Source organism: Mesorhizobium sp. M0778 (assembly GCF_040320105.1).
Classification (GTDB): Bacteria; Pseudomonadota; Alphaproteobacteria; order Rhizobiales; family Rhizobiaceae; genus Mesorhizobium.
The window spans coordinates 1-103,695 of the sequence record NZ_JAMYPA010000022.1 but is presented as its reverse complement, the minus strand read 5'-3'; the positions used below and the strand labels follow the sequence as shown (position 1 = coordinate 103,695).

The window sequence follows — 103,695 nt, the reverse complement described above, 5'->3', positions numbered from 1 at the left end:
CAATGCTCTTGCCATCGTCCACCTCCATCGAGGTGGATGTTGAATCAGCACAAAACGCAGCCGTCACATCACAATCGATTCATCGATCACAGGACGTGCTCTAGGCGACCTGTTGCAATCGGGCAGGGTCCATATACATCCACACATGGGACGCTAGGACTGAACGGCCCCTGCTGCCCTCCTAACGATGCTTTTGCGAACAGGCCAAACCTTTGACGATCATGTCATCGCTATGAAGCTGAATGCCGGCGTCCACTTATCAAGAAACGCCGTGACTGTACGTTGGATCGTGCGCTACGCGGCCTTCATCGCGAGTGCAGCCCATCCCTGCAATTCACGCCAGTCGGGCTCAAGCCTCGCAACTCGAGCAAGCCTGAATGAGGAGATATCCGCGAAGCTACATGTACCGTCGACAACTACATCGCGGATCGCTCGTCCGCTGGATGGCGAACGTCGTGACCCGACGACTGCGTCCTCCGCGACCGGAATCCCGTCCGCGCCCTGCTTCAGGATGAACGCCTTCTGCGCGTCCGAAAACTTCGATGCCTTCATCGTCTTCCGCTCCTCCCAGCCAAGGGATGTTACCGCGGAAAACTCCACTTTCGAACGATCCAGTTTTCAGGGATCAGAGCACAGGTCAGTCATGAGGTAGCTGGCCCTACACTGCGCGTCCGAGGATGGCTTCGGTCGGCCGAGTCGATCCTCATCACAGGAGGACGGACCATGTCAGATTACAGGGAAAATTTTGTAGGAATCGATGTCGCGAAGCTGAGGAACGTCATCGCGATTGCGAACGCCGGCCGGGAGGGAGAGGTTCGCTTCTTTGAAGAGGTCGACGCATCGGATACGAGCATGAGCCGCGTTGTACAGCGGATCGCCGCCAAGTTCTGGCCTGACCGGCCATGGTCTTATGGGCCGATCCGATTCGCTCGGCCGTGAATGCATCGTGGTGGCGTCGTCACTGATCCCAAGGGATGCTCTTGCGTTGGCTCGATTGCTGCGCCCTGGTGAACTGACGGCGGTGTGTCTTCCCGATGAAGGCCACGAAGCCATGCGGATCTCGTCCGCGCCCGGGCCGCTGCGATCGAGACGCTTCGTGCCCACCGGCAGCATGTAAGCGCGTTAATGCTCAAGCATGGTCGGGTCTACCCGCCTAAGAGAAGGGCTGGACGATGCGCTATCTGCGCTGACCGCAGGGTAGGGCCGGCTCGATTGAAACCACGATCTAATCGTAACGCGACCGCCAAAAAAGTTCGAGATGGTAGCTTGGCGTCCATCTCACTCTTAGATGACGACCATATGCAAGGTGAATTTGACGCAAGCGGCCGACGATCGATATGGGTTGGCCCAAGGTGAATTGACAAAAGCCTTCATATCTTGAGTCTGGCGCGCTCTCGTGGCGCTTTTTAGGCTTCGGGCACAATAACATCACGATGAGTAGGTAACGGGATGTCGACGCAAATCAGTGTTACTGACCCTAACAGCCTCGAGGGCCTCAAGTGGCGCTGCATCGGACCCGCAAGAGGCGGCCGCGTTGTGGCCGTCGCCGGGGACCCCAACGAGCCGATGGTGTTCTATTTCGGCGCCTGCGCGGGCGGGGTATGGAAGACGATCGACGGCGGTGTTTATTGGCGCTGCGTGTCCGACGGTTACTTCGGCAGTGCCAGCGTCGGCGCGCTTGCGGTCGCTCGATCGGACTCCAACGTTGTCTATGCCGGTACGGGCGAGGCAACGATTCGCGTCGACGTCTCTTACGGCGATGGCGTCTACAGATCGACCGATGCCGGTCGCAGTTGGACTCATATGGGGCTGAAAGAGACCCGCCACATCGGCAAGATCTGCATTCATCCCCACGACCCCGACATCGTCTATGTTGCGGCGCTCGGCGACGCGTTCGGGCCCAACGAGGAACGGGGCGTGTTCCGTTCCAAGGATGGCGGCAAGACCTGGCAGAAGGTCCTCTACCGCAATCCCGACGCTGGCGCCGTCGACATCTCGATGGATCCCAACAATCCGCGCATCCTTTTCGCCACGACCTGGCAAACGCGGCGTAGCTTCTGGAACCTCAGTAGCGGAGGGCCAGGAAGCGGAATCTTCCGCTCTCTGGACGGCGGCGATACATGGGAGGAGCAGTCCGGCCGGAACGGCTTGCCGAGCGGAGTGCTCGGAAAGCTCGGCGTCTCCGTTTCGGAAGCGCAACGCGGGCGCGTCTACGCCCTCATCGAGGCGGAGGGGGATAAGATCGGCCTCTATCGCACCGACGATTACGGCGACCGCTGGATCCAGGTGTCGCAGAACCGCGATCTGATGCACCGCCCCTTCTACTACACCCATGTCTTCGCCGACCCCGGACACGCCGATACGGTCTACGTGACCAATATACAGATGTGGAAATCGACCGATGGGGGGGCGAGCTTCACCGAGGTGATCACGCCTCATGTCGACAACCACGATCTCTGGTTCGACCCGGTCAATCCCAAGCGGATGATCGAAGGCAATGACGGCGGTGCCTGTATCACCTTCAACGGCGGCAGGACCTGGTCGTCGATCTACAATCAGATGACAGCGCAGTTCTATCGCATCGACGTCGACGACCGGCACCCCTATCGGCTCTACGCCACCCAGCAGGACAACACCTCGATCTCGGTTCCGAGCGCCTCGGAATGGGGCGTTATTACGCTGGGCGACTGTACCTATCCAGGCACCAGCGAGAGCGGCTTCATCGCCGTGGATCCCAGGGATCCCGACATCGTCTATTGCGGCGACATTGGAGCTTTGGGAGCTTTGCAACGCTACGACCACCGCACCCGACAAATTCGCTTTGTCAGTGTTTGGCCGGAAAAGACGAGCGGTATGGCGTCGAAGAATATGCGCTACCGCTTCGGCTGGACCTTTCCGATCACCTTCTCGCCGCATGATCTAAAGACACTCTATATCGGGGGCAACCACGTCTTCCGCAGTCGCGACGAGGGATCGAACTGGACCGTGATCTCGCCTGATCTAAGCCTTAACGACCCGGCTCGACAGGACCATTCGGGAGGCGACCTGACTCACGACGATTCCGGCGCCGAAGTGCACGCAACGTGCGCTTCGGTCGTGGAATCCCGGCATCGTAAGGGAGAGATCTGGGCTTCCACCGACGACGGCCTCGTCCATGTGACGCGGAACAACGGGGCCGAGTGGAGCAACGTTACGCCGAAAGCCATGCCCGAGCTCGCCTATGTCGGCTGCGTCGAAATCTCGCCGCACGAAGCCGACACCGTGTATGTAGCAGCCACGCGCTACAAGCTTGCCGATTACCAGCCCTATCTTTTCCGCACAAAGGACGGTGGCAAGAGCTGGGAGTCAATCGCCGGCGACTTGCCGCAGGGCGAGATCACCCGTGTGGTGCGCGCCGACCCGGTGCGGCCAGGCCTGCTCTTCGCTGGCACAGAGACCGGGGTCTTCTTCAGTCTAGATGACGGCGCGCACTGGTCGCGTATGGTCGGTGGCTTGCCCGTGGTCCCAGTCTACGATCTAAAGATCAAAGGAGGCGACCTCGTGGCCGGCACCCATGGCCGGTCCTTCTGGATCCTGGACGACGTCACGCCGTTGCGCGAACTGGCCGCTGATCAGAAAGACGTGAAGCTGGTGAGCCCGCGCCCCACAGTCAGGACCAAGCTTAACTGGATCGTTGGGCAGGGTTTCTCCAAGGTCGGCATGAGCTACAGCCCGGCTTATGGCATCGGCGCCGCCACAGAGATCGTGGAGTTGGAGGATGGGCGGGGCGATCGCCGCTATCTCGACTGCGGCGAGAATCCGCCGGACGGGGCGATCATCTATTACTGGTTGCCTGATGATGCCGAGGGCCCGGTCAAGCTCACCTTCCGGGACGCCGCTGACAAGACCATCATCGCCTTCTCTAGCGACGACGAGGACGCACCCTTCCATAAGAAGCCAGGCACGAAGGCTGGGGTCCACCGCTTCGTCTGGGATCTTAGGTATCCGGGACCGGCCAAGCTCGACCAGTCGCTGGTATTCCGGAAGTACAAGCCTCTCGCGCAGGAGGACGGCGACCTGAGCGGCCCGATGGTGGCTCCTGGCAGCTACAAGGTTGAGCTGCAAGCCGGCGGAAAGAGCCAGACAGTCGGCCTCACAATCGTCAAGGATCCCCGCATAACCACCACCGAAAAGGACTTCGCCGAGCAGTTCGATCTCTTACAAAGGCTATTTGACAAGCTCTCGGCGCTCAATCGGGCGGTGAATCGCATTCGGCTCCTGAAGCGTCAACTGGCGAATGTGCAAAAGCGGCTCGACGACGGTGACAAATCGCTGGGCGAGCGTGCTGAATCCTTGGTCGGGCAGCTCGAGGCGATCGAGGGAGTGCTGATCGACGTCAAGCGGGAGACGCCTCGCGACCGCGACGATCGCAACCCGCCCGGGTTGAGCGATAAGCTGATCGACCTCGTCAATGTGGTGGCCATCGCGGACGCGGCGCCGACGCTGCAAGCCCGGCAGGTTTCCGATGAGATCATGTCGAAGGTCGACGGCGAGATCAAAAAGCTGGATGAGGTCGTAACCGACGAGCTCATTACACTCAATGTCGCGCTTCAAGAGGGCCAGCGTCGATCTGCTCGGGACCGGCAAGGCCTAGGTGGGCAGTGAGGAAACACATACGGCTCAGTGAGCATTTATTCCAGGAAGGAGAATAGACATGGATTTTATCGAGCGGATTTTCGGCGTATCCCCGGATGGGGGCGATGGCACAACCGAGACGCTCTACATTATACTGGCGCTTGGCGTCGGAGGGATTGTGGGCGCCCGCTGGTGGCTCCGCCGACGCGCCGCCGCGGTGCGGCGCCGCTAGGCTGTGTTCTTCCAGGGTCGAGCTCGTGGCCGGCCGTGCCGGCAAAGATCGAGACTGTCTTCCGCCTAGGGTCGGGGCCCGCTACTGCTCAATGAGCCTGAGGGGCGCGCTTGATCCGCGTATGGTGATGACACAGCGTCTGGCGCCTAGAGTTGGCTCGACCGCCGTGGAACACGGCGGTCTAGCATCGATGCGCGAGTATACCTGCTTCCGCCGCCTCCCAAGGCGTTCGGCCCGGCAGCGAGCTTCGGCTCCTGCCGGGCGTTCACCTGGGCTCTTCGCGCAGGCAACGCTTCTCGCGACCAAGCTGATTTAGAATACATGAAAGCTTCAAATACGTGATCTCGCGATGATCGCGAAAGGGAATTCTAGTCACTGAACCGGCCAGAGACGCAGCGCATTACCGCTATCGGGTTAATAGTACGTATAGCTCAAAAATTTCAAAAATTATTCAGCGCAGACGCGAACGCCGTTGGGAAGCAAAAAATGACTGGATCCAGTCTTGGAAACGGATTCAGGCCGAGCTTTCAGGTTTGGCTATGAAGGACCTTTCAGCGCGTTATGACTCACTGCAATGAGGTGGTAGGGAGCGGAGTTCAATCTCGTCGTGCATTGCTGAAGAAACTGCTGTTGCTCATTTACTTCCAGAGGAATTAACCGCCTTGGCCTTCGAATTCGTCCATAGGTTCGCGGCCGAAGCTGCGCAACGTCTTGATGATACCAACGCCCGGGAGGTGGTTTCGTCCACGGTCCGAGCCGGGGACGCGCCTGGCTTTGTGGTTAGTTGCACTCTGGTCTCTCCACCCGCAGAAACGGCGCTGCAACGATGACCACTTCACACGAGGGAAGTCGAAGCGCGAACAGGTCGCCGCGACAGACGTTGTGGCCGCTCTACCTTGTTCTTTTCGTGCTACTGCTCGCGATGGGGGTGGTGGCCTTGGCCAGCTGGGCGCTATCCCGTGCCGCCGCTGATGCTGCTCCGGATCCCCCCGTCATTGGCGGCGCGGCCGACTGGACCGCGACTGCGGAGACGGTCGTTTGGGGAATCAGGCTGCCGCGGATTGCTGGCGCGCTGCTGGTCGGCGCCAGTCTGGCCGCGGCCGGGACGACCTCAGTGCATCTTCCGCAATCCGCTGGTTTCGCCCGCGATCCTCGGCGCTTCGCAAGGCGCGGCCTTCGGCGCCTCGCTGGCCCTGCTGTTGCGCCTGTCTTGGTCGGGCGTCATGGGCACGTCTGTGGCATCCGGCATCCTCAGCAAATCGGCCACTGCGATGATCGTCCGCCATCTCGGCAGTGGCTCGATGATCACGTTGGTACTGGCGGGCCTGGTGGTAGCCGCCGTTTTCAACGCGCTGGTTGCGGTGGTGCAATACATGGCCGACCCGCTTGACGTACTGCCGTCGATCACGTTCTGCCTGATGGGCGGCCTAAACCGCATCGACAGTGACGATCTCGTCATCATCGGCGTTCCTATCGCACTTATGCTCGCCCAGCTTTACGCCTTCCGCTGGCACATAAATGTGCTGGGCGCTGACAATGACGCGGCACGGGCGCTCGGGGTCAACGCGCCGCTGGTGAGCGGCGTGGCCATCGCCGGAGCCACCGTGCTGACCGCGCTCGCTGTCAGCGTAAGCGGCATCGTCGGCTGGGTCGGGCTGGTCATCCCGCACATAGCCCGCTTTCTGGTCGGTTCCAATTTCGACCGTCTCTTGCCGATCAGCGCCCTGACGGGCGGCCTGTTCCTGCTTGCCATGGACACACTGGCGCGCAGCGTTGCGACACAGGAGCTGCCGGTCAGCGTCGTTACCTCGCTCGTCGGTGCGCCATTCTTCGCCATCGTGCTTGGCCGTGCCCGGAGGCACTGGTTCTGATGGCCCCGCTGGTCGTCCGCGACGTCTCCGCCACTCACGCCGGCAACGTTGCACCGACCCTGCGCGGGATTTCGATCCTGGCCGAAGCGGGCGCGGTGCTGTGCCTTCTCGGGCCGAACGGGTCGGGCAAGACGACGCTGCTGCGCTGTCTCGTCGGGCTCCAGGGCGGCGGCGCCGGTATCGAGATCGACGGCCGCCCGCTGGGAGCTTGTCCATTCGGACCTGACCGAGGAGACTGGAGTTACTAGACTAGGCTTCAGCATCCATCGGAGGGTCCGAATGAACATCCACAAGAATGCCCGTCTCACGTCGCTGCGTCGAGAGGAGATGGCGCTGTCGGTGATAGAAGGCGCTTTTTCCAAAGCCCATGTGGCGCGCGTCTACGGCGTGTCGGCCAAGATCGCGGCGCGCTGGGTCGAGCGTTATAAGGTCTGTATCGACGACGCTTCCCGCATCGCCTTCTTCCAGATCCTGCCCGACGAGAAACAGGAGAGCGCCATTGCCTTCCTCAGGCGGCGGTGGCCTACTACGCCAGCCTCGGCGTCACCATAGCCCGCGTCATGACCGACAATGGCTCCTGCTACAGATCGAAGGCATTCGCCAAGGCCTGTCGCGATCTCGGCCTCAAGCATGTCAGGACAAGGCCCTATACGCCAAAGACCAATGGCAAGGCCGAGCGCTTCATCCAGACGGCACTGCGAGAATGGGCCTATGCCATCGCCTATCCGACTTCAGACCACCGCGCCGCCGAACTGCCTGTCTGGCTGCACAGATACAATTGGCGTCGGCCACACGGCAGCATAAAGTCCAAACCACCCATCAGTCGCCTCGATCTAACCTTGGACAACCTGTTGAGGCTCCACACCTAGACAGCCTCGACCGTTTCGGAATCGGCCACCTGGCGAACCATCCGTTCAACCTGTCGAGCGGTGGCGAGCGCCTGCTTGCGTTGATCGCCCGCGCAATCGCACAGGACGTGCCGACGATCGTGCTCGACGAACCGACGGCCAGCCTCGATTTCGCCAACCAGACGCGCATTCTCGACATCATCGCTGGCCTGGCGACGCAGGGGCGCACAGTGGTATTTTCCACGCATGATCCCGACCACGCCCTGGTGGCGGCGACGCGAGCGGTGCTGCTGAAGCACGGGCTCGTGCTCGCATAGGGAGACGTAGCCCATGTGGTCAGAGATGTCACGCTGAGCGCGCTGTACGATGTGCCGGTGCGGCTGGTCTCCGTCGGTGTAGGCGACGATGGCTTCGGTCCCATGACCGTATGTTTTCCTGTCCGAGCGAAGCCCGCCGATTGGGTAGGTTCCAAACTCTGAGGGAAAATTGACATTATGCGTCGATCCTTACTGAAAATTTCAGTCTTCTTACTGCTCCTGTTAGGCTTCGCCCTGCCGGGGGCGGATGCAGCCGGGGTCCGCACCATCACCGACATGGCAGGGCGCAGCGTCGTCGTGCCGGGCGAAGTCAAGGGGTTCGCCACCATGGGCGCCGTGCGCCACTAAACAGCCTACTGTTCGCCCTCGGCGCGTCGGGTCGACTCGTCAGCGGTTTGCCGCCGCGGTTCGGCAAAAACCCGCGCTGGACCTTTCAAACGGTCTTCGCGCCGCAATTGGCTGACGCGCCGTTGATCGAGACGAAGAGCCGGGAACCGGACCTGGAGACGATCCTCGCGCTCAAGCCGGATGTCATCTTGACGACCTATCCGGCCATGGCGGATGCGGGGCGCGCGTCGGCGTGCCTGCGGTCGTCATTGAATGGCAGGAGCCCGATGACGTGAAGACGGCGCGGGCGATCATTGGCAGCCTTCTCGGCAAGGAGAAGGAAGCCGCCGCCTATGTCGACTATTTCGACCGAACTCTGGCGCGGGTCTCGGCGATTTCGCAATCCCTTGCCGGCACTGGGAACGCGGGTGCTCTATTTCCGGCCGGAGACGATCAGCCAGCCGCATCTCATTGTGGAGTGGTGGATCCGGCAGGCGGGCCATCCCGTAACGGCCGAGCGCAGCATGTCGATGGTGAGATTGATTAGCATTGGTGGATCTCATCGATGAAAGTAATCAGGGTCACATAGATTGGAGCGGTCGATAATGGCAGTTGGTTCGGTGAAATGGTGGTGGCCGGACGCGTCCCGGTAGAAGCTTCCAGGCGCGCCGGTTGCGACTTTGACTTCCTTGACGGATTCGTTGACCTTTGTTGGAAGCCTGGCAAAACAGTGTTGTATTAGCGACACAAAAACCAGACATGAAAGGCCAACGCAGTAAACGGAAGCGGTTTTTTGAGTTGGCATTGCTTTTGCGCTTTGAACTGCGGAGTACGCCAGCAACGGAACCGGTCGGTGTGCCAGCCGATGATTTGGCCTGACAACCTGATAGGCTCAAGATCCTTCGATCAGCTCCGTGCGACGGAATGGGTCGATGCCGGGGAATAACACCGGCTAGTTAAAACCTGTCAGTCGCTGGGCTGCCCCCACGCAATATATGCGCGATCTGTTCTATGGCGATCAAGTTTGTCCCTCGGAACGGACAAACGTACTCGTGGCCACAAAGAAGGTACTTATATTGCCATTATTACAATACAGTAAGGTCTAGCTACAGGAGAGTCAAATGTCTGATGACGTGATCTACGACGCCAATTGGGCTTCGATTTATGATAAATATACCACTCTACGAGGTAGGATTGCCGAGGCAGACGCAACCGTTGCTTTTCTTGAGGGATACGCCATCGGAGGCAGTGCTCTTGAACTTGGTATTGGGGACGGACGGGTGGCAGTGCCATTGAGCGAACGGGGCGCCAGAGTGGAAGGTATCGACAATTCGGACAACATGCTGGAACTTCTCACTAGGCGCACAGACCTGGTTAAAGCTTGGAACGGAGACATTGCCAACTTCCGGTCAGAGCAACGCTACAATCTGGTGTATTGCATTTATAACACCTTTAAGCTGCTCTCCACACGTGAATCCCAAATAAGTTGCCTCCGATCTGCCGCGGAAGCGCTAGATGAAGAGGGGATTTTGGTGATTGAACTCGATGTGCCGGCCTTGGATGGTTTCGTCAGCGGACAGAGAATTACTACACTACTCCTGGATCAGGAGAATACGATCCTTCATACCGAGGTCCACGATCCACTATCTCAGAACTTAGCCTCAACCCTCCTATGGTTTTCTGGTACATCGGTTAAGCGCTTACCGCATCGCGTTCGCTACGTTTATCATCAGGAACTCGATACAATGGCCCAATGTGCAGGTCTGAGACTAGCGGAGCGTTGGGGAGATTGGGCGAGAGGTCCGTTCACCGAAGGGTCGAACCGTCATATCTCAACTTACCGCCGTCTCGGTCTGTAGTTCGGTGTTTTGTAGGGCCCAATTTTTGATGAGCGTCCTCCAAAAAAGCGCAAGACAACTCTCCATTGCAGTATCGTCATTGCGGGATCGTATTGGCGATGGGGATAGTCTCTGTTCGCAGGGCCTACAAGCCGCATCCGCGGCTGGCACCTGGCCCGCTACTCCTGCCGCGCCCTGCTGAATGTCGGGACGATCTTGCCCGCTGGTCGGCGGCAGCGGCCGCCGCCATCCAAGCTCGGCCCGCACCGTACGTTTCTGCTTAGCCCCTGTGGCCACGAGGGATGGGCATCGCCATGCCGGAGCTTGCCATCGAATTTGTTGCTGCTACACGCGGTATCGTAGGATCATTCATGGCGGATGTGGTCTCGAGAAAACAGTGCGGATCGGCGCAAGCAACCGGACCCTGCGTCATTTCCACGCTTGCACCACATGCGCCATGCGCCAACCCCAATGAATTTTCAGGTGAGGGGGCCCATTCGCTATTCGGTGGCAAAGGTGTGGGCTCCTGTTGAGCAGGCCAGTCACGTGGGAAGGAACCCCTTTGTCGGAAAACGTCGGGTAGCCGACAACTGCTGACGGGTTTTCAAGGTCGCCCACGATCAGCGTTCGACGAAGTCGTATTTTAATCCATTGATTACTCTGCGGATTATTTGTTCGCGAGCTCTCTGCGTGCAGTTGGCACGATTGTTGAAGCTCCCAAGTCGCAACGCTTGACGAAAATGGGATTGGCCGCGTTCCGGCGAAGTGTCCAAGTTGGTTCCTGATCACCGCAGGGCGGATGACCGAAACTGTAATGGAGACCCTACGATGCAACCTCTCACATCGACTCTGTCCGGTCCGCGCCGGCCGTTACGTTTTGGCGGCAACAATATAGCAGATGTTATCGCCAAGACTTTGGAAGAATTTCCGTCGAACACCGCTGTGCGCACGAGTGAGAATGGCGACATAAGCTACCAGGAGTTGGGTATTTCCGCGTTCAGTCTTATGGATCGATTCAAGACCGTCGGTGTTCGTCCCGGTGATGCGGTGATTGTCAAACTTCCTCGATCAGTTGATTTGGTCACTGCCATTCTCGCCACTCAAATGATGGGCGTTGCGTTTGTGCCTGTTGATCCATCGGAAACGGACGGCCGATTGGATCCCATACTGCGCAATACCAAGGCAAATGCCATCGTTAGTCAGGATCCGAGTGGTTCGATACGCATTGAGCGCCCTCTGACGAGCGACGGCGGCAATTCGGGGTTCACAGACATCGCGTATGTCATGCATACCTCCGGGACTACGGGAATCCCGAAAGGGGTACCAGTTTCCCAGACAGCTCTTCTGAATATGGTTGACTGGAATATCGACATGCTCGATTTTTCGGAAAGCGCCAGCATTTCGCAGCTTACACGACCAACATTCGACCTCTCAATCCCCGAGTTCTTCGTACCATTTGCGACCGGCGGGACAATTGTCTTACCTAGCACGGAACTGGGAGGACAGATAATCGAAACGATTGAATTCCTGATACAAAGCGGCACAAATGTTATTCAAACAGTTCCGACATTGCTGCGGCGCTTGTTGGGATCCCTTGAGCGAATTCCTTACCTATCGGAACGATTCACCGACCTCAGATATGTGCTCTGCAGTGGCGAATCCTTACAAGATTCAATCAGGCGTCGGTTCTACTCGGTCTTTCCCAACACCACTCTGATAAATCACTACGGACCAACCGAGTGCTGCGTTGGAGTTAGCTATCACTACTGTCGACGTCTCGATGAAGAGCTTCCAATGTACATCGGGAATCCAGCCCCTAACGTCGATTTATTTGTTCTTGACGATAGCAAATCCAACGTCGGATTTGGTATCGAGGGGGAGCTCTGGGTGGGCGGTATGCAGACGTCCCACGGCTATGTGGCTGACGATGCCCAATCGAAGCTGCGCTTCGTGCCATTTACTACGTCCAACGGCGTGCAAGCTCTGTACCGCACTGGGGATTACGTAGTGGCATCGGAAGAACATGGGTTGCGGTTTGTCGGAAGAAAGGACGATCAGATTAAGTACCGAGGAATCCGACTGGAGAAAGGAGAAATTACCAGCGCGATCGACCGGACGGGCCTCTGCGCAGATTCAGCAGTAGTCGTGGTGGATAGAGATGACGATACGGGGCAGGAACTGGTCTGCCTGGTCACGCCCGCGAGCGCCGACGTGGATGAAGTTCGCCGGCGGCTGTTAGATGCGCTGCCTAATGATCGTATTCCGAGGCTCGTTGCGTCTCTTGTAGAGCTTCCTTTTACTGCCAATGGAAAGCTCGACCAGCGCGCCCTTGAGAGAACTGCCAAGCAGGCGCTGAGGGCAACCGAGAGCTGTGACGCACCCGAGGCCGAGCGTACAATGAGATCACCGTTGGACCATTTGCTGAAGGCGGTACACGCCGTCAAGCGAAAATGGGTATTGCCCGGCTCGCTGGTACGAGAGTGCAATATTGATTCCCTGGACTTCCTCGAGATACAGATCAAGTTGACCGAAACCGGCCTTATGTTCTCCGACGACGTTTATCGAGAGCAAGACCTGTCGCTTGAGGATTGGGCAAGGCGAATGCAACCAGTCTATCTTAGCGAATCTCAAACGGTCAAGCGAAGAAGTGGAGAGATTGCCGAATTGCGGAATGAGCTAGCACAAGTTATCGAATACATTGAGATGCTATCTCCTGGAACAATTCTACTGCATTCGTCGCTAGCAGCATTTAGAAACGTAACGTCGAATGACGTTACATCCCTTATTCTCAAAGAGATAGAGAGTCTCTCGTGTTCTTGTACCGTAATTATTCCGGCATTCACATTGAGTTACTGTGAGACCCGGTCTTTTCACTGGACAAAAAACAAGTCCGAAACGGGAGTTTTAGCCGATATTGTCATGCGAGAGCTTCCGGCTGGGCGCACCAAACATCCCGCCTATTCAATGGTCGTGATCGGCCCGAGTGCGCAGGAATTGTGCGAAGCCGACTGGTGGAAATGCAGTCCGTTCGGTGACGACTCGATATTTGGTGAGATAAGCCGTTCGGCTGGTTTGATTGTCGGCCTAGGCACGTCAAGCTTTACTCATGTGCATCGGTGCGAACTGTTAGCGGATGTGCCCTACAGCGAGACGATCAACTTGCAAGGGCGCGCCGATTTCGGAGGCGGCGCGATTGACGTGGCGACGCCCGTTTATATTCGCGACATCAAGGGCCGACCCGAATATTCGTTTCTTGCACACGATACCACGCGTGACATTCGCGAAATGAGAGGTGTTATGCGGGAGTTCGCAATAGCCGGGACCTACGCAAGGCTGGTGAACGCAGTAGACATGGAGTCCAAGCTGGTTCCCATCATGCGAACCGAACCATTCGGATTCTTACATCATAGTGCCAGAGCCGAGGCGCAGCAGGCATATCCGAGCGAAGAGCGAAATTCTTAGCCGTGACATGTCCTAGATCGATGGCCTAAGGAGTTTGAGACATGACGGCCCAAAAAGGTTTTATTCTACCACCAGCTTTGAGCGAGGAGGTGCGTGGTGCGAGCCGTTCGCGTGGCGATCCGTCGTCAGAGGTGGTCTATGCGTTTGCGGACGACCGGTTCGGAGGCAATCCGGCGGCCGTCGTGCTTTATGATAGATATCCAGAGATCGCCGAGTGCCTGCTGCTGGCCCAACATTTTCACCAGCCTGTGACAGTGTTTCTTCGCGCCTTAGAGGAGACTGACGATTTCGAAATTCGCTGGTTTACGCAGAATTCCGAATTGGACCTCTGCGGACATGGAACATTGGCAGCGACATATTGGCTGTTTAGCGCCGGTTATGGTCGCTCCAATCGAATCCTTTATCACTCCCGGAGCGGGCATCTCGAGGCTTGGCAAAAAGGCGATGTCGTACAAGTCGCGCTTCCGGTTATTGACACGACTCCTGCGGATCCGATGGAATACGAAGCAGTCCAACGATGCATGAATATCCAGGTTAAGGAGATTCGAAAGGCATATGATGATTATGTTGTTATCGTCGACAACGAACATGCCGTCGTTAATTATGTGCCTAATTTTCACAGCATAGTTCAGATCGATTGCCGCGGTGTTGCGATCACAGCTCTGGCTGATCGAGACGGAGTGCTCAGGGAATTTGATTTCGTATCAAGGTTCTTTTCCCCAAGAATCGCAATCGACGAGGATCAGGTCTGTGTGTCGGCACACTGCAAGATCTACCCATACTGGGCAAGGGTCCTGGGTAAAACCGACTTGCGCGCGCTGCAGGCATCTAAGAGCGGGGGAGTTCTTGAGTTCTCATCATCGGAAGGCCGCGTAATCGTTGGAGGAAAAGCAAAGCTGGGGGTCGATCGATAGTGACGGCGCAGCTGAGATAGACGGTGTTCCAGTGGACTATCGCCGTGACGATGATTGAGACCTGCGGAATGTCTGGCTTTCGAACGATCGGTCGCAGATTTCGCCTCTCTTATGGAATTCGAAGACAGCACGCTTGAGTTTTGTGCGCTGCCTCGCCCTTGTTGAGACCGGCTTAGAACCGTTGACGCAAAGCCGGACTGGAATACCACTCGATCATGAACAAGGATCGTTCGATACGGCCGAGCTCCCGCAAGGCTTTGGCCATCTGACTCGGATTCGGTGAAGCAGCCAGCTTTTGGAGAATCATCGAGGGTGCAACGGTACGCGCGCCGATCTACGTCACGTCGCCAGATGTCGAGGATCGTGTCGTGGTCGAACAGCTCGTCCAAAACATAGGCCACTGGTAAGTGGGAAGGCTACCCCATCTGGCGCAGCAAGTATGCGGCAGCGATGATGACACTGAAGTAGCCGAGGAGCTTTCAGTGTCAATTTCTATGTCTGCGCCTATGCCTGCGGATAGAAGCTTTCAATTGGACATCTCGAACTACCGGCATTTCCAGAGGGGTGGTGCGGCAATGAGGTTGCGAACAGCCTGACGCGCGGCGGTGGCTGGATTTCGGTCGTTGGGGCTGATGCTGGTTGCCGATTTCGGCATCGCGGCGGCGTTTTCCGCCGCTCTCGCCGTCATGCGAACGCAGTTCGCCCCTGGTGCCAAACGAAGCGGGTGAGATTGTAGGCGAGGTTGGCCATGCCGATCTTGGTGCGGGCGCGGGCGATGCCGATCGTGCGGACAAACAGGCCCATACGGGATTTCTGCTGCGCGAAGACGTGCTCGACGAAAGCGCGGATCTTTGAGCGCCGGCCATTGGCCCGTGCCATCGCCTCGCTCATCGGCCGGCCTTTCGGCTTCTTGTGATGAATGTCGGAGACGTAACCGTTCTTGTCCAGCCACGCCTCATTCTTCTTCGAGCGGTAGGCGGCGTCGGCCCACACCGTCGAGCCGGTGTTGTTCTTGTCTAGCACGTTGCGAAGCTGCGCCCCGTCCCAGGCCGAGGCGCCGGTGACGTTCCAGCCGCGGATGAAGCCGTGCCTGCGATCGATCGAGGCATGGTTCTTGTAGCCGAAGGCGGGAACGGCGATATCGCGCTGCTTCGTCTTTCCCTCCTCATCGGCCTTGGCCTTCGAGAACTTCACGGTCCAGCGCGCGTCCCGGTCTTTCTGGCGCAGCTTGGCTGGCTTCTTCTGCCACTCGTCCGGCACCTTTCCTGCCTTGATGTCGGCCTTTTCAGCATCGGAATTGCGTTTGCTTCGGCGCCGCCACGATCGTGGCATCCACGATCTGGCCACCCATCGCCAGATAACCGGCCTTGGTGAGGTGCTTGTCAAAACGGGCGAACAGGTTCTCCATCGCCAGGGCCTGCGTGAGGTGCTCCCTAAACAACCAGATGGTCTTGGCGTCGGGAACCTTGTCGCCGAGCCCCAACACGAGGAAGCGCATGAAGGAAAGCCGGTCCTGGATCTGGAACTCGGCCTGATCGTCCGAGAGACTGTAGAGCGCCTGCAGAACCAGGACCTTGAACATCATCACCGCATCAAAGGGCGGCCGGCCGCCTTTGGCGCCATCGGAGCGCTTCAGCGCCTTGGCCAGCGGTTTCCGGAAAACCTCCCAAGGCACCACCGCGTTCAGCTTCTCCAGTGGATCGCCGGCCTCGCTCAGCCGGACATAGCGCTCGTCAATGTCCCAGAACCCAGCCTGGCCTCACATCCAACGTCTCCGTGCAAATCACCAGGCGAAGTGAATCAAAATGCGTTCTCGATTGCCAGGTTTTTCGAGGTGTCGAATTGATTGAGGCGGTTGCGGATCGCTTCGAGGGTGCACCGGTCGCGCGGAGGCGGCGATGGTTCGGATGCGTTCAAGACCGAGATGGTAGCAAGGATCTCTGAACCTGGCGCCAGTGTTTCGGCCCTGGCTCGAGAGATCGGGATCAGCCTATCGCAATTGTTCGGCTGGCGGGCTGCGGCGTCCAAGACGGATGAGGTGGAACGCGCCGGCAAGGATGAGGAGGCCGGCCTTGGGAGGCTTCAGGCTCACCATTCCCGCACCATTGAGATTGTGGTCAATGGCATGACCGTCCGGGCCGGTGCGACTGTGTGCAAGGACCATCTGCGGCGTGTTTTGCGGGCGGCGCGCTCAGTATGATCCCGGCAGGGGTGAAGGTCTATCTTGCGAGCCACCCGGTGGACTTCCGAAAAGGCCTCGATGGCCTGCTTGCGCTGGTGCGGGATGCCGGCTCGGATCCGTTCTTTATGCGTCGGGCGAGATTATGTGGCGGAGCCTTCCTGGTGCCAGCCTAGGCCCGCCGGTCCGGATTTTTCCGCCACATAATATTTAGATGCTGTTCAGCAGTTGCAGAACGGAGTCATTTGGTCGGAAACGCACGCCGTGAGCGCCGGTGACGCCCGCCTTCTCGAGTCCATTGCGCATCATCTCGACATCCGCTGCGGCATAGCGGTGGGTCGTGGCGACCTGTGCGTGCCCGAGCCAGGCTTGGATCGTCAAAAGGTCCACGCCGGACTGGAGAAGCTTCATGGCGAGGGAGTGCCGGAAGATGTGCGGCGATATGGGCTTGTCGGCCAAGGCCGGCCTGGTAGGCACGGCCTCTGTGGCCGCACGCCGCACGATATGGGTCGCTCCGAAACGAGTCAGGCGTTCGTTGCGGGCGCCGACGAATATCGCTCGCGGCTCGTGATGGGCGATCCCGCGCTCGCTCAACAAGGATGTCAGCGCCCGCGCCAGGTCCTTAGCAATGGGGACGACGCGGTCTCTGCGCCCTTTGCCGCGCAGCAGTACTTGTGGGTGCGGCCGTTCCAACTGAAGGTCGTTTGCGTTGACGCCGGTGGCTTCGGAGACCCGGGCGCCGGTCCGTGCCAGAAACAGTAGAAACGTTCGGTCGCGCCGCCCACGGGACGTCCTCTGATCGGGGGCCGCAATAAGGGCGTCCACTTCGGCTTTGGTGAGGTGGTGCGTCACCTCAATGTGAGCCCGTTTTATGGGAATCGTCAGCACGCGTTGGGCGACACCGAAGGACGCCGGGTCAGCGGCTGCTACGTGATGGAAGAAGGATCGGATGGCCGCTAGTCGGGCGTTGCGCGTGGCGATGACGTTCTTGCGCTTCTCCTCGAGCTCGTCGAGGAAGGCGAGAACGAGGTCTCGATCGAGGTCTTCGAGTGCCAATGCGGCCGGCTTCTTCGCCAATCGGGTGGCGGCAAAGATGATCAGCATGCGCAAGGCATCGCGATAGCTGGCCACGGTCGCGGGAGTCGCATTGCGTTGTTTGGTCAAGCGCCGGCGAAAGTAGGACTCCAGGAGCGGCGCCAGCAGCAGGTGTTCGCTCATGCTGCACCTCCGTCGAGGAAGGCGCGCTCCGCCGCAATGGCGAGAAGATCTGCCGAACCGGTGAGATAGTAGGCAGTGTCGCTGTAGCTGGCGTGACCGAGATATGTGGCGAGCAACGGGAGCAACGCCTGAACGTCTGCGCGCTGCTGATGCCAGAGGCCGAGACGGGTCACGGCGAACTGGTGCCTGAGATCGTGTGGCCTTAATGGCTTGCCGCCATCGAGACCAGCAAGCTTGCGGGCCTCGGCAAAGCCGTTTTGCAGGCCTGTCGCCGAGAGGCGATTGCCACGAGAGCTGAGGAAAAAGGCCTGGTCCTTGGGCATGGGAAAAGCGGCATCCCGTTCATGGACGTAGCTACGAAGGGCAGCCTGGGTCGTCGTGTGAACTGGAACGAGACGGTCCTTGCGGAACTTCGTCTTCCGAATGAGGAGAATCCCGTTGGCCAGATCAACGTCGGAACGATCAAGTCTGACCACTTCGCCTGATCGCAGCCCCGAGCTCGCCAATAATCCGATCAGCGTGGCCATTGTCCGCCCCTTGAGAAGGATTCCCGGCGAGATGCGGCGGCATGCGTCGATGAGTGATGCCAACTCGGCCTCGCTGAGGATTCGCGGAGGCGGAATCGCTCTGGATCTGGGGAAAGCTCTGCGCTCCAAGGCTTCGGTTCGCGCGTCATAGACGGCGAGATATTCGTAAAACCGGCGCAGCACGCCGTGACGACTGACACGGCTGTTGGCGGCGCCGCTGAACGACAGGGCAAAATCCAGCGCCAAAGTTCGAGTGGCAGGCCCATCGAACTGAGCGCGCTCAATGTACCTCACGAAAGCCCGCAACGTGCCGGCTTGCTTGCTGAAGGCATAGCCGAGGGAGTGGCGTAGCTCGATGTAACACTCGGCCTTCTCGCCGAGGAATCGGGCAAAGGCGGTCATGCCACGCCTCCCGGAAAGGGAAGTGCGACCTCGGCAAGTTGCGACGTCGCGACCTTTACGTACAGCGCCGTTGTGTTGATGCTGCGGTGTCCCAGGATATCGGCGACCTCGTTGATCGGCCTTCGCTGCTTGACGAGCTGGGTGGCAAGACTGTGGCGCAGGAGATGCGCACCTGCGACCTGCCCGAGTTCAACCCCGCCATGTCGCAACCGCTTCCGCACGATCCTCGAAACAGGCGACGCGCATTTGAATGGTGCCACGGGCGGCGTGAAGGACAGGAACAGATACGGACTATCCACCTTCGGTCGAGCGCGCAGGACGTAGTCGGCGAGCGCGGCACCGGCTTCCTCGATGAGCGGGGCCACCCATCACGCTTGCCCTTGGTGTGCCGGACAAAAACCTCGCCAGTTCGCCAGTGGATATCGTGCAGTTGAAGGGCGCGCAGCTCACCGTTGCGAATGCCCGTGGTGGCGAGCAGCAGCAGGACGGCTCGATCGCGGACGTCAACCGGTGCCGTTGCGCCGATCATATCAATTGCACGCCGAACGTCATCCCATGCAAGGCGCGGCGGCAGATGAGCCAAACGCCAGTGGGGCGTCCTGGGGACGACGCGCGCGAGATCCTGATCGTGGTGGCCAGCCCAATACAAAAACCGAAGAAATGTCCGGATGTGAGAAGTTGCTGCGGTGCGGGTACCGGAGGTCGCCGATAGTGACAGCCGATGTTCGACAGCGGCAAGGACATGCTCAGCCGTCAATGCGTCGAGGTCTTGGCCGGAATGGTGGCGATGGAACCAATCCAGAAAGCGGCGGCTGCCCAGGAGAACGCCTTCGCGAGACTTTGACTCCAGTCCGCACACCCTGCTCAGATAGTCCGAAAAGGAGCTCAGAAGCGGAGCATTCGGATCATTATCTACACTGGGAACAGCAGCAAGGAAGCGTTCTGGAGCCACTCGCCGCGCGTGTCCCAGTGCCGACACTGCTCCAATGCGTGGAGTATCCGTAGTAAACGTGCACAAATAGCTGTCGACGACATCTTGAGAGATAGGCATCGGACCACAGCGCGTTGCGGCAAACTGGCTAAAGCGCGCAATCCGGCTCAGGTAAATCGTGGCAGACGCTCGCTTATAACCAAGGGTGAAAAAATGCTCCGCGAGGCGATCCATCTCGCCACCGAGTGCACCGCTACGCAGGAGCACCCCACAATAGGAAAAATAGAACTCGAGCATTCTGCCCCTCCGGCGTTGTGGCACAGGGGAATCCCGCGCCATGAGAGAGGCATGAAATATTATGTGGCGGAAAAATCCGGACCGGCGGGCCTAGGCTGGCACCAGGAAGGCTCCGCTACATAATCTCGCCCGACGCATAAATGCGGTTATGTGGCGCGCCACATAACCTGCCACCGGTGCGCTTTACGTCTTCCGTGCGAAAAGAGCCGACAGAATCAAGATCGTCTGGTGGGACGGCTTCGGCGTGTGCCTCTATTTGAAGCGACTTGAAAAGGCGAAGTTCTGCTGGCCGCGGATCGGTCATCACCGGGTCCAGATCAACCACGCTCAACTGATGGCTTTGGTCGACGGAATGGACTGGAAACGAGTGCGGACAGCGCCCGTCAGGCGGCCGCAATCGGTTGGGTAAACTGCGGCATGATAAATCAGGGTGCTGAAAAGGCGGGAAAATCGCCTCGCGAATATGCTCTGATTCGGGCCATGTCGGCACCCGATCTTGCGCTCCCGGACGACGTTGACGCGCTCAAGGCGATGGTTGTTGCCAAGGCCGAAAAAGCCGCCTGTCTGGAAGAGCGTAACGCCGATCTCGAAGCCCACAACACGCATCTCGAGTTGGTCAACAAGAGCGCCGAGGAGCGGATCGCACGACTGACGGCGGTGGTGAAGATGCTGGAGCGGTCGCGCTTCGGCAGCCGCTCCGAAAGATTGCGGACCGGCGCGCTGAGCGAGGAGCAGTACGGGCTTGTCTTCGACGAGATCGAAACCGGCGTAGCGGCCATCGAAGCGCAGATGGAAAATGTGCGGAAAACGGTCGTTTTTCAACACACGACAAGCGGAGCACATGGGTAGCGGCGGCCAGCATCACCGAGATGGCCTAGGCATTATGGTAGCAGGGTCTCGTAACACGTGAGGGGTTGACGGGATAACGACCCTTGTCATCGACATTCACCGCGCAAACGCTTCTTCACCAATCTTGTGCAAGCCTGCGGATGGAGCGACGGCGGTAGCGTGCTGGCTGCCTACCTGGCTGATAGGAGATGCTGGAGGTAGGTCACCATCATGCCGGTCACCAACGAGTAGCCTGCCTGTCTGGTCAAAACAAATGTTTCGACAAGTGGCGAAGCCTCGACAAATTCTTTAATCACCAGGTTGGGTAGCTCAGCGTTGCGGACGCATGACGGATAAAGCGTAACACCAAGGCCCGCGGCTACCATACTGAAGATAGTAGCTCCATCCTGCGCCTCGAGAGCGATCCTTGGTACGAACCCGGCACTTGCACAGAATGCCTCCACGGTCGGCAGGTAAAGTTCCCAGCCCTCGCGATCGCCCATCACGAACGGCTCTTCCGCGAGATCGCTTACTGAAATGCGTTCCTGTTCCGCGAGCCGGTGGTGTCGGCTCATCACTGCGACCAACGGTTCTTGCGTGAACGGCATCACTTCTACGTTGCGCTGAAAGCGGTGCCTGACGGCAAAGCCAATATCGATACGATTGGCGTTAAGATCGGTGGACTGTGCGTCTGATCGATGACGTTTTAGGCTGATTTTCACAAGCGGATGGGTCCGCTTAAATTCAGCCAGAAGGGGTACCATAGGACTGTGGATCGCAAAATCCATGTAGCCAACTCGCAATTCACCTGTGAGGCCGATTTCTGCCTCTTGCGTGAGCTGAACCGCCCTTTTCATCTGAGCGAGCGTATAGTGCGCTTCTGCCAGAAAAACTTTGCCGGCGAGGGTGACATGTGTTGATCGAGTCGTCCGGTCTAGAAGCTGCACACCGAGCTTGGCTTCCAGCATGCTGATTGTCCTGCTTAAAGCCGGTTGGGCAACGTTAAGCCGCTTCGCCGCACCCACGAAGCTTAGCTCCTCTGCAACAGCCACAAAGGCACGAAGCTCCCTCATTTCCAGGGACGGAGATGCCATCCAGGTTCCATGCAACGCTATACCGACTGCTACTTTATCCCGCCATTCATAACAAAATCAACAACAATCGGTGCCCAAGTTGTATTGGGACGCCGGTCGTTCCGAAGCTAGAATTGCGACGTCGAAGAGCCGATCATCCGGACGAGAAACCCACAAGGGAACCGCCGTTTGACGGCCGCCAAAAGCCAATGGGAGCTAACGATGGATCTTGAAGATTCGAGCAACAAGCCGTTGCTCAAGCTGGATCGACGAGCTTTGCTCCGTGGATCCGTAGGTCTCGGCATAGCCGGAGCTGTTGGCCGCATTGTCCTGCCGACTAAGGCATTTGCTCAAACACCACGACGCGGCGGCAAATTTGTCGCCGGGGTCAAGGGTGGATCGACGACCGATACGGTTGACCCTACGAATATGCCTTCCTCGGTCCCGCTCTTTGTCTCCTATCAGCTTGGCAACCGGCTGCTGGAACGCACCACGGACGGAAGGTTGGCCAGTGAGCTGGCTGAGAGCTGGGAGCCGGGCGACAGCGGAAAGACCTGGACATTTACCCTGAGAAAGGATGTCACCTTTCACAATGGTAAAGAATTCACTGCCAACGACATGGTCTACTCGCTGAACCGTCACCGCGGCCCCGATACGAAATCGGGTGCCGCCGCCCTGATGAAGGCGATCAAGGACGTCAAGGTGGTCGGCCCTCACCAATTGACGGTTACCCTGGCTGCGCCCGACGTCAACTTCCCTTACCTGATGACCAATGCGGCGCTTATCGCCCAACCCGAGGGAGAAGACCCAGCCAAAGGGATCGGAACGGGACCATTTATGCTTGACTCGGCGCAACCGGGCGTCCGCTACAATTTCAAGCGCAATCCGAAGTATTTCAGGCCAGAGCAACCGTTGTTCGACGAGCTCGAGATTTTGGTTATCAATGATGACATGGCCAGGATGTCCTCGCTTCTAGCCGGTTCAACGCACTTTGCGTCGGAGCTCACACCGAACCTTGTCGGGCGGATTAAGAGTTCTCCGTCCGTCAAGATCGACGTGGCGGATACGACCACGTTCTACTATTTCGTGATGCAGACGAACCAGGCGCCATTTGACAACCCCGACTTGCGGCTAGCGCTCAAATATGCGGTTGATCGGAATTTGATCCTAAAAAGCACGCAGGCGGGATACGGGACTATCGGCAACGACAATCCCATCAATTCTATCTATCCGCTTTATTCCGAACTGCCCCAGCACACGTACGATCCTGATAAAGCAAGCTTCTATTACAAGAAGTCTGGTCACAGCGGCGCGATCGATCTTCATACATCAGAGTCCGTGTTCCCGGGAGCAGTCAACGCTGCAGAAATCTTCCAGCAGACCGCCGCCAAAGCTGGCATTACCGTCAATCCAAAGCGTGTGCCGGCAGACGGTTATTGGAGCGACGTCTGGATGAAAAAGCCCTTCTGCGCCTCTTACTTCGGCAGCCTGGCCACGGAAGATCAGGCGTTCACCCAGCCATTCGCAAGCGACTCTCCGTGGAACGATGGTAACTGGTATCGGCCGGAGTTTGATAAGCTTCTCGCCCAGGCCCGGTCCGAGCTCGACGTCGAAAAGCGCAAGTCGCTCTACCATGATGCCGCAAAAATGGTGCAGGAAGACGCGGGCCACATAACCCTGATGTTTTCAACCTCCATCAACGGACTGGCAAAAACCGTTCAGGGGTTCGTCGGTAATCACTTTCACGGCGAGGCGAAGAACTTCGCCCACTGCTGGTTCGAGGCCTGACGCTCGCATTTCGGCTCTTCCTCACACGCTCGAAACCTTCGAGCGTGGAGGTCCCGCACATCCAACTTTTGAAAACACAGGGTGAAAACGTGACTAAGACTTTGAATGACGGACGAGAAACCGCTCAAGCGGTCCGAAAGCTCCTCGCTGAATCGATTATTTGGGACACGCACGCCGGCGTCGCTTGCCGTCCCACTTTAGATCTAAGTTTTCTTTCGCGCTGGCGCGATGGCGGGGCTACTTTCATTGGTCTGAATGTGGGATGGGACGCCCTTTCCTGGCAGGAATCCCTCCGCTGCGCGGCCCACTACCGCAGGTGGCTTGAGTTCCATAGCGACGAGTACGTGCTCGTCGACCGGTTTGCGGATGTCGAACGTGCCAAACGAGAGGGCAAACTGGCCGTTGCGCTCGATCTGGAAGGCGCAAATGCCCTCGACAAAAACATTGAAATGATTGGGGCCTTTCACCGTTTGGGCATACGCCAGATGAACCTGGCGTATAACAAGAACAACTCGTTCGCCGGCGGCTGCACCGATGAGGATATTCCTCTGACGCCGCTCGGTCGCGAGGCTATTGTCGAGATGAACCGTGTCGGCATGATGGTCGATGTTACCCATACCGGCTATCGTTCTTCGATGGAGGTCATGGAGATTTCTAAGACCCCTGTCATTTTCACACACTCCAACCCTAGGGCGCTCTGGGACCACGATCGCAATCTGCGCGACGACCAGATCAAGGCCTGTGCCCGGACTGGCGGGGTGGTGGGTATCAACGGCGTCAGCAAGTACATGGCCGCGGATGAGGATTGTACGCCGGAGACGATCGTCAACCACATCGACTACGTCGCGAACCTGGTGGGCGTCGACCATGTTGGCTTGGGCTTGGACGCCGTCCTCGATCCGGACGAGATGCCGAACCTGGTGAAAGAATTCCCCAATGTCTGGCCCGAGTCAGAGGCAGACCAATGGGACTATTCGTCATGGCGGTTCATCCTCCCCGAGCAGATCCCTGACATAGCTGAGGGCCTTCTGCTTCGGCAGTACAGCGACACGGACGTGAAGAAGATCATGGGACAGAACTTCGCGAGGGTGGCTACTGCGGTCTGGGTCTAGCACCCGGCTTCCAAACGCTGCAACAAGTCATCGATGCTCGGGGATGTCATGTATCTCCGAGCAAAGCCTCTGTTCGGAATTCCTATGAAGATTACTAACATCAAAATCACACACGTTAACGTGCCGCTGTCGGCGCCTTTGTGGTGGACGGCGGGTCTCTACGGCGGCGCGTCCAAATCGATCATTGAAGTTGAGACTGATTCCGGTCTTGTCGGCCTGGGCGAAGCGCCCTGGTGGCACTTTGGCGAGGTCGTCAAATCCCATATCGCTCCAGCCCTTATCGGGGCTGACCCGCTCGACCTTGCGGACTGCGAAGCGCGCTGCGTCCCGCCTTGGCAGATCACGGTCAACACTGGTGAAAATGCTGCATCGATTGCGTTTGGCGCGGTCGAACTCGCGCTTTGGGACATTCGGGGCAAAGTGTTTGGAATGCCGCTCTATCGGTTGCTGGGCGGCGCGGTCCGTAAAGACATCCCTTTTTCCGAGTATTTTGCCTTTCGTCCCGAACAGGACGGAGCAGGCGGGGAAATGACGCCCGAGGCTGTCGTAGAGCATTGCCTGAAAATGCGCGAAGAGCACGGTTCGACCATTTTCGAGGGTAAGCTCATATTGGGCGATCCTCTGCTCGAGATCCGCACGGTGCGAATGCTCCGGGAAGCTTTGGGCGAGGGGGCACAGATCAAGTTGGACTCGAACATGCAGTGGTCGCTGACCACCGCGCGTTGGGTTCTGCGCGAGATTGAGCCTTTCAACATCCGTAACTATGAAGATCCGGTCGCGACATTCGAGGAGATGGCTGCGTTGCGGCAGCATTCCCGTATCCCGTTCTCGACCCATGTCCCCGATTTGCGGCGCGCCGTAGTGCTTGGCGCTCCCGACTATTTTGTCTGCAACTTCGCGGCCCTCGGAGGTCTTTCGAAGGCGCTGAAGTTCATCGCCGCCTGCGAAGCCATGGGCAAGGGCTTTTGGTGCTACTCTAACGACTTGGGTATAATGACAGCGGCGTACCTCCATGTCGTGGCTGCCACGCCTTGGATCACCGAGGCCTCGCAGTCGCTCTTTCATTGGCAAGTGGGCGACATTATTCGCAATGGACCCTTCCGGCAGACCAACAACATGGTGCCTGTGCCGGAAGGGCATGGTCTCGGCGTTGAGCTCGACCCTGCGGCAATGGCTCGATGGGCAAAGCATTTCCTGGACAACGGTCCGGTTAACCACTTCTTCGATCCGAACCAGCCGGGGCGGTACAGGCGTCTGCCACTTCACTGACGCCAATGTTTTTCGACGAGATAGCTCGCGCGGGATCCCTCCCGCGTGCTTTCATCATCACGGAAAAAAGCGAGGAGCGCCTATGAGTGCGGCCGCAGAATCCCTCCACCAAAATGCGATCATTATCGACGCGGTATGTCCCCTTTTGGATGACCGGGACATGATTGCCGAGTATCGGGCGGGCGGTCTGACTGCGATCGCTCCGACGGTTGGGTTCTGGGATGGGACAGAGGTTACGCTGCGGAAAATTGCATCGTGGCACCGGCTGCTGCGTGAACGTGACGATCTACTTCTCGTCCGCACGGCGGCCGATGTCCGCAAGGCCAAAGCGCTCGGCAAGATGGGCATCATTATGCACTTCCAGGGGCCTGCACCCATCGAAGATAAACTGGATCTCATCGACACCTTCAAGGTGCTCGGGGTCGGCGTCATGCAGCTCGCCTACAACGTCAGGAACCGTCTCGGCGATGGCTGCGAAGAACGCTCTGATGCTGGTCTGAGCCGATTTGGGCTGCAGGTCGTAGAGCGCATGAACCGGGTTCGTACGATTGTCGATTGCGCTCATACGGGGGTTCGAACAACCATGGATGCGATCGAACACTCGTCGGTGCCGGTCATCGTGTCCCACGCCAACGCAAAAGCCGTTCACCCGTCTGCCCGGAATCTCTCCGACGAGCTTATTAAGGCAATTGCCGCCCAAGGCGGAACAATTGGAGTTGTTGGCTTCCCTGGCTTCGTGTCTGGCGACAAGCGGCCAACGATCGATCGCTTTATCGACCACATCGCCCATATCTCCAGCCTCGTGGGCCCGCAGCATGTTACGCTGGGCATCGACTATTATGCCGGCCAGTATCCTTATACAGATGATGCCGCCGCGTTGATGCAGTATCAGAAGTACGTTGCCGACAATGTGTGGACCCCGGACGCTTACCCACCTCCACCTCACTTCTTCCCTGGCGGTATTGAGACGCCGCGCTCGCTGCCAGCGCTAACCGAGGCCCTTCTGCGCCGGCAGTTCAGCGAACAGGAAATCGTAGGCATCTACGGCGGCAATCTCCTCAGGGTCTACGAGACAATCTGGGGCAGTTAAGTTCGGGCACAGGTTTCTGCCTGCGGCGAGGCGATAGGATCCGCAACCTTGCGAAACTGCTTCTGGGAAAGCGCATGAACCGGCGGTTCGACACGGTCGTTATCGGGGGCGGCATCGTTGGGTCGAGTGCTGCCTATTATCTGGCGAAGGCCGGTAGACAGGTTGTCCTCGTCGAAAAGGGTCGCATCAACGGCGAGCAGTCATGCCGTGGCTTAGGCGTGATAGGCACACAAAGGCGTGATCCTTTGGAAATGGCGCTGATGCTCGATTCCCTTGATATTTGGCGCGGCCTCGAAAATGAGCTCGGGGATACTGTGGGCTGGAAGGAGCAGGGCCAGGTCTCGCTTTTCTCCAACGATCGCCGGCGCCGGCGTTCCGAGGCTTTCATGGCAGTTGCAAAACAATTTGGCCTGACAACGCAGCTTCTTGGGCCGAACGAGGTCCTTGGTCTGCTCCCATACCCTCAGCCTGAAGGTGGCCTTGGCGCGCTGTATACGCCCGCTGACGGAAGTGCTGACCAAGAGTTGGTAGCCACGGCCTTTGCGCGAGCAGCGGCGTGCCACGGCGCTGTGATCTGGGAAAACTCTGCCGCACATTCCATCGACATCTGGGGAGAGGTTGTCTGTGGCGTTGACACCGAGCGGGGCCGTTTGGGCTGCCAGAACATCGTCGTTGCCGCGGGATGTTGGACCAGTTTCTTGCTAAAGCCACTTGGCATTGCACATCCGAGCCTCTGGGTTCGGGGCTCAGTCGGCCGGTCTCCGGTGTTGCCGTATGATTTAAAGTTTGCAGTCTCGTGCGACGAGTACGCCTACCTGCAAGGACCAGACGGGCGCCTAAACCTCGCCGCCGTCGACGCGACGGTACACGACCTGATGCTCCACAGCCGCCCCAAGCTTCTGAGGCTTCACCAGCTCAAACAGAAGAAAATCAAGCTTGAGTTAGGCAAACCGATGGTCCGCAGTCTCATGGGTGATTTCAACGACTTTGTTACGCATCGGACATTGGATCCAGCTCCTCACTTTAAGGGGTTGAAGCGTGCTGCGGCTGCCTTCAATGCCGACCATCCCGTCATTGCTCCAATCCAATACGAAAGGTCGTGGGCCGGCTATATGGATTACACCCCGGACGGATTGCCGATCATCGAGGCTGTGGCCGAACCCAAGGGCCTTTATGTCGCCGCAGGGTTCGGACGCAACGGCTTCGGCATTGCGCCAGCGGTCGGCCGGTCAATTTCGGAGTTCATCACGATGGGTGCCACCAACCGCGATCTGTCGCCGTTTAGCTCACAGCGGTTCCGTCATGTCTGAAACAACGGTAATCGTGGTGGGTGCAGGCATTATTGGTCTCTGTGTCGCCTACCACGCCAGGAAAGGCGGGGCGTCCGTGACGATCGTGGATCGGGACCCAGCAGGCGACAAGGCATCCTTTGGAAATGCTGGAGGCATCGCGGTCACCGAGGTCCTCCCGGCCTCGGTGCCCGGTCTATGGAAAAAGGTGCCGAAGTGGCTACTCGACCCCCTTGGGCCCCTCTCGATGAGGATGACGCATGCTCCGCAGCTCCTGCCATGGCTCTGGCGCTTCGCCGAGGCCGGATCGCCGTCGGAAGTAGAGCGGATCTCGGGCGCCCTGGCAGCGCTGAACCATCGGGTCTATGCCGATCTTGTCCCTCTTTTTGCAGATATCGGATTGAGTGACGAGCTCCACCGCAACGGCGCTCTCACTGTTTACGAAAGCGGGAAGGGCTGGCAAGCCGACACGCTTGAGTGGGAAGCAAAGCGACGGCTTGGTATCGACGTTCGTCAACTATCGGGAGACCAGGCCCGGGAATTGGAGCCGGCGCTAGGACCACTGGTTAAGAGCGCCATTTTGACACCTCAGTGGTCGCACGTCTCCGACCCAAAGCGGGTTGTGGACAGTTTGCGCTCCTGGCTGGCGGCTAATGGCGCGACGTTGATTGCGGCCCAAGTCTCCCATATTGCCCCAAGTCCCGAGGGCGGCACGGTTACTTTGGCTGACGGCTCTGTTTTGAACGCATCCAAAATTGTCGTCGCGGCGGGAGCGTGGTCGGCAGAGCTTTCACGCCAGCTTGGCGAACATGCGCTGCTCGAAAGCGAGCGCGGCTACAACACCACAATCGCTGCACCCCAAATCGCACTTAACCGAACGATGATTTTCGCAGAGCGCAAGTTCGTGGCAACGCCTCTTTCTATCGGGTTACGCATCGGCGGTGCCGCCGAATTCGGAGGACTGCGAGCCACCCCGAACTTTGCTCGCTCGAAAGCCTTGATCGAGCTTGCAAAGGCATATCTCCCGGGCTTGGACGGCCATGGCGGTGTGGTGTGGAGCGGGCACCGGCCCGCGACCCCGGACACGTTGCCCGTTATCAGTCGCTCTGCGACCCATGCCCACATTCTGTATGCGTTCGGGCACGGTCACCTCGGCCTCACACAAGGTCCAACCACCGGTAAACTCATTGGCGATCTACTCTTCGGGCGTGATCCGCCCATACCACTCGGACCCTACTCAATTGAGCGCTTCAGTGCTGCCAAGGGAATAATTGGTCCGAGAGCCAGTCATTTCCAATTACTAGCAGCTCAACGATGAGCGGTTCTGACCCAATCCAGAAGCGAGAACCGACAGGGGTCCTTGGCCATTGGCGCGGTGGCGCAGGTAAACGCCGAAGCTCCGGCAGAGGTTGCGTTCACACATCTCGTTCGGCCGGGATCACCGCAGATTTACGGGCAATTCATGGTCACGGTGGACATGAAGACCGGAGCTCCCATGGGCGGCACGCCGGAAGCGGCCCAGATGATGTATCTAATGGGAGCCTTGTCGCGGAAATACCGGCTGCCGTGGCGCACCTCGGGCTTCCACCTCGGCTCCAAGCTGAACGACGCCCAGGCGGGCTACGAGTCGAACATGCTGATGCATACCGCGATCGTGTCGGGCGCCATCTATATCTGGCACGCAGCCGGGTGGCTCGATCCCGACTTGACCTGCGGCTACTCGAAATTCGCGACGAACTGCGAACAGCTTGCCGGCTGGTACAAGTATGGGGCAGCCTTCCGCTCGAAGGTTTCAACGAAGCGATGGCGGCCGTCCGCGAGGTGGTGGTCGAGCACGGCACGCCGCCACGCGACGATCTCTGCCTCTCGCTGAAGCCACTGTCGAAGAAACGTGGAGCGGTTGCCTCACGCAACATCCATGCCGCCATCTATGACGCAATTCGGTATGTAGCCAGATTTTGAAAACGCGGTCCTTCCGTCAAGGTCGTACCGTGGCTCGGGAAGATTTCCGCACAAGACTCCACAAATGAAGCAACGAAAGGAGTAGAGATATGAGAGTTGGTTTTGTTGGTTTGGGGACGATGGGGCGAAACGCAGCCGCCAACGTTCAGCGCAAGGGCTTCGATCTGGTTGTCTACGACATCCGGTCAGAAGCCATGCAGCCGTTTATCGATCAGGGGGCCTGTCCCGCCACCAGCCCGGCCGATGTATTTAACCATGCGGACGTGGTCGTCACCATGGTATTCGGTCCAAAAGAAATCGAAGCTGTCGCGACCGGCGAAAATGGCCTGTTTTCGGCTGACTGTCAGGGCAAGTACTGGATTGATCTCACGACGAGCAGCCCCCAATTGATGCGGGCACTCGGCGTGGATTTCGCTGCCAGGGGAGGACACCCCATTGATGCGCCGGTCACAGGGTCGGTTGATTCGGCAATCCGGGGTGACATGATCCTGTTCGTGGGCGGGGAAGACCGTGATGTCGAACACGTACGCAAGGTCCTCGAGGCCATGGGCGAAGTTCGCAAAGTTGGCCATCATGGGACCGGCTACGTCGCGAAACTCGTCAATAATCAGTTATGGAAAATCCATGCGGCCGCCATCGGTGAGGCGATGGTCACGGCCAAGCTCGCAGGTTTGGAGCCCGAGATCTGGTGGAATGCCATGAAAGGCGGCGCTGCCGACAGTTTCGTCATGCAGCACGACGTCCCTTCGATCTTTGCGGGCCACTACGACCCGTCTTTTCCGCTGGCCCTCTGCCTCAAGGATCTACGTCTTATTGAACAGCTTATGACAGAGACCGGGACGCGAAATGACCTTACGCGCGCGACTCACGACCGGTTTAAGGAGGCAGCTGCACGTTATGGCATGGGCGCCGGTGAAATGACGGTGTGCAAGGTGATCGAGGATGATGCTGGCATAGAGTTACGCGTCGCCGGCGACTGGGCAGCTCCCTGGGAGGTTAAAGCCCCCTCGGCATAAAGCACATCCATCGGCGCGGACACCGTCGGCCACTCTATTCACAGCTGTCAGGCCTGCCCGAAGATATCGCCATCCTTAAAGGAATCAAAAATGTCGCTCATCCGGCTTTCTGCAAACCTTTGGGCCTTTCGGGATACTGTACTGATCCTGAAAAGTGGCGTGGAATGTCTGCTGATCGATTCAGGCTCTGGGCTGGTTTTGCTACACCTGCCCACCATTGGCGTTTAGCGGATTGCTTGGGTGCTACACACCCATCACCACCGGGATCAGTGTTGGGGAACCCCTTCCAATCCAGAAGGCCGGGGCAAAGATTGCGGTACCGGAATACGAACGGCACCTGTTCGACAATGTCGAAGCTCACTGGCAAGCTCGCCGCATCTACGACAACTACAACGACAGCAATACGTTTTTCTCCCTTGGCGATAAATATGGCGGTTGATGCGGATTCCAGGGAATGACCGGACGGGATTCCGATCAAAATCCGGACGGCATTCCGATTTGAAGCCGGACAGCATTCCGATCAATTACCGGACGGTTTTTCCGTCCTGACGATGCCCTTGGGTCAGCAACCTTGGCATGAAGCTCCTCTGTATTCACGAGGGGACTTTCATGCCGTCAAAGAGAAGGCTGACCATGCGACACATACGACAGATGCTGCGGCTCTCTGCCGGCGGGACAAGCGTACGCGAGATTGCGGTGATGCTCGGGATCGCCCGAAGCACGGTGCAAGATAATCTGGATCGGGCAAAGACCGCTGGGTTGATCTGGCCGCTGCCAGGAGAACTGACGGACGATGCTCTGGAGCATCGGCTTTTCAGCAGGGCTGGCGTCAAGCAGGGGCAGCGGCGACGTGAAGAGCCGAGCTGGGCTGAACTTTCCATCGAGCTCAAGAAGCCCGGCGTGACGCTGCTGATCCTCTGGGAGGAATATCGCAGCGTCCATCCCGATGGTTATGGCTACAGTCGTTTCTGTGAGCTATTCCGCGGCTTCGAGCAGCGCCTTTCGCCGACGATGCGCCAGGAGCATGCTGCCGGGGACAAGGTCTTCGTGGACTATTCCGGCAAGAAGGTGCCGATCGTCGATCGCAAGACCGGCGAAGTCCGCGAGGCGGAGTTGTTCCTCGGCGTTCTCGGCGCGTCAAGCTACACATTCGCCGAGGCGACCTGGACCCAGACATTGCCGGACTGGATCGGTTCGCATGGGCGGATGTTCGCCTTCTTCGGCGGCGTGCCCCGCCTGATAGTGCCCGACAATCTGAAGTCCGGCGTCAGCCGAGCAAGCTTCTACGATCCCGAGATCAACCGCAGCTATGGGAGAATGGCATCTCACTATGGCGTCGGCGTCCTGCCGGCCCGGCCGCGACGACCGAAGGACAAGGCCAAGGTCGAGAACGGCGTGCGTTTCGCCCAAAGCTGCATTCTGGGGCGCCTGCGCAAACAGACGTTCTTCTCGCTCGCCGAGGCCAATGCCGCGATCGCCGGCGTGCTGGAGCGCATCAACAATCATGTCATGCGCCGGCTGGGCGTCAGCCGCCGACAGCTCTTCGAGGCGGTCGAACGCGCGGCGCTCGCAAGCCTGCCCGCCGAGGATTACGAGTTCGCCGAATGGCGCTTTGCGCGGGTCTCGACGGATTACCATGTCGAGTTCCAAAGCTTCTTCTATTCCGTGCCGCACGGCCTCATCCGTCAGCAGGTCGATATCCGGGCGACAGCACGGATGATCGAGATCTTCCATCGCGGCGAACGCATCGCTGTGCATCAGCGCCGATATGGCGGCAAGCGCTATGGAACGGACCCCGCACACATGCCGAGCTCGCACCGCCGCTATGCGGAATGGACACCGGATCGTTTCCGGCGCTGGGGCGCATCGATCGGACCGCAAACCGAAGGGCTTATCACCGCCATCCTCGCCAGCCGGCCGCATCCTGAGCAGGGCTTCAGAACATGTCTGGGTATCCTGCGCCTTTATCGCGACATCAGCCGCGAGCGCGCCGAGACCGTTTCGGCGCGCGCCGTCGAGATCGGCGGCCTGACCTGCAAGACGATCGCCTCGCTCATCTACACCCAAAAGCGCGCGGGGCAGTCCACCGAACCCGCCGCCGTCATGGAGCACGCCAATCTGCGCGGCCCCGGTTACTTTCATTGAGGAGACAACGAACGATGCTGATCAATCCCACAATCGATATGCTGCGCGAGCTCGGCCTGACAGGCATGGCCAGCGCCTATCAGGAACTCGAGATGCAAACGGAAGCCAGAAGCCTCGAACATGGCGAATGGCTCGCGCTGCTTCTCGAGCGCGAGGCGACCACGCGCCGCCAGAGACGCTTCGAGGCCAGGGCTCGTGCCGCAAAGCTGCGCCATGACGCCCAGATCGAGAATGTCGACTTCCGCGCCGCCCGCGGCCTCGATCGCAATCTCTTCCTGAAGCTCGCCGCTTGCGACTGGATCCGACAGCGCCATAGCCTGCTGTTGATTGGACCCGCCGGCGTCCGAAAGAGCTGGCTTTCCTGCGCCCTCGGACACAAGGCATGCCGCGAGGACCTCTCCGTCGCCTATCATCGCCTCCCCAGGCTGTTCGCAACACTTGGACTGGCGCGCGGCGACGGCCGATATCCGAAGGTCCTCAAGGCCTTGGCCAGAACCGATCTGCTCATCCTCGACGACTGGGGGCCGGAGAAGCTCAATGACGACCAGCGTCGCGACCTCTTGGAAATCATCGAGGATCGGTACGAAATGCGATCGACGATCGTCACCAGCCAGGTGCCCGTGGACCATTGGTACGACATGATCGGCAACCCAACCATCGCCGACGCCGTATTGGACCGGCTTGTTCACAATGCCTATCGCATCGAACTCAGCGGCGAGAGCCTGCGAAAACAGAAAGCCGTGACCACCAATCAAACTACCCTGGCTTGACGCACACAACCGGTTCAGGTCAAAAACCTGCACGACCCAGGGGCACACTAACTGTCCGGCTTCAAATCGGAATCGTGTCCGGCATGAAATCGGAATACCTGTCCGGCTTCAGATTGGAATAGCCGTCCGGCATCACCGGAATACGCAGGTTGACGCCGTTCTGGAAGACTATAGCTCGTTTGTCTGGAGGAAGTACGAGCTGCGGGTGCTACCGGCCAAGGGCCATACATATGGCATGGTCAGCCTGATCGCACATGTGGACGGGAGGAAAGTCGCGTTTACAGGTGATCTACCCCTCGCATCGCGAATTTCATCGAGGCCAGCGGTCTTAGACCGCGCTGAAAGGCCGGACATATGACCGCACCTATCCGGGTGAAATGTCTGAAAAAGCGCTTGCCCGCGTGGCCGTTCCACATATGTCGCGCTATAGACGATATTGGCGGGGTGCCGAGGTCAGAACAGAAGTGCTGATTGTTATGCCCGTGGCCGTTTTGCTATCTCTGCAAGACGCCCGAATCGTCAGACCCTATGTACGAAGGAACGGATCTAGAGCCAAGCGTCGTCAAGACCTCGTTAGGTATGGAACCTATTGATTTGGCTAGCTCATCCACCGATTGTGAGGGGCCACAGACCTCGACCAAATCGCCGGGTGACGGCTTTAGATCTGCCGCCGAGCTAAGATCAATGATCGAGGTGTCCATGGAAACTCGGCCGATGACGTTAGCCGCCCGACCTTTATAATAGACCCGGAGCCGATCCCGATTAGCCGCAGAACGTGTGTGGCGCGGATAACCGTCTGCATAGCCGAAAGAAATGACCCCGACCAGGCTGTCCCGCTCGAGCCTGTGAGCCCTTCCGTAGCCGACGTACTCTCCGTGACGAAGTGTCTTCACCTGCAGGAGCCGCGCAGTCACAGAGAAAACTTGTCGAAACGGACTGCTGCGGGTTGCGAACGGATTACCGCCATACAGACCTATGCCGGGACGAACCAGCTCAAAATGAGCCCTGCGACCGAGAAAGCACCCTGCCGAGCCGGCTAGTGAGGCCCGCCGGAATGCTCCGAACTCCTTGCGGACTTGCCAAAAGGTGTCAATCTGCTCTCCGTTGCGAGGGTCCGAAGGATCGTCGGCACAGGCCAAGTGGCTCATGATCAGATCGAAATAGTGTGTGCGACCTTCGATCAGATGTTTCAGAGTACCCAATTCCTCCATGCGGAACCCAAGTCGATTGATCCCGGTGTCGACATGCAGGGCGGCTCCGCCAGTCCAGCCTTCGCGTTCGCAGAACTCGATCCAAAGCCGAACCTGAAACTCCGAAGTGAGCACTGGCTTAAGGTTGAGCGTCTTGTGGGCGGACTCAGTGTCAGGAAGCAGCCCATTTAGGACGTATATCTCCCCGACCGCGTTGTGCTGGCGGAGCCGAGCCCCCTCCTGAAGATGCGCCACGAAAAAACTTGTGCAGCCCTGCGATGCCAACCGGCGAGTGACGGCAGCGAGCCCTGCTCCATAGGCATCTGCTTTAACTACGGCTGCAACTCCCGCCTCAGGGCAAAGTGTTCGGAACTCGTTGAAGTTCCAGGCAAGATTATCGAGGTTGATTTCTACGTCTGGCGAATGGCAGCGGAGCATTGGTTTTTTGTGCTAATTGATGAATGGTGACGTTCCAAGAGACGAGAATGGACAATGATCCCATTGTGGCATTTTGTCCGCGAATGGCGCCGTCTAGGAAGGCACCTTTTTGCCAGCAAGCCAAGGACGCGTTCGGTTACGCTCATTCTTGATGGTTGCCAATCCCTCGCAAATGAGGATACTTTGAACGAAACCCAACCAACGAGACCGCTTATCCAACGAGTAATGAGACGCTTCTGGCTTTAAGATTTCTTCACACATCCACAATGCATGGGACAACCGCATCGATTTTGTAAGAGACTGCCAAGTCATGCTTTCCGAAAAATCTTCTGGCGTTACACCCTTACTGATCAGCATATCGCGATAATATGTAAAGGCCTGCAACGTGGCTTCATCTATTATCATTTTACACCTTTTCGCCGTAAAGAGCTACATGCGGAACGCCAATTTCTAAAACGATTTCTGTTCACTATCCAACGGAACAGGGCCACAGGCAGCTGAGGGGGCAATCTTGGATGAGTCCTTGTCGACACCGCGCCGTGACGTTCCTACACCTGTGATCGAGACTACGACGCCTTGCGTAAAGGAGCGCGCCCGTTACGCCCAAACTTCCACTTCGTAAACGGTCAGGAGTCCCCCGACTAAAATACCGTCTTGGCAAAACCCGCATCGAACTCGCATGTCTCACCGAGAGGTAGACAAAGTGGGACCCCCCTCAGTCTGAAACCGTTGACATAACCTAAACCTTTTTGAGATCGGTATATGCAAAAGTATTGTGAAATTTATCCTCGCAAATATGAAACATAAATGGCAACTCTTGTATTCTTCTGTAAAGGCGACTTACTGGCAGCCGATTCGGCTCTGGGAAGCCCAGCAGTTCATTCGGTGAAGAATCGCTCGCGCCTGTGAGAAGAGGCCGGAAGGGTTCATACTATGATAATAATACGCAATAATAATTTTATAATCGCATCTGGTTCGTATAATCACATTAATAATCTCAACCGGTCCTACACAAAAACTTAACTTGACCTTTTACTGGTCATATATATAATCATATATATAAGCAGAACCAGACATACCAGAATTAATAGAGACGTATTGCCACTCTCTGCACCGCCTCGCTTTTTGAAATGCGAAACTGATGTCGTGCAAGATCAGCTATGTGACCAGAAAAACGCTACGGAGATGCGCTATGACCAATGTACCGCAAGAAGAGGATGACGTTTACAGAGCTTTTGGCGACCATTGGGCCGACGTATATGACGAATACGCGGATACACATAACTTCCCTACTGAGAATGCGAAGGCTGTGGCATTCCTAGCGGAACTTGCCGGAGAGGGTACTGCGCTAGAACTGGGATGCGGAAATGGACACATCGCGTTACCGCTGGCTGAGGCCGGGCCGCAAGTCCATGGTCTCGACAACTCCACGCGTATGCTGGCTTCACTAGAAGAAAGGAATGACCAGCGCTTGGTGCGAACTCACCACGGCGATATGGCTAACTTTGACCTAGGCAAACGATTTGATCTTGTGTATTGCGTTAACAATTCTTTCACTCATATGCTTTCTGTAGACAGTCAATTGGCCTGCTTACATGCAGTGGTGCGCGCCATGGAGGACGGTGGTAAATTCGTTATACATCTTAATTTGCCAAATACGACCGAATTCGTGGGCTCCGGCGTGTATGGAAACCAACGGACGACCGTTGTTTACGTAGACGAATATCGCGCTATGGTTCGATTTACGAGGCATGACCCCAATAATCAGATGTATATTATGCAAGATCTTTGGATTAACCGAGGCGGGTTGCGTACCCTGCCTACCAAGCTTAGGTACGTGTATCCATCCGAACTGGAACTTCTTACTAGGATCGTCGGTTTGGAACTAGTTGAGCGTTGGGGGGATTGGGAGCGACGGCCATTTGATACGTCGTCTATGAGGCATATGTCGGTCTATCGAAAACGCAGATCGATTTAGATTTCGATCTTGGTCAGGCGACAGATCATCGGCACATCCTACCACAGATGATCAAGATGGTTGGGTGGTGGCGATTGTTCTAGCGGCTGACCTGGGTCTGGCAATATTTGGGACTGAATGCGACAGAAGACGGCTCAGAATGCTCTGACCTAGAAAATGGACTGTTCGAAAGTAGAGCTTTCTGCGGTAACGTCCCATGGCTGGGAGGGTCGGAAGACGAGGAAACATCAAAATGTTGGGATGAGGAAAATCGCTTATTCTTCTGTATCACGCCGCTTTCCTTCCATCAGTGCATTGGCGGGGCGGCGACCATACCGCGCTTTCGGTCAGGAAGAACAAGGCAGGCCATCATGGGGCGCCCACGCCGGACATCGGAGAGCTGATCCGCGCCCTGGCGCACTAATTGCCGGACAGGGCAATCGCGTCCCGGCTAGGCCACTGGCCGACAGAACGGATGGAAGCAGTCATTCCGCGCCATTCCGGACCGAATGGGCAAGGCCCGCTGTCACGATCAAAAGATCAACAGACCCAGCTTTTTCAACGACATAGCGAGGCGGGTATTATATCGCGACATCGGCTCGCCCGGTGACAAGAAGCCGCGATGCTTACTGATCCAATCGCAGCCGGCAAGCGCCATGAACAGATTGCAGTCGAGACCGCGCGCTTCAGACTGTGCGTCGAGTTACCGGAACCAGCGGGCGGCGTCAGCGTCTCCGACGACGGGCGCAGCCAAGAAGTGCTGTCCTTCAATATCGAGCAGGTGCTGGCCTGGAACCCCGACGTCATCTTGGTGCCCCAACTGAAAGATGTCGAGAAGGTCTTCGGAAATCCGCTGCTGAAGGACGTTCGCGCGGTGGCGACATGGCGCGTCTTTCCGCTTCCTGTGGTCGCGCATAGATGGGGCAATCGCACGGCGGAGCAGCCGCTGACCGTGTTGTGGGTGGCAAGGACGATCAACCCGGAGGTGTTTGGTGAAGATCGACCTAAAAGGCCGAAGTGAAGCGTTTCTACGCCACGATCTTCACCCATCCGGTCGTCGACGATACTGTCACGGCCATTCTGGATCCAACCACCGAGCCACCCTACTGAGCGGATCCGAATGCGAGCTTTCCGGTCACCTCAGTTCCAGGGGCGCGAGTCAAACTTGAGGATATTGTCGAGTCCGGAATGCGGATGTGAGATGCTTGGAGAGACTGTCATTATGGGCCGTAAGCTTGCCTCGCGGTCACCGATTCCAGATCGGCGTCGCCGGTATTGAGAGGGAGTTAGCCGCCTCTGTCGGGAACTCCGCGCCGCATCCAGAAATCGCAGGGCTTCCGTTCGGGGCCACAGGTTCCCGTATGTAATCCGATGCCCCGTAGCACAGGTCTGCCCATCCACTACATCACGGACCTCTGCTGCCGGACGCTCGCTTCCGTCGCTACTATGGCTTGGCTTCCGTTGTTCCTTCGCTGCCGAGATGGCGATGGCTCTCTGATGTTGCTATCGACGCCGCACCTTGGCAAGTGCGGAGCCCAGAGTGGAGGTCAATGGTATGGACCCCGCCCCCCCAGACGCGGTGAAATCTCGAACGCCAACTCCAGCGAACGAGGATGTCATGCAGATCGTTCGAATAGGTCTGGATTTAGGGAAATACGTCTTCGAGGTTCACGGTGTCGACTGCCACGGGAAAGCTGTCGTACGCAAAACGCTACGTCGCGATGCGGTGGCGAGCTTCTCGCCAACCTGCCACGATGTTTAGTCGGCATGGAAGCCTCGAACGCAGCACATATTGGGCAAGAGTGCTTTCCGATCTTGGCCATGAGGTTCGGCTGATCAGCCCTCAGTTCGTGACGCATAAGATCATATCATGCCTCCATCTCGTTTCTAGATGATGACAATACACAAACTGTGTTTGACGGACGCCGCCGAGCGATTGATGCTCGATCAAATAAACGTACCACGTGGCTTAAAGCTATATATTTTGGGAGGAGCAGATCCTCGGCGTCGAGACGTTCCACGATCTGCCAAGGAGAGACAGCCGCATGTCAGCGCGAAGGTGAGACGCGCCAATGATTGCATTGAGGGCGGACATGGGAGCCCTGCCAATACTTGAGGCGTCCGGCAAAAGTCGTGGGCGCCGAAAATAGCGGGCAAAATGGAATTGTTGCCATGACAGTCACAGGGCCGCGGGAAATAGCTTGCGAATGCGCATGACTTCAAGGGCGCTTTGGGCGCGGTTGCGGGTCGTAGGCATAATCATCATCTGCAATTTCACTGCGTGGGATCAACCGCGCGACTGGGAAAAGGGGAAACAGGAACATGACAATCTCTCGACGCGATCTCTTTAAAGTGGGCCTGGCAGCCGGAACGGCTTTATCGATCCCTTCTGTCCTGCGGGCACAAACGGCATCGGCCGGAGCACGAACGGTGCACATGGTGAAGTCGACCGACCTGCGTGTATTTGATCCGATCTGGTCGGCCGCGAGCATCACCGCCGACCACGGCGCGGCGATTTACGACACGCTGTTCTCGCTCGACTCGAAGTTCATGCCACAGCCGCAAATGGTCGAGAAATGGAGCGTCTCCGCCGATAAGAAGACCTATACCTTCGAGCTGCGGGACGGCTTGGGCTGGCACGATGGCACCCCCGTCACCGCGGCCGACTGTGTCGCTTCGATCCGCCGTTGGGCCGAGGTGGCGCCCGGCGGGCAGTTGATCAAGGCGCTGGCCAATGACATTTCGAAGAAGGACGACAAGACCTTCACGATCGCGCTGAAGGAGCCCTTGGGACTTCTCGTTGAGATCCTGGCGGACCTGACGCCGCCATGCCTGTATATCATGCGCGAGAAGGACGCCAGTCGCCCAGCAACCGAGCAGGTAACAACGAAGATCGGATCGGGACCGTTCACGTTCAATGAGGCTCTTGCCAAGCCTGGCGCGAGCATCACCTATGACCGCAATAACAAATACTTACCGCGCAAGGAGCCATCTGACGGATTGGCTGGCGGAAAGGTTGTCAAGGTCGATCGCGTTATCTGGGATGTTATCGCCGACCAACAGACGGCGATGGCGGCCTTGCAAGCGGGTGAGATTGATTACTTCGAGGCGCCGCCGGCAGACCTTTACTCCTTGGTCGAGAGCGATCCCAACCTTGAACTACAGGTTCTGGACAAGGCGGGCTGGGACGCGCTCGTGCGCATTAATTTCCTGCAGCCGCCATTCAACAACGCCAAGGCACGCCAAGCGATCCTCCACCTGATCGATCAGGAGGCGTTCATGCGTGTCATGGCCCCCGACTCAAAATATTCCAGTACCCACACCTCAATCTTTGGAGGCGCTACGCCGGCTTCCAATAACGAAAACACGGGATGGTTTAGGAAGGGCGGCGACCCGGAAAAGGCGAAGCAACTCTTCAAGGAGGCCGGATACGCCGGCGAGAAAGTCGTGATCATGCAGCCCACGGACTGGGCTGAGGGAAGCAATGCCTCGCAGCTCTTGGCGGCGGCGCTGCAAAAGATCGGGGTCGACGCCGAGCTCGCGTCAATGGACTGGGGTCAGCTGAGCACGCGCCGGGCAAACAAAGGCCCCATTGAGAACGGTGGCTGGAACCTGTTCATCACAGTCGAAGCCGATTATTCCCTTGGCAATCCGCTTACAGACCCGCTCCTAACTGCGAATGGCGACCAGGCTTGGTACGGCTGGCCGAAGAACGACGAATATGAGGCGCTGCGGGCGAACTGGGCAAATATCGCAACGCTTGAGGAGCGCAAGGCGCTGGCCCGCAAGATGCAAGCGATCTGGTGGGACTTTGTCGGCGATGCGAGACTGGGGAAATACATCTCGCCGATAGCGCGACGGAAGACCCTGACCGGCCTCATCGGCATGCCGCAGACCGTCCCGATGTGGAACATGCAGAAAGCCTCCGCCTAATGGCGGCGTACATCCTTCGTAGAATGGTTTCGACCGTCGCCGTCATGGCGATGGTCGGGATCTTTGTTTTCCTGCTTCTCAGGTTGGCGCCCGGAGACCCGGCAGCAATTATCGCCGGCAAGTCGGCAACGGCGGAGATAGTCGCCGGCATTCGGGAAAAGCTGGGCCTGAACGATCCTCTGCCAGTTCAGTTCATACGCTGGGTGCGCGACATGCTCGGTGGCGATTTCGGCACCTCGATCTTTGCCGGACGACCGGTTCTCGAGCTGATCTCGCAGCGGCTTGAGCCGACCCTTTCCCTGTCGATCCTGACGATGATCCTTTCGGTGACGGTCGGGGTCTCTTTCGGCATCCTTGCCGCGTGGCGAACGGGCGGGCTCGTCGACCGCCTGCTCACGGCCTTTTCGGCATTTGGCTATTCCGTCCCGGTCTTTGTCATCGGTTATTTTCTCATATACTTCTTCGCTATCAGGATGCACTGGCTGCCGGTGCAGGGATATGTGCCGACCGATGGTGTCCTCGGGCCTTGGTTTGTGCACCTGGTCCTGCCCACAACGGCGCTGAGTCTTGGCTACATCGCATTCATCGCCCGGGTTTCGCGGGCGAGCATGCTCGAGGTCCTGTCAGAAGACTATATGCGAACGGCCGCTGCCAAAGGCGCTTCGTCCTATGCCATGCTTTTCCAGCATGCCTTGAAGAATGCCGGCGTCCCGATCCTGACGGTCATCGGCATAAGCTTCGCCTATATGATCGGGGGAGTCGTCCTCACCGAAACGGTGTTCAACATACCCGGTATGGGTCGTCTGGTTGTGGATGCGATCAACAATCGCGACTATCCCATAATCCAGAGCGTGCTCATCCTGACTTCGGGTCTGTACGTCCTTATCAACCTCGCGGTCGATCTGGCCTACACGCTGATCGACCCCCGGATCCGGTACTGATTATGACGCTCATCTCCGCACCAGTTGAAGCCGTGCCGATGGGCCGGCTGCGGCTATCCGATCTTCCCCGTCTAGCTAGGCGACACCCGCTGGCCCTGGTCGGCGGCGGCCTGTTGGCGCTCCTGATCATCCTAGCGCTTGCCGCCCCGCTTTACGCCGGCGACCCAGTGAACATGGATCCATTCAAGCGCCTCCAGCCGCCTTCCGCCGAGATGTGGTTCGGCAGCGACAATCTGGGCCGGGACGTGTTTGCGCGAACGATCTTCGGCGCCCGGATCTCGCTCATGGTGGGCTTGCTGTCCGCAGCGAGCGCAGCCGTGGTCGGGCTCCTGATCGGTGTCATCGCCGGCTACAGCCGCAGCTTCGACAACGTCGTCATGCGGGTCATGGATGGCCTGATGTCGATCCCGACGATTCTGCTGGCGATTGCGCTCATTTCTCTGACGGGCCCCGGGATCGGCATCCTCATCGTTGCAATCGCGATACCCGAGACGCCAGCCGTCGCGCGGCTGGTTCGTTCGGTGGTTCTGGGTGTTCGCGAGCTTCCCTATGTGGAGGCCGCGCTCTGCGGCGGTGCGCGCCTGCCCAAGGTGCTGTGGCGGCATATCCTCCCGAGCACCATTCCGCCGCTTATGGTCCAGGGCGCTACTGTCTGCGCCAGCGCGATCATGACGGAGGCGGGGCTGAGCTTTCTCGGCGTGGGCGTGCCGCCCGAGATTCCGAGTTGGGGCAACATGATCGCCAGTTCGCGCCTGTATCTCGCCATCGCCCCATTGACGATCTTCGCCCCCGGTATCTGCCTTGCCGTCACAGTCCTTGCCGTCAACCTGCTTGGCGATGGCCTGCGCGACATGTTCGATCCCCGCTCAAAGCGGAGACGCTGACATGCTGGTGCGAGAATCTGCAGAGGATGATGTGCTTCTCGACGTTCGCGACCTTGAGACGCACTTTTACGGCGAGGAAAGCGTCACCCGCGCCTTGGGCGGCATTAGCTTCCAGGTCAAGAATGGCGAGACGCTCGGCGTCGTCGGCGAATCCGGGTGCGGAAAGAGCGTCACCGCTCTCTCCATCCTTCGCCTGCTGCCGAAGCTGTCCGCCAGGACGGTCGGCGGCGAGGTGCGCTTTCAGGGGCGCGACCTGCTTGAGCTGTCCGATCGGGAGATGCGACATATCCGCGGCGACAAGATCGCCATGATCTTCCAGGAGCCGATGACGAGCTTGAACCCGGTCTATACGGTCGGCCACCAGATCGCCGAGGCGGTGCAGATCCATACGAAAGCGTCCCGCTCGGTTGCGATGGAAATGGCCGAAGAGATGCTCCGTCTCGTCCGCATCGCGGACCCCGAGCGTCGCGTCAACAACTATCCGCATGAACTGTCGGGCGGGATGCGCCAGCGCGCCATGATCGCCATGGCCCTGGCCTGCTCACCGGAACTGTTGATTGCCGACGAGCCGACGACGGCGCTCGATGTCACAATCCAGGCGCAGATCCTGCGGCTCATCGTCGACCTGAAAGAGCGCACTGGAACGGCCGTGATGTTCATCACGCATGATCTGGGCGTTGTCGCCGAGACATGCCAACGCGTGATCGTGATGTATGCTGGCCGGATCGTAGAACAAGCGAACGTAATAGATTTGTTTGCGCGTCCCGCGCACCCCTACACCCAAGGCCTTATGCGGTCGGTGCCGGATCCGCGGCGCGGCCGACAGCGCCGCCTTCCAGAAATTCCCGGGATCGTGCCAAACCTGCGCGAGCCCATCGTCGGATGCAGCTTTGCTCCACGCTGCCCGTTCGCGATCGACATTTGCCGCGACAAGACACCCATCCTGCGTGATGTCGGATCGAGCCACGCCGCAGCTTGCTGGCGCGCTGAAGAGGTGATGGGCGCATGAACGGTCCTCTACTGAAAGTCGAGAATCTGACCAAGCATTATCCGCTTGGCTCAGGAATCTTCAAAAAGAGCATTCCGGTCATCCGCGCGGTGGAGGATGTATCCTTTTCCGTAGAGGCAGGCGAGACGCTTTGCATCGTCGGCGAATCCGGCTGCGGCAAGTCGACTGTGGCGCGGCTCTTGATGCGGCTCGTGGCGCCAACGGCTGGCCGCGTGCTGATCGACGGAACCGACATTGCGGGCCTCAAGAAGGACGCGCTTCACGCGTGGCGCCGTCGGATGCAGATGGTCTTTCAGGATCCTTACTCGTCGCTAAATCCCCGCCTCACGGCCGGGCAAATTATCACCGAACCCGTCGAGAATTTTGAGCGGCTCAACCGGAAGCAGCGTCAGGCCCTCGCCGCGGACCTTCTCCGAAAAGTCGGAATGTCGCCAGAAATGATGCACAGGCTCCCGTCCGAATTGTCGGGCGGTCAGCGCCAGCGACTCGGCATTGCACGTGCCCTGTCGCTCAACCCCTCGCTCATCATCGCCGACGAAGCTGTGTCAGCCCTTGACGTCTCAGTGCAGGCGCAAATCTTGAATCTGCTTCTGGATCTCCAGCAGCAGATGGGCATCGCCTTCGTCTTCATCTCGCATGACCTCGGCGTCGTGGAGCATATCGCGCATCGCGTAGCCGTCATGTACCTGGGGCGGATCGTGGAGCTCGCCCCGAGCGAGGCTCTCTTCGCCAAGCCGGTTCATCCCTACACCGAGGCGCTGATCGCGGCGGCTCCGGTACCGGATCCGACGCGCGTTCGGCTGGAGGCGCCCGTCGAGGGCGAGGTGCCAAGTCCTATCAATCCGCCGAGAGGGTGCGCGTTCCATCCGCGCTGCCCGCTCGCACTCGAGCGTTGCCGCGTCGACGTGCCGCCCCTGGTGTTGATGCCAGATGGGCGCGCCGTGGCATGTCATGTGCGCGCTCCGGCTACAGGCATCCCGGCGCCAAAGGCCGTAGCGGCGAATGTCTCGGTCACGACAGTTTCGGCGGGTTTGTAAGCAGTCAACCTACAGAGGTAGCAATGGAAGAAAATTCACACGACGTTTCCCAACCAGCCCGGTGGGCTGATGGCTACGATATGGTCGGCTCGATCGAAACCAACGTTGCAGACGGCTTCACGATGGTCGCAGTCGGCGACCTCATCATATCGCGACCGCTGACCAGATACGAACATCTCGGCTTCGGCGACGTCGTTAAGATCCTTTGTGATGCCGATGCCACGTTCGGCAACATGGAAACCCTGATCTTCGATATTCGATCGTTCAAGGGAAGTCCGGAGGCGGAGTACGGTGGTGCATATCACGTCAGCATACCGGAGCTGGGACCTGATTTGAAGGCGATGGGGTTCAATCTAATGAGCCGCGCAAATAACCATACGCTTGATTGGGGCGTTGAAGGCATGCGCGAGACGAGCCGCATATTGGATGAGAGCGGTATCGTCCATGCAGGTGTTGGTGAAAATCTTGCACAAGCCAGCGCCGCCCGCTTCTTGGAGACTACGCGTGGTCGCGTGGCACTGTTGTCCTTTACCTCAACGTTCACGCCGATGTCTCGTGCGTGCGGGCCCGCCGGCGAGGCGCCCGGCAGACCCGGGCTCAACCCCCTTCGTTTGGCGGAAAGCATCGTGGTCCCGCCAGAGATGCTCAAAAACCTAAGGCAAGTGCGCGATGCGCTGCCCGGTTACGAGTCCGGCCATGCTGGTGACTCAGCCCGAGTGGTGGTCGCCGGAGCGACGTTCAAGGCGGGCGACAAGGCCGGCTATAGCTACGAACCCAACCCGCACGATGTCGCCGACATCCTACGTAACGTTCGCCGGGGCAAGCAGTTCGCCGACTTCTGCATCGTCACGAACCACGGTCACGAGCCCGGGAACTGGAGCCAGCAGCCGCCTGACTACGAACAATCCTTTGCGCATGAGATGATTGATGCCGGGGCCGATGCATACGTCGTACATGGACCGCATCAGTTGCGAGGCATAGAGATCTATAAGGGCCGACCCATCTTTTATAGCGTTGGGAATTTCATGATGGACGAGCTTCGGTCTCCCGTAGGCGCTGACATGTTTGCCGAATATGGCAAGGACCCACAGGTCGACACCGATGCCGAGGTGACCGTCGCTGAGATGGCAAGTGGATTTACAGACCCGGTCTTCTATGAGAGCATCATCACCGTAAGCCGATTTGAGCAGAACCAACTTGCTGAATTGCGGCTTTATCCGATCGAGCTTGGCTACTCCAAGAGGTTTGCCAATCGGGGTATCCCGCAGCTGGCAAAAGGGCCACAAGCGAAAGCCATTCTTGAGCGTCTTCAGAAGCTCTCCGAGCCGTTCGGGACCGAAATTGCCATCGAAAACCACACTGGCGTCATAAGGCTGAAACCCGGCTCGTCACTATGACGTCATTCAGGGCGCGACTCAGAAGCCTTATCTCAGAAAGCTGCGACGCGCTTATCTATGACATTATTTGCCAAAGAGGCGAGAACGAACCGCTGGGAGAGAGTAGCAGCTCTCTCGTCAGCGGCGAGGGATGGATCGTCAACGCGCTGGCGGGGAGGTACCGCGCCTTCTTATCACCGGCGCAAATCATGGCAACGAACTGGAAGGGCCCATTGTCGCACGACGGCTGTTGGCTGGCTGGCTGAAGCGCAGAACCTGTGGAAGGGTAAACATCCTGGCCTTTGCAAGTTCGGCAATGCGCGACTGCGCCGGACGCTATGGATCGCCGGCCGGGGACCCATCCGCCAGCGATCGCGACAATCAAGACCTGCGCCGCAAGGCCATGAGCAGCGCGTTCTCGCCGGCGGCAATGAACGCCAGGGTGTGGAGCTGGAAGCAGTTTGGCGGGGCAATTTGGGATCAAAGGACCAATCGAACTCGGCGAGCCTCAGTTTTTCATCGAGCCCGGATTGCTGATATCGCGGCTCGATATGGCGGGATTGGCGACGATCCAGTTCGTCCTGCAGGATCAAGGAGAAGGTCTCGGGGGGGGGGGAGGGTTAGTTTGCGCCCTGCGCCTGTAGCACGCGAGCGTCTGCAGACTGGTGCCGCGCCAACGAGATCGACTTCATCCTCGGCTTGGCGCCCACCACGACCTTGCGCAAGCATGTCGCGGATATGGAGACCAGCACGACAGCGCGCTTCGAAGCGTCGGCGAAGACGGGCAAGGTCCGCCGCTTCAAGGAGTTCTTTGATGGCGCCGCCAGCTGGAGCTGTGTGGAGCGCATCATCGCCCGCGTCGAGGTCGGTGCCCAAGGTACTGACACCCGCTTAATCGTCACCAACCTTGCCGGTGGCAAGGCCAAGGCGCTCTACGCGGACCTTTACTGCCGGCGTGAAGCAGCCGAGAACCAGATCAAGTCGTGGAAGACGCATCTCGCCGCCGACCGAACGTCCTGCACAAAAGCGACGGCCAACCAGTTCCAGCCCTTCCTGCATGCCGGCGCGTACTGGTTGATGTGGGGCTTGCGGGCCGCTATGCCGAGACGCTCGAGCTTTGCCGTCGCCCAATTCGACACGCTGCGACTGCGCCTCATCAAGATCACGGCGCGCGTGGTCGAGATGAAAACCCGCCTGCCCCTGCCGACATCCTGCCCGGCCCAGCGCATCCTGCGCATCGTCCTCAGTCGCATCCCGCAACTCGCGACATAAACAATGGGGCGCCGACGCCCCGAAACCAACCCGCCGACCGCAACCCGCAAACCCTCGCCTTCTATCAAGACGGATCACCGCCGGGCCTGATGAGACTTGGGACAACGCACCGCAAAGGGAACCAGATCGCCGCTTCAGGTCGCTGAAAGCTCATCGCCGTGCATCAAGGCGGCTAAACGACTCGCCTACGAATCGCGGCAGCCTTTGTTTACTCGATTGGTGCCGGCCGGTGGTGCGCTATACACAGATCGGCCAGAAAACGATTGTCGTTCGCAGACAAATTGGCGTGCCTTATTGTCTTCCGAGCGTAGACGTTCCCAGAAACGAAGATAAGCATCCTCGTCGACCCGCGCCTCTCTCTCATGCACGCTCTCAACGGCAAGAGTTCGGATGATTCATATCACCTCGTACTTGACCTGCGCTGGTGTGGAGAGGGCGAGGAGTCGCAGCTCGTTCCTATTCGCCAAGCGTCGAAAATGGTGTGATCGACCAATCGAGCGAATCGATGGCACGCTGAAGGATGGCTTCGGTCTGAGCAACGCTGGGTGAAGCGACAACGACGTGTCCGATGTAGTCTCGATAATCGCCTTTCCTGATGATCGGCGTCTTGGGTTCAACATACAACTTGATCTCGGCGACACCTGACACCGCCTGACTACGACCATCAATCCAATCGAGGGTGCCATCGCGATCAGGGACCAGGAGCCGCGCAGCCGCAATGTGCGAATGCTTTTTGCGTAAATCCCATTCTTCGCCAATGGCAAGCTTAATGTGCTCGGCGACGAGATCGATACCGTAAGCCAGTTGAACCATGCGAGGACCGGGCGCGCCACCAAGACGCGGATTAACTTCAATAACGACTGGGCCACGCTTCGTCCACCGGAATTCAATGCAGGTTGGTCCCCAACCAAGGCCGAGAGTTTGCAAACAGCTTAGAGAAACATCGGAGATACGCTTATGTTCCTCATCAGTCAGCTGGGCCGGAAAGATGGATTCACGAAAGACGAAATGCGGCGGGGGTCCGAAGTCACCGGCGTATATCCCAACGACCTCATTGCTCATTATTTCAGCGCAATAGTATGGGCCTTGTGCAAATTCTTCGACCAGTATCCTCGGCGAAGATCGCCATACGTGCTTCCCACCCAACAGATAGGAGGTATGTTCGGCTAACTCATCGACATTGCGGCACAATCGGACACCCATGCTGCCGCCGCCTACGGCTGGCTTAACAATTACCGGCAGGCCGATCTCCGCAGCAGAGCTTTCCACGTCCGCCGCATTCGCGGCCAAGCGATAAGCAGGCATTGGAACGCCTCCCTCCTCGAGGAGCTGCCGTTGAACGAATTTGTCACAGCATCGTTCGATGGATGCGGGGTCCGGTCCCGGTAGATCGAAATGCCGGCAGAGCTTGCCAACTATCACATAGGCTGACTCGTCATCGCCCACAAAGCCAGTAATGCCAGCGATGTCATAGGTCGCGCCTATCTGGCAACATTCGCGGATCAGAGCATCGAGATCGTCTGTATCGACACGGATTGCCTCACTTCTTTCCGCGGCAACATAGTCGTACTGAGCTGGATCAGCCGAAAGGGTAATTGGAATAAGGCCAAGACGCTTGGACGCTTGGACGTATAGCAGACCGTTACCCCTTGGATGGCCTTCAATCAGGATAAATGCTCTTCTTGCCATTGGCTGGAAACTCCGAGGTTGTGCGTTATGTGGCGGTCCAAGCCTAAACCGGCATCTGCTTTTAGCTTTTGCCTGACCTCAGACTTTGGACTTAAGGTACTATTATTGGCGGTGTGTGATCGCAAAGTTTCTGTCAATTTGTATGAAGGATCTGCTACAGCGTTTTGATTACTGGCTGTGCGGTCCGGCGCGTGTCGATGAATTCCGCAGGGTTGCGATGCTCAGAGGACGCCGGGTCCAAGCAGGGCAGTAATCCGCCCGCACCTTGCGGCGGCGATCCGGCCCAACAGCCGTGTGTGGATGTATATGGACCCCACCCGATTGCAACAGGTCGACTGGATCAGGATCGTTGGTCACAACTGCTGACGTATATCCGGCCTCCTGATGCGGCTGCACAACGTCGTCGCCGCGAGCCCCGACGGATTTTCGCGCGCTTCCACCTCATCGACCCCAGACATTGCCCGAAGCCAAGCCGGTCCACACACCAGGTTCGCGACGGAATGACCGTTTCACCCTCTCCTACCATTTTGCTGCAATTGCCGGGGTGAGACCTCCTTCTGTTATTCCTTCGTTTGCTGCTTCGCCTTAAGCTGCTTTCACCGATGGGGCGGACTCGCACAGTGTCCCGCCCGAGAGCATGGCCCACACGATCCTCGCATTCTTGTTGGCGAGCGCGACAGCCGCGACATTGGGATGCCGCCTTTGCCGTAGCTTACCGAGTGCCGGCTGCTTTGCCGAGCGCAGCGCGAGCGCCATGGATCATCAATGTGCGCAGATAGCGATCGCCGCGTTTGCTGATACCGAACAGGCGAGGTCGCCCTCCACTGGATCGTTGTTTAGGCACCGACCGAGCCAGGCCGCGAACTGGCGGCCCGAGCGCAACTGATCGGGATCTGTGACGGTGGCGGCAAGAGCCGTGGCCGTGATCACGCCGAGGCCAGGGATTCCGGCGAGCCGGCGACTGGTCTCGCTCTCGGCATGCCAGGCCATGAGCTGCCGATCCAGTTCTGCGATCTCTTGTTGAGCGCCATGATCTGGCGAACAAGAATCCCCAGAGAAGTACGGGCATGAGCCGGTAAAGCGTTTTCGTCGGACAGCGCCTGTTCGGCTAGCTTGGCCAGATTAGCGATGCCGGGATTTGCGACGAGACCGAGTTCGGCCAAATGCGCGCGCAAGGCATTGGCGATCATGGTGCGTTGGCGCACGAGCAATGATCGGGCGCGATGGGTCATGAGAATGCTCTGCTGCTCGATCGTCTTCACCGGTACGAAACGCATCGTCGGGCGCTGCACAGCTTCGCAGATCGCTTCGGCATCGAGCGCATCACTCTCGCCGCGCTTGACATAGGCCTTCACGTAAGACGGTGGAATGAGGCGAACCTCGTGTCCCATGGCGGCGAGGATGCGAGCCCAGTAATGCGCCGTTCCGCATGCCTCCACTCCGATCAAACAGGGTGGGAGTCTCGAGAAGAAGGGTATCATCTGCTTTCGGTGAAGCTGCTTCAACAATGCCGTGGCACCTGTCTCGTCAATGCCATGAGCCTGGAGCACGCTTTTGGCCAGATCCAATCCAACGGTCGTGATCTTCATCGTGAATGCTCCTTTTATCGCTTCAAGTGATCGGCCCGCATCATAGCTGCGGCCGGGCGGTGCGGGGGCGTCCACATCATCAAGATGCTGGCTGGGCAACGAGGTCAGCATGGATGGGCAAGCCTTACTCGATGGTTCTTCGCGAACGGGTTGTTGCGTCGGTTGAGCGGGATGGGCTGTAGCCTCGGCGCGCTATGGGGTTGGTATCAGCACCGTCATCAGATGGGTGAGCCGGTTGCGCGAAACGAACAGTCTTGCGCCCAGCAAGATGGGTGGGCACAGGCCGAGGAAGATTGCCGGTGAGCATCGGGAGTGGCTGCTGGTGCGCTGCCGGGCCGCGGATTTTACGCTACCTGCGGCTCGTAACGCGATCCGTCCCTGAGGACGGCGAAGATTGTTCCTGCCATGCGATGCGCCAAGGCGATGGCGACGACTTTCGTCTTCTTCCGGATCAGCATGCTCGATAGCCAGTCCGACCCCGGCTCGCGCTTGAGTCTACATCTGAGCATGATCTGTGCCATGGCGCCCAGATAGAACAACCGGTGGATATATCGATTACCCATCTTCGATATTCGGCCGACCTTCTGCTTGCCGCCGGTGGAGTGCGGTTTGGGTGTAAGGCCGAGCCAGGCTGCATAGTCCCTCGCGCAGTCGAAATTGCTTACATCAGGTGTCGTCGCCGCGATGATCGTCGCCGAAAGCATGCCGACGCCCGGGATCGTAGCCAGACGCTGGCTTGCCTCATTTTGCTCGTGGGTCTCTTTGATCACTTCGGTCAGCCATTCGATCCGCTCGTTCGTCTCGGCCAGCTGTTCGAAGAGCAAGCTCACGGGCATCCGGGGCCGCTTGCGGCAACCGATCCAGTTGTTCTCGCAAGCGATCGACATTCTGCGCGCCTTTCGCCGTTATGACACCGAACTCCGTCATGTGGGCTCGGATCGCGTTGCCGATCTGCGTGCGCTGGCGAACCAGAAAGTCCCGTGTGCGGTGAAGAACCAGAACCGATGAGAGGCCTCGCTCTTGATAGCAACAAACCGCATGGAGGGACGTGTCACCCGCTTCGCAGATCGTGGCGGCATCCGTCTTCCCGCGCTTCACGTAAGGCTTCACATAAGATGGCGGCATCAGTCGGACATCATGCCCCATCTCCTGAAGCTTGCGCCCCAGTCCTGTGAACCCGCGCCGGCCTCCATGCCGATCAGGCACCGCGGGCGCTGGAAAAACGCGAGCAACTGACTGCGGCGAAGTTGGCGGCGGACAAGAACCCAACCGCTCTCATCTACACCATGGACCTGGAAGACACTCTTTGCGAGGTCGATACCGACTGTGGCAAGCGCTGACATGGATGGCTCCTCTAGGCGGGATGATGGCTTCCCGACTAGGGCGCAATGCGACGCCGGGAGCAGGAGCCATCCACATGAGGTAGTCGCGGGAGCGAGTCGCCCTGAAACTCATATCCTTGGAAGGTGGCTGTTCCCCGATAAGATGGAAATACGGGCTCACGACCTGACGCCGGGCCCAAGCATCTGATGGAGAACAGCCATGGAAGAATATATCGGTCTCGACGTGTCGATGAAAGAGACAGCGGTGTCGATCCGACGTGAAGGCAAGCGCGTCTGGCGCGGGAAGTGCGCCTCTGATCCAAAGATCATTGCCGAGCTTATCCGTAAGCGGGCGCCGGCCGCCAAACGCGTGGTGTTTGAGATTGGACCCCTTTCCGTCTGGTTCTATCACGCGCTACGCGCGGAAAGGGTGCCAGCGATCTGCATCGATGCTCGCCATGCCAAAGCTGCGCTCGATATGGCGCCGAATAAGACCGACGCGAACGACGCCGACGGTTTGGCGCATCTTGCAGAGGTGGGATTCTTCCGTGAGGTGCGGGGTGAAAGGATTTGACAGCATGCTGCCCCGCACGCTCGTGGCGGCACGCACCCGGCTGGTCCGGATCACCACCGAACTTTCCAACCATTCGTGGAATCATGAAAACGTTCGGGCTGCTCGTTCCTGCAGGTAAGGGAACCACGTTCGAGAAGAACGTTCGGCGCCTTCTTATCGATCACGAGGAACTTGCTCTCATCGTGCTGCCGATGTTGGAGGCCTGGCGCGGCATTCGCATCCATGCCGCCGAGCTTGGGCGCCAGCTCGTCGCAGATGCACGTCAAAGCCAGGCCTGCCGCATTTTGGCGCCTGAATAGGCCTAACGACGCGCCGCTACCAATCCGGAGAAGTCGATTATGACGGCCATATAAGTCGGTTATTCTGACGCGTAGCTCAACCGAGAGCGCCCTGCGGACATGGGGTCTCCAGCTCCGGGAGAGGATCGGCTTCAAAAGAGCTGCCGTAGCTGCGGCGCGCAAACTGGAGGTGATAATGCATACGATGCTTAAAACCGGCGAGCTCTTTAATCCGAATGCAGGAGCCACAACGTAAATCCGGATGGCGTTCAGAATCTGAACGCCTGATGCGTCCCTGCCGGGACGTAAGCCGAGCCATTCCACTGATGGGGTTGCACCGCTGTCTCAGCAAAGTGCGTCATCCACATTGAAGGCTCGTCCCGCGGAGCTCCATCATGCGGCGACTGATGTCGACCGCGAAGACAACCATGCACCCGGCAGCGTCGTCTCGACGCAATTACATGCTTGACGTCCCAGCGCGATTAGACAACTCCCTCATTATTATAGTCCGCCGGTCGACTGGTGCTACGCCAAGGAGTTCTTTGACGGCGCCGCCAATTGGAGCTGAGTCGAGCGCATCATCATGCGCGGCGAGGTCGGTGTTCGAGATGCCAACACCCCTCAATCGTCACCAATCTTGCCGGTGGAAAGGCCAAGCGCTCTATGAGGGCCTCTACTGCCAGCGCGGGGTAGCCGAGAACCACACAAGTCGTGGAAGACGGACCTTGCCATCGACCGCACCTCCTGCACCAGAACCACAGCCAACCGGCCGGCTGTTCCGATCGGTAAACGAAGAATTCCTCGCTGGTACCGTCGTGCGGAGCAGGTCGAGAGCTGGAATGTTTGATGCAGCCTGAAAAATTCAACGTGGGTTGGCGGATGTGGTTCAAACCGTTGAAATAACGCAAGTCGCCCACGAGAACGGCGTGGTCGAAGGATCCCATGACGATATCCTGCGCGATATCGGCATTGAGATTGCGGGATGCAGCCGACTGTCCGTGCGGTGATCGCGCGGCACGCCGCCGAGAGACCAAAAGGCGTTTTGCAAAGCACTTGTCAGCGCGGCAAAACTCTCGCCGCCTTCGACAATCTCGGCATGCTCGAATCCACTGTATGCAAGTCGGAAGTGATAGAGCAGGTAATCGAAGGTCACGCCAGACGATCGTGACCTTGAGCCCCCGGCGCATGGGTAAAAATTCGACAGCCCCATGTGTCCGGGCTACGCTGTGGACGCTCAGGTCGGTGCCTTTTCGGGAAGTACTGACGCAGCATCGCAGAAGTAGACTTGGACCGTCGTTCGCTGACTTGGGATCAGGGAGCCGAAATGGCTCAGCACCATCGGCTCAAGATCGATGCGGGTGGGGGCTGAAGCGGTTCGTGATGCGATTACGCGCACCATGATCACCCCGAAGAGCTGCGTCCACGGCGGCGATCTCGTCGGCGTCAAGCGCCTCTGCCGGGGTTTTCCAGCCCAGGGTTTTCTTGGTCGGGCATTGAGAGCCGCGGCCGAGTTGCTGGCGTCAGTGAACAAAATCGGTGTTGTGACGACTGCTTGAATCCGCCTTGAACTCCGCGGTCGGAATGATGGATGAGGCTACTGGGTAGCGATCAGCGATGGCCATCTCGAGAGCTTCGATGGCAAGGCTTGCTCTAAGATGCGTATCCATCCGACAACCTTGCGGCTGAACGCGTCAAGCACAACGGCAAGGAAGGCAAACTCCTCAGCCAGATGTAGGAAGGTGATATCGGCAACCCATAGCTGGTTTACGCCATTGAGGATCATTCCCCTCGCGAGGTTCGGCACGACTTGCCAACCATGCCTGGAGTTGGTCGTCACAGGAACAAAGGGGCTAGCGCGCAGGCACAACAGATTGTCTTCACGCATGATCCGCAGAACGCATTTGACTTGCCATTCCTCGCGCCGAAGCAGGGCTCCAATCCGGCGGTAGCCGTAGCGTGTGTTGCCGAGAGCCAGCTTCTGAATGAGATCGCGCAAACCCGTCTCGGCCCGACGAGGGGCCGAATCCAGCCAGTGACGGTAATAGCTCGCCCGGCTGACACCAGCGAGCCAGCACATTCTGTCGATGTTGAATTCGCCTTGCGACAGGCCGGTCATCATCTTTTCGATGACTTTGAAGATGCCGTTTCGCCAGGAGCGCTGCTCCGACGCTGATCTTCCTCGAAGTGCCGCAAGCTTTGCGAAAAAAATCGAGATCGAGCTGCTGCTGCCCGACCTTCTGCTCCAGTTCCCTGATCCGGCGCCTGGCCTTGCTCAGTGCCTTTTCCTGAGGTGCCGGCACGTCGACTGCACTCTGCAGCTGTGCGGCCCCGTGAACTCCTGCTGTCCTGGCCGGCCGGCCGCGCCGACGTGACTTCAGATTACCATGAAGCCTGAGATGATCACGCCACTCGTAAAGTCGTTGGCGACTGATACCGACCTCATCTGCCAACTTGGTGACGGTTTCGCCCGCCTCCATGCGCCGGAAAAGCTCCAGCTTTTGGTCATCATCAATACTCTTTGCCGTCCGGCCATGCCCCAGTTTCCTCTCCCTGCGGGGAAACTGTCCGCGATTTTCCTTGTCTCAGCCTGGGGGTGCACTCCAACGCTGTCCGGGAATTAGCGGAACGCTGTCCAGCTTTTTGCGAAGCGCGCACCCAAATCCGCCTGCACCTGCGGACATCCTGCCCGGACCAGCGCATCCTTCGCATCGTCCTCAGTCGCATCCCGCAACTCGCGACATAAACAATGGGGCGCCGACGTCCCAAAACCAACCCGCCGACCTCAATCCGCAAACCCTCGCCTCCCATCACGACGGATCACCGCCGGCGCCTGCTTGCCGGCCATAATCGCAGTTACTGCACACTGGTCACTCTGTGAGTGATGAAAGTTTCGCGTCAGTCCTTCATGGTTGAACAGAATGCCGTTGCTGGCGTAGAGCCCGTCTGCATCACGGTAGTTTACCGTGATCCAGCAGGCGTTGAGCTTCGCCATCGCATACGGCGAGTGTGGATAAAACGGAGTCATTTCCCTCTGCGGGACATTCTGGACCAAACCGAAGAGTTCGGATGTGCCGGCCTGGTAGATTGTGTGTTGTCCTCGAGGCGAAGAATGCGGATCGCTTCCAGCAGCCGCAGCGTGCCGAGCGGCGTTGGCCATATATTCGGGGGTCTCGAAAGAGCCTTCCACGTGGCTTTGCGCAACGAGATTGTAGATTTCGTCGGGCTGCGTGTCCTGCAGGAGATAGACTTGTCGCGTCCGTCATGTCACCGCAATGGAGGACTATGTGGGATGGTCCTTCTGCGGGCCTTACTAGAGGCAGTCGATGCGCTGGCTATTCCCGATCAGTGAGGCCCGCCGCTCAAGCCGTGCATCATGTATACAACAGTTCGGCAAACAATGCAAAAGCGCTATCACACCCATGAGCCGCCGTTGACACTAAGTTTTTGATTTTATTGATTGGCAGGCGCTTTCGTTTGCGATGAGGAGATGCGTCAACTACCAGATGCCGTAGTATCGGCGCTTGCCCGAAAATTTTAGAAACAATTTCACGTCCCCTCGATCAACCAAATCCGAGCGTACGAACGTGATAGTACGAACGTGATAATGGCCAAACATTCAGGTAGTAGCTCATGCGGGTAGCGGTCGTGTGGAACCATGGTGATACGGGCGTGATCAACCGGTTCGGTCAGTCTTGTCCGGAGCACTACGACCGCGAGACGGTCGAAAGCGTGGTGGCGGCATTGCAAGGAGGCGGCCACGAGGCGCTGTTGTGCGAAGGCGATAAAGAACTACTCGCTACGCTCGAGCGATTCGTGCCACCCGATCCGCAAGCCCGTCCCTCAGGGATCGTCTTCAACATGGCCTACGGAATTCAGGGCGAGAGCCGTCTCACCCACGTTCCAGCCATGCTTGAGATGGCCGGCGTCCCATATACCGGATCGAGCCCGCTCGGGCATGGGCTTGCGCTCGACAAGATCATCGCCAAGAGGCTAATCCGCGATGGCGGCGTGCCGACCCCGAACTTTCGCGTAATGCGCCGCGGCACCGAGAGTACTGGCGACCTGCGATTCCCAGTGGTAGTGAAGCCGCGTCACGAGTCCAACAGCTTCGGATTGCAGCTCGTACGCGAGCCCGCTCAGTTGAAGCAGGCCGTCGAACTGATCGTCACGCAGTATGCGCAGGATGCGCTCGTGGAAGAATACATCGAGGGGCGGGAAATCTGGGTTGCGCTGCTGGGAAATGGAAAGCTCGAGGTGTTGCCTCTGGTGGAGATGGACTTCGGCGACCGCGAAACGCGCCTTATGACTTTGGAAGCGAAGGACATGGCGGTCGCGGGGCTGCAGAGGATTTGCCCGGCGCAAATCGGGAGTAAGCTTGCGACGGTGCTGCGGGATATTTCGGTTGCGACCTTCCGTGCCTGCCAGTGCCGGGACTACGCCCGTGTCGATCTCCGGATCGACCACTCTGGCCAGCCCTTTGTCCTGGAGATCAACTCCATGCCGACGCTTGGTATGCTTAGCACTTATGTCCTGGCCGCGACGACCGCCGGATACAGCTTCTCGAACTTGGTCAATCGCATCCTCGATGTCGCCCACACGCGTTATTTCGGAACGGCCTCCCGGAAGGCCGAAACATGCATTGAGCCGAAGCCCTATCAAGGTGCCTTAGGTGGTGTGGACTCGTAGGATTGATCGGGATAGGAGGACGCCTCGCGACGCCGCTCCTCCCAAACCACCGGGCATACGGGTCCGTACCACGGCGGTTCGATCGGATTAAGCTTGGGTCGAGACATAGAGACGGGGAAGACCGAGTGACTGGAAGTAGTGGTTGCGTAAGACCTGTTGGACCGCCGGGTTTCCTGACATGCGCCGGCGAACCGGCGGCAACCGCGCGGCTCCGAACTTTGGAACGCCACAACGGTGCAGTTCCTTGAAGCGGTTGTGCCGTTTCCCCATTGCCGGCAAGATACAAACGTAGTCTTCGGCGGATCCACGCTACCAAGTCCGGCCGTTCTAGCATTCGCCCAATTCCGATTGAGAAACAGCGCAGTCGTACCTAATGCCTCTTACGCACCAACTCCCCCACTCTGGCAAACACGCTCCTTTTCCTATTCAATCGAGCGTCAAGAGTTTGCTTGCGTCATGATGGCTTGCAAACTATCGATGGATAATCGAGGGGATCGAGGAACGCAATGATCCGCGTGTTGCAAGGCGACGACCAAACTCAATGGCGTGCGCTGTGGGCACAATATCTCGACTTCGAAGGTACCACACTTGATGCTATCGTCCATGATCGCACCTGGACACGCCTCTTGGATGAGGCCGAACCAATACATGGTGCGCTGGCCTTAGCTGGCGGTGAGGCGGTGGGCTTCGTGCACTATATCTTCCGCCGCTCAACGTGGAGCCTCAGCGATTCCTGCTATCTACAGGATCTATTTGTCGCACCGACGGCGCGCGGCAAAGGTTACGGCCGGGCGCTGATCGCCCATGTGTGTGCAGAGGCGGCTAATGCGGGATCGTCGCACGTAGACTGGCAGACGCAAGCGGAAAACTCCAGCGCGATCGCGCTGTATGAGAAAGTTGCGGAACGCTCGGGCTACATCCAGTTTCGCAAGTTGGTTCCGAGCTGATCTCTTGAACTGCAGCCCATTTTCCTTCAGCCCCGACCGTGTCTGGTTTTCGAGATCGCGACGGATCTCAACAAGTCTTGACCGAGCGACGAGTATGGACCGGGTGGCCTGACTCTCCGCGCTCTTGACCTTCACTTCCCGATACCAGCCGACGCGAACCAGTTCGGCCAGGCCGCGGGCATCGTCGCGTACGACGTGGTGGCGCCATCGCTGATTCCGCGAAAGCCCGGCGATCGGGTGAAGACGAACCGTCGCGACGCCACCATGCTCGCCCGTCTCAATCGGGCCGGAGAGTTGGCCCCCGTCTGGGTGCCCGACGCCGATCATGAAGCCATGCGCGACCTGATCCGGCTGCGCAGCGTCGTGCGACAGGTGGTGACGCGAGCGCGCAAACATCTTCAAGGATTTCTGCTGCGTCACGGGCGCAAGCGTGAGCGTGGGACGGCCTGGCCAAAGGCTTACCGGCGATGGCTTCGACATTGGCCTTCGACCATCCCGCCCAGCAGATCGCATTTCAGGATTACGTCGATGCCGTCAAGGATGCGGAACGGCGCCTGCAGCAGGTCGAGGAACAGATACTCAGCCTGCTCCCGGAATAGAACCAGCGCCCGGTCGTTGACGCCCTGCTGTCAATGCCGTGGTGCTGGTCGCGGAGGTCGGTGACTTCACACGCTTCTCAACCCCCCGCCAGCTCACGGCCTATTTCGGCCTGGTCCCCAGAGTAACAATCGAGTGACGAGGCCGTTCATCCGCTCGTTTGGCGCTCGCAGCTGCCGTTCCAACAGCTTTTTCAACAGCGGGACGGTTTCCGGCCAGAGCGAGCAGATACGCTGCTTGCGGGCTTTGCCAATGACCGCCACCATGAAGCGGGAGTTGAAGCGACGATCGGCCGTCGAGGCCACCATCGGCCACATGAAGACCGACGGGCGGCTGGACCGGAACTTCCATCTCGGGCATGCTGGCGATGCCATCAATGCGCTGCTCGTCGGGCGGGTCTCTCGGCCAATCCCGTTGTCGAGTTCGCCGGTGGGCGGATTGCGCCGCTCATCTGCCCGTTTGCACCGCAGAAAGCCGCCATCGTCGCCATCGAGAACGCCACGGCTCTTCGGACCACCGGATGGGTATCTAGATGGTACGCCCGATCAGCCGATGCGAAACCGAGTAGGAGGCGCTGTCGACCTCGACGTGGTAATGGGAATGTCTGGCCACCTTCCATTTGAAATTGTTCGGACGGTGCCGCCGGCAACGGCCTCAAGGCTGCTTGCTCGATCTCCTCGAATAGTTCCAGGCGAGGTTTCCCGACCTGGTGCATTGGCCGGCTTTAGCGAGCGGAAAAAACCACGTTGATGGCCCACCGTTCTCGATGGCCGCGAGCGGGTAAGATTTATTTCCTCTCGCAATGACCATTTCACAGCCCGCGTCCATGGCAATCCTTGCTGCCATCAACTTTGTCACCATGCCACCCGAACTGTGGCGAGCGAAGGAATGACCCGCCATGGCCTCTATCTCGGGAGTGATGCATCGAACCTCCGTCACCAGACGGGCTGCGGGGTTGTCGTGTGGGTCTTCCGAGAAGAGGCCATCTACGTTGGAAAGCAGAATGACAACGTCGGCGTTTACCAACTGGGCGACCCGTGCCGCTAGCCGATCATTGTCGCCAAAACAGATCTCCGCCGTTGCGGTCGTGTCGTTCTCGTTGATAATGGGTACGGTGCCAACTTTGAGAAGTTGTTGAAGGGTTGAAGCCGCATTGAGGCGGCGATGCTGATCGTCTACATCTTCGCGGGTCAATAGTATTTGCCCAACGCCAAAACCATGGCGCTCAAAACTCTGTTCATAGGCACGCATGAGTCGAACCTGACCGATAGCGGCGGCCGTTTGTTTCTCCTCAACTCGCAGAGATCTTTCCAGATGGTTGAAGTGACTTGAGCCGACCGCGACAGCACCAGACGTGACGATGATCACCTCCTGCCCGCGTGCGAAAAATCGGACGACATCCTCTATTAGCGTCTCTAGCCAAGGACCGCGTATCTCTCCGGTTTCTGCATCGCCGATCAGTGCCGAGCCAATCTTCAATATCAGCCGACGAGCCGAAACCAATCGGATCGAGCCTGTTGGTGCTGCCTTTGAGTGTTGCTGCACTATCAGTGAAGACACGTCTCTCCAATCTCACCTTTCCTGAGCGTCACGGCCTTGGCGGGTATAAGGGCGCACGAGACGCACATTATTTCAGATCGGCTGCCCGAGCGATTACTTCGTGGTCGGGGCTTCAACAAGCCTTCTTCGTCTTTCGCTATCAGAAGCGGTAGGTGACACCTGCCCCTATCAGCCAGGGATCGAGCGCGGCCTTCCCCGTCAGCTTCGCGCCGCCCACCGTGACGTCGAAGTCTGGCTTCAGGAAAAGCTTCTTCACGTCGAAGTTGACGCCCCAGTGCTGATCCACCATATAGTCAAAGCCGACCTGGAGCGCGGTGCCGAACGTGTTCTTAATCTTGAGGGCATCGGCACTGCCGGCATCCTGGTTATAGAAGATCGTGTAGTTCACGCCGGCACCGACATAGGGCCTGAAGGCGCCGAGATTGGTAAAATGATACTGCAATGTGAGCGTAGGCGGCAGTAGCCAAACCTTGCCGACATTGCCCAGCGCGCCGATCATTCCTTGGCCCTCGATATTTGCATAGGTGGTGCCGAGTATGAGTTCGGCCGCGATGTTGTCCGTGAAGAAATAGGAGATATCGAGTTCCGGCGTCACCGTGTTTGAATAAGAAAGACCGGAACCGGGCACTGCATTGACGTAGCCCGAATCTTCAGTGACGACCCCCAACGCACGCAGCCGGATCTGCCAGGGGCTTGGCGCTTCCGTGACCGAGGCTCCTGCCTGCTGGACGCACGCGGGGTGCGCAAGGTCCGCCGCAACGGCCTGCTGTCCCACCACCATGAGGATGATGGCCGCTGTTACTCCCCGCGCCATGCCCATTCGCTTTTTCGCCATGATATTCTCTCCTTGCTCTTCAGAAATGATGCGATGCACTATGAAAAATCCGGCTGGAATCGACGGAGCGCTCATGCGCAGTTTGCGTGGGACAGCGCACACATTATTTGCGCCGTGCTCGCAATCATCGACCTGTACTCACTTGTTGAACGTTGCCCTTTGTCTCCGTCCCCCTATCGAACGCCATCGGCTTGCCAGCCGATCGCACTGCGAAGGAAATTGTTGCCCAGGGCAATGAATGCGGCCCGCTCCCGATTGTTCTTGCCGGAGCCGTGCCCGCCCGAGCCGGGCTCGTAGAAGTAGCCGGGATAGCCAAGAGCCTGCAGCTTTGCTGCCATCTTACGCGCGTGGCCCGGGTGGACGCGGTCATCCCGCTTCCTGGTGGCAAGCAGGATCGGCGGATAGGGCTGTCCCGGCGTCGCGGCGTGATAGGCCGAGATTTCCTTTAGGAAAATCCATTCCTCCGGCTTGTCGGGATCGCCATATTCGTCAATCCAGCTCGCGCCCGCCAAAAGCTTGGTGTAGCGGCGCATATCGATAAGCGGGACTGTGCAGAACAGCGCGCCGAAACGCTCAGGATAGCGGGTAAGCATATTCGCGATCAGAAGGCCGCCATTCGAGCCGCCCTGGGCGGCAATCCGCCTCGGCAGCGTAATGCCTCTTCGCACGAGGTCGGCGGCAACGGCGGCGAAATCGTCATGGGTGAGACGCTTGCCCGCCCTGCGCCCCGCCTTGTGCCAACGGGTGCCGAGCTCGCCGCCGCCCCGGATGTTCGCCACCACGCACGTGCCGCCGCGTTCGAGCCACAGTTTGCCGAGCGAGGAGTTGTAGTGGGGCAGGACCGATTTGCGGTACCCGCCGTAGGCGGTGAGGTGAACCGGGGCATCCCCGTTCCCATTCGCCGGACCGACCTGCGTATAGGGGATCATCTCACCATCGGTCGAGACTGCCTCGTGGCGCGTCACCACCAGCCCGGATGCGTCGAAATTCTCCGGTTCGCGCTTCAGGATTACTGGAGCGCCCAGAGGCGCTGCGGCATTGAGGCCCAATAGGAGAAGCTTCGGCGGTGTGATCGGGTCCTGAGCCGAAATGAGGACCTCTCCATTGGTCTCGTGATGTTCCGCATCGAGCGACCCGAAGTGAACAGTCCCTTCGGCGGACAGGGTGTCCAGCGCTCGGCGCGTCCATTCCTGGCGGTCGGGGGTGAACATCTCGAAACGCGTACGGAGGTTGACGAGGTAGGAGATAATGAGCTTCCCGTTATTCCAGAAGAATGACTGCAGGGAGCGCCTGTCGCCTGGTTCAAAGAGGGTGGCAAAACTGCGCTCGCCGGCGATGAAGGAAAGCGAGATGCCGATCAGCGCGTCCGCGGCATGAGTCGTCCCTCCCACCGTGCGCGGCCTTACCGCCAGCCAGTCGCCGAATCCATTCCAGCGGGCGTCCCGCGGAAGGTCGATCTGCATCTCTGGACCGCTCCTGTCGCCGATGTGACCTATCATTTCGAAGAAGGCCGGCGTCTCGATGAACCAAAGGCGCTCGCTCCCGGCGGTGCGGTCCAAATGACCAGATACGCCGAGGGATTCGGAATCGGCCTCGAAGATTACCGCTGAGGTGAGCGGATCCGCGCCACGCTTCCACAACCGAACGGTGCGGGCGTAGCCGGAGCGGGTGGCCATGCCATCACCAAGCGCACTGGAAAGCAAAAGCGTGTCAGGGTCGATCCATTCAATGCCGCCCTTGGCCTCCGCGAGGTTGAAACCGTCGGCGACGAAGCTCAGGGACCCAAGATCGAATTCGCGATGCACGACCGCGTCGCTGCCGCCGCGCGACAGGCGCAGAACGGCTCTTTCCCGTCTCTCGGGCTCGATCGACGCGCCGCCCCAGATCCAGTCCTCTCCGTCTCTCGCGGCGAGGAAGTCCAGATCGAGCAGTAGCTCCCACTGCGGATCCGCCTTCACGTAGACGGAAAGGGTGGTCCGGCGCCACACCCCGCGGGGATTTCCGGCATCCTGCCAGAAATTGTAGAGATACTGACCACGGCGCATGACCAGGGGAACCCCGTCGGGACGGTCGAAAATCGCCGTCAGTGCCTCCCGGTCCCGCTCGAACTGCGTTCCACCAAAGTGCTTCAGGGTCTTTGCCGACTGGCTGGCGGTCCACGCAAGTGCCTGTTCACCTTCTACATCTTCCAGCCAAAGATGGGGGTCATCGTCGGGCGCATTCAGTGTTGGGCGGAAATCAAATTCGGTCATGTCCGGCTAACCCGAAGAGTGAAGTCGCCTGGAAAACAGGCGCAAAGTCTTCCGTCGGCCCGGGAAAGCTCCGCTTTCGCGGCTGCGACCGCATGTTCGGCGGGCATGATCATGCGATGATTTCTCCTCTGTCCGTGCCGCAGCGCGTTTTGCGGACAGCCCCGCAGGAGTCGTGCCAAATAAGAAAATCGTTTCCAAGCAATGCGATCATCCTGATGACGCTGTGTCTCATGTCCGACATCGTCGAACATCCGACAACGAGTGCAGCCGTGACCGCCTGATAGAACCTCCCGTGCCAGATCGGTGGGCACTGCGGATGCAGTGAAGCTCACCGCGAAACTGGCTGAACTTCGGGTCGACATCGGCGACGCGGCGATCGACGACCACTTCGTCGCCGGGGTCGGGCGCGGCACAGCCTGAGGACACCGCGGCGCCATCATCGAATAACTGCGTTTACGTTGCCTCTATCCTGGCCCACCGGTGGGCGCGCAAAAGACTGCTTTACGGCCTCAGCCCTTTGCCTGGATCAAGTCGCAGGGACCGAATGGCGCACGGCAGAGTGGCCATAACGCAATTGTCTTCCGGCTATCTTTCCAGAGATTCGACAATCCAGTTGGTGAAGGTCCCATATCGCCCAATCATTGATGTGCTTAGGTATGGGCATGCGCCCATCCGCAACCATCTCATCAAGAGCATCGATCCGACACCGACATAGAGAATTGCTTCTCCATTTAGAGAGGCCTCCGCCGCGGACATGAGATTGCGTCACTCTTCATGATCGCGGCCTCCAAGGATGTCGGGATCCAGCCAGTGCAACGGCACGACAGGGCGAAGGATCTGGCAGCTCTTGCAACTGCCGACCTCGATGGACAAGGCATATCGCGATCTGTCCGGCAGAGACAGAAGGTTCTGCACTGTCCGTTCATGAAGACGTCGTGCTGGTCTCCATAAGAGAAGTATTCTGGTGCAGAAGGTGCCCGATTAGCTATTCGGAAAGGGGACATCGACGTGCAAATCGGGCGCCGCCGGTACGCGTCCCCCTCAATGTCGGATTTCCGACAGGGTCGCAAATCCGCCAAGCCGTTGTTAAATAAAGTTTTCCTTCTCTGGCACGGCCCATGCATGGGGTCCTGCGAACGCATCAGCGAGACCTCCTCCATGATCATGCGCACCGAAAATGCCGTCGCCGCAGTGAAAACCGCGCTCTTGCCTGCCATCAAGCCGCCGAAAGGCCGGCGCGTCATGGTTGAAGCGGGCGATTGCGCCGGCTTCAAACACCTCAATGGGCTTGGAAGGCGTCTGGCGTGACGGCGACGCGGGCATCCAGACGGGCGGATAGGACATACGTCGTTGCCCCACGTCGCCGGCCTGACCCCTCGATTGTCACCGCGCTGGAATGCTCGCGTCTACATTCGACGACCCGAATGCGCAGGACAAATTCTCGCAAACCGGTCGGGACCAAGGCTCGAAAACGTCCGCGAGGGCCTAATGGCTATGGCCGATATTCGCCGCGAACAAGCCGGCTGGTGGGAAGACTCTATAGGAGGAAAGCAGTGGAGTTATCTTGCGTTGGGGTCGGTGCCGGGCCGTCTAATTTGAGCCTTGCGTGTCAGATACACGAGCAAGTTGGGCAAGGGGCACTGTTCCTGGATCGGCAGGTCGACTTCCGCTGGCATCCAGGCATCGCATTCGATTCCTCGGAGCTCCAGGTCAGCCACTTCAAGGATCTGGTCACGCTGGTGAATCCGCGATCAGCCTACACTTTCGTAAACTTCCTGCACGAGCACGGGCGTTTGTACCACTTCCTGAATGCACAGTTCGAGGCTGTGTTCAGAGCTGAGTTTGAGCAGTACCTGAACTGGGCCTTCCACAGGAACCCACTTGTCCGTGGCGGCGAGACCGTGCACGAAATCCGCTTTGACGGCGCGTTTCGGGTGCGGACGGATAACGCGGTTCTCAGCGCCAGAAACGTCGTGGTTGGCATTGGCAAGCAGGCGCAAATCCCGCCTCAGTTTCAGGGCTGGACTGGACGCAACCTGTTCCACTCATCTGTTTTACTACACATCCATCCTGAGGTGCGGAGAAAGCATGTCTGCGTGGTTGGCGGAGGGCAGTCGGGAGCCGAGGTGATGTTGCACCTTGTCGGCCTGCCGAAAGAACGGCGGCCTGCCTCGATCACTTGGGTCTCGCAGCGCGAAAACTATCTGCCTCTGGACAACAGCCCGTTCACAAACGAGTTGTTCATGCCCTGCTTTTCGGATCGTTTCGCGGCGATGAGCGAGTCGCAGCGTAAGCTGCTCCTGCGGCGTTTCGTGCTTGCCTCGGACGGCATTTCGGAAAGCACGTTGCGCGCGGTCTATCAGGCGCTGTACCGCCACGCGTTTTTCGAGCCAAACCGATGCGACATCACACTGCGGCCGGGCTGCACCGTCTCGCACTGCATCAACGCCGGCGCGGGTCACAGGCTGACCCTGCAGCACGGCATGGTCGAGGTCGAAGAAGTCACGGCTGACATCGTCATCCTGGCCACCGGTTACGAGAACGCGGTGCCAGGCTTCTTGGAACCCATCGCGCACCGGCTGGAGCAGATCGAGAATGAATTAGCTATTCGCGAGGATTTTTCGGTGAGCTGGGACGGACCGTGTGACAGACGCATCTTCGTACAAAACGCGAGCCTCGGGCAGCGCGGCCTGGCCGATCCGAACCTAAGCCTGCTGGCCTGGCGCGCGCGCCGCATCCTCGATAGCCTTCTTGGGCGCGCGCCATGCGCGAACCCCGAGCATCCGGGCTTCATCAGCCATACCTCGATCGAGAGCTGGCCCGACCCCGTAGCCGAAGAAATGGGCAGCGGGATATGACTCGTAGACTTTTGATCATCGGCGGTGGCATCCTAGGAATGATGTCCGCCTCCGCTGCGGCGAAGCCCGGAGGCTTCTCCGAAATCATCGTGACCGAACAAGCCCTTGGACCAAGCGGCGCATCGCATTATTCTGGGGGCGTGCATTTCCCCTACGGTTGTCAAGACCGTACCAGGTCGCTCACTCGAAAGAGCGCCTTGGTCTTGGCGGCCATGGCTGGGTCGGCGGTCAGCGGATGGTGCCGGCCTTTAGCGATGCGAGTCGTGGCTGGGCCGGGTGAAGCGATTGATCCGGCCCAGTTTACGGAACCCCCAGACCCGGCTGAGCCTGACATAGGCAGTCTCGTGCCGAGCTTCCGCGGACAATATCCGCCGGAGCGGAACGCACTTAGCATCGCCGTCCCACATGACGTGAGTCCGTCTCCGTGGACCCGCAACGTGACCAGCGCCCGACTGCCCTAATTGGGATGTCCGACCAACCAGTCTTTCCAACAGGAGGCTTTTCGCATGTTGACTGATGCACAAAGAGAAAAGTGGCAGAAAGACGGATACGTCAGGCTCGAAAGGTTCTTCGCTCCAGAGGCTCAGGAAGATATCTCTACTTTTGTCGAAGATATGTCACGCTGGGATGTCAGCGATGATAAATGGCTCATGTGGTTCGAGAAGACGACGGACAATCGAAAGATCATCTCCAAGATCGAGAATTTTCTCGACTTCCATGATCCATTGCGTCGTTTGCTCTTAGAAGATCAGCGCATAAAGTCAGCGGTCGAGGATTTGCTTGGCGAAGAGTCGCGCAGGCTCAAGGAGTTGCTGATTTTCCACTACCCCGACAGCGGCGGCTATCTCCCGCATCAGGACATTTATCACATTCCACACAAACTCCCCGACCGGATGGTCCATGCGGTGGTTGCCATAGGCATCGACGACTCCGACCCGGAAAACGGCGGGCTTTTCTTCAGCCCCGGCAACCACAAGAAGGGGGTGTTTCCCATGGATGCCGGTGGGGTGATCGATCCTCAAGTCGCCGAAATGTTCTCCTGGGAACCCGTAGTATGGAAGGCTGGCGACATCTTCATCTTCGACGATTACGCACCACACTACTCACGACCCAACAAAAGCAATCGTTCGCGGCGGACACTCTACTTGGTGTTCCAGCGTGCTTCAACCGGTGGACCGACCCGCGCTGAATATAACGTGCTTAAGCGCGCCCTTAACCCGCCCGAGGGCAAAGTGGCCGATCTCGACAAACTCAAGCCCCCAAACGGCATTTTCTATCGCGATTGAGCTCACGCAGCCAGGCGGAGGCATGCACACGAAACTGATCGACCGCTCAAAAATGCGCGGAGAGTATGGCGTTCTGATTTGCGGGCTCGCGGAGCATCGACCGCAGCCCATTACGACGCTTCGGCACGTGGATTGTGGAGGTGGTCGCAGGCGGTCTTCTATGACGCCTACAGCCCGACTGGCGCACCCGTCGTCGCCCGCCTGAGGCCCAGAGCCGGATTATTCTGGCCGAGTCCGGCAACGGGTTGGGCTGCCGCTTCTCTGCGCAACTTGCACAAGAGGCTGTTGCGTTGGCAGCCGAAGATACCACTGCTTCAACAGCTTAGGTTCGTCATGCGCAAACACAAGTTTTCTCGAACCGGGCTGTCGCGCGCGTTCGGTATCGACATGGCCACGCTTGGAACGGGAAGCGCCGGCACGGGGTTTTCGTTCGGTAGGGTGGCACCGGGCGTTACATCCGAGCCCCATCGGCACGACGAAATCGAGGCCTTCGTGATCCTGTCAGGATCGGGCAAGGTCAGGACCGACCTTGGGGAAATCCCGGTCGAAGCGGGCGATGTCGTTCTGTTCCACCCTTTTGAAGCGCATGTGCTGCGCAACGACGGAAACGAAGACCTAGATTTCGTCGATGTCTACTGGCGAGACGGCGAGGCCGCCCTTGATGCCGCGGCAAAGACCACGGCTCCACGCGGGCCGATCTTCGTCTTCTCCACGCCGCCAACGCCAAATGGCGATCTGCATCTGGGGCATCTTTCTGGCCCCTATTTCGGCGCCGACGTCTATACTCGTTTCCTGCGCATGAAAGGAGTCGAAGCATATCACCTCACTGGAAGCGATGACAACCAGAGCTACGTCACGATGCGCGCCGATGCCGATCAATCGACGCCTGCAAACGTGGCGCGCTACTACGCCGACGAGATTCGCGCCACGCTTGCACTTTTCGATTGTGACGTCCACAGCTTCCAACCCACAATGGGCGATGACGGTTACGGCGAGTTTCAAGCCGCGTGTTTCCGCAGTCTTCTGAGCAGCACGGCGGTAGATCTGCGCCAGAGCCCTGCGCTTTTCGATGCTGTGACAGGCCACTATCTTTACGAGCCGGATGTTAGCGGCCTCTGCCCCGATTGCGGCGGCTCCGCCGGTGGCAATATCTGCGAGGAATGCGGCGCCCCAAACCTTTGCCACGACTTGGGTGCAGCCCGGTCACGGCAGTCTGCCGAGGCGCCGCTGGTCGGCTCCGTCCGCCGCCCGGAACTTGCCTTGGACCGATGCTACGACAATATCGACCGGCATCTAAGGGCGTCGGGCGTCCCGCTACGGATCTTGGATCTCTTTGCGCGCCTACGCCGACGCGGCAACTTTTCAGTGCCCATTACCCACCCCTCGGACTGGGGCCTGCCGGCCGAAGGGTTCCCGGGGCAAGTGATCTGGGTCTGGCCCGAAATGGCCTTCGGTTTTCTTTACAACATCCAGGCGCTCGGCCGCTTGCTGGGTCGCGACTGGAAGGCGGAGATGCCCGGCGACGACTGGCAGATTGTCCATTTCTTCGGCTTCGACAATTCGTTCTACCACGCGCTACTCTACCCCGCTCTTTACGCCGAGGTCTTCTCCCACTGGACGCCACGCATCCACTATCACGTCAACGAGTTCTACCTGCTCGACGGCAAGAAGTTCTCAACCAGCTGCCGCCATGCGGTCTGGGGCAAGGAGGTTCTGAGCCCAAAGACAGTCGACGTCGTGCGCCTCCATTTGGGCCTGACACGCCCGGAAGGTGAGCGGACGGATTTCACGCTGGACGCGCTGCGCCGCACCGAGAACGAGGTGTTCCAAGGGATTTGGCTGAACTGGCTTGATGCGTTGAACCAGGAAATCAAGCAGGATTTTGCCGGCCGTGTACCCGATGCAGGCGACTGGAGCCCGGTCGACCGCGCCTTCTTTGCTCGGATAGAGATCTATCGCGCGGCGATGGAGCGCGCCTATTCGGACGAAGGCTTCTCGGTCCGGCGCGCGGCCGCTCAGGTCTGCGATTTCGTGCGCGATTGCGTGATCCACCGTCGGGCGCGAGACTATGCGGCGGCGCGACGTTTCTATCCCGCCCGCAATCGGACTTCGCTAGCCCTTCAGACGACGGCCGCTGCGATCCTGGCACCGACACTCGCTCCGCTGATGCCCCGATTCGCCAGAACGCTGGCGCGAGGCATCGATGGCGTCTCAACCGAAACATGGCCCCGGTCGGTCCAGCGCCTTGCGCCCGGGACGCGCTTTGATCTCGGACCCGTGTTGGTGTTCTACGCCAAATCCGGCAATCCTCATCTCGATGAGGAGGAAGCACTATGAGCCCCAAAGGTGCACCAGTGAGCGATCCCAGTCTCGACCAGATCTGCGCGGCAATCAAAGCCGATGATGCCAAATATCTTTACTCGCTGTCACTGGCGACCGAAGCCGCTATCAGACGGTAGAGACCAGATTGGCGGACCTGAACCAACGCATCGTCGACACCCTGGCCGCGCCTTCGAGGACCGCTCGGCCGATCGGCTTCCCAGCCCTTGCTGTTTCGTGCCGCAAATGCCGTGTGGGCTCGACTGCGCTGACCAACCTCTTCGGCATCGCGGGATTTCCGTCCTCCAGCCGGTCAAGACTGTCATGCGGTTCGAGGCGCTTGGTCAACCTGGCGCGCCCTGGATCGTGCGCCGATCACCGGAAATGTCGAATGCGAATGCCTGCCTGATGGTATCTTCGATTCTGTCCGAGCCTGTACTGGCGCGGCAGTCGGCCGAAGAACAACTGAGCTACTGACAATCGGAAGGTAGCAGGTTCAAAATTCTGCCCCATAAACCGGATATTGCGCACAACCAGCGTTCACGATCGCGATGGTGCACAAGCTTCCAACCAGACCCGCGCAAAGACAGCCCGTCGCCTGAAGATAGTCGGCGAGGGCCGCCAAAACCCTCGCAAGCGTATCCTCCGTCACATGCACGCCGTCTTCGCCGACAATGCAGACGCTTGTCTCGTCGAGAGATAAGTCCAGCCAGGGTGCTCCTTCAGGATTGCGTGTTTGCTCGGGTACGGAGCCGCCCCTCAGTTCCCAATCGAGGAGCGATCCTACAATTCACATATTTGGAGCTCGCTCGCTAGGTTCCCCTGCGTGAACCCTGCAAGCCGAAAATTCAGATGCCGCCCATGCACAGATATTTCATTTCGAGGTAGTCCTCGAGGCCATGGCGGGATCCCTCCCGCCCGATGCCGGACTGTTTTATCCCACCGAACGGCGCCGCTTCTGAAGACATCCGGCCGGTATTTACCCCGACCATTCCATATTCCAAGGCCTCGGCCACACGCCAGACACGCTTCAGGTTGGAGGCATAAAAGTAGGCCGCGAGGCCGTAGATCGTGTCGTTGGCCTCACGCACGACCTGATCCGCATCTTTGAAGCGAATAATCGGTGCCAGCGGCCCGAATGTCTCTTCTTGCGCGACGGTCATCTCGCTGGAGACACCGGTCAGGACTGTCGGTTGGAAAAACGTGCCATTCGTGGCGATGCGTTTGCCCCCGCATCGAATTGCGCCGCCTTTGGCGACGGCATCGGCAATATGGGATTCGATCTTGGCCAAAGCGTGCTTGTCGATGAGCGGTCCGATGTCCACTCCGGGAGCGAAACCGTCACCAACTTGAAGTTGGCGAGCCCGTAGCACGAATTTCTCGACGAACTCGTCGTGAACGCCCGACTGGACGTAAAGGCGGTTCGCCGAGACGCAGGTCTGGCCGGCATTGCGGAACTTCGCCTGGACCGCACCGTCAACCGCGGCATCGATATCGGCATCATCGAAGACGATGAAAGGCGCATTGCCGCCGAGCTCAAGGCTGACTTTTTTGATCTGGTCCGAGCACTGGCGCATGAGAAGGCGCCCGATCTCAGTCGACCCGGTGAAGCTGATCTTGCGCACCTTCGGATTGGTACAAAGTTCGCGGCCGACCGCGTCACCTTCGGACCCATAGATCAGGTTGACGACGCCTTCGGGAAAGCCAGCCTGATGGGCGAGGGCGAACATTGCTCCCGCCACGAGCGGCGTCTGTTCAGCGGGCTTGAGGACGATCGTGCAGCCCGCCGCCAAGGCTGGCGAGATTTTGCGCGCCACCATCGAGGCCGGGAAATTCCATGGCGTTATCGTGCCAACAACTCCGATGGGCTGCTTGATTACCAGCATTCGGCGGTCCATTGATGGTGCGGAGATCGTCTCGCCATAGACGCGATTGGCCTCCTCGGCGTACCATTGCAGATACGCCGCAGCATGCGATATCTCCGACTTGGCTTCGGCAAGCGGCTTGCCCATCTCCGCGGTGAGAATCGCGGCGAGATCGTCGGCGTGGTCGATGATCAACTGATGCCATCGCCATAGAACGTCGCTGCGCTCACGTGCGGTCAGCCCTGCCCATCCAGGCTGCGCGACATAGGCCTTGTCGATCGCAGCGCATGTCTCCTCGACACCCATGTCGGGTAGTTCTGCCAGCACTTCGCCAGTCGACGGGTTGAGGACCTCGAATGTCCGCTCGCTAATCCGCGTGCCAAGTGCCGGCAGGCGATCAATGGGTCCAAACAGGTCGGGGGATCTCAGGTGACGGATCATCGGCAGGCACAGGGGCAATACCGGATTCCTCCTCAACGCAGCAGGTACATATAGCAGGTGCGGTGTGTACTCCGCGACGTCCGGGTTCCTTATAGGGCCTCGGCCAGACAGCTGGTAGACCACGGTACCCGACTGGAAAGGGAGAATACCTGAATACGCTAGAAGATGCCTCGCGGTTCTACTAGTCGAACGATTGAACAACGGACATCGGCTTCGCCAGCCGCGCGGAGCGGATGCTGGTCGCCTGCGCCTACAATCTGCGGACCACGAATCGGCGACTCTATCCACTCGAAGAGAGGCTGGCCTGAGGAGGAGCGCACCCCAATAATGAAGCCTGAACCGGCAAATGCCTGGCAAGGCCCGCGAAAACCGCTCCTCGCGGCTTTAAACAGATCCCGTTTACCCGGCGAGCGCCCGTAAGATGAGAAAGAGGATGGAGAGGAACAGGGTGGCGAAGGCGCGCAGAGGGAAGATCGGCCGGCGCATTTGCATGGGGATGGAGCTCATGATCAATTCCCCGCCTGTTGCTGCGGCAAAAGATAGCCTGTCGTCGAATGGTCGAGCACCAGATAACGCGCGGCGACCGCCTTGACCTCGTCGGTGGTGACTTTGCGGACGCGGTCCGGCCTCTCGAGCACGTCCTTCACATTGCCACCGGTGGTGAGCGTCTTGCCATAAATGTTGGCGATGTGGTCCAGCTCGTCGTGCGCACAAATCACCGAGCGGATATAGCGGTCTTTGGCCTTGTCCAGCTCGTCGCTGGTGACGCCATTCTTGGCGATCCGGGCGACTTCGGCAACGGCCGCCGCTTCGAGATCGACGAGCTTTGCATCGCCGCGCGGCGAGCCGGAGATGGTGAAATTGGTGTCGTCTAGCATGGTGCCCTGGAAGGAGGCGCCGGCCGCCGAGGCTATGCCTTGCTTGACGACAAGCTCCTGATGTAGCCGGCTGCGGTTACCGCCGCCGAGGATCTCGGCCAGCAGGTCGAGCGCCTCGGCCTCGCCGGGCTCTGCCGTATGATAGGACGGCACCACCCATTGAGTGGAAAAGCTCGGCACCGAAACGCGCGCATCGGTCAGCGTCACTGTGCGCCTGGTGTTCTGCTCCGGCTCGACCGGGCGGTTGCGCGGGGGCAGGTCCGGCCCGCGCACAACCTTGCCATAGGTTTTCTCGGCCAGCGCCTTCACCGTCTCAGGCTCTACGTCGCCGGCCACCACCAGCACGGCGTTGTTCGGTCGGTAGTATTTGTTGTAGATGGTGAATGCGTCGGTGCCGTTCAGCTTCTCCATCTCCTGCATCCAGCCGATGACCGGAATGCGGTAGGGCTGGTTCTGCCGCAACGTCGCGTTGACCTCCTCGTCCAGCAGAGCATGCGGGTTGGTCTCTATGCGCCAACGGCGCTCCTCCAGGATCACGTCGCGCTCGGTCTTGATATCATCGTCGTTGAGGATGAGGTTGAACATGCGATCGGCCTCGAAGCCCATCATCTCACCCAACGCCGAGGGCGCCACCGTCTCGAGGAACGTGGTGTAGTCATAGGCGGTGGAGGCGTTATTGTAGCCGCCGATGGCTGAGACGGCTCGGTCGAACTCGCCAGCGGCGTGGTTGGTCGTCGCCTTGAACATCAGATGTTGGAGGAAATGGGCAAGGCCGGATTTGCCGATTGGCTCGTCGGCGCTGCCGATCTTGTACCAGACCATATGAGTGACGATCGGCGCGCGGTGATCGGGGATGACGACCACTTCCATGCCGTTGTCGAGCAGGAAATCCGTCACCTTGCCGCCGGCGGTGGCGGCCAGACCCGGAGCGGTCGTCACCAGAGCCAGCGCGGTGGCAACGAACGCGTTTCGCAGCCAGGGGGACGATCGATGGCTCCGGTTGTGGTGGCTGGTCGAAAGGCAAGGTTCGAGGCAAAGTGATTTGTTCCTCATTTTGATGAAGGCGCTGCGTCCCCGTCTCCCCCCGTGGGAGGATCGGCGGGCAGCGCAGATGAACAAGCTCGTCATGGTGCCAGGCCTTACTCGAGCCTCATCATTGGATGGACCCAGGAGACCTGCGGGAGTATTTCTTGGTGAGGTGATCATGGGACGGATTCTCCTTGGTCCGCGACGCCTTGCGGATGACCAAGCATGCACCGTGCCAGATCAGAAAACCGTTCGAGGCATGTGGACAAATCGGGCTCTGCCATGCTGCGCATCCGACATTGTCGAATATCGGACAGGGCCGAACGCGACGCGCGCGCGGCTGAGAATATCTTCTTCGTTCGGAAGACGATTGGGCGCGCTGCCGGGGAAGGGGTATAGGATGCGCTTCGAATGGCCGCGGCACTGACGGTGAGAATGGAGATGTTGGTCGCCCCAGCGGAACCCGGACCTCGACAGCCAGACCGGGTCGATGCTGAAGGGCAGAGGCGTGAGCAGCGTAGCCAACTCGAGCGCGGAGCCTGCTCGCGCGCGAAGACGGATCTGATCAAAAATCGGCGAGTTGGGCGATATCCACGAGGCGCTGGAAAACGAAGATCGTAGGTCTCGGCGGGAAAAAACGATGCGGTTGCGCGCTTCTGGCGTAATGCGCCTGCCGCGAGGCCGTTGAGCCTGATGAGTTGCTGCGGGAAAGGGGAGTGTTTGCGCGGGACCTTGGTCAAACGTGAGAAACAACCGTCGAGCTCGTCGTGGATGGGGGCATGCAGGCACGTTTGTCGCTGGAGGACAGCAGCACGGAAGCTGTCCGCGCTTGCCGTCGTCGCTGGGTACCAAACAGCAGAATTTGGCGGTCGCGATCGAATTCATCTGCGTAAATACCGCCTGGCTGTGCTCGGTTTGCCGGCGAACAGATTTTGCCTTCTTTGCGGCTGCAAACGCATCCCTGGCAGCGTGGTCCCTTAGGTCAAGAGCATCGGGTGAGTAACAGCCTGATCCTGCTCAATCTGATGGGCGCCAACCGCCTCGCCGGATTGTGGAACCGCTCGCGGGTAGCTTCTACCACAAACAGCAAGGTCATGAAATCAAGTAGGAAGTCGTCGATCGCTTGGGCGATTGTTTCTGACTTGCCTTTGAACTGGTCCAGCAAAACGCGCGCGTTATCGATCGCTTTCACGCTGGTGGCATCGATTAACCCCTCGACCCTCTTGAAACAATCCAATTCGAAACTCCTTCACGCGCTTGCCAAGCCGTTATGCACGAAGGTAGCTCCGTGAACTACCCGGCCCTTGAGCGGCGGCACGAGCAGCGGTCGGCCGTACGTCCCGTGCCTCCAAGCACCAGCCATAGACATGGCGCTGAGGAGCGTTGGAAGGGTCGGGCGCTTCCGGCCATGCTCGAGCGGTAGTGTAAGGACAGTGTTTGCTGGCGACCACGGCCACAATGGAGTGCGCAAGTTGTCGCCGACCAATCAAGCGGCCTTGAAATTTTTCGTATTGCTGCCCCTAAGTCTCGGCTATGAATCGGACTGGCCAAATGGCCTGCCCACGTTGCAATTTGTTACAAAGGAACACGCATATGGCGACCGGAACAGTGAAGTGGTTCAACAGCACCAAGGGGTTTGGATTTATCCAACCCGACGATGGCGGTCAGGATGTTTTCGTCCACATTTCCGCTGTCGAACGCGCGGGCCTCTCGACCCTCGCTGACGGCCAGAAGATCAAGTATGAGATTGAACAGGACCGCCGCACTGGCAAATCCTCCGCTGGCAGTCTCAGCAAAGTTGGCTGAATTTACTCTTGCGTCCTGGCAAGAGTGGGCGCGGTACGTCACGAGGGACTCACGGCCGCTCGACAAGAGCGAGCAAGAACGTGGCTCAACTGGACGGCCGGGTTAGCAGATTGCTGCAAGGCGTGGCGAATTGAATTCCTCAAGAAACAAGGCTATTTGAAAGGAAGGCGGGGTTGGCCCCGCCTTTTTATATGACGCGCAGATTAAGCCGATTGCTGCAACGCTCCAGAACGAATCTCGATTGCCGAAATCAAGCCGCGACCTTCTTGCGGGTTCGCTTCGTCGGCGCCGGCTCCGGCGCTTCCGGCGCTTTCTGTTTGCGGCCGAGCCCCATCGTCTTGGCCAATGACGAGCGCGCCGCGGCGTAGTTCGGCGCCACCATGGGATAATCCGCCGGCAGGCCCCATTTGGCCCGATATCCATCCGGCGTCAGCCCATAGTGGGTCGACAGATGGCGCTTTAGCGATTTGAATTTCTTCCCGTCCTCAAGGGAGATGATGTAGTCCGGTGTCACCGACTTCCTGATCGGGACTGCAGGCGTAAGGGCAACCGGCTCTTCTGCAGAGACACCTCCGGCCGTCCCTTTCAGAGCCGCGTGCACTTGGCCGATGAGGGCAGGGAGATCCCCCACCGGGATCGGATTGTTGGAGACATAGGCTGAGACGACATCGGCCGTGAGCTCGATGAGGGTGTCGATGTTTTTTTCGGCTTCTTCTGTCATAAAACTCTCCAGGCGGCGTGAAACACAGTCGGCGAAGCGTCGCTTCATAGTGGCGGTCGCCGCTTAAAGCAACAAAGGTCTCGCCCGGGTTATTGCGATGCTCGTCCAGCGAGATCTATGGCGCGGTATCCCGCCGTCGTGACCGTTGATCCGTCCGTAATTGGCGACCTGCCGCGGTGCTTGCGCATTTTCAGGCGCGTCTCGGCCGTAAGCTTTGCGCCGAAATGACCAGTAATCTCGAAACGAAGCGGGCTATTTCTGTTTCGCCATCCTCTCTTTGGCTGTGAAATCGGTGGCAGAGCAGTGGCCGCTTCCTGGTGGCGCGTGGAGGAACTATCAAGCGTTGATTCGCAATGGTCGAAACGATGTAGATTCATCCGGGAGCCGCTCTCGCAGCAGGATATTAGGGACTGGCCCGCTGGTAAACCGAGGACATCACGCCGCTGCTTTGCTATTGAACCGCTATCGCTGTGACAACACATTCCGCAATGGTGGGCGGGTGTAGAGGAGGCGCCTGTTCACGCAAACTAGCGGTTCAGCAGGTCGGGAGGAACGAATGAGCTCAGGGACTTTCAGCAGCCCACTTTTCGTAAGGCGTGCAGCGCACATCGTGCAAGAGATTGCCGGTCCTGCGGATGCTATCGATTTTCTCAACGAATGGCCAGAAGATCGCCGAGACCGGATCTACGAAGCCGCCCTCAGGGCGTGCTTTGATGCATACAACGGACGAAAACCTGCGAGCGCAGCGCGCAAGACTTTTTTCCGCTTTGCGAAACAGGTCGTCATATTGGAAGATGCAACCTCCGCGATGCAATGGCTCGCTGCCTGCATGTCGGACAGTGGAAAAGCGCAAGTATAGGCCGCAGTCGTGTGTGAGGCTGGAGCCGGTACGCCGACGAGGTTATTGTATCCAGATTTCGCCGGCATCTAGAGCGTAGTATAAACAAACAATATTTTGCGCGCTATGCCGATGTTAATCATCTTGTTGTATTTGTAAATCAGCTTCTCGCGACAGGACTGCAACGCTTCCGGTGTGAAAATCACTGCGTGGGACTTGGTTCTCTCAAATTCATGACGGTAAATTGCCCTGTTATCATCGCAAAGCAGTTGTCCCATTGAAGGCTGATAAACGAGGCCAAAATTGTGCTCCGTCGTCTGCCAATATTCGCTCGATGGAGGCTATAAGCCTCACAAGCCGATCAAAACAGCTACTCGGGCGCCCTTTGAAATTCGTTTAATTTCGCTCACCCGAAACGGTCCTCTACAGTCGAAATAAGATTGTCCCGCAAAGGTGCTACAAGACACTATCGCGGATCGATTTGGGCCCACGTCGATCTGGCGAAGGCAGGCGGAAGTCGAGCAGGACCTGCAGCGGAACAGATCACTGGCCCCGAACCGAAATCTGAGACAGCGGCGGACCCGATTTCTTCATGGTAGAAGGCGCAGAGAGAACCGGAGCACGGCTCCGGCGCCGCCGCTTGCCGAGCAGCGATCCTCCGCCTCCCAAAATCCAATCGAGAAGAGCGTTCAATTCCGGGACGGTCCAAGCTCTGCCGCAAAAACAGGTGTCAGACCACCCGGTCCTCTCCCGCAACTGATCTAGCGCAGGGCGTTCATGAGCCGCATATCCCAGAGTGGCTGCGTGCACGACGCAGCGAGATCATTTATGAAAATCCTATTCAGTACGATGGCTGTCCCCTTGCTGACAGCCACCGCCTTTGCTGCGGATTCGATCCCCGCAGACCTCAGAGAAACGGCAATGGCCACTTTCAAGGCTTTGCCACCCACCACGCCGGCAGTCGCCAACAACCCGATCACCCCGGAAAAGATCGCTCTCGGCAAGGCACTGTTCTTCGATCCACGCGTTTCTGCGTCAGGCGTCTTGTCGTGCAACTCGTGCCACAACCTGGCCACCGGCGGCGACGACAATCACGAAACCTCGATCGGCCATGGTTGGCAGAAGGGACAGCGCAACGCGCCGACTGTACTGAACGCTGTCTTCAACATCGCCCAGTTCTGGGATGGTCGTGCCGCAGACCTGAAGGCTCAGGGGAAGGGACCGGTCCAAGCCGGCATCGAAATGGCCAATACACCGGGCCAAGTCATCGCCACGCTCAAGTCCATGCCGCAATATGTCGAGTGGTTCGATGCAGCTTTTCCGGCTGAAGCCGATCGGGTCACCTTCGACAACTTCGCCAAGGCAATCGAAGCCTTCGAGGCGACACTGGTCACGCCGGCCCCCTTCGACAGCTTCCTGAATGGTGATGAGCTTGCCATGACTTCCGAACAGAAACAGGGCCTGGCGCTTTTCATGGACAAAGGCTGCTCGTCCTGCCATGGCGGTATCAACGTTGGTGGGGGAGCATATTACCCATTCGGCCTCGTGGAACAGCCCAGCGCCGAGGTCCTGCCGGAAAAAGACAAGGGCCGATTTGCGGTCACCAATACTGCCGACGATTCCTATGTTTTCCGCGTGGCGCCGCTGCGCAACGTTGCACTCACCGCGCCATACTTTCATTCGGGCAAGGTTTGGGATCTGAAACAGGCCGTTGCCATCATGGGAACCACCCAGCTTGGCGTGGTACTGGCGGACGAAGAAGTCGACCTGCTTGTTGCCTTCCTCAACTCGCTGACCGGAAAGGCACCCGAGCTCGCCTATCCCATTTTACCCGCCGAAACGTCTACAACGCCCCGGCCTGTAACGCAGATCTTAGGAAAATAAACGGCCAGCTGACTGCGGAACATCGCAATCGACAATGATTGCGACTTTTACTGGGACGAGACGATCGCGAGGTCCATGAGGACGCAAATGGCTCGTTTCCAAAAGTGCAGACACTGCTTTCGTCACCATCCCGTTGCGATGGAATCATGGTTGGGATCTGGCGTGCGACATGCCAAGGAAGGCGTCTGACGCATGAGGCTCGCGCGCTGTCGATACCGCGCGGCGGACGGCCATCGCGCTGGCGGCCGAATAGCCGCGCGCCGGAGTTAGCGGCCCTCCCTAGGGCGATGGGGCAGCGACTCCGTCCTCCATGTCCAGAGATTCTTCGACTGCTTCCGGATTCCGGGCGATGGTCCAAAGGAGAGTATTCGCCGCTACATCCGGTTTCAAGCGACCTTGCTCCCAGTTTCGAAGCGTTGCCAGATCGAGGCCATACCTCACGGAGAATGCCTCCTGAGAGAGCTTTGTGCGATCCCGGACTTCGCGAACACTTATCGGCCGCGGCGCATGAACCTTCGCGATCACGCCTGCGGACGACAGTTCATTCTTCAGTCCCAACAGGTCGTCGACGCAAGGAACCGTCACGAACGCCTTGCCGTGATCGACCACCTCCGTGAGTATCGCGTGGGCCGTCCTGAGCGGCAGCTGTCTCTCAACGAGAATCCGGGCGGCCTCAGGAGTATTCGCGCCGTGAAGAAAACCGAGGCTCAGTCGGGCGGGAGAGCCTGACGACACCGGGACGACGTCCCGGGTTCGCACCCGTTGTCCGAACCGCTCCATGAATTTCGATGTAGTCGACATTAAGCTTCTCCGCGATCACTCGACCGAGCTTGCGTAATTTGGACCCAATACTGGAGGGCATCGCGATAAAAGTACGCCAAACAACGCTAAGGGAGAACAAACGGCGATCTGCTTTCGTTCGACGCTCGTTTTCGAGAGCCGTTCTGGGTCCTTCGCAATCAACTGTGTAGGCCAGCGGAGCGAGCAAGGAGCGCCAGATCCGGACAGGGCTGAGTGGGTGTTTTTCCGAAAGGTGGAGCTATGCCCTAAGGGACACGAGATGTAGTGGACTCGTTGACCCGGGCGGTTTCGATTCGCGCACCCGGGCACAACGCTTGGATAAGTCCCATCAGATGCTCTCCGGTGGCCGTCATCTGTTTAGCTGACATTGGGCCGAGGGCTTCCAGCACGAGCCACATGGCGCGGGTATGGACCGTGACCATGGTGCGCCGCCCCTGCCGCCAGTTCCAGCGGCGGCACGTGACACCGGCGTCATCGCACCAGATGACTTCGCCCGGTTCGGGATGCTCGGTGTCGAATGGCTCCGCTCCCTTCGCAATTAAAAGTCTCGGGACCCCCTGCTAGAGATCGAGATCCTCCCCGCCAATCGGAACGCCATACAACACGCTGACGGCATTGTAGGCATCAACCAGTGGGGATATCCGCGGGAGAGAGCCATCTTTCCGGACCCGCTTGAGAAGCTCGGCGGCCGAGCACGGCGTTCGATTGGCTTTTGTGCCGAAAGCCTCGTAGGCAACGGCCCACGCCGCAAGATGCGCGTCCCTTTGGGCGTCATCGCGAAGCGCGGCCTGTTGCGCCGCCGCGATCGTGTCGTTCAACGCCTGTGCATCCGGCACGTCGATTTCAGCGTTCCGCACCACAATGCTGATCAGATGAAAATCCGGGTAGCGGGCCGTGATCTCGGGGGCAATCAATGGCGTGAAAGACATGGGATGCTCTTTTCTCATGGGGAGGCTTGCGCTGCGGGTCGTTCGGGAAATGTTTGAAGAAAGGTGCTTGTCGGGCGTCCAGATCTTCTGGCATCGGCATGGTGCATGCCGCACCATGCGCTGGATAATTCCACCATTCGGCCGTGGACAAGGCCTGGTAGAGATCGTCGATTATGTCTTGCGGGTGCTCGAGCCCGCTCGGCCGGCAACAAGCTACGCCTCCGCCAGATCCTCCATTTCATAAAAGACAGCAGGCGCGATATGGATGTGAAGCAGCTTTCCTTGCCGGGTCATGCATCGCTCTCGGAAATTCGTCTCGCCCGAAAATCTGCCGCCAAACTGGCCTGATCAACAGCACCAGTTGCATGGCGTTTTCCCAGTCCAGTTGGCTTTCCAACGAAATGCGGTTCAGCCCAAGGGTCGGTTTCCTCGCCAGCACGCCACGTCCCCGCCGTTTTAGCCACCGTGTCCCGGCAACGCGTCTTGCACCTGCTCGACAACCGCTCGCAGGATCTCAACGCCCTTCTCGATCTGCCGAATGCTTAAGGCGGCATAGCCCATGACAAGCCCCACGCGATCGATGTGGCCTTCGTCCGACTGCCGCTCGTAAAGGGGCGAGATCAGGTGTAGCCCCAAACCCGCACGTCGGGCGGCTTCGACCAGTGCCGTTTCCTGCGATCGTGGCAGGTCGTTGAACCAGACGGCGACGTGCAGTCCGGCCTCTGCTCCCTGGACAGCGATGCGATCGCCGAAGCTGCGCCGCAAGGCGCCCAACAACGTCTCCCGACGCTCGCCGTTCAGCCTGCGCACACGCCGCACATGGCTTTCGTAGCCGCCACTCTCGATCAAAGAGGCCAGAGCCTCCTGTTCAGCCACCGGCGAATGCCGGTCCGCGAATTGTTTGGCGGTAGCGAAGACCTCCTGCAATTCCGTCGGGACGACGAGGTAGCCGATACGCAGCATCGGCGAGAGCGTTTTGGAGATCGTGCCGAGGTAGATGACAGCCCCGTGATCCTCAAGACTGTGCAGCGGAGGGACCGGATTGATGTCGTAGCGATATTCGCTGTCGTAGTCGTCCTCGATCACATAGGCGTTGTTGTGCCGCGCCCATTCCAGAAGCTGATGGCGGCGTGCGATTGGCATGACGCCGCCCAGCGGAAACTGATGCGATGGCGTGACATAGGCCAGTTTTGCCCCGATCCCCGCCAGCAACTCCGTCTTCATCCCGTCCTCGTCGACGGGGACCGGGACGGGCGAGGCACCCGTACTGGCAAAGACCTGACGCGCCATCCTATAGCACGGATCCTCTATGACGAAGCGGTCGGCGGGATCGAGAAGCAGGCGAGCGCACAGATCGAGGCCCTGCTGCGAACCGTTGACGATGATGATCTGCTCGAGGTCGCAGCTCAGGGTTCGGGCGCGCCAGAGATAGCCCTGGAGTGCCTGGCGCAGCCGGCGGGAGCCGCGAGGATCGTCATAGGCAAGACGCAACGGGCGCTGCCCCATCGCCTCGTTCATCGCACGTTTCCAGACCAATGCGGGGAAGTCTGACGGCGCCAGGTCGCCATAGCGGAAATCGACCTTCAGCCCAGTCGGCAGATAATCCGGCCAGGGCGGCGTGACGCGGAGTCGTTCGCCATAGGCGGACAGAAGAACCTGGCCGACCCGTTTCGCGGAAATGCGGCTTGTCTCAGGGCCGATCAACGAAGACACGACGCGAGGTCGTGCGCCTTGACGGACTTCGATGAAACCTTCCGCAGCCAGTTGCTCATAGGCGACCGTCACCGTCGTTCGCGAAACCCCAAGGTCATTTGCGAGGCCTCGGGAGGACGGCAGCTGACTGCCGGTTTCGTAGACACTTCCGAGGATCTGCTCGCGAAGAGCCTCGTAGATCTGGCGTGCACCCATCGCGTGCGTGCGACCTGCAGAACCGGCACTTGAAGACTGGACCATTTCATTCATCGCCAACTGGATATTTCACATTGGCCAGTTTGCCGGCAATCTTTCGGAAACCCAAGAAAGATCTAGAGGCCGAATGACCCGCTCCTATCAATCCGAAACCGATGCTCCAACTGGGTCGCTCAACCATACCGGTCCCGGATTTGCCACCCGGGCGATCCATCATGGCTACGATCCGGCCCGCTTTTCCAATGCCGTCCAGCCGCCAGTGTTCCTGACGTCAACCTATGGATTCGAAAGCGTGGCAGCAAACGAGGCGGCCGCCACCCTTGGTGGACGGCTCTATGCGCGCGAATACAATCCGACGACTGAGATCCTCGAGCAGCGGCTCGCCAATCTGGAAGGAGCCGAGGCGGGGCTGGTTGTTGCCTCGGGGATGGCGGCCTTCGGCACACTGATCCTGTCGCTCCTGTCCCAAGGCGATGAACTCATCGTCCACAAGACGCTTTATGCGAACACGCTTGCCATGGTCGAACAGGCGGTTCCCCGCTTCGGCATCAAGGTCGTCGCGGTCGACCTGTCCGATCCTCACAATCTCGATGCCGCGATCACCGAGCGGACCCGGCTTGTTTTCTTCGAGACGCCGGTGAATCCGCTGAGCCGCATCCTCGACATCGCTGCCATTGCCGAGCGCGCCCACGCGCGCGGTGTTAAGGTTGCAGTCGACAGCACCTTCGCCTCCCCCGCGCTCCAGCGGCCGCTCGAACATGGGGCAGACCTCGTGCTCCACTCGCTGACCAAATACATCAATGGGCACGGCGATGCCCTTGGTGGGGCCATTCTCGGCGACGCGCAAACGCTCCGCACGCTGCACGAAACGGGCCTGCGCTACATCACCGGCGCAGCGCTCTCGCCCATGTCAGCCTTCCTGATCCTGCGCGGTCTGAAGACGCTCACGCTGCGCATGGAACGGCACAGCGCCACGGCCCTTGCGGTGGCTCAGGCGCTCGAGGCGCACCCGGCGGTGGCATGGGTGAGTTATCCCTTCCTCGACTCGCACCCTGATCAGGTGACGGCGCGAAAGCAGATGTCCCAAGGGTCGGGCATGTTGGCCTTTGGCCTCCACGCTGGGTTCGAGGGCGCGCGGCGGATGATGGACCGGCTCAACCTGATCACCCGGGCTGTCAGCCTCGGCGATGCCGACAGCCTCATCTATCATCCGGCAAGCCTGACCCGTGCTCGTCAGCCGATCCGCAAGGATGCGCATCTGGCCGATGGAGTCGGCGAGGACCTCATGCGTCTCTCGGTGGGTCTTGAAGACGCCGATGACCTAATCGCCGACCTGCGGCGGGCTCTGGACGCCTTGTGATGACCTGTCGTCCGGCCAGTCCTGCGCTCACGCACAAACCTGGAGCCTTGCCATGGCATTCCTGAGCGGTCTTTCCGCGTTTCCCATCACGCCCGCCGCTCGTGACGGCCGCGTCGATACCGTTGCTCTGCGCAGGCTGATTGCTCGGCTTGGCGCCGCTCAGGTCGACTCCATCGGTCTTCTCGGCAGCACCGGCACCTACATGTATCTGTCGCGCGAGGAACGGCGACGGACGCTCGCCGAGACCTTGGACGAAATCGCCGGGCGAACGCCGGTCGTGGTGGGTGTGGGCGCGCTGCGCACCGATGAAGCAGTGAGGTTCGCGCAGGACGCCAAGGCCCTTGGAGCTGCAGCGGGGCTGCTTGCGGCCGCCTCCTACACCCCGCTCACTGAGGACGAGGTGTTCGAACATTTCTCGACGGTGGCGTGCGAGAGCGGCCTGCCGATTGTCGTCTACGACAATCCAGGAACGACGCATTTCCATTTCACCCCAGCACTCGTCAGCCGCCTGGCAAAGGTGCGGGGGATCGTCGCTATCAAGAATCCGACAGACAAGGGCGATGCGATCAAGAGCCATCTGGCCGACCAGAGGCGCACTATGCCGGAAGGGTTCTCGATCGGCTACAGCGGCGACTGGAACGCCGCAGAGGCCATGATCGCCGGCGCCGACACATGGTACAGCGTCCTCGCCGGCATCCTGCCCGAGATCTGCGTGAAGATCGTCACGGCGGCGCAACAGGGCGATGCGGCCGAAGCGCGACGGATCGATGCCACGCTTGCGCCGCTCTGGAGCCTCTTCAAGGAGTTCTCGAGCCTTCGCGTCGTCTATGCACTTGCCGAATTGCTCGACATTTGCCGTGCCGACCCCCCGCGTCCCATCCTGCCTCTGCCCTCAGCAGCGAAGCGCCAGATCGCCGCCGCGTTGGAACGCTTGCCATCGGATGCCAGCCGGTGAACAGCGAACCCGGCGGCCAGTGAAGGAACCTGTCATGTAGTACCCGCGCATTTCGATGAACCGAGCCGAGAAGTCCTCTACGAACTGATCGAGAACAGTGCACTTGGCATGCTGATAACCCATGGCCGGAGCGGTCTCGACGCCAATCACATCCCCTTCGAACTCGACACGTCACAGGGAGAAAACGGTACCCTTTACTCCTGCGCGATTAATACACGTGCCGAAGGAAAGTGCACATTCTCGCTCGAGTGACTTATTTCAAAGGATGTGATCGCGTTTTGGCACATTCACGGCCGACATGCGGCAGCCGGTCACTCACCACATGGTGAGCAACCAGGAAACCCTCCGGCCTACACTTTCTACCGGAGCGCACGTGCTGCATCGACCATGTTCATGAGGGCAGGGCGGACCTCCTCCCATTTGCGTGTTTTGAGGCCACAGTCCGGGTTTACCCACAGTTGGGAATCCGACAGTCGCTCGCGGGCAAGCATGACGAGATCCGAAATCTCCCCGACTTCCGGGACACGTGGTGAGTGAATGTCGTAGACTCCGGGCCCGATTTCGTTCGGATATTTGGAGCTCGTGAAGGCGTCCAGCAGTTCCATTTTCGAGCGCGACGTCTCAATCGAAATGACATCCGCATCCATTTCAGCGATCGCGTCGATGATCTCGTTGAACTCCGAATAGCACATGTGGGTATGGATTTGAGTCGCGTCCTTTACACCCGTTGAAGCGATCCGGAAGCATTCGACAGCCCAGTCGAGATAGTCGTTCCAATCAGACTGGCGCAGTGGCAATCCTTCGCGAAACGCGGCCTCATCGATCTGGATCATCCTTGCGCCGGACCATTCGAGATCCGTCACTTCGTCGCGGATGGCGAGCGCGATCTGGCGGCATGCTTCGGAGCGCGGTACGTCGTCGCGAACAAAAGACCAGTTGAGAATGGTCACTGGGCCTGTGAGCATTCCCTTCACAGGGTTTTCCGTAAGCGACTGGGCGAATTGCCACCAGCGCAGCGTCATCGGATTGGGCCTCGATACGTCGCCGAAGATGATGGGGGGGCGCACGTAACGCGACCCATAGCTCTGCACCCAGGCATGCTGGGTGAAGGCGAAGCCGGACAGCTGCTCGCCGAAATGCTGTACCATGTCGTTTCGTTCGAACTCACCGTGCACCAGCACGTCCAGCCCGATCTCTTCCTGCCAGCGAATTGCAGCCTCGATCTCCTTCTTCAGGAAGGTCTCGTAGTCGACATAGCTCAGCTGGCCCTTCGCATGAGCGGCCCGCGCCCTGCGTACCTGCGGCGTCTGCGGGAATGACCCGATGGTCGTCGTCGGGAACGGCGGCAGCCCGAGCGTGCCGGCCTGGACTCTGGAGCGCTCGGCAAAAGCGCTCTCTCGTCGCTTCATGCTGTCGTCAATGCTGGCGATCCGCCCCTCAACAAGCGGGTCATGGATCTTCGTAGATGTCACGCGAGTGGCGGCAGCCTCGGCAGACGCTTTCAACGCGCCTGCCACCGCATCCCTGCCTTGGGACAGGGCCCGGGCCAGCAACACCAACTCGTCGGTCTTCTGGGCCGCGAAGGCGAGCCACGACCTGATATCCGCGTCGAGTTCCGTCTCCATGCGCAGGTCGATCGGCACATGCAGCATCGAGCAAGAAGGCGCGATCTCGACGCGGTCCAACGGCCAGCCGGCGACGATCGGTTTGATGCGGTCGAGAATGGCGGGCAGGTTCGCACGCCAGACGTTGCGGCCATCGATCAAGCCAAGCGAGAGCACCAGACCCTTCGGTGCGAGCCGACTCGCCGTTTCCAGCTGCTCGGGAGCGCGCACGAGATCAATATGCAGCCCGGCCAGGGGCAGAGAAACCGCGGTTTCGAGATTGTCTCCCAGCGGCCCGAAATAGGTAGCCAGCATGATCTTCAACTCGGGCGCGGCTTTCGACAGCTGGCCATAGGCGAATTCGAGCGCAGCTCGTTCGTTCGGGTTCAGATCGAGGACAAGCGCTGGCTCGTCGATCTGCACCCAGTCGGCACCCGACAGCTTCAGCCTCTGCAGGAGTTGCTCGTAGACGGGCAGAAGCCGTGGTAGGAGCGCGATGGCACCGAAGCCTTCGGCAGGCGATTTCGCCAGCTTGAGGAAGGTGATCGGTCCAAGGATGACTGGGCGTGTGTGAATGCCGAGAGCTTTAGCCTCAAGGAAGTAATCGACCGGTTTCGTCGACGAAAGGGCGAACGTCTGATCATCGTCTAGTTCCGGCACAATGTAGTGATAGTTGGTGTCAAACCATTTGGTCATTTCCATCGCGGTTACACCAGGCCCATGAGCCGCATGCTGGTGACCAGCGTGTCCACAATCCTTCGTCTGACCTTGGTTGCCGCGCGCCATGGCGAAGTAGATGTCGAGTGGGACCTCGCCGCCATTCCAGGCGTAACGGGCTGGCAGGGCGCCGACCATGACTGCGGTGTCGAGCACATGATCGTAGAGCGAGAAGTCGTTCGACGGGATTTTCGACACGCCGCGATCGCGCTGCTCCTCCCAGCTAGCGGCACGGAGCGCCTTCGCAGTCGTGAGAAGGTCGCCAGCGGAAGATTTTCCGGACCAGTAGCTTTCAAGCGCGAATTTCAGTTCTCGCCGACGACCGAAGCGCGGCACGCCGAGCGTTGCTACAGGAATTTGTTGAGAGACAGTCATGCCATACCCCGATGGTTGGGGCGTCGGTGACAAGGAAGGCGCTAGCAGGCCGGCACAAACGCCAGGCTGCAGCGGCCACCGAGACACCCCGCCCGTGGACGTAATTCGCCGTGGCAGGTCTCCTGGCTCGCGGGGTCATAGCCTCTACCCGTCTTCCCAAGGCTATTCGCCTCAGTGACATGAGTGGGGTTGGCTTGCCGCTAACAGTTGCGGGGGCAGCGCCGGCATCGCACCGGCTTCCCTCTTAGCTCCGCTGCGGCAGCGCCGTACGGAGAACCACGACACGGGAGACAATTACAGCAGTTCGCTTCTTTGTCAACGCCGCATAAAGAAATGTTTATGTCGTTATGTTAAATTCCCGTTGGCATGTTCCCAAAGGTCGCCTCGAAAGCGAAAACTGTGGAAGCCTTGAGCGGCGGTAAATCAAAGCAATGACGCACAGCGGTCCAGGAGGATAGGAGTTCGTCGGCTGCCGGCGGCAACCATACCGGCAAGCGCCGTGGTGCTGCTTCGCGCATCATGCGAACGCCACCTCGGCGTCGAACTTCGGCTCCGACGTTCCGACCGCTTCGTCGGTGATCTGCTCGCGACCATATTCGGCTCAATGGCCAGGCTGTTGCCCATGTGGGAGCTGTTGGCCGTGATGCCCTCGGTGATACGACACAACGATTTCGAGGGGAGCACCCGAGGCTTGGCGCAGCGGCCTGTTGCGAAGTGATCGAGGCCAATGTCTCGAACTGCTGTTCGCAGCCCACCGGCTCAAGGTAACCCGGCTCAAACCACCGGGCCAGCTCAAGTCCTGTCCAAATGAGGCCTGAGCGGCAAATCGTCGTGCACGCGCACGGTTTGGCGTTCGATCTTGTGATGCGTCTTGGGCGGGCAATCGCCATGGTGGAGCGCTTCCAGGCGCGCAACGATTTCGGCGTCATCCTGGGTCTGCCTGTTGTTGTGGCGAACATACTCGACCCAGGTTGGCACGTGATAACACTCGGTCCATAGTTCGGGCTTTTCCAGGTCACGCAGCAACGCCCATTGTCTGGCGCCATCTCGCAGCCGGGCTTTTCGCCACGATGTCATCACAGTGAGAAATTCTGGGACATCTCTCTGATCGATACGATAATCGACCATCACCATGATCGGACCGCTTCGTGGCCGCAGGTCAAGTTGCAGCGTCGGTTCGCTGAACTTGTTGGTCGGATCCAGATTGAGCGTTTCAAAATCCGGCTGACGCAGAACGATCCCCATCAGTCCCCCAATCACAAGAACCGCGCTGGCGACGAGCAAGGCTCCCGAAACACCTTGGACATCCGCCAGTTCGCCCCAAAGCCAGCTTCCCGCCGCCATGCCGCCGTATGTGGCCGTCTGATAGAGAGACAGGGCGCGTCCAACCACCCACCGCGGCGCCGACAGCTGCACTGTGACGTTTAAAGAGCGAGAATGATTGAATCCAGGCCGCACCGGCTGGCATGAGGAGCAGGCAGATCAGCCAAACGTGCTCGCTCCATGCCAGAAAGAAGCAGCTGATCGCCAGTATAAAGAACGCACCGCGAATGACCGATTCGTTGGAGAGAACTTCTCGGACCCGCCCGATGAGGAGCGCGCCCCAAATCGCTCCCAGGCCGAAGAAGCCAAGCATCACGCCGTAGGTGACCGCGGTCCCTTTGACCTGTTCGCGAGCAACCAACGGCAGGAGAGCCAAAATGACAACGGCGGTGAGGCCGAAAATCAAACTCCGGCACATCACCTTGAGAAGGTTCGGCGACAAGAGCACGTAACGGAAGCCCGCCGCCATCGCACTGCCGAAAGCCTCCCGCGGCAGCGCTTGTCGTGCCCGTTCGGCTTTCCATCGCAACAGCGCAGCGATCAGAGCGAAGTAGCAAAAGACGTTGAAGAGGAACGCGAAGGCCGCACCGGCTGTGGCCACGATTATGCCGCCAATCGCCGGCCCGATGCTGCGCATGAGATTGTAGCTCATGCCGTTGAGCGCAACCGCGCTTGGCAGGTGTTCGCGAGGCAGGATATCTCCCATCGAGGCTTGCCAAGAGGGATCGTGCAATGCCCAACCACAGCCGATCAGGAAGGTGAGACCCAGAAGGTCCAGGGTGTCATTTCCCCCGCATAGGTCAGGAACGCCAGGAAGGCGGATACGCAGACCATCAGCAGTTGCGCAGTCAACATGATCCGGCGACGGTCAAAGTTGTCCGCGAGCGCTCCCGCCGCGAGCGAGAAGATCATGTAGGGGAGGGTGGTCGATGACTGGACGAGCGCCACCATTCCATGGGAGGTGGCGATGCTCGTCATCAGCCAAGCCGCCGCCACACCTTCCACAAGGGTGCCAAGGTTCGAAACGAGTGCAGCCGACCATAGCGAACGGAAGGTCTTGTGCTGAAAAGGTACGAGTGAAGATGTTCTCTTCGCCATTGTGGGAAGCTTCGGGATCGACCGCGGGGCTGGATTTGTTTCGCCTCACTCAACCATGGCCTCGCCGTACAAGCCAAGCTGCCACAGTGGCGCGCCTGCTAACCCAGACAACTTGGCGGCCTTACAGGCATGCGCAGGACGCGCGAAGCCGCTCAAATCTCCCCAGATGGGTCAGCCACCGAAGACCGGCATCACTTGCCCGTTGAGCGGCTATACGATAATGCTCCGCGCTAAGCAGGAAGCGCCAAAAATTCGAGCGGCGACTTCATTCTCCTATTCAGGAAGGAACTATGAGGCGGCAGACGCGACCATTCACCGTGGAAGTCAAACAAAAGCGCAATTATGAAAAATCCGCACGTTCCATCTGGGGCAATTTCGACATCGCCGCGGCGATGGCCGAGACAACAAAGGAAGTCGAGCCGTTAAATCGTCAGCTTGTTGACTCTACTGTAGTGGCCCTTGATGCTGAACCTTTGCACAAACCGCGAGTGGAGCATTTCATGGCCAATCCCCTGGAAACCGAGTCAGCAGTAGTTCATAGCGCACCGGCAGACAAAGCGGAAACGCCAAAACCGAAGACGAGAGCGCGGCGGTCGAGGAAGCCAGAAGCTGAGGCGAGCGCGCCTGCCCGCAAGGAGGGCGCCAAGCCGATATCCGCGACCACTGAAGCACCGCCGTCAGCGCGAACAGGCCGAAAGAGCTACTCCGCGAAGGATCGTGCCCAGAAGCTGGCGCAGATCGAGACCTCGATCGGCGGCGGCGCTACTCTCAAGAGCGCGGTGAAGCAAGCCGGCATCTCGGAACAGACATATTATCTTTGGAAGAAGGCGGCGGCGCCGGCGGCGGATAGTGACGGGCTGAAGGATCTCGTCGCGCTCGAGGAAGAAAACAAGCGGCTAAAGAGCCTGCTTGCCGATCGTCTCCGCAAGGAGAATGCGGAACTGAAGAAAAGGCTCGGGCTGGATTAAGGAGGGTGGGCAGCTGATTCTTGGCTCGCCACCTACAGCAATCCCGCCTGCTCCGCCTCGCGACGCAGATTCTGCCGTGGCCTTGGGCCGATCTGCTGGATGACCAGCCCGGCCGCCAGCGAGCCGAGATCGCCGCAATCCTTCAGGCTGAGGCCTTGCGTGTAGCCGTAGAGGAAGCCGGCGGCGTAGAGGTCGCCGGCACCTGTCGTGTCGACCAATTCGCGGATCCTGGTGGCCTCGATGGTGACGGTCTCGTCGCGGCGCACGATGACCGAGCCCTTTTCCGAACGGGTGACAATGGCGATCTTGCAGTCCCTGCGGATCTGCGCCAGCGCCTCGTCGAAGGACGCGGTCTGGTAGAGCGACTTGATCTCGTGGCTGTTGGCAAAGACGATGTCGACGGTGCCGGAGCGCATCAGATCGAGGAATTCGTCGCGGTAGCGGTCGACGCAGAACGAATCCGACAATGTCATCGACACTTCGCGCCCGGCGGCATGGGCGAGCTTCGCCGTCTGCCGGATCGCCTCCTTGGCGCGCGGCGGGTCCCACAGATAGCCCTCGAAATAGGTGACCGCGGCGCCCGACGCCTTGTCGGCCTCGACGTCCTCCGGGCCGAGCTCGACGCAGGCGCCGAGATAGGTGTTCATCGAGCGCTCGCCGTCCGGCGTGACGAAGATCATCGAGCGCGCTGTCGGCGGTTCGCCGTTAAGCGGCCTGGTGTCGAAGGCGACACCCTGGGCATGCATGTCATGCGCGTAGATTTCGCCGAGCGCGTCGTTGGAGACCTTGCCGAAGAAGGCGGCGCGGCCGCCGAAGCTGGCAACGCCCGCCGCCGTGTTGCCGGCGCTGCCGCCCGAGGCTTCGATGGCCGGGCCCATGCGGCTGTAGAGCAGTTCGGCGCGCCTCGTGTCGATCAAATTCATCGCGCCCTTGATGATGCCGTTGGTCTCCATGAACGCCTCGTCGCACTGGGCGATGATGTCAACGATGGCATTGCCTATACAAAGCACGTCATAGTCCGGCATCAATGTCTCCGCGAAAATCCCGACGGCTTCTTGCCACGCCGGCCGGCCGGCGGGTCTGGCGAGTTGGAATGGGCTTTCCGGATGCCAATCCATTCGGCGTCGGCCCTCACGGGGCGGCGAGTCCTGCCTCGCGACGCAATTCGTCGGCCCTGTCTGTCTTCTCCCAGGTGAAATCAGGCTCTTCACGGCCGAAATGGCCATAGGTCGCGGTCTTGCGGTATATAGGGCGTAAGAGATCAAGCATCTTGATAATGCCCTTCGGTCTGAGATCGAACAACTCAAGAATGAGGCGCTCGATCCTTCTTTCCTCAACCCTCGCTGTTCCGAACGTGTTGACCATGACAGAAACCGGACTGGCCACGCCGATTGCGTAAGCAAGCTGCACCTCGCAGACGTCCGCAAGTCCGCTAGCGACGATATTCTTTGCGACATACCGGGCCGCATAGGCAGCTGAGCGGTCAACCTTGGACGGGTCCTTGCCCGAAAAGGCGCCGCCGCCGTGACGACCCATCCCACCATAGGAATCGACGATGATCTTGCGTCCAGTGAGACCGCAGTCGCCGCGCGGCCCGCCGACTACGAACCTCCCCGTCGGGTTGACCAGAATTCTGATGCCTTCCGTCTCCAGGTGGGTCGGCAGGACAGGCTTTATGATTTCCTCAATGACGCCCTCGCGGACCGTCTCTTGCGAGACCTGCTCGTCATGTTGGGTCGATACGACGATGGTATCCAGGGCGACCGGGCGCAACCCCTCATAGCGCACTGAGACTTGGGATTTCATGTCAGGACGCAACCAGCCAAGCTGTCGTGCTTTCCGGACATCTGCCTGTTGTTTCGTCAAGCGATGAGCGAGCTGGATCGGCAAAGGCATCAGAGTATCGGTTTCGCGGCATGCGTAGCCGAACATGAGGCCCTGATCTCCCGCTCCCTGTTGGAGGTCCTGCCCTCGTCCCTCGTCAACGCCCTGGCTGATGTCGGGCGACTGCTCGGTGAGTGCATGAACGACGGAGCAACGCCGGCCGTCAAAGCCGACGGCCTCGTTGTCGTATCCAATATCGAGAATCGTATCGCGCGCAACTTGGCTATAATCCACCTGCGCATCGCTGGTAATCTCGCCAGCCAGAACGACCATCCCTGATTTTACCAACGCTTCACAGGCGACGCGCGCCTTGGGATCGGTGCGGAGGATGGCATCGAGGATGGCATCCGAGATGTTGTCGGCCAACTTATCCGGGTGTCCCGCGCCAACCGATTCGGAAGAGAACACGAACTGCCTAGCCATGAAATGCCTCGCTTCGGGTGTTGGAGTTGTATGGGGCATTTTGCTTAGCCCACCTTACCTGTCGGTGAGGCCCGGGACCTCGAACGCAGCGCACAAGTCGGCAACGTCTCTTCGCACGCAGGCATGGAGATCTTCGTCTTCTGGCTCGCCGGAGGACGGAGTCCATGAAGCCAGCAATTTGCACGGTTTCCACATCGCGCATGCCCATTGACGTCACTGCTGGCGCCCCCAGGCGAATTCCGCTTGTGACCGCAGGATGGCGCGGGTCGCCCGGCACCATATTAAAGCTCGTAATGATGCCTGCCTTCGCTAACCGCTTGGCATAGGCCTTGCCTGATAGTGGTCGATCGCGAAGATCAAGGATCAGCATGTGATTGTCAGTGCCCCCGGTGACCAGGTCATAACCTCGGTCCAGAAGCGCCTGGGCCAGAGCCTTGGCATTTTTGACAATCTGTTGGCCGTAACTGCGGAAGGACGGGTCCGCGGCTTCCCGCAAAGCGACAGCTAGCGCCGCGATAACATTCATATGGGGGCCGCCTTGCAGTTGAGGGAAGACAGCGCGATCTATTCGTCTGGCGAGATTGTATTTGCCCTTCGAATGATACAGCGCTTGATAGCGATCTTCATTCCTTGACAAAATGAAGCCACCGCGGGGACCGCGGATCGACTTGTGAGACGTGCTGCTGACGACGTCGCAATGGGGTACGGGATTCGGATGCGCTCCAGCGACAATCAAGCCACTGATGTGCGCGATGTCGGCCACGAGGTAGGAGTTCGCCTCCAGAGCGATTTCTGCCATTGCCGCGTAGTCAAAGATACGGGGATAAGCAGTATCGCCAGCCCAAATGAGCCGAGGCCGTTCGCGTTTTGCTGTTTCGCGCAAACGGTCATAGTCAATTTGCTGCGTCTTTTCGTGCAGCCCATAGCGGACGCGCTTATAGTCTGTTCCGGAAAAATTGATGGCCCAACCATGAGTGAGGTGGCCCCCTTCCGGAATTGGCAAACCCATCACCTTGTCACCGGGGCTTAAAAGCGCTCGATAGACAGCCTGATTGGCCGGCGAGCCGGAATAAGGCTGGACGTTGGCGTGTTCGCTGCCGAATAACGTGTTCAAGCGCTCAATGGCGAGGTTCTCAAGCTCATCGACGATCTCGTTTCCCGCGTAGTAGCGCGCAGCGGGGTACCTCTGGGCGTACTTGTTCATGAAAATCGAACCGGTTGCTTCGAGCACGGCCGAGGAGGCAAAGTTCTCAGATGCGATCAGTTTGAGCGTCGTCCGCTCCTGCCGCTCCTGTCTTAGAAGCAGTTCGTGAACGCGGCAATCAACCGCCGCCAAGCGAGACCGTCCGTAAGTGTCGGGCTGCGCGATGGCGCTGTCGGCGGAGTTGTCCATGGTAGCTTCGCGCTCCAATTGGATTGATCTATTTCACGGTCAAGCATGCGGTCCCCTTCGGCCGCGTGTCTCGTACCGCTTCGAGCCGTTGAAGGTCTCGTTTGTGATAGCCATCGCCGTGGGGCAGGAGATCAACCAACGATTGAACCAGCCCGCCGTCCTTACCTCCTGTTTTGAGATTGTACGAGCACCACGGACGTTGTTCGTGCAGTAAAGAAAGTCGGCTCTGGCCAGCAGCCGGACGTGTCGTACAACGTGCTCACGACGCAGACCCAGAATCTCCGCTAGCTGGCAGACAGTTAGGTCCGCGTGCGCGCAAAGGCCTAGGATTCGAAGGCGATCTAAATGCGCTGCCGTCCGTAGGCGACTGACCAGTGTCAGCATTGGTCAGGACCAAGCCACTTGGAAAGCCTGGGCACTCGTCCTACTGAATTTGTCATTTCGCGTTCTCCACAGATGTTGCAGCTTTCGAACCAAATAATATGGTTGCTGGTCCACCGACCGGACAATCTCGGTGGCCGTGAAGATACTGTTTTGAGCCGATATGGCTGTGTCGAACAAACAAGATGGGCGCTCTTCTTGCCATTGCCTTTAACCGAAATTGCACGCAGTTCGGCGGTCGGAGAATAAGCCACGGTTCGGACCCCACTGACTCAAACGTTGCAATAAGCCTACCATTCACAGCGAACCGGAGTTGCTAAGAGTCTATGAATTTCCTTGAAGGATCTGTTGCAACGTTTGCGCAGCCCGGTCTTGCTCCCGGCTTGCAGCGGTCAATCTCGTGCAGACTGACCGTGATTTAAAGATGACAAGAAGGTTCGCTTTCAATCCGATCTTCTTCCTGGCCAAGTAGTTCGTAGTCTCATAACTGTGGCCTAGACAAAAGCTGGGCTAATCAGCGAGGTATGATGTCGTTAGCGTGGTTGGGCCACCAGCAGGTCGACGCCAAGATCGACACGCGCAATTTCCCGCGCTACGAGAATGTCAGTGACTGCGCGCTCTTCCTCGGGCGGTCTGGCGGCGCCGTCTAGAATCTGAATGCGTCTCGCGCCGACCCGTTCAGCAATGAGCTGTTCGGCTTGCTGCGTTGACGGCGAAGCAAGCTCAAGTACGTTTTCGCGCATCTCACGCGCCGCCTCGCCGACTTCCGCAAAACGCTTCTCGGCGAACTGCTCCTTAAAGAGCGCAGCGAGATCATCAAATGTTTGAACTTTGGTGGGCTTGGGTTTCGAGCAAAATATCCAGTTGCCAGTCCAGGTTTATAGGCAAGGCTGTACGCTTTGTCGTCTGGCAAGGGCCCAATATCCCCTGGTGAGACGAAAATGGACTGGCGTGCTACGGTTGCTCCATTATAAGAGCGGTCGAAATCGCTCATGTTTGCAATACAAGGGGCCGCATAGAAGACGTTTGACGGATAGCGCGCCTCAAGCCGAAGAAGGAGTTCATGCTGACGCGACACATCCCTGCGCATCATCGCAATCCGAAAAAATGGTATCGACAAACCGGGAGAATGTCCGCTCGCAATCTCAAACGCAGTTCCTCGCTTCATCAGCTCCGGAAGCTTGTACTGGAAAAACAGCGGAACCCCTGGGAAATTGATGCGGATGTCAAAGCCAGAATGCCCCTCCTGTATGAGGTTTGGAAAGACCGGCGCGCCTACAGGTGCGGCTGACGATGACCGGATAAGGTTTTCGGTGAAGGCATACCCAAATGAGAACTCCGTGTAGCCCACCTTCATTCAATTCTGCTTTCGTGCTGAAGTTTATCCGGGACTCTTTGCCTGCAGCCGAGCAGATCATATAACAGAAAAAACTATGTATACTTGCGATAGTCTGAGCTTATCGATTCCTCGGATAGATATTTCAAAAGCTCACCCACTCTTCTGGCTGCTAGAATGGGAATGGGAAGCTTCTGGTTGATTTGGGTCGAGTTCCAGTTGATTTTGGTAAGCGACAAAACCTCCTGCGCTATCTCAGCGATTCCCGGCGCAGATCGCCGATAAGTTTCGGGCTTCGCGAACAGCGCCAGAGTGCGTAGCCGATATCTTCAACCGGGGCGGCGGCTTCTCCCTCGCCAGTGCCGAGCGCGATCATATGCATTGCGCATTCGGCCAGCGCGCCGTCAAGGCGCCCCGCTTCCGTCGCTGCCGTAAAGGTCCAGGAACCACGCCAGCGAGTAAGACCAGTCGGCAGGCAAGTCCTGCCCATTGTGATTCCTTGGGACGACGGCCACGACGGCGTTGCGGCCTTCGGGCGTGCGGGGCTCTATCCCAAGGATCGGGTATAATTCGGGTGTCGGCTGCTGAAGGATACGCGCCGGCACGAGCGACAGTGCTTTCTCCAGCGAGGGAGGAAAATCCTCCAGTTCTTCGGCCAGTTCGGCAGCTTCTCTCCTTCGTCCCTCGCGGCGCGCTTCTACATATTCTGCCGCAACCACGGCAACGGTGCGCTGCGCCCGTTCAGCGGTGCCGGTGGCAATCAGCTCGGCCGGAATGTCACCATCCTTGATCGCCCAGTGCGTACGGTGCTGTTCGAACTGTTGAATGCCCAGCCGGTCCGCAATTCTCAACACCCCGCTGACCGGTCGAGAAAGGCATGTTCCGGATCGGGCTCGAAGGTGAAGGCCAGTTCGTGTCCGCGCCGAACGATATTGCGTATGCGGCCGTGCCGACCGCGCGCGCGTGCGGGCCTCCCGCCCCGACTTCGTACATCAACAGCGCCGGGTTTCCTCCAGCCGGCGCAATGTTTCAGGGCGCGCGAGGTCGATAGCCTCGGCCTCGGCGCCGCTATATTCCTTGAACCGTCAATGGTTGACGTGAACGGCGGCGTTTCCCACCACTCGCCGTGGCCCGAGACAAGCAAGTTAAACATGGCACACCACCGACCTCACGCCGCCTTCTCCATAGACCACTTCACCCGTTCGGCGAGAAAGGCGGCGAACGTTTTCACATTCATATTGCCGCTCGCCTCCTCCAGCCCTGCGAGGTAGGCCTTCCGGTCATCGACTCTGACGACTGTCCAGGGGTAACCGCCTGAAGCCAGCATCGCGTTCATGAGGAACCGCGCCATTCGTCCGTTGCCGTCCGGATAGGGGTGCACATAGCCCACAAGCCAATGCCCCAGCACGGCACGCACGGAGGCCTCCTTCTCCGCCTCCAGCAGGTCGAACAGCTCATTCATACCATCGGCCACCGCTTCGGTACGCGGCGGCACGTGCTGCGAGCCGCGCAGGTACACAGGGTGATTGCGATATCCCGCAAGCGCGCTGGCTTTGAGGATGCCGGCGGTCACTGACGGCGCGAACAGCTCCCGGTACCACTCCCGGTGAGTGTCCCGCGTCAACGCGCCGGCTGGCTTGCCGTTGATGATCGCGGCAACAGAGTCTTTGACCTTCTGGAATGCGAGGTAGTAGCCACGCGCGGCAAGCGCATCCCGGTTCTTGCGGTCCTCTTCATCAATCTCCGGATTCCAGCTCCCCTCGCGCACCCGGTCGATGAGTTCCGGGGTGACGCTGTACCCTTCTATCGACAGCGAATGGTAGGCGTCGCTTTCGTAGATATCCTCGACGAACTTCATATAGGCGTCTTTGTCGGACGGCAGTCCGGGTGCCTTCGGGAATATCTCGATGATGGCTTCGCGCTGCGATTGCCAGATCGCGCGCAGGCGGGCGACCAACGGCGGTACGCCCGCCGCAATGGTTGTCACTCCAATTTGTCCCGCGAACGGATCGGATTCGCGCACGTCATAGCCGGCGGCTTTGAAGGCGGCCACGATTTCATCGGCAAAGGAGTCGCGTCCTACGCGACGGAAGGCCCCCGCAAGCCGTCCCGCCACGGCGGAATGGCCGCCATCAAGCAGCAGGGCCAGAACGGTTGATACGTCGCGCACCGACGCCATGGCGATCTGCATCTCGATAGGGGCGCGCTGGAAGAACGCTTCCGGCACCCGGGTAAGGGCGGCCTCGACAGTGAACACGCGCTGGCCGTTTTTCTCTGTCAGTTCGGCCGGCATCTCCTTGACCTTGAGGTCATAGAGCGAAGTGCCGAACAGCAGGTCGATTTTGTTATTCGTGCCTTTGGGGGTATTCACCACCACCTGAGGCGGAATAGTGGGCGCTTCCGCGTGCAGAAGCAGCGACTGCTGCGGTGACAGGAACCAGTCCTTGCCGAACCGGTCATTGCAGTAAAGGGAGCAGAACTCCCAGAAGCTCGCGTACCAGGAGGTGGTGTCTTGCTGCTGTGCCTGCGGGCCGGTCGACATGAGCCAGCCTTTGATAACATCGCGCAGGAACCCGTTCTGCAGCAGCCGCTCCCGGTGGACGCGGGTCAGCTCATCTGACTTGAATATGCGCCGCCCACCCTCCTGCAGCTCTTTGAGGACGGCCAGCGATTCAGCGAGTTTTTCATGGGGCTTGGCCATGGCCGTGCCTTTGCAAGTTTTTAGAGCTGTGTGATTACAAGTATATAGTGCTGATAGGCGACAAGTCAATGATGCTGTGGAGTTGCAAGTTTTTTAAGTTGTGCGATAACAAGTTTTATGCGATAATCGGGAATAACCCAGTGAAATCACACTTTTGATCGTTTCCATAGCTCGTCTGCGCGAAGGATCGTTACCCGGATGGGCCGAGACCCAGCTCCCCCGCAGGCTACGCAGGGGCTCGGGGCGAGCCTAGAGCCTGGCTCTCCGAAGCGCTTCGAAGGAGGCGCGCCTCTTTGAAAAACTCGCCCGTTGTGCATCGTGGGTACCCGTAAACGCGAATTCTCAAAGAAAAGACGCTCCTTACCTCTCCCCCCGCCACGATCATCACGGCCGCGCCCGCGCTCACTACGCCGCGACGCCCGCGAGATCGGCTTCTCGGCAATCGCGCCCTCATCACCACTGCCCTGTCTGTCCCCGCTCTTCCCGTCATCGGCTGCGCGCGCGAACCGTCACGCACGTCCACCGCTTTCGACAACGGCGACTGCGCCGCCAGCGCATCCTGCATCGCCTGTTGCAGGTCGATGGAAGGGCTGGCCGCCTGGTCAACCCGCGCCTGCCGCTCTTCCGGCACACGCAGCGTATCCTTGTAGCGATTCTGCGCCTTGCGCACCAACGCGCCGCGCCCCTTCGGCTTCAGCTCCAGCGTCAGCGCCGGCATATGCACATGCCCCGCCCGGTCTTTGATCCGCTGCTCGCGCCCGCGCTTCACTTCCAGCGATTGCAGCTCGCGTTTCTCGACCGCCGCCAGCGCCTTCAGCGTGCGCTCGCCGTCTACGGCCTGCAGCCGGTGCGCTCCCGCTGGATATGCGCCGCCCCGCGCTTCGCCTGCACGAGCTCTGTCTTGCGCGCAACAACGCCTCCAGCCGTTGCCGGTCCCGGTAACGGTGCAGCTTATCCCGGATCAGTGTGATGCCGGTGACGCGCCCGAGGAACGCCGCCAGCGTATCGAAGCGGCCCAAGATTGATGCGGGTGCTAGAGTGTGAAAGATGTACCTGAAAGGTAATCAGTGTCATGGCAACAGCGGGCACTACGCTAGATTCGAAATGGATCAGCTTGAGTGGGTGATACAAGCGCTGTCCATGCCGTCAATTCGCGGATCGAGTGGTGAGTAGCGTGCATGCGCCAGAGGAATGGAACAGCATGCTGAGCGCGGTGCATCCAGTAGTAAAAGAAGTCGCCGGCAATCGCGACTAAGACCCCTGAAATGACGGCGAATCCAGTGTTAATGACTGCGTTGTCAGAGGGAAGAAACGCACCGAAATTGATCGTCACGAGCGGCTTTATTCCTAACCAGCCCAAGCTCGCAGCGTAGAGATGCCAGATAAATGTACCCCATCCGAGCCAATATCCAATTCCGCACGCCGCGAACATTTGAGGCAAAACTGTATCGAAAAGCCGGAAAGGTTAGCTCCAGCGCCGCGCAAACGGTAGCGAAGATCACAACCAGCTCAAGCGATGTTAGGTAGTACTGGACCATCTGATTAACGTCGAGAATCTGCATTTGTTTGCTCCTTCCTTCGCGCTGCCCTTGTCTCGCCCAGCAAATGGGCTCGCGTTGACAAGGCTAACCGAAGTACGATCCAAACGGTGAGCATTCTGCCGGCACCGCTATGCGGCATCCTAGATTGATAAAATTAGTTGTTTGGATAAGACCATCCGTGTCTCAAATCGTGGAGGAATCCAGCAGACGAGGTGGCTTGCGCGAGGCGACCAACTATGCACCAGTGTGCGCGCCGGCGGCTACGATAACGTTGCTTCGAGTTATGAGCTGTCTACTAAAATTTACTCGCTCTTATTTTTTGATGTTTTGCGGCTATGATCGCCGCAAACTAGATTTAGTCAGGTGTGCACAGTTGCCGACGCCAAGATCCCCTTGGTGATAATCGCCGCCAACGGGATTCTTGCTCGCGCAATATGATCCTAGATCCACGCGATTGGCGGTGCCTGGCTCCCGCTGCTAATCGTCTGCTGAACCGAATATCATTTACCCATCGACGAAACCAGAGCCACAAAAGCGGTCAGGATCAGATGCTTTTGTCATAAGCACCGGCCAGCGAACATGACCCTCCGTTGGCTGAAATCGTCGGCGATAAAATGGGGCCGCCTATCGCGAGCCCGATTCTCATATGGGGTGTTTCCAAATCTTTTCGAACACCAGAAGCTTGGCCTGGCGCACAGCTTTCTCAATCGATCCCCCGATCGCCAGATACGCGGCTATCGCGCTGGCCAGGGCACAGCCGGTGCCGCGCATCGTTCTTGCCAGCCGACGATCATCGAGGCGCACGGGTTCTTCGTTGGGACGAACGAGAACATCCGTTGAGCGAGGTCGTCAGGCATGGCCGCCTTTGATCAGCAGGGCCTGAACCCCGGCGGCGAGCAGTTGTTGTCCTTGTTGAAGCGCGCCGACCTCATCCACCGCCAGCTCTGAGCCAATAAGGTGCGCCAGTTCGGGAAGGTTGGGCGTGACAAGGCAGCAAAGCGGCATCAGATCGCGCTTCATGACAGCGATAGCGGCTGCCTGTAAGAGCGCCCGGCCTGAGGTGGAGGCCAGCACTGGATCGAGTACTGCCGGCACCTGTCGATTTTCGCGCAGTACGGCGGCAACCGCAGCGATGGTCTCGGCTGTTCCGAGCATGCCGATCTTGATTGCCGCCACTTCGTTGGCCTGCAGCGCGGCGCGCATCTGATCAGCCACCAGGCTTGGTGGCGAATGAAGGATTTCCAGTACGGCGTCGTGCGTTTGCACCGTGAGCGCGGTGACAGCGAGACAGGTGCGCACGCCAATGGAAGAGATCGTCTCGATATCGCGTGCAATTCCAGCCCCACCGCTGGAGTCTGATCCGCCGACCACGAGCACATGCGGTTCTCGCC

Annotated in this window: 77 protein-coding genes, 24 pseudogenes and 1 riboswitch; of the genes and pseudogenes, 61 read left to right on the top strand and 40 right to left on the bottom strand. The window is 59.0% G+C overall.

Features of this window, described 5'->3' with window-relative positions:
* Positions 1 to 294: 294 nt before the first annotated feature.
* Positions 295 to 552: a hypothetical protein gene (locus tag NKI22_RS25425; RefSeq protein ID WP_352959135.1), complete on the bottom strand. Its 258-nt coding sequence runs from the start codon at positions 550 to 552 to the stop codon at positions 295 to 297.
* Positions 553 to 723: 171 nt separating this feature from the next.
* Here NKI22_RS25425 and NKI22_RS25420 point away from each other — a divergent pair.
* The 13 genes and pseudogenes from NKI22_RS25420 to NKI22_RS25360 all read left to right on the top strand — a co-directional run.
* Positions 724 to 1,184: pseudogene (locus NKI22_RS25420) on the top strand (transposase); the annotation flags it as partial.
* A 265-nt stretch (positions 1,185 to 1,449) separates the two neighbouring features.
* The gene (locus NKI22_RS25415; RefSeq protein ID WP_352959119.1) at positions 1,450 to 4,644 is read left to right on the top strand and encodes a VPS10 domain-containing protein; all 3,195 of its coding nucleotides are present in this window, start codon (positions 1,450 to 1,452) and stop codon (positions 4,642 to 4,644) included.
* 49 nt (positions 4,645 to 4,693) lie between these two features.
* The gene (locus tag NKI22_RS25410) at positions 4,694 to 4,846 is read left to right on the top strand and encodes a hypothetical protein (protein WP_352959117.1); all 153 of its coding nucleotides are present in this window, start codon (positions 4,694 to 4,696) and stop codon (positions 4,844 to 4,846) included.
* A 1,061-nt stretch (positions 4,847 to 5,907) separates the two neighbouring features.
* The gene (locus NKI22_RS25405; protein ID WP_352959115.1) at positions 5,908 to 6,717 is read left to right on the top strand and encodes a FecCD family ABC transporter permease; all 810 of its coding nucleotides are present in this window, start codon (positions 5,908 to 5,910) and stop codon (positions 6,715 to 6,717) included.
* On the top strand, positions 6,717 to 6,965 hold the full coding sequence (locus NKI22_RS25400) for an ATP-binding cassette domain-containing protein (RefSeq protein ID WP_352959113.1): 249 nt from the start codon (positions 6,717 to 6,719) through the stop codon (positions 6,963 to 6,965). Before NKI22_RS25405 ends, NKI22_RS25400 begins: the two co-directional genes overlap by 1 nt.
* 31 nt (positions 6,966 to 6,996) lie before the next feature.
* A pseudogene (locus NKI22_RS25395) lies at positions 6,997 to 7,586 on the top strand (integrase core domain-containing protein).
* Complete coding sequence (locus NKI22_RS25390; RefSeq protein WP_352959111.1) at positions 7,496 to 7,882, top strand: AAA family ATPase; 387 nt, start codon at positions 7,496 to 7,498, stop codon at positions 7,880 to 7,882. Before NKI22_RS25395 ends, NKI22_RS25390 begins: the two are co-directional and overlap by 91 nt.
* A gap of 177 nt (positions 7,883 to 8,059) precedes the next feature.
* A complete protein-coding gene (locus NKI22_RS25385; protein ID WP_352959109.1) occupies positions 8,060 to 8,230 on the top strand; it encodes a hypothetical protein in 171 nt (56 codons plus the stop codon).
* A 47-nt stretch (positions 8,231 to 8,277) separates the two neighbouring features.
* Positions 8,278 to 8,505: a hypothetical protein gene (locus NKI22_RS25380; protein WP_352959107.1), complete on the top strand. Its 228-nt coding sequence runs from the start codon at positions 8,278 to 8,280 to the stop codon at positions 8,503 to 8,505.
* A complete protein-coding gene (locus NKI22_RS25375) occupies positions 8,502 to 8,756 on the top strand; it encodes a hypothetical protein (RefSeq protein WP_352959105.1) in 255 nt (84 codons plus the stop codon). Before NKI22_RS25380 ends, NKI22_RS25375 begins: the two co-directional genes overlap by 4 nt.
* A gap of 574 nt (positions 8,757 to 9,330) precedes the next feature.
* Positions 9,331 to 10,068 carry a class I SAM-dependent DNA methyltransferase gene (locus NKI22_RS25370; protein ID WP_352959103.1) on the top strand — a complete coding sequence of 246 codons (738 nt, stop codon included), beginning with the start codon at positions 9,331 to 9,333 and terminating at the stop codon, positions 10,066 to 10,068.
* Positions 10,069 to 10,875: 807 nt separating this feature from the next.
* The gene (locus NKI22_RS25365; protein ID WP_352959101.1) at positions 10,876 to 13,509 is read left to right on the top strand and encodes an AMP-binding protein; all 2,634 of its coding nucleotides are present in this window, start codon (positions 10,876 to 10,878) and stop codon (positions 13,507 to 13,509) included.
* Between the two features lie 41 nt (positions 13,510 to 13,550).
* Positions 13,551 to 14,423 (top strand): PhzF family phenazine biosynthesis protein, encoded by an 873-nt coding sequence (locus NKI22_RS25360; RefSeq protein WP_352959099.1) that lies wholly within the window; start codon positions 13,551 to 13,553, stop codon positions 14,421 to 14,423.
* Here NKI22_RS25360 and NKI22_RS25355 read toward each other — a convergent pair.
* Positions 14,422 to 14,757, bottom strand: a pseudogene (locus NKI22_RS25355) (Tn3 family transposase); the annotation flags it as partial. The gene NKI22_RS25360 and the pseudogene NKI22_RS25355 overlap by 2 nt on opposite strands.
* A 350-nt stretch (positions 14,758 to 15,107) precedes the next feature.
* Positions 15,108 to 16,161: pseudogene (locus NKI22_RS25350) on the bottom strand (IS5 family transposase).
* A gap of 135 nt (positions 16,162 to 16,296) precedes the next feature.
* Here NKI22_RS25350 and NKI22_RS25345 point away from each other — a divergent pair.
* Positions 16,297 to 16,623: a transposase gene (locus tag NKI22_RS25345; protein ID WP_352959097.1), complete on the top strand. Its 327-nt coding sequence runs from the start codon at positions 16,297 to 16,299 to the stop codon at positions 16,621 to 16,623.
* Positions 16,624 to 16,812: 189 nt separating this feature from the next.
* Here the strand turns inward: NKI22_RS25345 and NKI22_RS25335 are convergent, their stop codons facing one another.
* The 4 genes and pseudogenes from NKI22_RS25335 to NKI22_RS25320 form a co-directional block, all read right to left on the bottom strand.
* Positions 16,813 to 17,820 carry a tyrosine-type recombinase/integrase gene (locus NKI22_RS25335; RefSeq protein WP_023699563.1) on the bottom strand — a complete coding sequence of 336 codons (1,008 nt, stop codon included), beginning with the start codon at positions 17,818 to 17,820 and terminating at the stop codon, positions 16,813 to 16,815.
* Positions 17,817 to 18,749 carry a tyrosine-type recombinase/integrase gene (locus tag NKI22_RS25330; RefSeq protein WP_352959093.1) on the bottom strand — a complete coding sequence of 311 codons (933 nt, stop codon included), beginning with the start codon at positions 18,747 to 18,749 and terminating at the stop codon, positions 17,817 to 17,819. Before NKI22_RS25330 ends, NKI22_RS25335 begins: the two co-directional genes overlap by 4 nt.
* Positions 18,746 to 19,114: a tyrosine-type recombinase/integrase gene (locus NKI22_RS25325; protein WP_352959091.1), complete on the bottom strand. Its 369-nt coding sequence runs from the start codon at positions 19,112 to 19,114 to the stop codon at positions 18,746 to 18,748. Before NKI22_RS25325 ends, NKI22_RS25330 begins: the two co-directional genes overlap by 4 nt.
* A gap of 62 nt (positions 19,115 to 19,176) precedes the next feature.
* Positions 19,177 to 19,278: pseudogene (locus NKI22_RS25320) on the bottom strand (site-specific integrase); the annotation flags it as partial.
* Positions 19,279 to 19,470: 192 nt separating this feature from the next.
* Here NKI22_RS25320 and NKI22_RS25315 point away from each other — a divergent pair.
* From NKI22_RS25315 to NKI22_RS25305, 3 genes and pseudogenes are all read left to right on the top strand, one after another.
* Positions 19,471 to 19,593 carry a hypothetical protein gene (locus NKI22_RS25315; protein ID WP_352959089.1) on the top strand — a complete coding sequence of 41 codons (123 nt, stop codon included), beginning with the start codon at positions 19,471 to 19,473 and terminating at the stop codon, positions 19,591 to 19,593.
* Between the two features lie 562 nt (positions 19,594 to 20,155).
* Positions 20,156 to 20,386: pseudogene (tnpB, locus tag NKI22_RS25310) on the top strand (IS66 family insertion sequence element accessory protein TnpB); the annotation flags it as partial.
* Between the two features lie 71 nt (positions 20,387 to 20,457).
* Positions 20,458 to 20,826, top strand: a complete 369-nt coding sequence (locus NKI22_RS25305) for an IS66 family transposase (RefSeq protein WP_352959087.1) — start codon at positions 20,458 to 20,460, stop codon at positions 20,824 to 20,826.
* A 170-nt stretch (positions 20,827 to 20,996) separates the two neighbouring features.
* On the opposite strand, the gene NKI22_RS25300 is transcribed toward NKI22_RS25305, so the two are convergent.
* Positions 20,997 to 21,878: a LysR family transcriptional regulator gene (locus NKI22_RS25300; protein WP_352959131.1), complete on the bottom strand. Its 882-nt coding sequence runs from the start codon at positions 21,876 to 21,878 to the stop codon at positions 20,997 to 20,999.
* 222 nt (positions 21,879 to 22,100) lie between these two features.
* On the opposite strand from NKI22_RS25300, the gene NKI22_RS25295 reads away from it, so the two are divergent.
* The 11 genes from NKI22_RS25295 (at position 22,101) to istB (ending at position 34,319) form a co-directional block, all read left to right on the top strand.
* A complete protein-coding gene (locus NKI22_RS25295) occupies positions 22,101 to 23,666 on the top strand; it encodes an ABC transporter substrate-binding protein (RefSeq protein ID WP_352959085.1) in 1,566 nt (521 codons plus the stop codon).
* An 89-nt stretch (positions 23,667 to 23,755) separates the two neighbouring features.
* Positions 23,756 to 24,778, top strand: coding sequence for a dipeptidase (locus NKI22_RS25290; protein ID WP_352959082.1), 1,023 nt, complete (start codon positions 23,756 to 23,758; stop codon positions 24,776 to 24,778).
* Between the two features lie 84 nt (positions 24,779 to 24,862).
* A complete protein-coding gene (locus NKI22_RS25285) occupies positions 24,863 to 26,047 on the top strand; it encodes a mandelate racemase/muconate lactonizing enzyme family protein (protein WP_352959080.1) in 1,185 nt (394 codons plus the stop codon).
* Positions 26,048 to 26,129: 82 nt separating this feature from the next.
* Positions 26,130 to 27,137, top strand: a complete 1,008-nt coding sequence (locus NKI22_RS25280) for a membrane dipeptidase (RefSeq protein WP_352959078.1) — start codon at positions 26,130 to 26,132, stop codon at positions 27,135 to 27,137.
* A 74-nt stretch (positions 27,138 to 27,211) separates the two neighbouring features.
* Positions 27,212 to 28,447, top strand: a complete 1,236-nt coding sequence (locus NKI22_RS25275) for an NAD(P)/FAD-dependent oxidoreductase (RefSeq protein ID WP_352959076.1) — start codon at positions 27,212 to 27,214, stop codon at positions 28,445 to 28,447.
* Complete coding sequence (locus NKI22_RS25270) at positions 28,440 to 29,744, top strand: NAD(P)/FAD-dependent oxidoreductase (protein WP_352959074.1); 1,305 nt, start codon at positions 28,440 to 28,442, stop codon at positions 29,742 to 29,744. Before NKI22_RS25275 ends, NKI22_RS25270 begins: the two co-directional genes overlap by 8 nt.
* A gap of 42 nt (positions 29,745 to 29,786) precedes the next feature.
* The gene (locus NKI22_RS25265) at positions 29,787 to 30,299 is read left to right on the top strand and encodes a trimethylamine methyltransferase family protein (RefSeq protein ID WP_502897716.1); all 513 of its coding nucleotides are present in this window, start codon (positions 29,787 to 29,789) and stop codon (positions 30,297 to 30,299) included.
* Between the two features lie 178 nt (positions 30,300 to 30,477).
* Positions 30,478 to 31,404 carry an NAD(P)-dependent oxidoreductase gene (locus NKI22_RS25260; protein ID WP_352959072.1) on the top strand — a complete coding sequence of 309 codons (927 nt, stop codon included), beginning with the start codon at positions 30,478 to 30,480 and terminating at the stop codon, positions 31,402 to 31,404.
* Between the two features lie 232 nt (positions 31,405 to 31,636).
* On the top strand, positions 31,637 to 31,843 hold the full coding sequence (locus NKI22_RS25255; RefSeq protein ID WP_352959070.1) for a hypothetical protein: 207 nt from the start codon (positions 31,637 to 31,639) through the stop codon (positions 31,841 to 31,843).
* Between the two features lie 194 nt (positions 31,844 to 32,037).
* Positions 32,038 to 33,549: an IS21 family transposase gene (gene istA / locus NKI22_RS25250; RefSeq protein WP_502897718.1), complete on the top strand. Its 1,512-nt coding sequence runs from the start codon at positions 32,038 to 32,040 to the stop codon at positions 33,547 to 33,549.
* 14 nt (positions 33,550 to 33,563) lie between these two features.
* Positions 33,564 to 34,319, top strand: a complete 756-nt coding sequence (gene istB / locus NKI22_RS25245) for an IS21-like element helper ATPase IstB (protein ID WP_352959067.1) — start codon at positions 33,564 to 33,566, stop codon at positions 34,317 to 34,319.
* A gap of 494 nt (positions 34,320 to 34,813) precedes the next feature.
* Here istB and alr read toward each other — a convergent pair whose 3' ends face one another.
* Positions 34,814 to 35,947 (bottom strand): alanine racemase, encoded by a 1,134-nt coding sequence (alr, locus tag NKI22_RS25240; RefSeq protein WP_352959065.1) that lies wholly within the window; start codon positions 35,945 to 35,947, stop codon positions 34,814 to 34,816.
* 1,192 nt (positions 35,948 to 37,139) lie between these two features.
* Here alr and NKI22_RS25235 point away from each other — a divergent pair.
* The 10 genes and pseudogenes from NKI22_RS25235 to NKI22_RS25190 all read left to right on the top strand — a co-directional run.
* The gene (locus tag NKI22_RS25235; RefSeq protein WP_352959063.1) at positions 37,140 to 37,925 is read left to right on the top strand and encodes a class I SAM-dependent DNA methyltransferase; all 786 of its coding nucleotides are present in this window, start codon (positions 37,140 to 37,142) and stop codon (positions 37,923 to 37,925) included.
* A gap of 601 nt (positions 37,926 to 38,526) precedes the next feature.
* Positions 38,527 to 38,925, top strand: coding sequence for a TroA family protein (locus NKI22_RS25230; RefSeq protein ID WP_352959061.1), 399 nt, complete (start codon positions 38,527 to 38,529; stop codon positions 38,923 to 38,925).
* 597 nt (positions 38,926 to 39,522) lie between these two features.
* Positions 39,523 to 39,757, top strand: a pseudogene (locus NKI22_RS25225) (IS110 family transposase); the annotation flags it as partial.
* 469 nt (positions 39,758 to 40,226) lie between these two features.
* Complete coding sequence (locus NKI22_RS25220; RefSeq protein ID WP_352959059.1) at positions 40,227 to 41,837, top strand: ABC transporter substrate-binding protein; 1,611 nt, start codon at positions 40,227 to 40,229, stop codon at positions 41,835 to 41,837.
* Entirely contained in the window at positions 41,837 to 42,778 is a 942-nt protein-coding gene (locus tag NKI22_RS25215) for an ABC transporter permease (RefSeq protein ID WP_352959129.1), read from the top strand. Before NKI22_RS25220 ends, NKI22_RS25215 begins: the two co-directional genes overlap by 1 nt.
* 2 nt (positions 42,779 to 42,780) lie before the next feature.
* On the top strand, positions 42,781 to 43,662 hold the full coding sequence (locus tag NKI22_RS25210; RefSeq protein WP_352959057.1) for an ABC transporter permease: 882 nt from the start codon (positions 42,781 to 42,783) through the stop codon (positions 43,660 to 43,662).
* 1 nt (position 43,663) lies between these two features.
* Positions 43,664 to 44,671, top strand: a complete 1,008-nt coding sequence (locus NKI22_RS25205) for an ABC transporter ATP-binding protein (protein ID WP_352959055.1) — start codon at positions 43,664 to 43,666, stop codon at positions 44,669 to 44,671.
* A complete protein-coding gene (locus NKI22_RS25200) occupies positions 44,668 to 45,708 on the top strand; it encodes an ABC transporter ATP-binding protein (RefSeq protein ID WP_352959053.1) in 1,041 nt (346 codons plus the stop codon). The genes NKI22_RS25205 and NKI22_RS25200 overlap by 4 nt, the downstream gene beginning before the upstream one ends.
* 23 nt (positions 45,709 to 45,731) lie before the next feature.
* Positions 45,732 to 47,105 carry a CapA family protein gene (locus NKI22_RS25195; protein ID WP_352959051.1) on the top strand — a complete coding sequence of 458 codons (1,374 nt, stop codon included), beginning with the start codon at positions 45,732 to 45,734 and terminating at the stop codon, positions 47,103 to 47,105.
* 130 nt (positions 47,106 to 47,235) lie between these two features.
* Positions 47,236 to 47,328 (top strand): annotated as a pseudogene (locus NKI22_RS25190) (hypothetical protein); the annotation flags it as partial.
* A 158-nt stretch (positions 47,329 to 47,486) separates the two neighbouring features.
* Here NKI22_RS25190 and NKI22_RS25185 read toward each other — a convergent pair.
* Positions 47,487 to 47,734 (bottom strand): annotated as a pseudogene (locus tag NKI22_RS25185) (ATP-binding protein); the annotation flags it as partial.
* Between the two features lie 10 nt (positions 47,735 to 47,744).
* On the opposite strand from NKI22_RS25185, the pseudogene NKI22_RS25180 reads away from it, so the two are divergent.
* Positions 47,745 to 48,356, top strand: a pseudogene (locus tag NKI22_RS25180) (transposase); the annotation flags it as partial.
* 456 nt (positions 48,357 to 48,812) lie between these two features.
* On the opposite strand, the gene NKI22_RS25175 reads toward NKI22_RS25180, so the two are convergent.
* Both NKI22_RS25175 and NKI22_RS25170 read right to left on the bottom strand, forming a co-directional pair.
* Positions 48,813 to 50,045, bottom strand: coding sequence for an ATP-grasp domain-containing protein (locus NKI22_RS25175; RefSeq protein WP_352959049.1), 1,233 nt, complete (start codon positions 50,043 to 50,045; stop codon positions 48,813 to 48,815).
* Positions 50,046 to 50,630: 585 nt separating this feature from the next.
* Positions 50,631 to 51,634 (bottom strand): annotated as a pseudogene (locus NKI22_RS25170) (IS110 family RNA-guided transposase).
* A gap of 113 nt (positions 51,635 to 51,747) precedes the next feature.
* Here NKI22_RS25170 and NKI22_RS25165 point away from each other — a divergent pair.
* Positions 51,748 to 51,986, top strand: a pseudogene (locus NKI22_RS25165) (IS630 family transposase); the annotation flags it as partial.
* Here the strand turns inward: NKI22_RS25165 and NKI22_RS25160 are convergent.
* Positions 51,979 to 52,977: pseudogene (locus tag NKI22_RS25160) on the bottom strand (IS110 family RNA-guided transposase). The pseudogenes NKI22_RS25165 and NKI22_RS25160 sit on opposite strands and share 8 nt — an antisense overlap.
* 199 nt (positions 52,978 to 53,176) lie before the next feature.
* Between NKI22_RS25160 and NKI22_RS25155 the strand changes: the two are divergent.
* A pseudogene (locus NKI22_RS25155) lies at positions 53,177 to 54,064 on the top strand (IS110 family transposase).
* A gap of 225 nt (positions 54,065 to 54,289) precedes the next feature.
* Positions 54,290 to 54,577: pseudogene (locus NKI22_RS25150) on the top strand (transposase); the annotation flags it as partial.
* A gap of 178 nt (positions 54,578 to 54,755) precedes the next feature.
* Here NKI22_RS25150 and NKI22_RS25145 read toward each other — a convergent pair.
* The 4 genes and pseudogenes from NKI22_RS25145 to NKI22_RS25130 all read right to left on the bottom strand — a co-directional run.
* A pseudogene (locus tag NKI22_RS25145) lies at positions 54,756 to 55,027 on the bottom strand (IS21 family transposase); the annotation flags it as partial.
* A 375-nt stretch (positions 55,028 to 55,402) separates the two neighbouring features.
* Positions 55,403 to 55,924, bottom strand: a complete 522-nt coding sequence (locus NKI22_RS25140) for an IS3 family transposase (RefSeq protein ID WP_352959047.1) — start codon at positions 55,922 to 55,924, stop codon at positions 55,403 to 55,405.
* Between the two features lie 295 nt (positions 55,925 to 56,219).
* Positions 56,220 to 56,285: pseudogene (locus NKI22_RS25135) on the bottom strand (helix-turn-helix domain-containing protein); the annotation flags it as partial.
* 305 nt (positions 56,286 to 56,590) lie between these two features.
* Positions 56,591 to 56,995, bottom strand: coding sequence for a GDP-mannose 4,6-dehydratase (locus NKI22_RS25130; RefSeq protein WP_352959045.1), 405 nt, complete (start codon positions 56,993 to 56,995; stop codon positions 56,591 to 56,593).
* Positions 56,996 to 57,438: 443 nt separating this feature from the next.
* Here NKI22_RS25130 and NKI22_RS25125 point away from each other — a divergent pair, with 443 nt between their 5' ends.
* Positions 57,439 to 58,494, top strand: coding sequence for a D-alanine--D-alanine ligase family protein (locus NKI22_RS25125; protein ID WP_352959043.1), 1,056 nt, complete (start codon positions 57,439 to 57,441; stop codon positions 58,492 to 58,494).
* Between the two features lie 506 nt (positions 58,495 to 59,000).
* Positions 59,001 to 59,441: a GNAT family N-acetyltransferase gene (locus tag NKI22_RS25120; protein WP_352959041.1), complete on the top strand. Its 441-nt coding sequence runs from the start codon at positions 59,001 to 59,003 to the stop codon at positions 59,439 to 59,441.
* Here the strand turns inward: NKI22_RS25120 and NKI22_RS25115 are convergent.
* A pseudogene (locus NKI22_RS25115) lies at positions 59,415 to 59,630 on the bottom strand (IS110 family RNA-guided transposase); the annotation flags it as partial. The gene NKI22_RS25120 and the pseudogene NKI22_RS25115 sit on opposite strands and share 27 nt — an antisense overlap.
* A gap of 278 nt (positions 59,631 to 59,908) precedes the next feature.
* Here NKI22_RS25115 and NKI22_RS25110 point away from each other — a divergent pair.
* The 3 genes and pseudogenes from NKI22_RS25110 to NKI22_RS25100 form a co-directional block, all read left to right on the top strand.
* Entirely contained in the window at positions 59,909 to 60,040 is a 132-nt protein-coding gene (locus NKI22_RS25110) for a hypothetical protein (RefSeq protein ID WP_352959039.1), read from the top strand.
* A 38-nt stretch (positions 60,041 to 60,078) separates the two neighbouring features.
* Positions 60,079 to 60,177, top strand: coding sequence for a transposase (locus NKI22_RS25105; protein WP_352959037.1), 99 nt, complete (start codon positions 60,079 to 60,081; stop codon positions 60,175 to 60,177).
* Positions 60,178 to 60,290: 113 nt separating this feature from the next.
* A pseudogene (locus tag NKI22_RS25100) lies at positions 60,291 to 60,428 on the top strand (IS5/IS1182 family transposase); the annotation flags it as partial.
* Between the two features lie 141 nt (positions 60,429 to 60,569).
* Here the strand turns inward: NKI22_RS25100 and NKI22_RS25095 are convergent.
* From NKI22_RS25095 to NKI22_RS25080, 4 genes and pseudogenes are all read right to left on the bottom strand, one after another.
* Positions 60,570 to 60,762, bottom strand: a pseudogene (locus NKI22_RS25095) (Mu transposase domain-containing protein); the annotation flags it as partial.
* Positions 60,693 to 61,598 carry a glutamate 5-kinase gene (gene proB / locus NKI22_RS25090; protein ID WP_352959035.1) on the bottom strand — a complete coding sequence of 302 codons (906 nt, stop codon included), beginning with the start codon at positions 61,596 to 61,598 and terminating at the stop codon, positions 60,693 to 60,695. The pseudogene NKI22_RS25095 and the gene proB, both read right to left, overlap by 70 nt.
* 139 nt (positions 61,599 to 61,737) lie before the next feature.
* Complete coding sequence (locus tag NKI22_RS25085; RefSeq protein ID WP_352959127.1) at positions 61,738 to 62,418, bottom strand: OmpW/AlkL family protein; 681 nt, start codon at positions 62,416 to 62,418, stop codon at positions 61,738 to 61,740.
* A 188-nt stretch (positions 62,419 to 62,606) separates the two neighbouring features.
* The gene (locus NKI22_RS25080; RefSeq protein ID WP_352959033.1) at positions 62,607 to 64,685 is read right to left on the bottom strand and encodes a prolyl oligopeptidase family serine peptidase; all 2,079 of its coding nucleotides are present in this window, start codon (positions 64,683 to 64,685) and stop codon (positions 62,607 to 62,609) included.
* A 1,044-nt stretch (positions 64,686 to 65,729) separates the two neighbouring features.
* Between NKI22_RS25080 and NKI22_RS25075 the strand changes: the two genes are divergently transcribed.
* The 5 genes from NKI22_RS25075 (at position 65,730) to NKI22_RS25055 (ending at position 71,288) form a co-directional block, all read left to right on the top strand.
* Positions 65,730 to 65,993, top strand: a complete 264-nt coding sequence (locus NKI22_RS25075; RefSeq protein ID WP_352959031.1) for an iron-sulfur cluster assembly accessory protein — start codon at positions 65,730 to 65,732, stop codon at positions 65,991 to 65,993.
* Positions 65,994 to 66,238: 245 nt separating this feature from the next.
* Positions 66,239 to 67,543 (top strand): lysine N(6)-hydroxylase/L-ornithine N(5)-oxygenase family protein, encoded by a 1,305-nt coding sequence (locus NKI22_RS25070; RefSeq protein ID WP_352959029.1) that lies wholly within the window; start codon positions 66,239 to 66,241, stop codon positions 67,541 to 67,543.
* Positions 67,544 to 68,049: 506 nt separating this feature from the next.
* The gene (locus NKI22_RS25065) at positions 68,050 to 68,829 is read left to right on the top strand and encodes a phytanoyl-CoA dioxygenase family protein (protein WP_352959027.1); all 780 of its coding nucleotides are present in this window, start codon (positions 68,050 to 68,052) and stop codon (positions 68,827 to 68,829) included.
* A gap of 387 nt (positions 68,830 to 69,216) precedes the next feature.
* Positions 69,217 to 71,166 (top strand): class I tRNA ligase family protein, encoded by a 1,950-nt coding sequence (locus tag NKI22_RS25060; RefSeq protein WP_352959025.1) that lies wholly within the window; start codon positions 69,217 to 69,219, stop codon positions 71,164 to 71,166.
* A complete protein-coding gene (locus NKI22_RS25055) occupies positions 71,163 to 71,288 on the top strand; it encodes a hypothetical protein (protein ID WP_352959023.1) in 126 nt (41 codons plus the stop codon). The genes NKI22_RS25060 and NKI22_RS25055 overlap by 4 nt, the downstream gene beginning before the upstream one ends.
* A 708-nt stretch (positions 71,289 to 71,996) precedes the next feature.
* Here NKI22_RS25055 and NKI22_RS25050 read toward each other — a convergent pair.
* Positions 71,997 to 73,454, bottom strand: a complete 1,458-nt coding sequence (locus NKI22_RS25050) for an NAD-dependent succinate-semialdehyde dehydrogenase (RefSeq protein WP_352959125.1) — start codon at positions 73,452 to 73,454, stop codon at positions 71,997 to 71,999.
* Positions 73,455 to 73,963: 509 nt separating this feature from the next.
* Positions 73,964 to 75,280: a M16 family metallopeptidase gene (locus NKI22_RS25045; protein ID WP_502897717.1), complete on the bottom strand. Its 1,317-nt coding sequence runs from the start codon at positions 75,278 to 75,280 to the stop codon at positions 73,964 to 73,966.
* A gap of 1,073 nt (positions 75,281 to 76,353) precedes the next feature.
* On the opposite strand from NKI22_RS25045, the gene NKI22_RS25040 reads away from it, so the two are divergent.
* Both NKI22_RS25040 and NKI22_RS25035 read left to right on the top strand, forming a co-directional pair.
* A complete protein-coding gene (locus NKI22_RS25040) occupies positions 76,354 to 76,650 on the top strand; it encodes a hypothetical protein (protein ID WP_352959019.1) in 297 nt (98 codons plus the stop codon).
* A gap of 301 nt (positions 76,651 to 76,951) precedes the next feature.
* Entirely contained in the window at positions 76,952 to 77,164 is a 213-nt protein-coding gene (locus NKI22_RS25035; RefSeq protein ID WP_023721434.1) for a cold-shock protein, read from the top strand.
* Between the two features lie 250 nt (positions 77,165 to 77,414).
* Here the strand turns inward: NKI22_RS25035 and NKI22_RS25030 are convergent, their stop codons facing one another.
* Positions 77,415 to 77,885, bottom strand: coding sequence for a Ros/MucR family transcriptional regulator (locus NKI22_RS25030; RefSeq protein ID WP_352959017.1), 471 nt, complete (start codon positions 77,883 to 77,885; stop codon positions 77,415 to 77,417).
* Between the two features lie 556 nt (positions 77,886 to 78,441).
* Between NKI22_RS25030 and NKI22_RS25025 the strand changes: the two genes are divergently transcribed.
* Together NKI22_RS25025 and NKI22_RS25020 are read left to right on the top strand one after the other, a co-directional pair.
* Positions 78,442 to 78,744, top strand: coding sequence for a DUF982 domain-containing protein (locus NKI22_RS25025; RefSeq protein ID WP_352959015.1), 303 nt, complete (start codon positions 78,442 to 78,444; stop codon positions 78,742 to 78,744).
* Positions 78,745 to 79,551: 807 nt separating this feature from the next.
* Positions 79,552 to 80,607, top strand: coding sequence for a cytochrome-c peroxidase (locus NKI22_RS25020; protein WP_352959013.1), 1,056 nt, complete (start codon positions 79,552 to 79,554; stop codon positions 80,605 to 80,607).
* 279 nt (positions 80,608 to 80,886) lie between these two features.
* Here the strand turns inward: NKI22_RS25020 and NKI22_RS25015 are convergent, their stop codons facing one another.
* The 3 genes from NKI22_RS25015 to pdxR all read right to left on the bottom strand — a co-directional run bounded on the left by NKI22_RS25015 (position 80,887) and on the right by pdxR (position 84,299).
* Positions 80,887 to 81,408 (bottom strand): helix-turn-helix domain-containing protein, encoded by a 522-nt coding sequence (locus tag NKI22_RS25015; protein WP_352959011.1) that lies wholly within the window; start codon positions 81,406 to 81,408, stop codon positions 80,887 to 80,889.
* A 560-nt stretch (positions 81,409 to 81,968) separates the two neighbouring features.
* On the bottom strand, positions 81,969 to 82,337 hold the full coding sequence (locus NKI22_RS25010; protein ID WP_352959009.1) for a phenylalanine--tRNA ligase beta subunit-related protein: 369 nt from the start codon (positions 82,335 to 82,337) through the stop codon (positions 81,969 to 81,971).
* 456 nt (positions 82,338 to 82,793) lie between these two features.
* Positions 82,794 to 84,299, bottom strand: coding sequence for a MocR-like pyridoxine biosynthesis transcription factor PdxR (gene pdxR / locus NKI22_RS25000; RefSeq protein ID WP_352959123.1), 1,506 nt, complete (start codon positions 84,297 to 84,299; stop codon positions 82,794 to 82,796).
* Between the two features lie 73 nt (positions 84,300 to 84,372).
* Between pdxR and NKI22_RS24995 the strand changes: the two genes are divergently transcribed.
* From NKI22_RS24995 to NKI22_RS24985, 3 genes and pseudogenes are all read left to right on the top strand, one after another.
* Entirely contained in the window at positions 84,373 to 85,605 is a 1,233-nt protein-coding gene (locus NKI22_RS24995) for a trans-sulfuration enzyme family protein (RefSeq protein ID WP_352959007.1), read from the top strand.
* Between the two features lie 52 nt (positions 85,606 to 85,657).
* Entirely contained in the window at positions 85,658 to 86,560 is a 903-nt protein-coding gene (locus NKI22_RS24990; protein WP_352959005.1) for a dihydrodipicolinate synthase family protein, read from the top strand.
* 51 nt (positions 86,561 to 86,611) lie between these two features.
* A pseudogene (locus NKI22_RS24985) lies at positions 86,612 to 86,812 on the top strand (FMN-binding negative transcriptional regulator); the annotation flags it as partial.
* Between the two features lie 107 nt (positions 86,813 to 86,919).
* Here the strand turns inward: NKI22_RS24985 and metE are convergent.
* Complete coding sequence (gene metE / locus NKI22_RS24980; protein WP_352959121.1) at positions 86,920 to 89,256, bottom strand: 5-methyltetrahydropteroyltriglutamate--homocysteine S-methyltransferase; 2,337 nt, start codon at positions 89,254 to 89,256, stop codon at positions 86,920 to 86,922.
* A gap of 95 nt (positions 89,257 to 89,351) precedes the next feature.
* Positions 89,352 to 89,552: riboswitch (cobalamin riboswitch) on the bottom strand.
* A 496-nt stretch (positions 89,553 to 90,048) separates the two neighbouring features.
* A pseudogene (locus NKI22_RS24975) lies at positions 90,049 to 91,677 on the bottom strand (MFS transporter).
* Positions 91,678 to 91,967: 290 nt separating this feature from the next.
* On the opposite strand from NKI22_RS24975, the gene NKI22_RS24970 reads away from it, so the two are divergent.
* Positions 91,968 to 92,645: a transposase gene (locus NKI22_RS24970; protein WP_352643300.1), complete on the top strand. Its 678-nt coding sequence runs from the start codon at positions 91,968 to 91,970 to the stop codon at positions 92,643 to 92,645.
* 32 nt (positions 92,646 to 92,677) lie between these two features.
* Here NKI22_RS24970 and NKI22_RS24965 read toward each other — a convergent pair whose 3' ends face one another.
* The 3 genes and pseudogenes from NKI22_RS24965 to glyA all read right to left on the bottom strand — a co-directional run bounded on the left by NKI22_RS24965 (position 92,678) and on the right by glyA (position 96,345).
* Positions 92,678 to 93,670 carry an adenosine kinase gene (locus tag NKI22_RS24965; RefSeq protein WP_352959002.1) on the bottom strand — a complete coding sequence of 331 codons (993 nt, stop codon included), beginning with the start codon at positions 93,668 to 93,670 and terminating at the stop codon, positions 92,678 to 92,680.
* A 106-nt stretch (positions 93,671 to 93,776) separates the two neighbouring features.
* Positions 93,777 to 94,952 (bottom strand): methionine adenosyltransferase, encoded by a 1,176-nt coding sequence (gene metK / locus NKI22_RS24960; protein WP_352542141.1) that lies wholly within the window; start codon positions 94,950 to 94,952, stop codon positions 93,777 to 93,779.
* Positions 94,953 to 95,006: 54 nt separating this feature from the next.
* A pseudogene (gene glyA, locus NKI22_RS24955) lies at positions 95,007 to 96,345 on the bottom strand (serine hydroxymethyltransferase).
* 908 nt (positions 96,346 to 97,253) lie between these two features.
* Between glyA and NKI22_RS24950 the strand changes: the two are divergent.
* Complete coding sequence (locus NKI22_RS24950) at positions 97,254 to 97,376, top strand: hypothetical protein (protein ID WP_352959000.1); 123 nt, start codon at positions 97,254 to 97,256, stop codon at positions 97,374 to 97,376.
* Here the strand turns inward: NKI22_RS24950 and NKI22_RS24945 are convergent.
* From NKI22_RS24945 to NKI22_RS24915, 7 genes and pseudogenes are all read right to left on the bottom strand, one after another.
* Positions 97,373 to 98,083 (bottom strand): hypothetical protein, encoded by a 711-nt coding sequence (locus tag NKI22_RS24945; protein WP_352958998.1) that lies wholly within the window; start codon positions 98,081 to 98,083, stop codon positions 97,373 to 97,375. The two genes, NKI22_RS24950 and NKI22_RS24945, sit on opposite strands and share 4 nt — an antisense overlap.
* 383 nt (positions 98,084 to 98,466) lie before the next feature.
* Complete coding sequence (locus tag NKI22_RS24940; protein ID WP_352958996.1) at positions 98,467 to 98,913, bottom strand: hypothetical protein; 447 nt, start codon at positions 98,911 to 98,913, stop codon at positions 98,467 to 98,469.
* 317 nt (positions 98,914 to 99,230) lie between these two features.
* The gene (locus tag NKI22_RS24935) at positions 99,231 to 100,763 is read right to left on the bottom strand and encodes a Fic family protein (RefSeq protein ID WP_352958994.1); all 1,533 of its coding nucleotides are present in this window, start codon (positions 100,761 to 100,763) and stop codon (positions 99,231 to 99,233) included.
* 226 nt (positions 100,764 to 100,989) lie between these two features.
* Positions 100,990 to 101,481, bottom strand: coding sequence for a hypothetical protein (locus NKI22_RS24930; RefSeq protein ID WP_352958992.1), 492 nt, complete (start codon positions 101,479 to 101,481; stop codon positions 100,990 to 100,992).
* A gap of 375 nt (positions 101,482 to 101,856) precedes the next feature.
* Positions 101,857 to 101,982, bottom strand: coding sequence for a sterol desaturase family protein (locus NKI22_RS24925; RefSeq protein WP_352515991.1), 126 nt, complete (start codon positions 101,980 to 101,982; stop codon positions 101,857 to 101,859).
* Positions 101,983 to 102,061: 79 nt separating this feature from the next.
* The gene (locus NKI22_RS24920; RefSeq protein WP_352959133.1) at positions 102,062 to 102,325 is read right to left on the bottom strand and encodes a hypothetical protein; all 264 of its coding nucleotides are present in this window, start codon (positions 102,323 to 102,325) and stop codon (positions 102,062 to 102,064) included.
* A gap of 621 nt (positions 102,326 to 102,946) precedes the next feature.
* Positions 102,947 to 103,695: pseudogene (locus tag NKI22_RS24915) on the bottom strand (hydroxymethylpyrimidine/phosphomethylpyrimidine kinase); the annotation flags it as partial.

Bases quoted from the DNA above. Each gene is read 5' to 3' on its own strand.
- NKI22_RS25425 (WP_352959135.1), bottom strand. From the start codon at position 552: ATGAAGGCATCGAAGTTTTCGGACGCGCAGAAGGCGTTCATCCTGAAG.
- NKI22_RS25415 (WP_352959119.1), top strand. From the start codon at position 1,450: ATGTCGACGCAAATCAGTGTTACTGACCCTAACAGCCTCGAGGGCCTC.
- NKI22_RS25410 (WP_352959117.1), top strand. From the start codon at position 4,694: ATGGATTTTATCGAGCGGATTTTCGGCGTATCCCCGGATGGGGGCGAT.
- NKI22_RS25400 (WP_352959113.1), top strand. From the start codon at position 6,717: ATGGCCCCGCTGGTCGTCCGCGACGTCTCCGCCACTCACGCCGGCAAC.
- NKI22_RS25385 (WP_352959109.1), top strand. From the start codon at position 8,060: ATGCGTCGATCCTTACTGAAAATTTCAGTCTTCTTACTGCTCCTGTTA.
- NKI22_RS25370 (WP_352959103.1), top strand. From the start codon at position 9,331: ATGTCTGATGACGTGATCTACGACGCCAATTGGGCTTCGATTTATGAT.
- NKI22_RS25365 (WP_352959101.1), top strand. From the start codon at position 10,876: ATGCAACCTCTCACATCGACTCTGTCCGGTCCGCGCCGGCCGTTACGT.
- NKI22_RS25360 (WP_352959099.1), top strand. From the start codon at position 13,551: ATGACGGCCCAAAAAGGTTTTATTCTACCACCAGCTTTGAGCGAGGAG.
- NKI22_RS25335 (WP_023699563.1), bottom strand. From the start codon at position 17,820: ATGAGCGAACACCTGCTGCTGGCGCCGCTCCTGGAGTCCTACTTTCGC.
- NKI22_RS25330 (WP_352959093.1), bottom strand. From the start codon at position 18,749: ATGACCGCCTTTGCCCGATTCCTCGGCGAGAAGGCCGAGTGTTACATC.
- NKI22_RS25315 (WP_352959089.1), top strand. From the start codon at position 19,471: ATGTTCGACAGCGGCAAGGACATGCTCAGCCGTCAATGCGTCGAGGTC.
- NKI22_RS25305 (WP_352959087.1), top strand. From the start codon at position 20,458: ATGTCGGCACCCGATCTTGCGCTCCCGGACGACGTTGACGCGCTCAAG.
- NKI22_RS25300 (WP_352959131.1), bottom strand. From the start codon at position 21,878: ATGAGGGAGCTTCGTGCCTTTGTGGCTGTTGCAGAGGAGCTAAGCTTC.
- NKI22_RS25295 (WP_352959085.1), top strand. From the start codon at position 22,101: ATGGATCTTGAAGATTCGAGCAACAAGCCGTTGCTCAAGCTGGATCGA.
- NKI22_RS25285 (WP_352959080.1), top strand. From the start codon at position 24,863: ATGAAGATTACTAACATCAAAATCACACACGTTAACGTGCCGCTGTCG.
- NKI22_RS25280 (WP_352959078.1), top strand. From the start codon at position 26,130: ATGAGTGCGGCCGCAGAATCCCTCCACCAAAATGCGATCATTATCGAC.
- NKI22_RS25275 (WP_352959076.1), top strand. From the start codon at position 27,212: ATGAACCGGCGGTTCGACACGGTCGTTATCGGGGGCGGCATCGTTGGG.
- NKI22_RS25270 (WP_352959074.1), top strand. From the start codon at position 28,440: ATGTCTGAAACAACGGTAATCGTGGTGGGTGCAGGCATTATTGGTCTC.
- NKI22_RS25260 (WP_352959072.1), top strand. From the start codon at position 30,478: ATGAGAGTTGGTTTTGTTGGTTTGGGGACGATGGGGCGAAACGCAGCC.
- istA (WP_502897718.1), top strand. From the start codon at position 32,038: ATGCGACACATACGACAGATGCTGCGGCTCTCTGCCGGCGGGACAAGC.
- istB (WP_352959067.1), top strand. From the start codon at position 33,564: ATGCTGATCAATCCCACAATCGATATGCTGCGCGAGCTCGGCCTGACA.
- alr (WP_352959065.1), bottom strand. From the start codon at position 35,947: ATGCTCCGCTGCCATTCGCCAGACGTAGAAATCAACCTCGATAATCTT.
- NKI22_RS25235 (WP_352959063.1), top strand. From the start codon at position 37,140: ATGACCAATGTACCGCAAGAAGAGGATGACGTTTACAGAGCTTTTGGC.
- NKI22_RS25230 (WP_352959061.1), top strand. From the start codon at position 38,527: ATGCTTACTGATCCAATCGCAGCCGGCAAGCGCCATGAACAGATTGCA.
- NKI22_RS25220 (WP_352959059.1), top strand. From the start codon at position 40,227: ATGACAATCTCTCGACGCGATCTCTTTAAAGTGGGCCTGGCAGCCGGA.
- NKI22_RS25215 (WP_352959129.1), top strand. From the start codon at position 41,837: ATGGCGGCGTACATCCTTCGTAGAATGGTTTCGACCGTCGCCGTCATG.
- NKI22_RS25210 (WP_352959057.1), top strand. From the start codon at position 42,781: ATGACGCTCATCTCCGCACCAGTTGAAGCCGTGCCGATGGGCCGGCTG.
- NKI22_RS25205 (WP_352959055.1), top strand. From the start codon at position 43,664: ATGCTGGTGCGAGAATCTGCAGAGGATGATGTGCTTCTCGACGTTCGC.
- NKI22_RS25200 (WP_352959053.1), top strand. From the start codon at position 44,668: ATGAACGGTCCTCTACTGAAAGTCGAGAATCTGACCAAGCATTATCCG.
- NKI22_RS25195 (WP_352959051.1), top strand. From the start codon at position 45,732: ATGGAAGAAAATTCACACGACGTTTCCCAACCAGCCCGGTGGGCTGAT.
- NKI22_RS25175 (WP_352959049.1), bottom strand. From the start codon at position 50,045: ATGGCAAGAAGAGCATTTATCCTGATTGAAGGCCATCCAAGGGGTAAC.
- NKI22_RS25140 (WP_352959047.1), bottom strand. From the start codon at position 55,924: ATGACCGGCCTGTCGCAAGGCGAATTCAACATCGACAGAATGTGCTGG.
- NKI22_RS25125 (WP_352959043.1), top strand. From the start codon at position 57,439: ATGCGGGTAGCGGTCGTGTGGAACCATGGTGATACGGGCGTGATCAAC.
- NKI22_RS25120 (WP_352959041.1), top strand. From the start codon at position 59,001: ATGATCCGCGTGTTGCAAGGCGACGACCAAACTCAATGGCGTGCGCTG.
- NKI22_RS25110 (WP_352959039.1), top strand. From the start codon at position 59,909: ATGGCTTCGACATTGGCCTTCGACCATCCCGCCCAGCAGATCGCATTT.
- NKI22_RS25085 (WP_352959127.1), bottom strand. From the start codon at position 62,418: ATGGGCATGGCGCGGGGAGTAACAGCGGCCATCATCCTCATGGTGGTG.
- NKI22_RS25080 (WP_352959033.1), bottom strand. From the start codon at position 64,685: ATGACCGAATTTGATTTCCGCCCAACACTGAATGCGCCCGACGATGAC.
- NKI22_RS25075 (WP_352959031.1), top strand. From the start codon at position 65,730: ATGTCGGATTTCCGACAGGGTCGCAAATCCGCCAAGCCGTTGTTAAAT.
- NKI22_RS25065 (WP_352959027.1), top strand. From the start codon at position 68,050: ATGTTGACTGATGCACAAAGAGAAAAGTGGCAGAAAGACGGATACGTC.
- NKI22_RS25060 (WP_352959025.1), top strand. From the start codon at position 69,217: ATGGCCACGCTTGGAACGGGAAGCGCCGGCACGGGGTTTTCGTTCGGT.
- NKI22_RS25055 (WP_352959023.1), top strand. From the start codon at position 71,163: ATGAGCCCCAAAGGTGCACCAGTGAGCGATCCCAGTCTCGACCAGATC.
- NKI22_RS25050 (WP_352959125.1), bottom strand. From the start codon at position 73,454: ATGATCCGTCACCTGAGATCCCCCGACCTGTTTGGACCCATTGATCGC.
- NKI22_RS25035 (WP_023721434.1), top strand. From the start codon at position 76,952: ATGGCGACCGGAACAGTGAAGTGGTTCAACAGCACCAAGGGGTTTGGA.
- NKI22_RS25030 (WP_352959017.1), bottom strand. From the start codon at position 77,885: ATGACAGAAGAAGCCGAAAAAAACATCGACACCCTCATCGAGCTCACG.
- NKI22_RS25025 (WP_352959015.1), top strand. From the start codon at position 78,442: ATGAGCTCAGGGACTTTCAGCAGCCCACTTTTCGTAAGGCGTGCAGCG.
- NKI22_RS25020 (WP_352959013.1), top strand. From the start codon at position 79,552: ATGAAAATCCTATTCAGTACGATGGCTGTCCCCTTGCTGACAGCCACC.
- NKI22_RS25015 (WP_352959011.1), bottom strand. From the start codon at position 81,408: ATGTCGACTACATCGAAATTCATGGAGCGGTTCGGACAACGGGTGCGA.
- NKI22_RS25010 (WP_352959009.1), bottom strand. From the start codon at position 82,337: ATGTCTTTCACGCCATTGATTGCCCCCGAGATCACGGCCCGCTACCCG.
- pdxR (WP_352959123.1), bottom strand. From the start codon at position 84,299: ATGAATGAAATGGTCCAGTCTTCAAGTGCCGGTTCTGCAGGTCGCACG.
- NKI22_RS24995 (WP_352959007.1), top strand. From the start codon at position 84,373: ATGACCCGCTCCTATCAATCCGAAACCGATGCTCCAACTGGGTCGCTC.
- NKI22_RS24990 (WP_352959005.1), top strand. From the start codon at position 85,658: ATGGCATTCCTGAGCGGTCTTTCCGCGTTTCCCATCACGCCCGCCGCT.
- metE (WP_352959121.1), bottom strand. From the start codon at position 89,256: ATGACTGTCTCTCAACAAATTCCTGTAGCAACGCTCGGCGTGCCGCGC.
- NKI22_RS24970 (WP_352643300.1), top strand. From the start codon at position 91,968: ATGAGGCGGCAGACGCGACCATTCACCGTGGAAGTCAAACAAAAGCGC.
- NKI22_RS24965 (WP_352959002.1), bottom strand. From the start codon at position 93,670: ATGCCGGACTATGACGTGCTTTGTATAGGCAATGCCATCGTTGACATC.
- metK (WP_352542141.1), bottom strand. From the start codon at position 94,952: ATGGCTAGGCAGTTCGTGTTCTCTTCCGAATCGGTTGGCGCGGGACAC.
- NKI22_RS24950 (WP_352959000.1), top strand. From the start codon at position 97,254: ATGTCGTTAGCGTGGTTGGGCCACCAGCAGGTCGACGCCAAGATCGAC.
- NKI22_RS24945 (WP_352958998.1), bottom strand. From the start codon at position 98,083: ATGAAGGTGGGCTACACGGAGTTCTCATTTGGGTATGCCTTCACCGAA.
- NKI22_RS24935 (WP_352958994.1), bottom strand. From the start codon at position 100,763: ATGGCCAAGCCCCATGAAAAACTCGCTGAATCGCTGGCCGTCCTCAAA.
- NKI22_RS24930 (WP_352958992.1), bottom strand. From the start codon at position 101,481: ATGCCGGCGCTGACGCTGGAGCTGAAGCCGAAGGGGCGCGGCGCGTTG.
- NKI22_RS24925 (WP_352515991.1), bottom strand. From the start codon at position 101,982: ATGCACCGCGCTCAGCATGCTGTTCCATTCCTCTGGCGCATGCACGCT.
- NKI22_RS24920 (WP_352959133.1), bottom strand. From the start codon at position 102,325: ATGCAGATTCTCGACGTTAATCAGATGGTCCAGTACTACCTAACATCG.